This window comes from Ochrobactrum sp. PL_is483, assembly GCF_055816855.1.
Genome location: NZ_JBVPGS010000020.1, coordinates 1 through 109,763, shown reverse-complemented (window position 1 = coordinate 109,763; position 109,763 = coordinate 1). Strand labels below are relative to the sequence as shown.

The following is a 109,763-nucleotide window of genomic DNA, read 5'->3' as shown; positions in this document are numbered from 1 at the left end:
CGAAGCAGATGATCTTTCGGGACCAGTTGATCGAGCGTCACCATCTCGAGCGCGGTCTGTTCGGCGGCGGGTTTCTTCAACATGACCCACAGAATCACAAAACCCCCGACATAGCCAGGGGTTTGTCAGCAGCCTGAGGCGCCGGGAGGCGCCTTTTTCTTTTGCGGGCGTGGTGTGGTTACATTGACGATGCGGTCGAAGATGCAACCGGTATTGCCATTTGAAGCTCGGCCTGACGGCCCAGCCTTGTCATCCATTCCGTGAATTGTGGGTTCCGTTCAATCTGGCGTCCGTAATGCCTGCGCAATGCGCTCATCAACTCGCCTTTACGCCCAAGCTGTTCGTCGGCAAAGCCGATCATCTGTGAATTCGGCCAGGCCTGCGGGCGAATGGCGACAAGGCGCGCGAAAAGGTTGTCGGTATTCTCATCGGGATTGCCCTGCGCCATGAGCGAAACCATGGCCGCTGTCGAACGCGATACACCCATATGGCAATGGACCAGAAGGTGGCTCGGCGCCTCCGGGTGTTGCGCGGCAAGGAATTCCGAGCCGAACTGGAGGATTGCGCTTACATGATCAGGCGTTGGCATCGTGTGATTGTCAGCGGCATCGATGATGTCGTGAAAGCGCAGCGTCAGACGGTGGTGTTCCTCGAAAGCCTGAAACGCATCCAGTTCGGGAAGATCGGGATCGACCAGCGATAGAGCATGGGTGACTTTGCGGGTCCGCTGTTCGAGGAGTTCGTCAATCCCGCACACCGTCAGCTGCGGGGCAAAATGCACACTCATGCCAGTCTCCTTGAATTTCAGTTCTGCTGTCCGGTTTGATGAATCCGTCCACAGGATTGGAGCATTTTCCTGGCGCACAATCTAGCGGCTATTCCGTGCTCCCAAGGCGTGAGCAATAAGGCTGTAGCTCTCTGCCCGTATTACCTTCGCAGCAACCGCTTGCTGTGGCCGAACGGAGATCTGTCGCATCGGATGCCCGCTGTTCTTTCACGGAGAGCGCTTTCGGAAACGGCAAGTCGAGGACCCGTGCAATGGGCGAACGATAGCGACCGCGGTGCGTCACACCATGATTGCAACTCTAGCTGAACTCGCGGTGTTTGGCGTTCTTTTGGGGGAGGGCGGCCTCACTTGCACGCAGGATCAGGTTGGCTCCAACCAGAATCTTTACCGGCGGCTGCGGTTCGGCAGTGTTGATCAAATCGTCGAGTACCGTGACGGCAAGGTTTCCGATTTTTCGCTTGGAGACATCAACAGTTGTCAGACCCGGTTCCATGGTGGCGCTTTGCGGCAGATTATCGAAGCCGATCACTGAAACATCGTCAGGAATACGAAGTCCCTTGCCTTTCAGTGCACGGATGAAGCCATAGGCGATGATATCGTTCGTGCAGAAATAGCACTCGGCCAGATCGAGTCCTGAATGCAGCATCGCGCAGGTATCGCGATGGGCACCTTCATAGGTCGATTCAACTGAAAGAACATCGCGTTCCTGAACCTTCAGGTCCAAACGCTGCATGTTCTTGAAAAATGCATCGCGGCGAAGGCGGAAGTTTGTTGTCTCCGTATGGCTGGCAACAAAGCCGATCCGCGAAAGCCCAAGCTGCTTGAAGCGCGACAAAACCTTGAAGACGGCGTCCTCATTGTTCATATCGACGAAATTGGCTTCAATGACCTCATAAAATGTGTCGATAAACACGGTGGGCAGACCAAGGCCCTGTATCATATGGATGTCTGCCGCCGACAGCTCGGTCCCAAGCGCGATTACGCCGCGCACGGGTGCTCCGGCAAGCGATTCCGCCACCGTACTGATCGGTTGCCCGTCAAAGCTCACCACTTCCAGCGTATAATTTCGGCGTGTCGCTTCCGAGGACATGCCGTCGATATAGTCCGAGATAAAAACGCTGTGATCGCGGTTGACCGTCTCACCATGTTTGGCAATCTTCAGAAAGCGGATCGTCTCTGCGCTGCTTGGCGCAGTCTTTGAGGCGCGCGGAACATAGTTCAGCCTGGAAACAGCTTCGAGGACGCGCGCTCGCGTTTCGCCCGAAATTTCTCCCTTACCGTTGAGCACAAGAGAAACCGTTGCCGGGGAAACGCCAGCCGTCTCTGCGATGTCTCTTATCGTAAAAGACTTTTTCTTTTTCATGTGCTCCGCACGTTTATAGGCAGTCGGTTAAGGAGGCAGGCTCCGGAAATGAAAGCGCCTGCGATTTGTATGACATCTGCTCTCGGTAACTTCAAATCCGTAAATAGCGCCAGATTCAATATGTTGCCGGTGTGAGCCCCAAATCAAGGATGAACGGGCTCCTTCTCCTTTACAGCTAAATGCCCATTTTCCATCATGATATGAGCCGATAGTTTAGTAAACAAAGTGAGCGTTTTCTAAACCGATTAAGGGAAAAATCCTCCACAAGCAATGGAAACTTGCAGATATTGCGCTTGACAGCGCTAAACGTTCTCGTCATTAATTTAGTGAATAAAAATTCTGTTTACTAAACATGGTGGGAGGAGACCATGCAGAAGACAAGCAATCAGCTTGCCATGCTCGTTGTCATCAATCTGGGATTGCTCGCTCTTGGCGCGTATATCTCGGGAGGTTCCTTCCTTTCCCTGTTCAATCTGCAATCCATGGCGGGCCAGGTACCGGAGATCGGACTTCTGGCAATCGGTGTCATGTTGGCCATGTGCGCTGGCAATGGCGGAATTGATCTTTCCGGGATCGCGCTTGCCAATCTGGCCGGTGTGCTTTCCGCGGTGGTCGTGTCGATGTTCATCTCCAGTGCCGAAAACCAGCTCGGCTTCAGCCTTGCCTTCATCGGTCTGGCGCTGGTGATTGGCCTCGCTGGCGGCATCGTCAACGGCGTATTGATCGCGCGTTTCAATATTACTCCGATCCTCTGCACGCTCGGCACGCAGATGGCGTTTACGGGACTTGCGGTTGTTGTTTCCGGCGGACGTGCGGTCATGGTCGGCAGCCCTGATCTTCTGTCGCGGATCGGCAACGACATGTTTCTGGCAGTTCCGATCAGCTTCCTCATCTTTATCGCCATAGCGGCGTTGATCGCTGCGGTCGTGCGCTTCACGCCCTATGGTTACTGGCTCATGCTGATGGGAACCAATCCGAAAGCCGCCGTCTTCGCCGGTTTCCCGCGCAATGGGGTTCTGGTTGCCACCTATGCGACCAGCGGCCTGCTGGCGGGGTTGGCTGGCGTCATCATCGCTGCACGCAATGTCAATGTGAAGTTCGACTATGGCAGCTCATATCTTCTGGTCGCCATTCTCATCGCCGTCATGGCGGGTGTTAAACCCGAAGGCGGCTATGGCCGCGTGATCTGCGTGGTGTTGAGCGCGGTCGCGCTACAGCTCATGTCCAGCCTGCTCAACTTCGGTGGCCTTTCCAATTTTGTCCGCGACTTTGCCTGGGGCCTGCTGCTGCTCGCCTTCCTCGCAGTCGGAAAATACGACATCGCGGGATTCTTTACCCTCGGCAATCGCCAGAAGGGGAACATCGGTGCGCATCCCTCAGGCACCCGAGCATAGACACTGGGGGATAATAAGTGTGGAGGAAATAATGAAAGCAAAAACAAAAAAACTGCTCGCTGGCACGATCATTGGCGCGGCTGTTGTTGCAGGCAGCGCCGGCACGCTCGTCGCACAGGAAAAGCCGGTTATCGCAACCGTCGTCAAGATCAGCGGTATTCCGTGGTTCGACCGCATGAACACCGGTGTGGAAGCCTATCAGAAGGCAAATCCTGATGTGGTCGCAACGCAGAGCGGTCCTGCAACGTCTGACGCCGCGCAGCAGCTCCAGATCGTACAGGATCTCGTCGCCAAGGGCGTAAACGCTCTGGCAGTCGTGCCGATGGACCCGGCTGTTCTCGAAGGCACCTTCAAGCGCGCCATGGAACGCGGCATTGTTGTTGTGACCCATGAGGCCGACAATCAGGTCAACACCATGGCCGACGTCGAAGCATTCGATAACGCCGATTACGGCTCTGCCCTCAACGAACGTCTGGCAGAATGCATGGGCAAGAGTGGCAAGTGGACCACTTTCGTTGGCTCGCTCGGCAGCCGCACGCACATGCAGTGGGTTGGCGCTGGCGAAGAAAATGCCAAGAAATATCCTGACATGCAGCTTGTCGATCCGAACAATGAATCCTTCGACGACGCCAACGGCACCTATGAAAAGGCCAAGGAAATCCTGCGCAAGCATCCTGACCTGAAAGGCTTCCAGACCTCTGCCGGTAACGATGTTCTCGGCGTCGGCCGTGCGATCGATGAAGCTGGCTTGAGCGGCAAGGTTTGCCTGGTCGGCACTGGTCTGCCAAATCCATCGGCAGATCTTCTGGAATCCGGTGCGATTACCGCAATCGGCTTCTGGGATCCGCAGAAGGCGGGCATGGCCATGAACGCGCTCGCCCGCATGTTCCTTGAAAAGAAGGAAGTGAAGGACGGCACCGATCTTGGCGTTGAAGGCTATAACAGCGTTCGCGTGAAGAAGGGTGCAGGCGAAGGCCTTCTCGTCATCGGCAACGGCATGGTTCTTGCTGACAAGGCCACCTACAAGGAACATTTGTTCTAGGAGCACCACGGCAGGCTGGCCGGTCATCGCATGTGGACATCGTTCAGCCGCATGCGGTGGTGTCAAAAGCCCGGATGCTTTGCTGCATCCGGGTGCCTCGACCGTATGAACCACTAAAAACTCAAGACATTAGCGGGCGGCTGTTACAGCCACCTGGCCCTACAGCCAGCCCGGTCGCTTTTGTGTTCCGTGCGGCGACAAAGGAATTCAACGTGTCAACCAAGACGACGAATGGGACGAGCAACGACCGGTCTCCGGATCGTTATCTCGAACTGCGCAACATCCATAAGCGGTTTGGCGGCGTTCACGCGCTGCGCGGCATTGATCTGACAATCGATCTTGGGCAGGCCTATCACCTGTTGGGTGAAAATGGTTGCGGCAAGAGCACTGTCATCAAGATCATGTCCGGCGCGCACGCACCCAGCGAAGGCGAGATTATTCTCGATGGCAAGACCTATGCGGCGCTGAATCCGATCCAGTCGCTCGCCGCCGGTATAGAGACCGTCTATCAGGATCTGTCGCTTATCCCCAACCAGACCGTTGCCGAAAACGTAGCGCTCAATGAGCAGCTCGTTGAAGGCAATGGCCGACTGTTCCGCAGGGTCAAGCTTTCGCAGCTTCGTGAGACCGCAGAGCGCGCATTGAGTACGGTTGGTCTTCCGACCGATAGAGCCTTCCTGAACACGATCGTTTCCGAGCTGCCGCTTGCCATGCGCCAGCTCGTTGCCATTTCGCGCGCCATTGCAACGCGAGCCAAGCTTGTCATCATGGACGAGCCGACGACATCGCTGACCCGTCGTGAAGTGGACAATCTGATTGAAGTGGTCGAGCGCCTGCGTGCCGAGCGCGTTGCCGTGCTTTTCGTGACCCACAAGCTTGATGAATGCTATCGCATCGGCGGCAATGCGGTTGTCTTCCGCGATGGCCAGTGTGTTGCACAGGGACCTATCGAAAACTACACCAAGAAGCAGCTTTCCGAACTGATGATCGGCAGGGAAATCGATGCCGAGCGTTATCGCACGGCGCAGCCCGGCGCTGCCGAACTGCTCAAGCTCGAGAACCTTACCGCATCCAGCTTCAGGGATATCGGTTTTACACTACGCAAAGGCGAAATCCTCGGCATTACCGGCCTTGCGGATTCCGGCCGCAACGAGCTTGCCATGGCAATCACCGGCGTTGTGCCTGCCGACGGAGGCTCGATCCATCTGGAAGGGGCGATAGCCAAAGTCAGCACCCCGGCGGAGGCCATTGAGCGTGGTATTGGCTATGTGCCGGAAGACCGGCTTGCAGAAGGCCTTTTCCTCAACAAGTCGATCTTTCAAAACGAAATCGCGCTGATCTTCAGAAAGCTCTGCAACAGCCTCGGCATCGTCGATCAGAAAGAGGGCCGGAATATCGCCGCTTCGCTGATGAAAGAGATGCGGCTGAACACCACCAATCTCGACCTGCCGGTCGGCGCGCTTTCGGGCGGCAACCAGCAGCGCGTCTTGATCGGCCGCTGGTTGAGCATTGGCCCGAAGCTGCTGGTGCTGCACGGCCCTACCGTCGGCGTCGATGTGGGATCAAAAGACACGATTTACCGTGCAATTCAGGCGCTGGCCGAGGCCGGCATGGGCCTCATCATCGTCAGCGACGATCTGCCTGAGCTTTTGCAGAATGCAGACCGCATTCTCGTCATGAACGCGGGCAGCATCGTTGCCGAGTTCGATGCGGCGCAGGCCACCGAAGATCAGCTCTATCAAGCCATGATGTCGTCGCAGAAGGAATATGTCCAATGAGTGCGTCGCAGTATCAGCAGGATTTGGGCCAAAAGGATTTGGCTCGCGCCCAACCTTTCAAGCTGGGTGAATTCATTCGCAGACGCCCGGAATCGATCACCTTCTTTCTGCTCGTGGCAATCTGCACGATTGTTTCAGTCATCAACCCGGCTTTCCTGCAAGCATCTACACTGATCGATATCGGACGTGCCAGTGTGGTGATGGGGCTGTTCGCACTTGGCGTCTTCATCATTCTCGCCGCAGGCGGCATCGATGTTTCCTTTACGGCCATTGCTGCCACCACGGTCTATTCACTGACGCTTCTTGTGCAGGCTTATATGCCGGAACTGCCGATCATCTTCATCATTCTGATGGCAATTGCGGGTGGCATTTTCCTTGGGGTACTCAATGGCCTTCTGGTGCATCATCTCAATGTGCCGTCGCTGATCGTCACCATCGGCACGCAATATCTTTTCCGCGGCTTCCTGCTCGCCTTTGTCGGCACGGTCTGGATCATGTCCCTGCCTCCGACAATGGGTGCTTTCGGTCGTCTGCCGCTGTTTCAGTTTGAATCGGCAACCGGCGCCACCATCACCATGCCGTTCTATTTTCTGGTGCTGCCCGCGACTGCAATCCTGACCTGGTGGATATTGAACCGGACCTTGATGGGCCGCGCGATTTTCGCGATGGGCGGCAACAGCCAGATTGCTGCCCGCCTTGGCTATAATCTGCGTACCATCCATATCTTCCTGTTCGGCTATGCAGGCGGGCTGGCGGGGCTGGCGGGCATCATCCATGTCTGCGCCAACCGCCAGTCGAGCCCTTTCGACTTCGTCGGAACAGAAATCAGCGTCATTGCCGCTGTGGTTCTGGGCGGTGCGCGCATCACCGGCGGAACCGGCACCGTCGTCGGCACCCTGCTCGGTGTGCTGCTCATCACCGTCATAAACAGTGTTCTGGTGCTCGTGGGCATTCCCAGCACGTGGCAGCGTCTCGTCGTGGGCTGCTTCATCCTGCTGGCTGCAGCCTTCTTCGTCACCCGCCAACGCAAGAAATAACCCGATACTCTCAAGAGGAAATCATGAAGAAATTCCTGAACGATCCCGTCAATTTCGTGGATGAGATGCTCGAAGGCATCTATCGGGCGCATCCCGAACTTACATTTGTCGACAATGACAAGCGTTGCATGGTTACAGCCAATACCAAGCCCGGCAAGGTCGGTATTGCAACGGGCGGCGGCTCCGGCCACCTGCCTCTGTTTCTCGGCTATATCGGTGAAGGCATGATCGATGGTGCGGCTGTCGGCGGCGTGTTCCAATCGCCAAGCTCGGAGCAGATGTATCAGGTTACCAAGGCTATCGATCAGGGCGCTGGTGTTCTCTACATTTACGGCAACTACAGCGGCGACATCATCAATTTCGATATGGCGGCAGAACTTGCCGATCTCGATGGCATCACCGTGAAGCAGGTTGTCGGCAATGATGATGTGGCGTCCTCTGTCGTTGGTGAAGAACACAAGCGTCGCGGCGTTGCCGGTATCTTCTTCGTCTATAAGGCTGCCGGTGCAGCCGCTGCCAATGGCCTGTCGCTCGACGAAGTGACGCGCCTTGCGGACAAGGCGCGCCTGCGCACACGCACGATGGGTGTAGCTCTTTCCAGCTGCGTTGTGCCGGAAATCGGTCACGCCACCTTCTCCATCGGTGAAGACGAAATGGAAATCGGCATGGGCATCCATGGCGAACCGGGCATCAGCCGCAAGAAGCTTGCCAGCGCAGATGCAGTCATCGACGAGTTGATGGAACGCATTTTCGCCGAGCAGACCTATGCCAAGGGCGATGAAGTTGCCGTGCTGGTCAACGGTCTTGGCGGCACGCCGCTGGAAGAGCTTTACATCATGTTCCGCCGGGTTTCGCAGCTGTTTGACGAGCGTGGCATCAAGGTCAAGCATGTCTGGATCGGCGAATTTGCCACTTCCATGGAAATGGCCGGGGCATCGGTTTCGGTGCTGCACCTCGACGAAGAACTGGAACCGTTGATTGCGGCTTCCGCAAACACGCCATTCTTCAAGCATTTTGCAGGTTGAGGTGCGGTCATGAACGTCATTACTGCATCTGATCTGATCGATCTTTTCGACAACTGGAAGCAGCTTTTTGCAGAACAGCGTGAGTTCCTTATCGCGCTGGACGGCAAGGTTGGCGACAGCGATCTTGGCATCACCATGAGCAAGGCTTTTGCAGCCGCTGCAGAAGCTCTTCATGCGGAAGGCGAGGCGGCAGGTATTGCCAAGCTTTTGCGCACAGCTGGCGCCACCATGGCACGCGTTGCGCCATCCACCATGGGCACGCTGACTGCGACCGGCTTCTTGCGCGCGAGTAAGGCCTGTGACGGCATCGACGCGATGGGCACGGCAGAGATCGCCGCTTTCTGGCGCGCCTACCGCGATGGCATCGCCGAGCGCGGTAAGGCGAAGGTTGGCGACAAGACGCTTCTCGATGTGCTGGACCCGATTGCTGTAACGCTTGAAGCTCAAGTCACAGCGGGTGCCTCGCTGGCAGATGCGCTTGCCGCCGCTGCCAAAGCGGCCGAAGATGCGCTGGAAGCGACCAAGACGATGGTGGCCCAACACGGGAAGGCCGCAGCTTTTCAGGAAAAGACCGTCGGACTTCAGGATGCAGGAGCGACCGTGGGAATGCTGCTGATGACAAGCATGTCAGCTTTCGTTTCCGCTAACTAACAGGCAGGCTGATACTCGCATTCCAGGGAAAAGCCCCGGGCTGGACGCCCGGGGCTTTTGTAATTTCCGGCTGAGGCTGGCCCGTTGTATCAGGAGTTTCCGACAGGCAACTGGTTCAGCAAGGCAAACAGAATGGCTGAAAGTATCGCCGCGGCGGGAACCGTTACCACCCATGCAGCGGCAATCGTCAGCGCGTGTGAGCGACGAACCAGCTTGCGGCGGCGACGCTCTTCAACCGGGATGGATTCAAGCGGCAGGGCCTGACGAGCCTTTTTCAACCGGCGTTCCGTATCCCATTCGCGAAAGAACCCGACGCCAAAGATTGCACCGATAGCGATGTGGGTCGAACTGACCGGCAATCCGAGCCAGCTCGCCAGAATGACGGTGATCGCGGCGGAGAGGGACACACAATAGGCCCGCATCGGGTTGAGCTTGGTAATCTGGTTGCCGACCATTCGAATGAGCTTGGGGCCAAACAGGCACAGGCCGAAGGAAATGCCGCTTGCGCCGATCAGCATAACCCAGAGCGGAATCTCGACGCCATCGTTCAACGCGCCGGTCTGTGACGTCTGGACGATCGCCGCGAGCGGTCCGACAGCATTGGCCACATCATTTGCGCCGTGGGCGAAGCTCAACAGCGCCGCCGAAACGACCAACGGGATGCTGAACAGCACTTTGAGTGACTTGTTGCGGTTTTCGAGCCCCAGCGACTGGCGGCGAATGACCGGGATCAAGGTTAGCCAGCTTGCAAGCCCGAAAGCCAGGCCGATGAGCAAGGCGACCCCAATCGACACATCGACCAGTTGCTTCAGCCCCTTCATGATCAGATATGTTGCAAAGGTTCCAGCCATAAGGCCGACAAGGATGGGCACCCATACGCGCGCTGCCGCGATTTTGTCTGCACGATAGACAATGCGGGCCTTGATCAGCCACAGAAAACCGGCAGCGACGATCGCACCCAACACGGGCGAAATAACCCAGCTTGCCGCTATGGCGGCCATCTGCGACCAGTTCACCGCTCCAAAGCCTGCCGCGACGATGCCCGCGCCGACGACGCCGCCGACAACCGCATGGGTGGTCGAAACCGGAGCGCCGATCCACGTCGCAAGATTGACCCAGAGCGCCGAGGCGAGCAGCGCCGCCATCATCGCCCAGATGAACATGACCGGGGTTGCGAGCGTATCGGGCGCAATGATGCCGGTTGCTACTGTCGAGACGACATCCGCGCCTGCAATAAGCGCGCCCGCACTTTCAAAAACGGCGGCAATGGCAATCGCGCCGCCCATGCTCAGCGCATTGGCGCCCACTGCCGGACCCATGTTGTTGGCAACGTCATTGGCGCCGATATTCAATGCCATGTAGGCGCCGAAGACGGCTGCGGCCACAACGATGAGCGTCTGACTGGTCTGGCCGAGCAGCATCGCCGCTCCAAGCCCGGCAAGCATGATAAAAACAAGAGCGATGCCGGGTGCCACGAGCGGACGGGAAACGTAGCTCGCCGCCGTTTCCAGCTTGACGAAGCGGCCGAGGTCGCGATCCAGAGTCTCTAAATGCCGAGCTTCGAGATCTTCGTTTGCCATGATTTACTCTTGATTTCTAACGTTGCGTACCGGTTCAGGCGGCCGCCGGGGAATGATCCATTTCAGGAATGTGACAGGTGTTTAAATGCGGGGCCTTTGAAAAGTCAATGATTCGAGTCTGTACCGTTTGTGAGGTGCTTGGCTATCGCTTCCGCCCTCCGCCTTGGTCCGGCATTGCTGACCCTGTCGACCGACCGCTGAATGCACGGCCCTGCGCGGGAAGGGAAAAACTGGATCAGGCTGTTGCCAATTAATTTGTTGCACGACCTTGTTTTGAACAAGATGTGCACCTATATGGCTGTCATAGGCATTGCTCAAGAGCGCTGGAACGCGTCTGTCGCTCGCAATAGCCTTCATCGCTTGATGCTTTTGACCACGGATGTACTGGCACTAGTAGGAAAGCGATGATGAGGAAGGTCGGTGCGTTTTCGCCCCGGCCTTTTTTGTTGCCTGCGATTCCGGAGAGAAAAGCCGGACGGCCTGCCTGGAGGTTTCAGCAGGCCGTCCGGTTAAAGCGTATATGCATTAGAAATCAAGCAGCGAGTGCTTCGTCTTCCGAGGTCGGGACTTCAGAAATCGTCTTCAGGACCTGCGAAGCGATCTGGTACGGGCAGCCCTGCGAGTTCGGGCGGCGATCTTCCAGATAGCCGCGATAGCCATCCCTGACGAACGAGTGCGGAACACGGATCGACGCGCCACGATCGGCGACGCCGTAGGAGAACTTGTTCCACGGAGCGGTTTCATGCTTGCCGGTCAGGCGCATGTGGTTGTCCGGGCCGTAAACGTCGATATGGTCCTGCAAATTCTTCTCGAACTGCGCCATGAGCGCCTCGAAATATTCCTTGCCGCCCACTTCACGCATGTATTTGGTGGAGAAGTTGCAGTGCATGCCCGAGCCGTTCCAGTCGGTGTCGCCGAGCGGCTTGCAGTGGAATTCGATGTCGATTTCATACTGTTCGCAAAGGCGAAGCAGGAGATAACGGGCGATCCACATCTGGTCGGCGGCGTTCTTTGAGCCCTTGCCGAAAATCTGGAATTCCCACTGGCCCTTGGCCACTTCCGCATTGATGCCTTCGTGATTGATGCCGGCATCGAGGCAAAGATCGAGATGTTCCTCAACGATCTTGCGGGCGATGGAGCCGACATTCTTGTAGCCGACGCCGGTGTAATACGGACCCTGTGGGGCAGGGAAGCCCTGTTCCGGGAAGCCGAGCGGACGGCCATCCTTGTAGAAGAAATATTCCTGCTCGAAACCGAACCATGCATTGTCGTCTTCCAGCACGGTTGCGCGGCTGTTGGATGGATGCGGGGTGACGCCGTCCGGCATCATGACTTCGCACATCACGAGAGCGCCGTTCTTGCGCGCGGGATCAGGATAGATCGCGACCGGCTTCAAGACGCAGTCGGAGCTGCGGCCTTCGGCCTGCATCGTCGAAGAGCCGTCGAAACCCCAGAGCGGCAATTGATCAAGCGTCGGGAAAGCGTCAAATTCCTTGATCTGCGTCTTGCCGCGCAGGTTTGCAGCTGGCTTGCACCCATCGAGCCAAATGTATTCGAGCTTGTACTTGGTCATCGCTAGTCTCTCTGTCATCCTCGGTTGATCCATCACCACAAGTCATGCGGTGTCGCGCGGCTCGGTGTTCGATTTAAGAGAAGCAAGGACCGTGCCAGTTTTGAATCGGGTGCATTTTCAGGGCGGAAAAGGCAAGCGCGACCGGGTGGGCAAGACTTGCGCAACGCAAGTGGAGATTATCTGCTCAAAAAACAGGCAACGGACCAGAATTTCATCACGTCTTCGGCGCAGGCATTCTTCAATGCTGCGGAAACCATCGTATTAGGCATCGCGGCGCATTGGCCATACGGACGAGAATGCCGGCCTTGTTCAGACCGGCATGGAATGAGGGAAGATTCGGCGGTGATGTTGTCATCTGGCGTCCTGGCAAGCCGCCAGCCGATGCGTCGCCTCAGACACTCGCATTTTTGCGCATGTCATCAAGCTGTCTTAGAGACGAAAACAGCGATTCCCGATCGCGGAGATGTTCTTCATAGAGAGACAGGAAAATGGCGTTCGTTGTTACATGCGGCCCGGGTGCGGACCGAGCGCGGTGCAGGCTGTTACTGGCCTTGCGCTTGGCGTCTTCGACTTTCGCCTGCAATTCCTGAAGCATGCGCGAATTGCCAAACGCATGAAAACCGGCTTCCGGTGCGCCTGAGGCGACGGTATTGGATGTCGAGTGAATCATGGTCTGCATCTCCGATGGCAAGATATGAAGCTGATCGTGACGTCCGTTTATGATATAATCGTGGTGCAAACCGTACGAAATTACACTCTTGTGATGGTATGTTGCGGGCGCCGCTTTCAGGATAATTCCATTTCGTGCTGAAAAAACTTCTAGCACTGCAAGCGCCTTGGAAACGAGGCACTCAATGCCAAAACCTCCAAGGAACAGGAAAAAACTCACGGTCCAGCTGTAAGCGAACAGATTACAGGCCGCGTGCCTTCGCAGCCTTGAAGGGGCATCAATCAGCGTCGTGATTCATGAAAGGGAGCATATCGACGGTGTCGATTGTCGTTGGCTCGACGGGATTACCGTCTGGCTTGGCAAAAATTATCACCCACAAACAGTAGATCAGAAATGCCGCCACGCCGATCGCTAACAGGCTGACAAATATGAGTGACCAATCCAACATGCCTGGCACCTTGGCCCAGTTTGCGCGCTAACTCAACCGTCTAAAATTTGCTTGCGCGAAGGGAGCGACACCCGGTTAGCGGGTTCACTTCTTGTGGGTCTCGATCCAGGTGATGCCGAAGACGACAGCGCTGACGGTCAGGATCGCTGCTATCTCAATCCAAAAAATCAACTGCATGGCCATGTCCTCCAGCATGGTTAACAAGAACCTGGCGAAAAGGTTTCATTCACGCTGACGTCACCTGGCAGCGGCTGGATGGCTATCGCACCTCACGGGGCGCTCACAGCGTCCGCGATGCCGCCGCAATCGAACTGTCCCGAATATGGGCAGCGTTTCGATAGGCGCGCGGAGTGAGCCCCGTTTCCAGCAAGAAATAGCGGTTGAAATTGGAGAGATTGTTGAAGCCCGCTTCAAAACAAATATCGGTTATTGCAAGATCCGTTTCCACCAGCAAGGTTCGCGCCCTCCACACCCTAACAGAACGGCTATAAGTCGAAAACGTCATGCCTGTCAGCCGCTTGAAAGCGCGGGAGAAAGACGCTGTGTCGAGGCCGACAGCTTCGGCGACATCCTGCATCTGGCGGTCAGGGTTGGATTGCAGGATCTGGATCGCCTGATCGATACGCCGATGCCGCTTGTCGGAGGCTTCGCTATAGAGCGATACGAAATGCTCGCTGGCGAGGGGTCGCTTTTGCCCAGCGCTATCGATCGCATTCAATATCTCAAGAAAAAGGCCCAGCCCCGCAGCATCCGACTGCCGGTGCAATGCCAGTATCATTTCCCCGATATCGAGCGCTTCGTGACCTGTGATTTCGATCCCCCGGCGGGATAGTTCTTTCAGGCGATGCAGCACTTCGAATTCAGGGCAAACCGACCGAACCTGAATAAGTGCATCGGCATTGAACTGGAGTACGAGATCACGGCCCGGAATGGATGCCGCACCCGGCGTAATCCAGTTATGGGGCAGGTTCGTCCCGGTAAGGACCAGATGACCGGGCTGAAATGGCCCCACGTAATCGCCAACATAGGCCAGACCCTGTGCTTGAGGAATATAATGGATTTCCCACTCAGGATGATAGTTCCAGATGCATATCGGATTGGGATAGTCGTCGCGGCGGATGAGATAGGACTTCCCGCCCGGCAGCGTGATGCGCTCTCGCGTGGCAGCATAGGCATTCGGCAGGGAGGACGAAATTTCCGATGATAGAACCATAATATCTCACCGCATAAGGCGCCATAATATCAAAATAGTATCAATTATTGACAAAAAGCAAACTAGTCCCTTCTCGCCGTTTTTACAAAATTCAACCCACAGGATGCGGGGAAGAGGAGCATCCGGTGGAACATAATGGGAGGAACGACATGCTACGTACATTTTTGCGTACCGGTTGCGCTGTCATAGCGCTCACTGCCGCATCCAGTGCCATGGCGGCTGCGGTTTGCAGCAAGGATGTAAGAGTTCTGGCGCAACCGCGCGATGGCCTTACTTTGCTTGAAGACTACGTGGACGAGTTTGAGGAACTCTCCGGCGCCGGTTTTGAAATCAGCTATCTGAACGAGAATGACCGCCGCGCCAAGTCACAGGCGGATGCATCGACCGTAGGCAGCTACAATGTCTACTATGTCGATGAAGCCAATCTCGCCTTGTTTGCATCGTCGGGCTGGATCGTTCCGCTCAAAGGCTTTTATCCCAAGGAATATGATTACGACGATTTCGACGCAGGCATGCGTGCGGCTGCCACTTATGACGGCAAGCAGTGGTTTGCACCCGTTCAGGGCGGCGGCGACCTGATGGTCTATCGTACCGATCTGCTCGAAAAGGCTGGCCTCCAGCCGCCAAAGACCTGGGACGAATACAAGGCTGCCGTCGCCAAGTTGCATGATCCGGACAATGGCGTCTATGGGACCGCATTGCGCGGACAGCGCGGCTCAGGCGCCAATGTCTGGCGGTGGATGCCGCTGTTCAAGGCAAATGGCGGCGAATGGTTCAAGGATGGCAAGCCTGCTTTCAACTCTGACGCGGCAGTGAAGGCAACTGAGGAATATCTCGATCTTTTCAAGTATTCCGCTCCCGGCACCCAGACAGGTTCGTGGGACGAATCCACCGGTGCTTTCCGGGCAGGCAAGGTAGCAATTATCATTGAATCGGCTCCCCTTGGCGGCATGTCGGTCGATAAGGCGCAGAGCCAGGTTGCGGACAAGGTCGCTTTCGCTGTTCCGCCAACGCCTCTTCCGGGAGCTGGCTACGCGCATGGATTTGCAATTGCGTCCAAGGCCAATGCGACGGACGAGGATAAGGCTTGCGCCGGCCTCTTCGTGGCATGGGCGACCTCCAAGGAGCAGGAAGCCCGTCGTCTGGCTGCGGGGCAGCCCGGTGAATTGACACGCACCAGCACCTATCGAAGCCCGAAATATGCCGAGACGTTCGGACAGAACCTTGCAGATGCAATGGCCGCTACCGGCGCCCGCACGACGGTAACTTTCTGGCAGGACGCGCGCTGGCAGGAACTGGGAAATCAGTGGGGCATCATGCTGGAAGAACTTATCACCGGCAGCCGCAAGGATATCAAGTCGACGCTCGACGAGCTTCAGTCATTCGCTGAGAAGCTCTAGGCATCGCGCGTTCGGGGCGGTTTCGCGGCCACATCGGTCGAGATCGCCCCGCCTCCCAAGATGGGTACTGCCCTGAAAGCCACGTGCGGCTGACGCTGCCGGGCCGTCGCAGTCACCGCCTTCAGACAAGGAATGTTCATGCAACGTGGACGCTCGCTCCCATATCTTTTCCTTGGGCCAACCCTGCTCATTCTCGTCATTCTGGCGCTGGTTCCGACTGTTTTTGCGATTACGATTTCGCTGCAGAACAGGACCTTGTCACAGCCAGTGGCCGAATATGTCTGGTTTGCGAACTATGCCGCTCTGCTCAGCGATCCGCGTTTTCTCAACGCATTGTGGGTTTCGCTGAAATGGGAAGTCCTGACCGTGGCACTTACCATGCTGACCGGCATCGGGCTTGGTATTGCGATGTTCGAAGCCGCCAGCCCGCGCTTGCGAAATCTTCTTTGCGTCCTGTTCATTATTCCTGTGTTGTTGCCGCGCGTCTGCGCAGCATTCGTATGGAAGTTTGCTTTTCATCCGCTTTATGGCGCCCTGACCTGGCCTGTCCGTGAACTGACTGGGGCTACGCCCGATATACTTTCCACGCCAGCCGGGGCGCTCCTTGCCGTTGCTTTCGTGGACGTCTGGCAATGGGGTCTGTTTTTCGCGGTCATCATCCTGAAACTGCTCGAAGCGTTGCCGGTCCAACCTTTGGAAGCGGCTCGCATCGATCGCGCCAAAAGGTGGGAAATCCATCGCTTCATCACCCTTCCAATGCTCAAGACGCCGCTGATCAGCCTTCTGCTCGTCAAGGCCATCGAAAGCCTGCGTTCTTTCGATCTCGTTTATGTCATGACGCGGGGCGGTCCCGGCATCTCGACCGAAACGCTTGATATGTATGCCTATTCGCAAGGCTTCATCGAGTCCGGAAAAATCTCCTACGCCTCGTCGATGGCCGTCATCATGATGCTGCTGACCATCGTCATTTTCACTGTCGCCTGGAAGAGACTGAACCGATGAAGATTTCGACCTTCCTTCTGCGCGCGGTCCTTGTCTTTGCGGCAGCGCTTGTTGTGTTGCCATTGCTGTGGACCCTGCTCAACGCGTTCAAGACCAACGCCGATCTTCTGGTCAGCACGCCGAAAATTCTCTTTCAGCCCGTATGGGACAATATGAGCTATGTGCTCAATCGTCGTTCGGTTGCGCGTGCGCTTACGAACTCGCTTATCATCTGCTCGGCCGCTGTCGTCATTGGCGCTCTGATTGGCGTACCCGCAGCCTATGTGATCGCGCGATACAAGAACCGGATTACAGCCGAAGCTCAGTTCTTCGTTCTGTCCTTGCGTTTTCTGCCGCCGGTGGCAGTGGCCATTCCGATGCTGGTGATCTGGCTTTCGCTTGATCTCTACGACAGCCGCCTGTCTCTCATCGTAACCTATCTGATCATTACTGCATCGATTACGATCTGGTTGTCGGTTCCCGCGTTCGAGCGCGTGAGCATCCATGTCGAGGAAGCGGCCCGGGTCGATGGATTGGGACGTTATGGAACTTTTTTCCGAATTGCCCTGCCTATAGCCCGATTTCAGATATTCGGCGCCATCGCTTTTTCGTTCGTACTGGTCTGGAATGAATTCCTTCTGGCAATGATGCTGACGACGTCTCGCGCCAAAACATTGCCGATCATAGCTTCTGAAATGTCACAGCTCGGCATGAATGTGCCATGGGGCATTCTCAATGCCGCTGTCGTTCTTCTCTCCCTTCCGCCCTTAATTCTGCTTGGGCTTCTTGCTGGCGGATTAAATGCCGTCTTCACCAAAAAACAAAATCAGGAATGATCCGATGAAAGCACTTGTTCTGGAACGCATCGGCGAATTGAATCTGCGCGACATTGAATTGCCAACCGACATGGGACCGGATGACGTTCGCATCAAATTGCACACCGTAGGCGTGTGCGGGAGCGATGTGCATTATTACACGCACGGGCGTATCGGGGATTTTGTGGTCAATCAGCCCATGGTGCTTGGGCACGAGGCGGCAGGCACGGTGGTCGAGGTTGGCGGGAACGTGAGGCATCTCAAGCCCGGAGATCGGGTCTGCATGGAGCCGGGCATTCCAGATCCGCTCTCGCGCGCTTCGAAGCTTGGCCTCTATAATGTCGACCCTGCCGTGCGTTTCTGGGCAACGCCGCCCGTCCACGGAGTCCTTTGCCCCGAAACGGTTCATCCTGCAAATTTCACATATAAGCTGCCGGACAACGTCTCTTTTGCAGAAGGCGCGATGGTGGAGCCCTTTGCGGTCGGCATGCAGGCGGCAACGCGCGCGCGCATCAATCCCGGCGATACGGCCGTCGTGACCGGCTGTGGGACAATCGGCATCATGGTTGCGCTTGCGGCCCTGGCAGGAGGCTGCTCCCGCGTTCTGATCTCGGATTTTTCGGAAGCCAAGCTGCAAATTGCAGAAACCTATGACGGCATTACCGGCATCAATCTTGGCGAGACCAACATCGTTGAAGCGGTCAATGATGCTACCGAAAATTGGGGGGCAGATATCGTCTTTGAATGTTCGGGAGCCGCAGCAGCCGTCCGGGACTTGTTCAAGATAGTGCGCCCCGGTGGCACGGTTGTGCTGGTCGGCCTGCCTCCTGAACCCGTCCTGTTCGACATTTCGGCAGCGACGGCACGGGAATGCCGGATCGAAACGGTCTTCCGCTATGCCAATGTGTTCGATCGCGCTCTCGCACTGATCGCCGCAGGCAAGGTTGACCTCAAGCCGCTGATCTCTGGAGTGTTTCCATTCGAGCAATCCATTGCCGCTTTCGATCGCGCGGCAGAAGGTCGTGCGACAGACATCAAGCTGCAGATCGTCCTGGACGGGGAGAAAAACTGATGTCTACCGTGGAATGTCGGTCCATATTGAAGCGATATGGCGCGCAGGAAGTCATCCGGGATTTCAACCTTGAAATCAGCGATCATGAGTTTGTAGTTTTCCTTGGGCCCTCCGGCTGTGGAAAATCCACGATCTTGAGAATGATTGCCGGGCTTGAGGAAATCACAGGCGGCGATCTTCTGATCGGCGGCCAACGGGTGAACGATCGCGATCCGGGTGACCGCGGTATTGCCATGGTGTTCCAGAACTACGCGCTCTATCCGCATATGACTGTTCAGGAGAATATCGTTTTTGGATTGGAGCGCGCGGGTATAGCGAAGCAGACGATAGCCGAGAGGCTGAAGCCGGTCGTGGCGGCTCTGGGACTTGAAGTCTATCTGGGACGCAAACCGTCCGAACTGTCGGGCGGCCAGCAACAACGCGTCGCAATCGCCCGCGCGATGATAAAGACGCCTGAAGTATTCCTCTTTGACGAGCCGTTATCCAACCTTGACGCAAAATTGCGCGGAAGCCTGCGGGTCGAGATCGCCAATCTCCATCGCGAACTGAAGACGACCAGTATTTATGTCACTCACGACCAGCTTGAAGCCATGACATTGGCGGACCGGATCGTGCTGATGAAGGATGGGCGCATAGAGCAGATGGGAACGCCCGAAGAAATCTATGAGGCGCCCGCGACGCTTTTTGCCGCCGGATTTATCGGTACGCCCAATATGAATTTCTTCGAGCTGAACGCGGACGAGGAGAAAATTGCCGACGAAACCATAAGCCTGCCGCGTCCTTCCGGCTTGAAGCCGGGGCCGGTAACGGTCGGCATCCGTCCGGGAGCATTCCGGCTGAACGAGGCTGGAGGCCAAATTCGCGGCGAGATCGAACGCAACGAATTTCACGGAGAGAGCCGCCTTGTTACAATTCGGGCGGGTAAACATATCTTCAGTATCGCCGTGCCTACTTCCGTGCGCCTGCGGGAAGGGCATAATGTCGGGCTCGATGTGATGCCGAACAGCTTGCATCTGTTCGATACGCAAACCGGCTTGCGTAGCTCAATATCCGGCGGGTAGCAGGATGGAATTCAATTCTATCCTGGCGTTATTCAGGCAAAAAAGCGGCCTTTGGAAACCGCTTTTGTTGATTGCTCCCGCTCGCACGTATTCTTGGCGCAGTTAGCGCACTTCAAGTACTTCGCCGGTGCGGCGATCTATGACTACGCGCATCTCATCGTCGCGACGGTCTATTCCTCGGACAATATAAACGTTCCTGCGCCTTGAGATGCTTTCGACTTCGTCCATCCCTTCGCTGCGCGCGATTCTGGCGGCCCTGCGTTCGCTGATTTCCTCGCGGCCGTAGCGTCGATTGCCCTCCGGATTGACCTCTATACCGTTGGGACCGATTTCAATGCTCTGCGCATGTGCGGGAACAGTTGGAATGAGAGCCGACAGTACCAAAACTGCGATTGCCGGGAACTTGTACATGGCAGTTATCCTTGCTGGTTTCACGCCCGCCGTCGACATCAACCGATAAGTCCGCCGCCGGTTCCCATAGGGGCAGTCAACTCCTCCTAACACTCCGAAGATATTGTGATGAGAAGTGTCATCGGTCTTGCTGTGTCAAGCCGGTCAGGGCACTCTGAAACCGTGAACGTTTCCCTCTATCTTGCCGTCTTGACAGTATTACATTCACGGCACTAGGCTGCAGTAACACGGCAGATTTTTACTGAAGTGAGGGGAGGAATTCATGACTAAAAGTTCAATTATTACAGGACTGGGTCGGGTTTCAATTTCACGGCGCCAGTTTATAACATCGAGCGCACTGGGCGCCGGTGCTCTGCTTCTACCGTCCTTGCCGTCTTTTGCGGCGGACAAGCCCAAAGTCGGTCTGGTCATGAAGTCGCTCGCCAATGAGTTCTTCAAGCAGATGCAGGCAGGCGCCGAGGATTATGCCGCCAAAAACACCGACAAGTTCTCTTTTGCCGCCGTCGGCATGAAGGACGAGCGGGATTTCGCTGCCCAGGTGGATGCGGTCGAGAATTTCGTCACGCAGCAGTTCGATGTGATCGTGCTTGCCCCGGCGGATTCCAAGGCCATGGTGACGCCGGTCAAAAAGGCTCTGGAAGCTGGCATCAAGGTCATCAACATCGACGTGGCGCTCGATGAAGAGGCGAAAAAGCAGGCCGGTGTCGATCTTGCCTTTTTCGGTCCCGACAACCGCGAGGGTGCGAAGCTCGCTGGCTTGGCTCTTGCCAAGGAACTGGGCAAGGGCGGCAAGGTGGTTATTCTGGAAGGCAATCCTGAAGCCGACAATGCTAAGGAGCGCAAGAAAGGGTTTGATGATGCCGTGGCCGAGGGCGGCCTGACACTGCTCGATTCCAAGACCGCGCATTGGGAAACGGAAGAAGCCAACACGCTTATGACCAATTTCCTGACCCAGTATCAGGACATTCAAGGTGTGATGGCAGCCAACGACTCCATGGCGCTCGGCGTCGTGAAGGCGTTGGATGCGGCTGGAAAATCGGGGCAGATCAAGGTGGTGGGCTTCGACAATATTCCTGCCGTCCAGCCTTTGATCAAGGATGGCAAGATGTTGGCCACCGTCGATCAATTCGGTGCGCAGATGGCAGCCATGGGCATTGATTACGGGCTGAAGGAACTGGCGGGCGAGAAATTTTCCGGCTGGGTCAAGACGGATATCAAGCTCATCACCGCCAAGGATCTCTAAAAAATTGCCAATCATGGGGCGGCGCGTCAGGCGCCGCTCTTCTCCACCCGGCAGGCAGGAACAGACATGCAGTCAGCCGACGCCATTTTGAGATTGGAAAATGTCGGCAAGACCTTTCCGGGTGTGGTTGCGTTGAATGGTATCACGCTGGAACTGCAGCGTGGCGAGACACATATCATCCTGGGTGAAAACGGGGCCGGCAAGTCGACCCTCATCAAGCTTCTCGCGGGCATATATCAGCCCGACGCGGGCGAGATTTTTCTGAACGGCCGGCCCTATAACCCAAAGACCCCGCACGACGCGCAGGTTCAGGGTATCCGCATCGTACATCAGGAACTCAACCTGCTGTCGCATCTTTCCATCGCCGAAAATCTGATGCTGGAAAGTCTTCCGAGGCGCTTCGGGATCATGGATCGGGCAACGCTGAACCGCCGCGCCGAAGAGCTTCTGGCCGAGGTCGGTCTGGCGGTCGATCCGCGGATGCCGGTCTCGGAGCTGGGCGTTGCGCAAATGCAATTGGTCGAGATCGCCAAGGCGCTTGGTTATGACAGCAAACTACTGGTTCTGGACGAGCCGACGGCGACATTGACGCCGCCGGAAATCGAGCGGCTGTTTGCGATCATCAAGCGCCTGAAGGCGAAAGGTGTCACGATCATCTACATCTCCCACCGTCTGCACGAGGTCTTCGAGATCGGTGACCGCGTAACGGTGTTGCGCAATGGTCGTCTGGTCGAGACGCGAGACCTGCAAGGGTTGAGTGTGCCGCATCTGGTGCGCATGATGATCGGCCGCGACATCGCGGATGAATACGGCTTCAACGCTGATATCAAGCCTGGTGCCGTGGCTTTGGCGGTGAGGGATGTAAAGCGCAACAACGGTGCCCCGCCTGTTTCGTTTTCGGTGCGCCATGGAGAAATTCTCGGTGTAGCCGGTTTGGTCGGGTCAGGCCGTACCGAGGTGATGCGCGCAATCTTCGGCGCCGATCCAAGGTCGGCAGGGGAAATCGATGTTGATGGCAGGCCGGTGAATATTCGCGACCCGCGCGATGCGGTGCGCAACGGTCTCGGTTTCCTGACTGAAGACCGCAAGAGCCAGGGGCTGCTGCTGGACATGCCTGTCTATGTCAACGCCACGCTCACCGACCTGAAAAAAATCTCGCATGGCGGCTTGCTGGATGGCCGCGTGGAAAAAAGTGCAGTGGCTGAGCTGGTCGAGCGGTTGCGCGTCAAGACGGCATCCATCGACACGCCGGTGCGCAATCTTTCCGGCGGCAATCAGCAAAAGGTGGTCCTGGCAAAATGGCTGTTTCGCGGGTCGTCCACGCTGATCCTCGATGAACCGACGCGCGGGGTTGATGTCGGCGCCAGACGCGAGATTTATCAACTCCTGTGGATGCTGGCCGCCAGCCAGAAGGCAATCATCATGATTTCCTCGGACCTGCCAGAGCTGATCGGCATGTGTCATCGCATTATCGTCTTCTCCAACGGCAAACTGGTGGGAGAACTGGACCGGTCGCAATTCGACCAGGAACGTATTCTTTCGCTCGCTTATCAGGAGCATGTTCACGCATGACGGAACCCACTTCTCCATCTGTCCAACAATCCGATGCTGGCGATCGCCAGAAGCTGAAGCGCTTCCTGTTGCGTGATGCCGGCGTGTTTCTGGCGTTGATCCTGATAACACTGGTATTTTCTTTCACCGCGCCCTATTTCGCGACGTCGGGCAACGCGCTGAAGATTTTCGTTCAGATCGCGATCAACACGGTTCTTGCCGCCGGTATGACCTTCGTTATTCTAACCGGCGGCATAGACCTTTCCGTTGGCTCGGTGCTTGCCTTATGCACGGTCGTGGGCGCACTTATCATGACCTCCGGTCTGGAGCCTGCCTTGTCGATCCCGCTGGCCGTTCTGGCATGTATTGCCGTCGGCGGGCTTTGCGGGTTCATCAACGGCAAGGTGTCGACTTACTGGAAAATCCCGTCGTTTATCGTCACGCTCGGCATGCTTAATATCGCCGCCGGTGCGGCACGTGTGGTCTCGAACAATTCCACCATCACTGGGCTTCCACAGGGGTTTGTCGACTTCGGCAATCTGATAGTCGGCGGCTTCCTGCCCTCGATCTTCCTGATCGCGGTGGCTGTGATCGCTGTCGGCTGGTTCGTCCTCCGCTTTACGGTCTTCGGTCGCATGATCTATGCGGTCGGTGCCAATGATGAGGCGGTGCGCCTTTCGGGGCATAATCCCGATGCATACAAGATCGCAGCGTTTGTCATTTCCGGCGTCACTGCCGGTATTGCCGCGATTGTCTATCTCCTGCGCCTGAACATCGGCAGCCCCATTGCGGGCGTCGGCTATGAACTCAACGCGATCGCAGCCGTCATCATCGGCGGAACAAGTCTTTTCGGCGGCAAGGGATCAATCGTGGGCACGCTGGCCGGTGCCTGCATCCTGCAGGTTTTGGCGACCGGCCTGCAATTGCTCGGCATAGGTGACAATTACAAACCGATCATTATCGGTACGGTGATTATCCTCGCGGTGATTGTCGATACCTATCGCGAAAGGTTGCTGCGGCGCATTCGCTGACCGCGCCCTGAAAGGCTTTAACCCGGCGTTTTATATTCCAATATCGCGCCGGGTTTGGCTTGGAGCCTATTTCTTCGTGGCGGTTGTCAGCGGGACGACGATCTCTTTCCAGAATTTGTCTTCATCGATGTAGTTCTGAATGGCGGCTTTCTGCGTGCCGACCGGTCCCGGCTTTGCTTCGGCATCGCCTCCAATGTCATTGTTGGTGAAAGCAAGGCTTCGGCCATAGTCCAGCCCCATCTCAGTGTTCACGTCCACATAAACACCGGTGGCGGGCGCCGCTGCTCCATCCTTGGGACGAGGCGCATTGTTCCATGCAAGCACAATCGACGGGTCGATGACGTAGGCGGCTGCAAACAGGTCCCATACATTATCAGGTCCGAAAGTGGTTCCGCCCTTCGCCTTGATCCGTTCCTCTCGGGCAAGCCAAAGCTTCTGAATGCCCGGAACACTGCCGTCGACCATTTTCCGATAGAGGTCTTCCGGCATTCCGCCCGTATGTTCATTGGCCTCCAGACCCGAGATCACCTGATTTCCATACGCCTTGAAAGTTTCGGAATTTGGATCGCCCCATTTTGCTCGGACACTGATCTTGGCGGCTTCCGGGTCGGCCCACCAGTTGAATTCCGCCGATGCCGACGAATTTCCGGGCACATAGAAAGCACCGCCCATATAGACGATTTCGGCGACCTTCGACGGAAAGCTCGGGTCCTTGAGAATGGCGCGGGCAATATTGGTGAGCGGGCCAATAGCGACCAGTTTGATCTGGCCGGGATATTTGTTGACGGTGTTGACGAGAAAATCGACGGCGTCCCTGTTGCCGTCGGGGTCAGGATTATCCAGACCATATACCCGTTTATAGGATGGCGCCTCGCCATATTTGTGCTTGTAAACGTCGGCCCAGTTTGCCGTGGGGTCGGCGTCGATCTCGTTGCCCGCATCCGGTCGCAGATAGCCGCCCCAGCCGGTGATGGGGCTGATTTGCAATTCGGCTGCCAGCACTTCCGGCGTGGCTTTGTTCCCTCGCCAGTTGCGAATGCCGTATCGGCTGCCTTCATAGATGGGAACGTCGGAAGCCAGCGCCTCCAATTGTCGGACGCCTGCGGCTACACCGGCTGGCATGGGTGTGTTTCCGGACACGACGGTGACGCCGAGCAGGTCGATATTGGGCGCGCGCTCGAGCAGAAGCATGGCGGTGCCATCGTCGAAGAGCTCGACCATGTCCGCGTCGAGGATGACTTTCGTGCGGGATTCCTGCGAGAATGCGGCGCCGGATACTGCCAGCGAGCAAGTCAAAGTCCAGGCAAATATAGACGGCCTGATATCCATTCTGTCCTCCCTTTATGGTGAGCCGCGTGGGTAAAACGCAGCATTGGAATAGGATATCATGCAGTTTTTCTTGTCAATGTAAGTATATTCAAAATTATATGTCGTAAGGGAATGTAATTAAGCGGTTTGCGGGGCGGTGATCTAAGAGGTCCATCGTCACGAAATAATCCGGCGCAGGCTGCCGGTCGGCGTATGAGGCCGACCGACGGAGTTTTTACGCCAGCCTACTTCTGCCAGCTCTTGACCAATTCATCGTAATTGACGGTGGTTGGTTTTTCCTTTTCATTTTCGATCTTCAGCTGTGGAGCGAGATTGCCCTTGGAAACGGCATCCTTGTTCCAGAACTCGATGTCATGTTCCTCGGCGAGTTTCGGTCCGATATCACCCTGCACCCCTGCACGTTCCAGGCGTGAGAGAACTTTTTCCTGCTCGGCGCAAAGAGAATCCATCGCTTCCTGCGCCGTCTTTGCGCCGGAAGACGCATCGCCGATTGCCTGCCACCAAAGCTGCGCGAGCTTCGGGTAGTCAGGCACATTGGTGCCGGTCGGCGACCACTGCACTCGGGCCGGGGAACGATAGAACTCGACCAGACCTCCAAGTTTCGGTCCGCGATCCGTGAAGCTTTGATGATGGATCGTTGAATCGCGGATGAAGGTCAGTCCCACATGGCTCTTCTTCACATCGACCGTCTTGGACGTGACAAATTGCGCATAGAGCCACGCGGCCTTGGCGCGATCATCAGGCGTGGACTTCATCAGCGTCCATGAACCAACGTCCTGATAGCCGAGCTTCATGCCGTCTTTCCAGTAAACGCCGTGCGGGGAAGGGGCAACGCGCCATTTGGGCGTCCCGTCCTCATTCACGACCGGGAGACCCGGTTTGGCCATGTCCGCCGTGAAGGCCGTGTACCAGAAAATCTGCTGGGCGATATTGCCCTGCGAGGGGACGGGGCCGGATTCCGAGAAGGTCATGCCTTGCGCTTCCGCCGGAGCATAGGCCTTGATCCAGTCCAGATATTTCTGGATCGCATAGACGGAAGCCGGTCCGTTGGTGTCGCCGCCGCGCGCGACGCATGAACCGACCGGGCGTGAATTCTCATCGACCTTGATGCCCCATTCATCGACCGGCAGACCGTTCGGCAGGCCCTTGTCGCCGTTGCCAGCCATGGAAAGCCACGCATCGGTAAAGCGCCAGCCGAGTGACGGGTCCTTCTTGCCATAGTCCATATGGCCGTAGACCTTCTTGCCGTCGACTTCGCGGCCGGTGAAGAACTCGGCGATATCCTCATAGGCCGACCAGTTGACCGGAACGCCGAGGTCATAACCGTACTTGGCTTTGAAATCGGCCTTGTTCTTTTCATCGTTGAACCAGTCATAGCGGAACCAGTAGAGGTTCGCGAACTGCTGGTCGGGAAGTTGATAGAGCTTCTTGTCCGGGGCGGTGGTGAACTTGCTGCCGATGAAATCGTCCAGATCGAGGCCCGGATTGGTAACGTCCTTGCCTTCATTCGCCATGAAGTCGGTCAGGTTGCGAACCTGCTGATACCGCCAGTGCGTGCCGATCAGGTCGGAATCGTTGACCCAGCCGTCATAAAGATTCTGGCCTGTCTGCATCTGGGTCTGGATTTTCTCGACGACGTCCCCTTCCTGGATAATGTCGTGGGTGACCTTGATGCCAGTAATGGCGGTAAATGCGGGAGCGAGCACCTTCGATTCATAGTCGTGGGTGGTCAGGGATTCGGAAACAACCTTGATGTCCATGCCCTGAAAGGGCTTGGCTGCATCGATGAACCATTGCATTTCCTTTTCCTGGTCGGCGCGTGAAAGGGATGAAAGGTCACCGATTTCCTTGTCGAGAAACTGCTTTGCCTCATCCATTCCCGCTGAAGCTGCGCCTGTCATTGCCAGCACGATGAGTGCCGTAGTTGTCATTCGATGCCGTCGCATGTTGATCCTCCCAAAGCTTGCGAGTGCATATCGACTTTCGGGCGCGGTATGTCCCCCGGCCCACTACTGCATGAAGCGGACCTGTTCCGCTTCGGACTTCTTAAACAAAGCGAAATACGCCAATGGCGTAGACCACCGAGAGGGCGACAGCCCACCATAGGTTAGGGCCAACCAGCCCCAGCCATGCCAGATTGATGAATGCGCTGCCGAGCAGCGACACGAACAATCGGTCGCCGCGCGTCGTCTCGAACCCCAGAATGCCATTGCGTGGCGCCCCTCCGGGGGAGGCATATTCCCAGACGCCCATTCCAACGAGGAGGGCGGCGATACCGCAGAAAAAAGCTGCGGTCTGCCAGGTCCAGGCCATCCATGAGAAGTCAGGCATATGAAACATGTTAGACCCTCCCCAGGGCGAAGCCCTTGGCGATGTAATTACGGACAAACCAGATTACCAAAGCGCCGGGTATCAGCGTCAGAACGCCCGCAGCAGCGAGCAGTCCCCAGTCCATTCCAGCGGCTGATACGGTGCGCGTCATCGTAGCTGCGATGGGTTTCGCGTCCGTGGTCGTGAGGGTACGTGCGATCAGCAACTCGACCCACGAGAACATGAAGCAGAAGAAGGCCGCGACGCCGATGCCTGATGCAATCAACGGCATAAAGATCTTCACGAAGAACTTTGGAAACGAATAGCCATCGATATAGGCTGTCTCGTCGATTTCTTTCGGTACGCCGGACATGAAGCCTTCGAGAATCCACACCGCCAGCGGCACGTTGAACAGACAATGCGCCAGTGCGACCGCAATATGCGTGTCGATGAGCCCGAATGCCGAATAGAGCTGAAAGAACGGCAGGGCAAACACAGCCGGAGGCGCCATGCGGTTGGTCAGGAGCCAGAAGAACAGGTGTTTGTCGCCCAGAAACCGGTAGCGTGAGAAAGCATAGGCCGCAGGTAATGCTACCGAAACTGAAATCACCATGTTCATGACAACATAGATGATCGAGTTGATATAACCCGAATACCAGGCAGAGTCGGTGAAGATGGCGCGATAATTCTGCAGCGTCGGCTCATGCGGAAACAGCGTCAGCGACGTCAGGATTTCCTGATTGGTCTTGAAGCTCATATTGATGAGCCAGTAGATCGGGATCAGAAGCAATATGATGTAGATTGTCGGTATAAGCCAGCCAAACCGCGACGTCTCGCGTCTGCTCGCGCGCTGTCTGACGGTGCTGGCGTCCGGTGCAATCGCATTCACGCTGCCCATAGAGGTTCCTTGTACGGCGTTCATCTCATGCCTCCTGATCGTGGCTGGTCATGACCGTGTAGAACACCCATGACAGCAGCAGGATGATAAGGAAGTAGATCAACGACATGGCCGCCGCCGGGCCAAGATCGAACTGTCCGAGCGCCATCTTGACCAGATCAATCGACAAAAATGTCGTCGAATTGCCCGGTCCGCCGCCCGTCACCACGAACGGTTCGGTATAGATCATGAAGCTGTCCATGAAACGAAGCAGAACAGCGATCAGGAGAACGCGCTTCATCTTGGGCAATTGGATGTAACGGAACACCGAGAACCGCGAGGCTCCGTCAATCCTTGCAGCCTGATAGTAGGCATCGGGGATGGAGACGAGGCTTGCATAGCACAACAGCACCACGAGGCTGGTCCAGTGCCAGACATCCATGAGGATGATCGTTACCCAGGCATCGAACGGATCGTTGACGTAATTGTAATCCAGCCCCAGCCAGTTGGCGTAATAGCCGAGCAGGCCGATGTCACTGCGTCCGAAAACCTGCCAGATCGTGCCGACCACGTTCCATGGTATCAGCAGGGGGAGCGCCATGGTGACGAGGCACACCGGAACCCAGAAACCCTTTTTGGGCATGTTGAGTGCTATCAGGATGCCAAGCGGGATCTGGATAGCCAGAACGACGAACGAAAAAATGAGATTGCGCCCGAGCGCATCCCAGAAACGGCCGGAGTGAAGAATCTGTTCGAACCAGTCTGTTCCAGCCCAGAAGAACTGATTATTGCCAAACGTATCCTGCACCGAATAATTCACTACCGTCATCAGCGGAATGACGGCGGAAAAGGCGACGAGAACCAGTACCGGCAGGACCATGAACCAGGCTTTGTTGTTCCAGCTTTTCTCCATGGTCAGCCCTCCATCCCCACGCGCCAGGAATCTGCAAATATGCCGATAGCTTTCGGATCGAAGGTCACACGCGGTTCGGCCGGTATGTCCTCATCCTCGCCGACCACCACGGCCAGTTTCTGCCCCTCGAAGCCGGCGCGCACGATGCGGTAACGCCCGATATCCTCGATCTTGTCGACACGGATCCGCATGCCTTCACGGCCGAGCTTTATAAACTCTGGTCGGATGCCGAGCTCGATTTGTGTTGAATGGCCAATCTGAGGAATGCCGGGCAGTGGGATAGTTTGCGCGCCGACCGTGGCAGTCTGGCCGTCAATCCGGGCGGGCATGAGGTTCATGCCCGGGGAGCCGATGAAATAGCCGACGAATGTATGCTTTGGGCGCTCGAACAGTTCAGCGGGCGTGCCGATCTGCACGATCTCTCCATTGTGCATCACCACCACCCTGTCGGCGAATGTCAGTGCCTCCGTCTGGTCATGCGTGACATAAACCATGGTGAAACCAGATTGACGGTGCAGGCGCTTCAGCTGCGAACGCAGCACCCATTTCATGTGTGGATCGATGACCGTCAGCGGTTCATCGAACAGGATCGCGTTCACGCTTGCGCGTACCAGACCTCGACCCAGTGAAATCTTCTGCTTCTGATCGGCGGTCAGTCCGCGTGCCCTTCGCCGGGCAATGCCGCCGAGGTCCGTCATTTCGAGAATGTCCTTGACGCGGCGTTCCACTTCCGCTTCCGGCATGCGTCGGTTACGCAAAGGAAAGGCGAGGTTGTCGAAAACAGTCATCGTGTCGTAAACGACGGGAAACTGGAACACCTGCGCAATGTTGCGGTCTTCGGTCGCCAGGCCGGTCACGTCCCGCCCATCGAAGAGGATACGCCCCTCGGTCGGCTTCAGAAGACCGGAGATGATATTGAGCAGTGTTGTCTTTCCGCAGCCGGACGGGCCGAGCAGCGCATAGGCACTGCCGTCCTCCCACTCATGATTGACCATGTTCAGGGCGTATTCGCCTGCGGCCTGCGCCTTGGCATTATAGGCGTGGCGGATATGATCGAGTGTGATGCGTGCCATCGCCGTCCTCCTATGCCGCCAAACCGGCCGCGTGACCGACAGCGTGACCGGTCTCGTCGAATGCCATCAGATGCCGCGTGTCGAGGTAGACTTCGATCTCGCGGTCCGGTTCGATGATCTGGATTCCGTGCGCCAGCATGACCCAGCGATCACCTTCGTAATCGAGATGGATGAAGCTTTCCGATCCTGCGATTTCGGACACCAGTGTGCGGGCCCGGATAGGAACTGTAGCGTTCTCCGCTGGGCGGACGAGCAGATGATGCGGCTGAAACGCGATGGTCAGCGGTCCATCACTTATATGGGCCAACTGGCTGGGCACGGCGATGGCCGGGCGATCGGCCCGCAGGAACCGATCGCCTGACTTGACCATGCGAGCCGTGTTCAACGGTGGATCGGCAAATGTGCGTGCTGTGATGAGGTCGAGCGGGCGGCGATAGACGTCGATTGTTTTGCCAAACTGTGTGATGTGGCCTTCCGACAGTGCCGCCGTATTGCCGCCAAGCAGCAAGGCTTCGGAAGGTTCGGTTGTTGCGTAGACAAAGATGGCGCCGGATTCGGCGAAGATGCGCGGCAACTCCTCGCGTAATTCTTCACGCAGCTTGTAGTCGAGATTGGCCAGCGGTTCGTCGAGCAGAACCAGATTGGCCTTCTTTACGATGGCACGTGCAATCGCAGTGCGCTGTTGCTGGCCGCCGGAAAGGTTAAGCGGTGTCCGGTCAAGATAGGGCGTCAGCTTCAGAAGCTCAGCCGCCTTGCGAACCTCACTGTCGATTTCAGACGGTGACTTTCCTGCGATACGCATCGGCGAAGCGATGTTTTCGTAAACGGTCAAAGCCGGGTAGTTGATAAACTGCTGATAGACCATCGCCACATTGCGCTTCTGTACGGGCATGCCGGTAACATCCTGCCCGTCGAACAGAATTGAGCCTTCGCTTGGCTTGTCCAGACCAGCCATGAGGCGCATGAGGGAGGTCTTGCCGGACAAGGTTGGTCCGAGCAGCACATTCAGGCTCCCGCGTGGCAGGACCAGATTTGTCGGATGGATATGAGCGGCTCCACCGACCGTCTTCGAGATATTACGCAGTTCCAGCATATGTCCCGAGGCCTCCTCCAACCGTCGGAATTATTGCGCTTATTGGCAAATCCTCTCAATATGGACTTCAAGGGACTGTGCCTCATCCCTTATGAGCAACTTGTGTTCTACAGGCCGTTTCCGTGCCTGTTCGGAAAACATGCATATTCCAAAGCCGTTCCGAGCGTTGCCGAAGAGAGGTTTCGCCAAAGGCTCCGCCCAACTTACCACAACGCCCGACCAGATGCTTGATGAGCGCCCGTCAGCAGGCGCGGCTGTGGAGCCGCGACCTATGCTCGAAAACACTCGAGTTGGATTACCTGGATAAGCATATAGCTTGCAGCTTTTGTCTGAGAAGAGGGCATGCGCATTAGCAACTGACATGTTCCTCCACCTGATCCACACGTTCAGCCTTTGCGTGTGTGAAAGCCAAACAATGAAAATCGAAAACAAAAGGAAAGTCAAATGAAGATAATTGTTGCCTTTATAATGAAGCTATTTGTTGCTCGCATGAAGTGAGGCCAACCACGGCCTCGCTTCGCGCGCAAAGAGCGCCCAAAGCAGGCCGCATACCGTTTTGGTCAGCCTATCGAGACCAGATCGCGCGAAAGAGCGTTCATCGTTTCCGCCCCGTCTGCGGTGATGAGGAATTGTTCCTCGATCATCAGCGCCCCCAAACCGTTTGCATAGAACGGGGCTTCAACAGCCAGCACCATGTTCGGTTCCAAGACCATGTTGTTGCCGTGCGAGATGAAAGGCCATTCCTCGATCCCGAGCGCGGAGCCGACTGAGTGCCCGAAATGCCCGCGATAATATTCGCTAAAACCACGACGCCGCATGGTGGAAAGCATTGTTTCGTGGACCTGTCCGAATGTATTGCCGGGCTTCAGCAAGGCGATGCCGGCATGGAAGGTTTCGAAAAGCGCGTCGTAAATCTGCGTGGCAAGGGGCGCAGGCTCGCCGTGGACAAAGGTGCGGGCGCCATCTGAAGAATAGCCGTTTACCAGCGTGCCGATATCGGCCTTGATGAGACCGCCTTCCGCCAGTGGTGCCGCCGGGTTCTGGAGGTTCGGCCCGACCGAAATATAGGCCCAGTGACCGGACAGGCTTTGGCCCTTCGCCTTGGCGGCACTGGTTGCGCCGGTGAGCCAGGCGTCGGAAAGTTCCGCCGCCGTGGCACCGGAACGCGCTTTCGCCACCATTTCCTGCAAACCGCTTTCCGCATAATGGGCGGCATTGCGCAGAAACTCGATCTCGCGGGCGCTCTTTATCAGGCGCAACTGCTTGACGATGCCGGAAGCATCGCGCCAACGAACCGAAGGCAGGGCTGCTTTCAGGTGTTCAAAATCGGCGGCGGGTACGAATTCCAGGTCGATCCCGATGCTCGCCCGAGCAAGGCCCCGTTCGGCAATCATGTCGGCAAGCAGTTGAAAGGCTGCTGTCTGGTCGAAGGTTTCCGGGCGCGGTCCGATATTGCCGCTCTCGCGATAAGCCAGGTTGATGTCTTCTATCGTGCGGGCACCGTGAACCGTAACGGCATCGATCCAGATTCTGTGCGAGCGGAGGTCGATTTCATCCGCCGTGGCGCCAGCCGCTGCCAGCGCCTGATCGCTGGCAATCGCGCCAAGTTGCGCCGATGCGTCTGCCGGAACAAGCGCTATGGCCGATCCGGCGCGCCCCCACATTGTCGCCACGCCTGCCGCAATCCCCGTGGCATAGCGAAAATTTTCAGGCTGAAAAAGCACCAGTGCATCCAGTCCTTCCGCGGTAAGCAGTTCCTGAACGCGGTGCCTATCCATATAGCTCATGGCTGATCTCTCAAGGTTGGTGCTTTGTCGGTGTGGCTTATATCGGATGGTCCGAGCTGGCGTCCGGATGATTTATCCAATCGATTGACTCTTTATAGAATAAATTTCTAATAATTCTCACTATCTCATCGTGTCGCCGCTTACCGATGCTCTCTCCGTCGCGGTATAACCGTCGTCAAGGCATGTTTCTCGAAAGCGGTACCGGTTTCGAAATGAGGCAGGCGTAAAAACAAATAGATAGAGCATTCCCGATAGAACGGGAAATGCTCTGACGGAGAGCCCGCAAGGGCACTTTCCACGCAGGAGAATAATATGGGCGGCTTCAACATTCGTAATCGCAAACCCGGATTGGCTTACTGGGGGCTGAGCGCGGCATTGGCCGTGGCGCTTGGCGCCGGATCGTTCAGCCAGGCGCTGGCGCAGGAAAGCGACCCAGACGCGACAATCAATATTGGTTCGCTCTATGAGCCGCAGAACCTCGATAATACCGCAGGCGCAGGGCAGGGCATCAACGAAGCCTTCAACGGCAATGTCTATGAAGCGCTGTTTCGGCTGGCCGATGACGGAAAGGTCGAGCCGGTGCTGTCGAAGGATTACAAAGTCAGCGACGACGGGCTGACCTATACGTTCAAGCTGCAGCCGGGCGTAACGTTTCACTCGGGCGCGCCGCTGACTTCCAGGGATGTGAAGTTTTCCATCGAGCGCGTTGCCGCGCCGGAATCGAAAAGCTCGCGTAAAAGCAGCCTCAAATCCATCTCGGCTATCGAGACCCCTGACGACGAGACGGTTGTCGTCAAGCTGTCGTCGCGCTCCATCTCCCTGCCATATAATCTGAGCTATGTATGGGTGGTAAACGACGAAGCGAAGGATTTGCAGTCGAAGGAAGACGGAACCGGACCTTACGAGCTGGAAGACTGGCGTCGCGGTTCGTCGCTGTCGATGAAGCGCTTCGATAAATATTGGGGCGCCAAGCCGAAAAACGGCGAGGTCGTATTCCAGTATTTCACCGACGCCAGCGCGCTCAACAATGCGTTGCTGACTGGGTCCGTCGATATTATCACGTCGGTTCAAAGCCCGGATTCGCTGGCCCAGTTCAAGGATAATCCTGATTTCACCCTCAGCGAAGGACAGTCCACCACCAAGCTGCTGTTGGCCTATAATGACCGCGTTGCACCCTTCGACAATGTGAAAGTGCGCAAGGCGCTTGCCCGTGCTATCGACGATCAAAAGCTTTTGAAGGCCGTCTGGGGCGATTACGGCACGCTGATCGGTTCCTTCGTGCCGCCGACCGATCCGTGGTATGTCGATCTTACAAAGGTTGACGCCTATGATCCTGAAAGCGCCAAGGAACTGTTGAAGGAAGCCGGTTATCCGGATGGCTTCACCTTCACCATCGATACGCCGAACTACGATCCGCACCCGATTGCCGCGCAGTTCATCCAGAGCGAGCTGGCCAAGATCGGCGTGACGGTCAAGATCAACGTCATTACCGCCAATGAGTGGTACACGAAGGTCTACAAGGCGCATGATTTCCAGGCAACCTTGCAGGAACATGTGAACCATCGCGACATCGTGTTCTACGGCAATCCTGATTTCTACTGGGGCTATAACAATCCGAAGGTTGTCGATCTCGTCAAAGAAGCGGAAGCGAGCGCGACCACGGACGAACAGACGGCGAAACTGACCGAGGCCAACAAGATCATCGCCGAGGATGCGGCCAGCAACTGGTTCTATCTCTATCCGCAGATCGTCGTTTCAAGGAAATCGGTCAGCGGTTATCCGGTCAACGGCCTGAATTCGCAATTCTTCGCCTATGACATCGTGAAGGCGGAGTAATAACCGCCTGTCGATATCGAGAACATGAACTCGACAGCGCGCGCCGCCTGAATTAGTTTCCGGCGGCGTTGTCGCAATTGCATGAGGGTCCGAGCGCTGCCCCTCACATCGGAGAGGTAAACGCTATTTTCGCCTATATCATACGCCGCTCGGCCATATTGGTCCTGTCGGTTCTCATCGCATCGATCGTGCTGTTTCTGCTGCTGCGCCTGTTGCCGGGCGATCCTGCCAATGCGCTTGTTTCCGTCGGCGCGGATGCAGCGCAGATCGAAGCCGCACGCAAGCAGGTCGGGTCGGACCTGCCGCTCTATGAACAATTCCTGCGCTTTATCGGCAGTCTTTTGCGCTTCGATCTCGGTAATTCCTTTGTGAGCGGAGCGCCGGTTCTCGGCGAAATCGGCAAGCGGTTGATCGTGACCGTGCCGTTGACGCTGATGGCATTTCTCGTTGCTATCATCATCGCGGTGCCACTCGGCATTCTGTCGGTCGTGCGCCAGAACCGCTGGTATGGATCGCTCATATCTGTCGTTTCCCAGTTGGGCATCGCCGTGCCGGTTTTCTGGATCGGCATTCTGCTGGTCTGGGTTTTTGCCGTTAAGTTGAGGCTGTTTCCCTCTGGCGGCTTTCCATCGCGCGGTTGGCAGACAGCGCCTGCCGCGTTCCAGTCGCTGGTATTGCCTGTCGCGACCATTGCCATCGTCATGTCGGCGTCTTTGATCCGTTATGTTCGTTCCGCCACGCAGGATGTGCTTGGCAGCGATTATCTTCGCACCGCGCGTGCGCTTGGCGCGACATTCTCGCAGGCGCTTGTCCGTCACGGTATCCGCAACGGCGCAGTGCCCGTGATCTCCATTCTGGGGATCGAGCTTGCATCGACATTGCTGGGTGCGGTTGTGGTCGAGCGCGTATTCTCGCTCCCTGGCCTCGGTTCGATGCTCCTGCTCGGCATCGAGCAGCGCGACTATCCCAACGTTCAGGGTGTCCTGTTTGTCTCCACGCTTCTGGTGCTGCTGGTCGGCTTTGCCGCGGACCTGCTGCAACGGCTGATTGACCCACGCCTGCGCCAGCGATCTGCCGGAGAGCGAGCATGACGGAGCCTGTGGAAATGGGAATTTCAAATCCCAAGCCAGCCTGGCGTCTGCCATGGCCGCTGGTCGCGGGAGGGTTGCTGCTCGGAGTGCATCTGGTTGTCGCGCTTCTCACGCTGGTGTGGACGCCTTACGGTGTCGGCGAAATGGTGGGCGGGCGGCTGGAGGCGCCTTCATGGCTGCATTGGGCCGGTACGGATCGTTTGGGGCGCGATCTGATGACCCAGATCATGGTCGGTTCGCGCATTGCGCTTGTCGTCGGCTGCGGGGCGGTCGCGATCAGCGCGGTGATTGGCGTGACGCTGGGTGTCCTTGCCGCGTTTGCGACACAGACGCTCGATGACGTTCTGGCTGCGACGCTCGATATTCTGATTGCCTTCCCCACGTTGTTGCTGGCCATGTTGATCGTCGCTTCCAGCGATGGCGCCAGCCTCACGACAGCGATAGTGGCCATTGGTATTGCCGGCTCGGCCATTGTGGCGCGTCTGACCCGCATTCTTGCCAAGCGGGTTCTGGCGATGGATTACATCACGGCCTCGCGCATTTCCGGCACGTCGTGGCTCGGATTGGTTCGCATCCATGTGTTGCCGAATATCTGGCCGACATTGATCGTGAATTTCGCTCTCCAGTTCGGGCTGGCGGTCATTGCCGAAGCATCGCTTTCCTATCTCGGTCTCGGCGCACCGCCGCCCAACTCATCCTGGGGGCGGCTTCTTCAGGAAGCGCAGGCGTCGGTTTATACGGCGCCCTTTGGCGCCATAGCGCCCGGTCTGGCGCTCGTGTCGCTGGTGATCGGGCTCAATCTGTTCGCAGACGGCCTGAGGGACGTGGCTGACCCGACGCGAAGGAGGCGACGTTGAGCGCTTTGCTGCAAGTAGAGAACCTTCATATCGAAACCGGCGGGAAGTCGCTGGTCTCGGGCGTTTCGCTGTCGGTCGGGCAGGGGGAACGGGTCGGACTGATCGGCGAGTCCGGTTCAGGCAAGTCGTTGACGGCCCTTGCCATCATGGGACTGCTGCCGGACGGGATGCGCGCAAGCGGATCGCTCATGCTTGATGGCCATCAGGTGATAGGCGCGCGCGACCGCGATCTGGTGCCGTTGCGCGGCCAGAGCGTGGCAACGGTGTTTCAGGAGCCGATGACGGCGCTCGACCCGCTGATGCGGATCGGCAAGCAGGTTGGTCTGGTCGTCCATCGGCGCGCCGCTCGTGACGGGCGCAGGCTGGGAAAGAGTGAAGTGAATACTCAAGCCCACGCGCTTCTGGAACGCGTGTCCCTGCCGGACCCGGAACGTATAGCCCGATCCTGGCCGCATGAAATATCGGGCGGGCAGCGCCAGCGTGCGGCCATCGCCATGGCTCTCGCCTGCCGCCCCAGACTTTTGATTGCGGATGAGCCGACGACGGCGCTCGATGTCACCACGCAGGCCGAAATTTTGAAACTGCTGGAGCAACTGGTGCGCGACGAAGGGATGGGGCTTCTGTTCATCAGCCACGATTTGCCGGTGGTCGCTACAGTCACTCAACGCGCGCTGGTTCTGCGGCACGGCCAACTTATAGAAGAAGGGCCGGTCACAAGGCTCTTCACCGACCCGCAGCAACCCTATACGCAGGGGCTCGTGGCTGCGGCGCGGGCATTCGATGCTGCGTTGGAGGTTGCGCGATGACATTGATGGACCTTTCGCGTGTTTCATTCGCCTATCCCGGGGGCAAGACGGTCCTGCATGAGGTGGATTTGAAGCTTGAGACCGGAAGCAATCTCGGCATTGTCGGTGAGTCCGGTTCGGGCAAGACGACCATGCTGAAATTGCTGCTCGGATTGCAGCGCGCCTCTTCAGGAAATGTCTCGTTTCGCGGCAACCTGCTGGATATTCGCAATCGCAGTTTCATGCGCGATTTCCGCCGTTCGGTGCAGGCGGTATTTCAGGACCCCTATTCATCGCTCGACCCGCGTCAGCGCGTATTCGACATTATCGCAGAACCGCTGCGGTCCCTGAAAATCCAGACCGATATTGCACAGGCTGTTGCGCAGGCGCTTGCTTCCGTCGATCTGCCTGCGGATGCGGCTCGCCGTTATCCGCACGAGTTTTCCGGCGGCCAGCGCCAGCGCATCGCTATTGCCCGGGCGATCGTCTCGAAGCCCGATCTCATCATCGCCGATGAGGTGGTGAGTGCACTCGACCTGACGACGCGCGCCCGCATCATCGAACTCATGCGTTCGCTTTCGGAACGGACTACTTTCGTGGTGGTGTCGCACGACATTGCGCTGGTCGCGCTGCTATGTGAACGGCTGATCGTTCTGGAACAGGGGCGGATTGTGGAACAGGGCAATACGCGGGATATTCTTTCCGACCCGCAACATAGCTATACGAGGAAGCTTCTGACGAGTTTGCCGAGGATGCCCGAGCAGGCCTCTTCTTGAGCTGAAACCGAGAAGGAGCGGCCGTAGCCGCTCCTTCCTTGCTGTAACCCGCAGACCGTCAAGATATTACTTGCGCAGTTCAGCCTCGATCTGGTCGAGAACCTGATCCTTGCCGATGCCGGTGAGGAAGGGCAATCCCTTGATGACAGGCTTGGTTACCGAAGCCGAAATAGGCGTGGTGGAAACAATGAAATCCACGTTGTCGGCCAGTGAAGCGACTTCCGTTGCCTTCGCCTGCTGGGCATTGAAGGTTAGCCCGCGCTTTTTCATTTCTTCGGTAACGGTCGCGTTCACCGCCGTGGATGTCGCCACACCCGTGCCGCAAGCGAAGAGGATTGTTTTTATTCTGGCCATGGGTTCCTCCAGGTTCATTTATTGAGAGCGCGTTTCATTGCAACGCGGATTGGACGTCTTCCAGCGTGCGCGCCGCTTTCAGCCTATCGAGTGCGTCAGCATTCTGTATGGTCGCCATAATCTGCTGCAGGGTTTCAATCTGTTTGTCCTTGTCATTGATGGCAAGCAGAAAGACTAATCCAACGGGAACAGCTTCTTCAGGGTCTTCCATATTGGCAAATTCAATTGGTGATCTCAGTGTCGCCAAAGCAATTCCGGCCTTGAGGACATGCTCGGGGTCGGTGTGAGGCACGGCGACATTCTCGTCGCGCTCAAGCGGCAGTCCCGTTGGCATCGACAGTTCACGGCTGACAACGGCGTCGGCATAGCTCGCCTTTACATAGCCGAGCTTTTCCAGTTTGCCCGCGAGTATGCGGATAATTTCTTCATTGGTTTTTGCTTCGCTCTGAAGCTCGATTGCTTGCGGGTCGAGAAACTCAATCAGGCCGGCTGCCATTCCATTCTCCGTTTAAAGAAGGTCGCACGCCGATTGCGACGTGCGACTTTGATTCTTGCGCCGATCATTGCTGCCGTCAGGCAACAAATTCGTCCGCCGGTTCGTCCTCGGCGCCTGCGGCGCGTTCCCATGCCAGTGTGTTGCGACGATAGAGCATGAAAAGTGCTGCAATAACAACGGCAATCACCGCGATACCGATAGCACCAAGCCACTGGATGGCCGAGATGATGACATATGGCACCCACAGGAAACCATCGACCACAGACGTAATTTGCAGGGCGTTTTCAGGCAGCTTGAAGCCCGACGAAACGGCAGCGCTGGTAAACAATGGTGCAAGCGCATTGGCTACATAGAAGCCGATGGCCAGCGTAATCGTTCCGACGACAACCATGCGGAAAACGTTTCCCTTCAGGAGCGGGGCCGTCATGGCGACAATGAAGGGAATAACGGCAAGGTCTGCGAACAGGATCACGCGGTTGCCCGGCAGGATAACCGACAGGATGATCGCAATCGGCACGAGAATGAGCGAGGACGAAATCGCCGCCGGATGCCCGATGAGAATTGCCGAGTCGAGGCCGACGAGAAGTTCACGGTCGCCGGTGCGCTTGCGCACGAATTCCTGTGCGGCATCCGACACGGGCAACAGGCCTTCCATCAGGATTTTGACCATGCGCGGCAGAAGCAGCATGACCGCTGCAAGCGTCATGCCGGTGCCGAGAACCTTGGCGAGAACGGTGCCGAAATCGCCCGCATTGTAAAATGCTATGAGCCCGAGCACCAAACCGATGATCAGGCCAAGCACGACCGGTTCGCCGAACACACCGAAGCGGCGTTCGATGGTTTCGGTGCTGATATTGATTTTGTTGATGCCGGGAATGCGGTCCATGATCCAGTTGAGGATGATCGCAATCGGCAGAATCTGCGCGGAAGCCAGATGCGGCACGGAAACGCCTGGTACGCCATAAAATTGCTGAACGGCGCGCGCGGACCAGTCTGCAAACAACAGGGATAGAGCGGCAACGAGTGCTGCAATGATGATGCCGTAGGCGAGATTGTCCGTTGCAGCGACGACCAGTGAGCCGACAAAGGCAAAGTGCCAGAAATTCCACACGTCCACATTCAGCGTGCGCGTCCAGCGCAGCAGCAGAAGCGCGATGTTGATGAGAATGCCGACCGGAATGACCCACAAGCCCACCGACGATCCAAAAGCGATCGCCGCAGCCGAGGGCCAGCCGACATCGACGATATCGCGCTTGATGCCGGTATTGGTGACGATTGCCTGCGCCACTTCACCGATGGAGGTGAACATGAGACCCAGAACCAGATTGATGCCGATGAAAGCCACACCGATGGTCACTGCTGCGCGGAAGGCTTTGCCCACTTTCGCGCCGAGTATGACGGCAATGATGAAAATGACGATGGGCAGCAGAACCGTTGCCCCAAGTGTGTCGATAGCCGACTTTAGCCCGCTCAGAAATGCGTCCATTTATTTCTCCTCCCCCCGGAGCACTTTCCCAAAGTGCGCCGAGCTATCAGAACGCCATTATTAGCTCGCACGTCTCGACGTTTCAAAGTGTGAAAGAGGCGAAACGGCAGAACATTTGTATTCTATATCAAACCAAAGTTGAATAACAATATGGCATCTCGGTGGGAGCGCCTGCGACAATAAAATGAACACACGTATTGACTTAGAAACAAATGTTCATTAATCGGTAAGGTGCCAGAGGAGACTGCGAGAATTTTTGCAGGGAGGTTCAGGAGGAAGCGATGGCAACCAATGTGGCGTTGACAGGTTTGGCGCGTGACATGCAGGCGCGCGCAGATAGCGGGCGGCCAATCCGTATCGGACTGATTGGTTCCGGCGAAATGGGCACCGATATTGTCACGCGCGTTGCGCATATGCCGGGCATCGAGGTTGGCGCCATCTCAGAACTGCGCATTCCCAATGCCCTGAAAGCCGTCGATATTGCATTCCGGGAAGAAGGCCACGGCCGCGAGGTTTCCACCGCTTCCGATCTGACCGCTGCCATGGAAGCGCGCAAGATCGCCGTAACCGACAATGCCGATCTGATTCTCGAAAACGATCTTATCGACGTCGTGATCGATGCAACCGGTGTTCCGGCTGTCGGCGCCGAAATCGGCCTGCGCGCGATGGAGCATGGCAAGCATCTCGTCATGATGAATGTCGAAGCGGACGTGACGATCGGCGCTTACCTGAAAGCGGAAGCGGAACGTCTCGGCGTCACCTATTCGCTAGGGGCTGGCGATGAGCCGTCATCCTGCATGGAACTGATCGAATTCGTGACCGCCATGGGCCATCCGATTGTGGCGGCGGGCAAGGGCAAGAATAATCCGCTCAACATCGATGCTGTTCCCGACCAATATATGGAAGAAGCCACGCGCCGTAACATGAATGTGCGCATGTTGGTGGAATTCGTCGATGGTTCGAAAACCATGGTCGAAATGGCCGCCATCGCCAACGCCACCGGTCTTGTCCCGGACAAGGCAGGCATGCATGGCCCCGCCGCAACGCTCGACCAGCTCAACAAGACACTGATCCCCGAAAAGGACGGCGGCGTGCTGTCGAAGGTCGGCGTGGTGGATTATTCCATCGGCAAGGGCGTTGCTCCGGGCGTGTTTGTCGTGGCCGACATGTCGCATCCACGCATTTCTGAGCGCATGGAAGACTTGAAAATGGGCAAGGGTCCATATTTCACATTCCATCGCCCCTATCACCTGACGTCCCTTGAAGTGCCGCTGACCTGCGCCCGCGTGGTGCTCTACGGCAAGCCGGACATGGTGCCGCTTTCAAAGCCGGTCGCGGAAGTGGCCGCAGTTGCAAAGAAGGACATGCAGCCGGGCGAAAAGCTCGATGCCATTGGCGAATATTGCTACCGCGCATGGATCATGACGTCCGGCGAAGCGCGTAGCGCGCATGCGATCCCCTGCGGGCTTCTGCAAGGAGGCAGCGTGACCAGGCCGATCAAGAAGGGCGAGCTCATTACCTACGATAATGCGGCTGTGGCTCCCGGTTCCAGGATTGCGGAGCTGCGCGCGCGTCAAGACAAGCTCGTTTACGGGGCGTAAGGACAAACACCATGGTTCAAGCCAAAAAAGTTGAGCCGCAGGATACGGGCGACCGTCACAACCTGCCTTATGCCTTCCGCACCTATTCGCCGGATCAGCTGAAAGAAGCGCTGCACAAGATGTATCTCATCAGGCGCTTTGAAGAGGGAGCGGAGGAAAGCTACACGCGTGGCCTCATTCACGGAACGATGCATCTTTCCATCGGGCAGGAAGCAAGCGCGATGGGCTCCTGTCTGCCGCTTAACGACGACGACATGATCACATCCACCCATCGCGGTCACGGCCACTGCATCGCCAAAGGCGCGGACGTGAAGCGCATGTTTGCCGAGTTCTTCGGCAAGGAAACCGGCTATTGCAAGGGGCGTGGCGGCTCCATGCATATCGCCGATGTTTCCAAGGGAAACCTTGGCGCGAACGGTATTGTCGGCGGCGGCATTCCGATTGCGGTCGGCGCTGCGCTTTCCGCCAAGAAACAGAAAAACGGCAAGGTCGTCGTGTCGTTCTTCGGGGATGGCGCGAACAATGAGGGTGCTTTCCACGAAGCCCTCAATATGGCGTCGGTCTGGAAGCTTCCGGTCGTTTTCGTGTGCGAAAACAACGGTTACGGCATGTCCACCTCCACCAAGCGCTCGACAGCGGTTGCCAATGTTGCCGACCGTGCATCGGCCTATAATATGCCGGGCGTGATCGTTGACGGCAATAATCTGTCGGAAGTGGCGGAGGCTGTCAGCGAGGCCACCGAACGCGCACGGCGCGGCGACGGACCAACGCTGATTGAAAACAAGACCTACCGCATCCGGGGGCATTCCAAGAGCGACCGCAACCGTTATCGCACCAAGGAAGAAATCGAGCATTGGCAGAATGATCGCGATCCGATCGCGCATTTCGAGGCCGATCTTAAAGCCTATGGCTTCATTGACGATGCCGAGATCGAGGCGATACGTGCGGAAGTGGAGAAGGAAATCGCCGAGGCGATTGAATTCGCCAAGAACAGCCCCGCGCCCGACCTGACCAACCTGACCCGCGACGTTTACACGGACGATATTTGAACATGGACGCGACAATCCGTGAGTTGAGCTATTCGCAAGCTATCCAGGAAGCCATGGCGATTGCCATGGAGCGCGACGACCGCGTGTTTCTGATGGGCGAAGATATTGGCGTCTATGGCGGCGCGTTTCAGGTGACCGGTGATCTTGTCCATCGTTTCGGTGAAGACCGGGTCATGGATACACCGATTTCGGAACTGGGCGGCGCCGGCGTGGCTGTCGGCGCAGCGCTGACCGGCATGCGGCCGATTTTCGAGTTCCAGTTTTCCGACTTTGCTGCCCTCGGTATGGAGCAGATCGTCAATCAGGCGGCAAAAATCCGCTACATGCTTGGCGGCGCTGTGTCCGTGCCGCTGGTCATGCGTTTTCCGGCAGGCTCTGGAACGGGTGCCGCAGCGCAGCATAGCCAGAGCCTGGAAGCGTGGCTCGGGCATGTGCCGGGCCTGAAGGTCTTGCAGCCTTCGACGCCACATGACGCCAAGGGCATGTTGCTCGCTGCCGTTGAAGATCCGGACCCCGTGATGATCTTTGAGCACAAGCTGCTTTACAAGATGAAAGGTCCGGTTCCCGAAGGTTTCTACACCGTTCCCATCGGCAAGGCTGAAGTGGTTCGCGAAGGCCGCGACCTGACCATCGTCGCAACCGCGATCATGGTGCATAAGGCGCTTGATGCCGCTGCCGAACTGGCCCGGGATGGGATCGATGTCGAAGTGATCGACCTGCGCACGGTGCGCCCGATCGATCGCGAAACCATCGTAAAAAGCGTCAAGAAGACGTCGAGGCTGCTCTGCGTTTATGAAGCGGTCAAGACGCTTGGCATCGGTGCCGAAATTTCCGCTATCGTCGCGGAAAGCGAGGCTTTCGATTATCTCGATGCGCCCATCGTGCGTCTTGGCGGCGCCGAAACACCAATTCCATATAATCCCGACCTCGAACGCGCGACCGTTCCACAGGTGCCCGACATCCTGAAAAGCGCTCGCGATCTGGTTAAGGGAGTGCGCTGACCATGGCAGTGGAAGTCATTCTCCCCAAGGTCGATATGGATATGGAGACGGGGCAGATCTCGCGATGGTATGCCAAGGATGGCGATACGGTCACGAAGGGCCAGCTTCTCTTTGAAATCGAAACCGACAAGGCTGCGATGGAAGTCGATGCGCCGGCATCGGGCATCATCGCAGACATCAGCGCGGCGGAAGGGACGGTCGTGCCTGTCGGTCAGGCCGTCGCCTGGATTTATGAAGAAGGCGAAGAGCGTCATGGCAAGCCCGCGGTTGTCGCCGAAGAGCCGTTTGTTGCTGCGCCTGTAAATGCCGCTATCGAAACAGCTCCGCCGAGCGATCTCGATCCCAAGTCCTCCCAAGACGATGAACGGGATTCAGCCGCGAAGGTGCGGGCGACACCGCTTGCCCGCCGACTTGCGCGCGACGCAGGCATTGACCTCGCTGCCGTTCAGGGCTCGGGGCCGAAGGGCCGCGTGCAGAAGAAGGACGTTGAAGGCGATATTGGCATTGCGAAAGCAGCGGTCACGGCCAAATCGTTTGCAAGCAAAAGCGCGGAGCCGCGCTCTCCCGGCCAGCTCAATGCTGCCTGGTTGCGTGAGGGTGAAGCAGGGCGTCTGCCGGTGGTTCTGCTCCACGGTTTTGCAGCCGATCTCAATTCATGGCGCGGATTGTTTGCCGGCGCATCGCTTGGCCGTCCGATTCTGGCGCTCGATCTTCCGGGGCACGGCAATTCGCCACGCATCGTTCCAGAAAGCATCGATGAAATTGCCGTCGCTGTGGAAGCGACACTGGATTCTCTGGGCGTAAGCGCGTGTCTTCTGGTCGGGCATTCGCTTGGCGGTGCGGTGGCGACCGTCATTGCGGCGCGTGGGCTTGTCGATGTGCGCTCCTTGCTGCTGATTTCGTCGGGCGGCTTGGGGCCCCAGATCAACGGTGCCTTTATCAAGGGGCTTGTCGGCGCGAAAAGCGAAGCCAGCATCGTTCCCTGGCTGAAGCTGCTCGTCGCCGACGAGAACCATCTGACCAAGCCGTTCATCAATGCAACAGTTGCGCAGGCTGCCGATACAGAATTGCGCAATACGCAGGAAGCGATTGGCGCCCGGTTCTTCGCAGATGGCACGCAGACCTTTGAAGTGCGCTCAAGCATTGCCTCGCTTGCGATGCCGGTGAGGCTTATTTTCGGTGCTGAAGACCGTGTTATCCCCGTTGCTCATGCGCATGGTTTGCCGGGTAAAGTCGGCGTCCATATCTTCCCCGGTTGCGGACATATGCCACAAATCGAGGAGCGGGCTGCGGTGCTGCAAATCCTGAAAGAGTGTGCGGCCGCTGCCAATTGATGCCGGTTTCATCGCAAATGCGACAATCAGAAAAAGCACATTGTTTTGCGACGATGTGCTTTTTGCATCTACCCGGATCGCGCTTTCAACATCTGCGCGGCACTTTCTTCATCGGTGATGAGAACAGTAGGCTTCAGAAGCTTTATTGCGCCAAGCAGAGCGGCAATCTTCTCTTTTCCACCTGAGGTGAGGATACGCTGCGGCGTCTTCTGAAGGCTCTCGATTTTGGCCGACATGACACGATCATGGACCGGATCATCGACGATCTTGCCGTCCTTGTCATAGAAGTGGAACAACACGTCGCCAACGGCGCCGTTTTCGATGAGCGACTGTTTCTGCGCCTCATCGATCAGCCCGACACGATAAGACGTGCTGCTGGCAGTCTGAATATCGCCGACGCTGAGCAGGACCATGTCGAGTTTTTCGGCCATGTCGAGTACTGTGTTCAGGCCGCAGCGCTCGATGAGTGCAGTGCGGGTTTCTTTGCTGTCGACCAGAGCCGGGGCGGGGATGAGGTAGCCTTCGCCCTGAAAAATCTGGGCAAATTGCCAGGCAAATTCCGGCGGATTTGAACGGCGCGGCTGTACGATGCCGCCGAGCAGGGAAATGACTTTCAGATCGTTGAGCGGACGCGCGCCGATATGTTGCAGAGTGCTGGAAAGAGTCCGTCCCCAGCCAACGCCGATCGTCATGCCGTGCTGTACTTTTTCAGAGAGATAGGCGCCGGTGGCGGCACTGATCGGCGGGATAGGGTCGACCTCGGGTGAGGAGAGGGGAGCGACGATGGCGCGCTCCAGACCGAAGGTTTTCTCAAGCTCGACTTCAAGGGATGTCAGACTTGCCAGCTTGCCTTCGATGGTGATTTTTACTTCATTGCGCGCACGGGCATCGGCAAGAAGGCGAACGATCGTGACACGTCCGACACCGAGCGCTTCCGCGATATCGTTCTGGGTCATCTGTTCGACGTAATACATCCACGCAGCGCGTGTTCGCAGCCGGCTTGTACGGTTTTCGGCAGCCACACCTTCCGATCCGATGATGAGGTCGGCTGCTTCCGGATTTTTCTGTGTCTTCCTGCCGGCTTTTTTCAAAACTATCCCTCAAATTAACGGCGTAATACTGCATTATAGAAGCGCTGTTTCTACACCGAAACTATTGCTTTTCCGTGTGAAGGCAAACCATAATTCAAGTGCCTGGTCCATCCTGTTGCGATGGTGCTGCCATAAGGAAATCGACGATGTTGCGCACTCTTTCGGAAGAAATTGCAGTCAATCTGAAGGACCGCCTGCGCGGGGTTCGATACATGATTCGTCGCAATTGCCATGACGGTTTGCCGGAAGCCGAAAGGCGCAGCGACATTCCGTCCCCTGAACTGTTGCTGGAACATGCGGCAAGCATGGTGGACAAGGCCCTGACGACAGCCGAAACCATTTCCATTTCGCTGATTTCTGCCGACCCGAAAGTCCATAACAGCGCGCCGCATGTAAAAAGCCTGTCGGTCTATTTCGGTGCTGGCACGGAAGGAGTGCGCGCTTTCCGAAGGGACATGTATTATCTCACCAAGGAAGTACTGCGCCGCCATCAGTTGCCGAATGTGCTGATCCACGAAGCCGCGTTCGTAACGGTTCACGCAAGGATGACGCGGAAATATGGCTCGTTGCTGAATAACGTGTTTTCGGCAGAAGCAGGCGAAACGAAAATTACGGCAACCTCCAGCGCCGTGACAGCTCTTTTCCTGGAACTGCTCGGCGAAAGGCCCGTGCGTTTTATCTCCATGGAAGGGCATCTTGACCCGCAGGCCTTGCGTAAATTTGAAACGACCTGTTTCGCGGCGGCGGGACTTGCCTGCGGTCTGGCGACTGCAAAAGCGGCCGATCTGACGGGCGTCGATCCTTTGGAAAGTGCAATTCTGGCGCTGGATGTGCGCCATGATCGTCTCATGCAGGCGGCAGAAGATCGCGATCAGGCGCAGCTCGAGCCATTGTTCCAGACGTTAATTGCTCATCTTCCATGATCCGGGCCGGACGGCTGAAACATATCCATAATCAGCTTCTTTGCGCGGGGAATTGATGCCGGACTCATGCTGAGTTCGGTCAGTCCCATTCGCAGGAACGCACCGATAAGTTCCGGCTTGCCTGCCGCCTCGCCGCACATACCCACCATGATGCCTGCTTCGGTTCCCGCTTTCGCGGTCATCTCGATTGCCGCCATCACAGCCGGATGGCTGACATCGTTGAGCTTCGCAACGGTTGGGTTAAGCCGATCCGCAGCCATCACATACTGCGTCAGGTCATTGGTGCCGATGGAGAAGAAAGCTGCTTCTTTTGCAAGTTCCCGCGCTGTGAAAACGGCGGCGGGGGTCTCGATCATCACACCAAGGTCGAACCCGGCAAAGGCCTTGCCTTCGCTTTCAAGCTCGCCGATGCATTCAGCGATAAGGCATTTGGTTGCACGGATTTCCTCGACATCCGAAACCATGGGCAACATAACCTTGAGATTGCCGCTGGTTGCCGCGCGCAAAAGCGCCCGCAGTTGCGGTTTGAACACATCCGGCCGGTCCAGGCACATGCGAATGCCGCGCCAACCAAGGAAAGGGTTTTCTTCTTCCGGGAACTCGATGCCTGCAATTGGTTTGTCTCCGCCGATATCCAGCGTTCGAACGATAACGGGGTTCGGGGCAAAGGCTTTCAGCAGCGCGGAATAGGTTTCGGTCTGCATATCTTCGGAAGGCAGGTGAATATGCTTCATGAAGAGAAGTTCGGTGCGAAAAAGCCCGACACCCATCGCACCGGCTTCAAGCGCGACTTCGATCTCCTCCAGCGCACCCATATTGGCTGCGACTTCTATGACCGTGCCGTCAGCCCTGCGCGGCGTGACGGAGCGGTAGGCATCCAGCGCCTGCCTTTCCTGCAATGCATTGGAAATGCGCGCTTCGATTGCATCGCGGGTTGCTATGTCCGGATCGGAATAAACAATGCCCGAACTTCCATCCACCGCCACGGTTGTCGCATTTCGTAGTTGCTGCACGGCGCTCCCGAGGCCAAGAACCGCAGGAATTCCGTGTGTGCGTGCAATGATGGCCACATGCGATGTTGCGCCGCCATGCCCGCAGACGACGCCCTTGATCTTCTTGAGCGGCGCTCGTGCCAGATCCCAGGCGCCGATGTCGTCGGCGATGAGTACCGACCCTTCCGGCAGCCCCTCCAGATTGACGTCTTCCTTGCCGAGAAGCGCAAGGCAGATCTGCCGGCTGACGGCATGAACATCATCCGCGCGCGCGTTGAGATAGGGATCATCAAGCGTGGCAAACTGTGCGGCCACGGTTGAAGCCGCCGCAAGCATGGCTGAAATGGCATCGAGGCCCCCGCGAATAAGCCCAAGCGCTTCGTCAGTCAGGCTGTCATCTGCGGCAATATCCTTCAGTGCCGCGATAATGCCTCTGTCAGCGTCAGCAAGATCGCCACTGGAAAGGGAAGCATCCATACGCTGTTGGACAGTGACGATAGCGGCTCTGAAGCGAGCAATCTCGGCGTCTATTTCAGCGGACGCAAGCTTTCGGCCCAGGGGCTTGATTTCTTCGGGAAAGAACGGAAAAGCCGCCCCCAATGAAATGCCTTCGCTGGCGCCAACACCCTTGATCTGGCCTGCGGGGAGTTTTGGCGTCATCGCGGCTTGCGGCACGGTTTCGGCTTGAGGTGCAGCCAAAGGTTCAGGTGCAGCCGGCGCGGCGCCCTCTTCCAGCCCCGCATGCGGGTTTTCCAGATAGCCGATCAGGGCTTCAATGGCTTCAATCGCATCTGCTCCATCGGCACGAACGGTGACTTCATCGAGTTCTTTCACGCCAAGCAACATCAGCTTGACGGAGCTTTTGGCGCTTACGCTTTTACCAGCCTTGGCGATTTCAATATCGCTCTCAAACCCCTTGGCCAGTTTAACGAAGCGGGTAGCAGGGCGCGCATGCAGCCCCTCACGCACCCGGACGATAGTCGAGCGTTCCATCTATGTAAGCCTCAAGTCGAATGCAATTTCAAATCCGAGGATCGGCAGTTTCAGCCGCCAATGGTGATAATCTGCCCTTCCTTGAGAGCAGCCACAAGCTCTTCGCCAGCTATTTCACTGGCACAGATTTCACCGGGGCGATCTGCCGAATCTGCACCCGTGAATGAAATGACGACATGCCCGATTTCGCGCACCTTCTGCCAGGCGCTTTCGCCAACGGCAGTGATTTTGGCTTGGAGCGCGCCGATTGCGATCTTTGTTCCGACAGCCGGGGCCGATGCTTCAGGACCTTCTTCCACTACATGGAGAACGGATACTTCCGCCAGTTCAGGTGGTGAACCGTCAGCAAACAGGATGAGAACGCCACCTTCCGCGAGGTCCGCGACTTCCGGGCCGATTGCGGTGATCCGCGTTTTCAGATGTATCGACATAGAAGCGGTCCTTTCTTCGTTTGGTATTCGATGCCCGTGAAGCTGATCGGAAACATCGTTATGCATATGTTTGAGAGGTCGTCCGCCGCAGCGCTTGCCGCGGCGGACCGGGATTTCAGAGGACCGCGAGGCTGACGACCCATGCGATCAGAACCGAAAGCGGGCCCATGATCTGGCGGCTGATCAGAACTGCGGGCACACCGATCTCGATGGTCTTGGGTTTGGCTTCGCCGAGCGCCAGGCCGACCGGCACGAAGTCGCAACCGACCTGCGTGTTGTAGGCAAACAAGGCGGGAAGGGCCATCGCCGGGGCAATGGTGCCGTTTGCAATCTGCGGTCCGATGATCGCCACGCCCACGACCTGTGCGATAACCGCCCCCGGCCCGAGGATCGGCGACAGGAACGGGAGACCGCAAATCGCTGAAAGCACCAGCAAGCCGATGATGTTATTGGCCAATGGTCCGAGCGGCTGGGCGAGAATATCGCCAATGCCGGTATAGAGGATCAGGCCGATCAGCATCGTCACGAACGCCATGAACGGCAGAACGTTGCGAATGACCTGATCGATTGTACGGCGCCCGGCTTGGAAGAAGATACCAACGACGCGGCCCATGACGCGGCCGATGCTGCTGATAAGTCCGACAAGGCCACCTTCGCTTGGCTGCTCCACAGGCGCTGGCTTTTCTTCTTCAATAGCCGCAGCGGCGGGACCGGGGGCGGTTGAGCCGTCAGCCGGAACAATGTTTTCCGGCTTCACGCCTGACACATAGATGTCTTCGGTAATGAATTGCGCCAGCGGACCTGCCTGCCCAACGGGCGTGATGTTCACGGTCGGGATGCGCTTGCGCGGATAAACGCCGCAACGGGCTGTGCCGCCGCAATCGACAACCACGACTGCCATTTCGCTTTCGATTGGCGGTGAGCGAAAGCCGTCAACGGCCTCTGCGCCCGTCAGTTCGGCAATCTGGCGCGCAAGCGGGTGGATACCGCCGCCTGTGACCGAAACCACCTTGTTGCGCTGCTCGGTCGGTTGAATGACAAGAGGGCCGCCCCAACCATTCGAGCCGCGGGAAATCTGAACTGCCTTATAGGTCTTCACCATGTCGTCCTCCCCATGTCCCGCTTAAAGCTCGATGCCCTGACGCCGCGCCATGATGGCGGTGATGCGTTCTGTGAGCATGCCTTTGAGGAGGATCACCACGAGCCCGACGATGGCGTACCAGATGGCGACATTGATGTGGTAACCGGTTGGAACCGCGCCTTTTTTCTCAAGTTCGAGAAGGGCAACCAGCACGCCGCCCCAGACAAAATATTCGCCCGGATTGATGTGCGGGAAAAGTCCCAGCGGCGGATGGACGTAGGACACAGCCGCATCATAGAAGGCAGGTTTGTACTTTTCGTCCAGGAACGAACCGAACGTGTAGGCCATCGGGTTGGTCAGAAAAAACACCGACAGAACCGGCAGAACCGTGTAGCGGGTCAGCGCAATGCGCCCCGCGCTGCGTGCGATGCCATGGACGCGCTTTTCGCCGACCAGTTCGGTCACGGCGTAAAACGCGGTCATCAGCACCACAAGTGTCGGAATGATGCCTGTGACAAATCCGGCAAAAACTTCGCCGCCTTTCTGGAATACGCCAATGAAGTGCTTGCCGATGGAGGCAAGCCAGCCGAGCTGCTCTTCCTGCTGGACGTTCTGAAGGCGTTCCTTGAACTGATCGACGGTAATTCCGCCACTGCCCGCATCGCCTGGTGCAGGGGCCGTTGCTTGCGCAAGCTGCAGAAAGTCATTTCCTGCGTGCTCTGCGGCATGTTTGCCATGCAGTGCGGCATCGGAAATCATGCTGCCAGCCATATGTATGGATTGCATCGTTGCGTCGGCATGTTGCGCCAACATCGTCACTATCGACATTGCTCCTCCTCGATTGCTTGTTTCAGGCAAGCAACTCCTATGCTCCCACTGCCTTCAGTCCTTCGAGTTCGGTCCCATCGGATTGGTCTCTTATGCGGCCGATCTGCTCTATCGCCTGTCTGGCGGCAGCCACCACTTCAGGCGTTCCTTCTCCGATCGCGGGATTGTCCGGCAATTCGCCAAGGTGCATTCCCTCAAAGCCTTCGCGACGGATGAATTTCGCAAAGACGGTTCGTCCGCTCATCTGGAGGAAGCGACGCACCACAAGATTGCGATCGACGACGATCAGCACGATGACACCTTTGCCGAAGCGTCCCCGTATATGCCCCGCGCCAACAAAGCCGTCGGAATATTTCGAAGTGATACCTTTCATCACATCGGAATAGTGGCGCATCTGGAACCATACGCCCAGCGACTGAAAGCCCCATAGCAAGGCAAGCGCCAGCAAAGCCCATTGCCAGATAGCCATTTTGTTATCCTCCCACGAAGGCGAACGGGGTATTTTCCGCGTCCACCCTTCATCAATTAGAGAACATTTGTCTTCCTGAATGTCAATATGTATAATTTTTCCGCTATTGAAAGGCGAATGAAGACTGACATTTCAATCCACTTCGCTTAATGTCGCTTGGAAACAGGAGGCCGCTCGCACCATGGATTTGCTGCTTAGGGAACAAATGGCATCGATGCCCGATCTGCGTCATCGACTGCGCCAGCTGCGTTGGTTCAGGGCGACGTTCCGCAAGCATGCAAGCCTGCTGCATGAACTTTACGGTGTTGAATACGACATTGATGAAAAGAAGCTCACCGAGGCGTTTCTGAACTGGGTAGAGCTGGTTGACCAGAACAAGCGTTTCGCCAAGGTGGATCGCAAGGATTTCATCACCTTTGCAGCCGGGCTTGTGTTGCGCGAACTGATCCGTCTATCTCCGGCGAAGGTTGTTTCCCCACCAAAGCACGCTGCGGGCGATGCCGCTCGCCTTTACGAGATTGTCAGCTTCTGGCCAGAAGGGTTTCTCTACACAAATTACTGTATCTGCGCGATTGCTGCCGTGCAGGAACAGGAGTTCGGTACGATCCCCGACATAGATCAATGCGCCGATGAATTGCGCACATGGTGGTCCTATAAGGAAAATATCGCCGAAATGCCCGGATATGCGATCGCATTTCTCGATAAGTTTCTTGGCGGGGAGCCGAACTGGGTCATGCCCGATCTGGCATCCGCACGCGCGGCAGTGAAGCGCGCTTTGGGCGCAGAGAAGCCGGTCACAAAAATTCGGAATAAATAGCCGCTCCTGCTCTTTGTCGTCTCTCCCTCGGTAAGGGGCCTCCCGGATATAATTTGGACAGGCATTCCAAAGCTTATGAAAGCAAGAAACAGCTCCCAATGGCATAGACGGTTGCCAAAAAACCATATTTAGCCAACAAGGGTTGGAATCAAACGCTCAGCGTCAAGAATGGAACATCACTTGAAACGCATCAAAATTAGCCTGGTTTGTCTCTTCCTGGCAGGTGTTTTGCCAGCATATGCGCTCGACGTCCGTTCTCCGACTGTTTTGAAACCGTCGCCTGAGCAGGTGCAAGCCGCCCATTTGACGGCAGAGTTTCTTTCCCGCTTCCATTATCGGCCCGTTCCGCTGGATGATGCGTTATCGGTTCGGATCATGAACCGGTTTATTGACTCGCTCGACCCGGACAGGCTCATCTTTCTGCAGGCGGATGTCGACAAGTTCCTGACCAGCAGCAAGGAAATCAATGATGCCATCGACCGTCAGGATCTGACCATTCCGTTTTCGATCTTCAACGTCTACCAGATGCGCATCATCGAGCGTATGACGTTTGCACGTGGTCTGCTCAAGCAGAATTTCGATTTCAGCAAGCAGGAAGATTTTTCCACCATGCGCGACAAGGAGCCTTGGCCGCGCTCCAATGAAGAAAGCGACGATCTGTGGCGCAAGCGCGTCAAGAACGACTGGCTGCGTCTGAAACTCGCCGGCAAGGATGATGCGACTATTCGCAAGACGCTCGACAAGCGTTACGAGAACTCCATCGAGCGCACGTATAAATACAAAAGCGACGATGCTTTTCAGTCATTCATGGCTGCCTATACGACATCGGTCGATCCGCATACCGATTATTTCGGCGTAAAGGCTTCAGCCGAATTCGATATTTCCATGAAGCTATCGCTGGTTGGCATCGGCGCGGTGCTTCAGGAAAGAGACGACTACACGACGATCCGCGAGCTGGTCGCCGGTGGTCCGGCGCAGTCGTCGGGCAAACTTGCCGTGGGCGATCGTATCATCGGGGTAGGTCAGGGCAAAGACGGCCCGATCAAAGAAGTAATCGGAATGCGCCTCGATGAAGTTGTGCAAATGATCCGTGGTGACAAGGGATCGGTCGTGCGCCTCGATATCCTGCCGGCTGATGCCGGCGCTGACGGCAAGCACCATGTCATCACACTGGTTCGTGACAAGATCAGTCTCGACAAGCAGGCTGCCAAGAAAACGATCCTTCCCGTAAAGGACGGAGACGTTACCCGTAAGATCGGGGTGATCACTCTCCCGGCGTTTTACGAGGATATTCAAGCGCGGCGGAAGGGCGACAAGAACTACAGGAGCGCCAGCCGCGATGTTGCCAAGCTGATCGCCGAGTTGAAGCAGGATAAGGTTGATGGCGTTCTGGTTGATCTTCGCAACAATGGCGGCGGATCGCTGAGCGAGGCGATTGACCTGACAGGTCTATTCGTTGGCAAGGGTCCGGTGGTTCAGCAACGCAACGCAAACGGTGAAGTCAAGGTTGAAAGCGACAATCTTCCGGCTCCAGCCTGGAAGGGACCGCTGGGCGTGCTTATCAATCGCGGCTCTGCCTCTGCCTCGGAAATCTTCGCTGCGGCAATGCAGGATTACGGTCGTGGCGTGGTCATCGGCGAGCCAAGTTTCGGCAAGGGAACCGTGCAGACCGTGGTTGACCTCGATGAAGTGGCCAACAATCCCAAGCCCGAATATGGCGAACTTAAATTTACGGTCGCGCAGTTCTTCCGTGTCGACGGTGGAACGACGCAGTTGCGCGGCGTGACGCCGGATATAAGCCTGCCCGGCCTCTTCGATCTCAAGCTTGTCGGTGAATCGAGCTTCGACAACGCTTTGCCGTGGTCTCAGGTCTCCGCGGCCAAATACAAATCGTCAGGCGAGATAAAAGCACTGTTGCCAAAGCTGCAAAATCTGCATGACGAGCGCGTGCAGAAATCCCGCGAGTTCCAGGACTTTGTGGAAGATGTAGCGACGCTCAAGGCGCAGCGCGAGAAAACGGTTATCTCTCTCAACGAAACGGTGCGCCGCAATGAGATGACCGCGCAGGAAAATCGGGCCAAGGCACGCGGAAAGTCCAATGATGGTATTGATACGCAGATTGACGACGGTTTGCAGTCGAACGAGCGAAGCCTGAGTGCCGACCTTGCAATCGAGAAGAGCCGCAAGAACGCGACGGATGTTTTGCAGAATGAAGCTGCGGCCATCGTTGCGGATTTGAGTGTCCTGCAAGCCAGCACGCCCAAACACGCGGCAAATTAATGCATGTCTCCCAAAAGTGGGAACCGGTTTTGGGAGACATGTTTAAAAACAGAAGCTTAAAGCGTGTCATGCGAACACAATAAAATCCGATATGCTTTGAGGCGTATCCCGAACAGTGTGAAGCGTCTGTGCAGGAAGGGCCGCAAATGGGGCGGGCTGCCCCTTCGGCGCGTTTGATGCCGTTCGGAGGCCGTCCACCCCAACACTGCAGGCCAATTCCAGATTCACTCTTGAATGTGCACTAACCCCGACGCAATATTCGCCACTCCGCGCGAGAATCTGCAATTTACTAATGAGTGCAACATGTTCCTTCGGCTTTTTGACAAGTTTCGACCATGGGGTCGGGCTCATCGCAAGATGGCGGTAGCCTTTCCAACCCCGGCGGAACTCGCGGCTCGAAAACGCGCCGAGACCGGGCCGGCGGGAACAGTTGTCGCATTCTATACAACCAATAGTTTCTACGAGCATGAAAAGGAACGGCTTCTCGCAAGCGCCCGCCATCTTGGACTCAAGATCATTTCTGTCGCCGTTGAAAACACAGGAAGCTGGGTGCGCAATGCCGGGTTGAAGCCCAGCGTGCTCCTGCAACAGCGCAAGGCCGTAAGAGGCCCGTTGCTTTATGTTGATGTGGATGCCGTGTTTCATCGCAATCCGTGGCCTGAATTGCTGCCCATACAGAGCGACATTGCGGTATATTACGAAAAAAGCGGGCATCTTCTGAGCGGAACGGTGCTCTTGAATGACACTGACGCGGCTCTTGCTCTTCTGGAAGCCTGGCATAAAGGATGCGCGGAAGCGCCGGATACTTGGGATCAACTTGTACTGGAGCAGATACTTGCCGACGACGCAGCCAAAGCTGCACCCTGTTACTCAGTGGACAGGCTTCCGGTATCGTTCTGCTGGATTTTCGATCATCTCGATAACGAACCGGTGGAGCAAGTTTATATAGAGCACCTTCAGGCAAGTCGCGAAGCGAAGAAACGCCGACGTTTCCTGGGGCGTACCGGAAAGCGGCTGCAGCGCAGGCGTGACCGGATCGCGGAGATCGAACGCATTTTGGTAAGCAACACTGATGCTGAGCGTCTCGATGATGTGACTATGAGGGACGTTTGAATGTCAGTACCTGTTCTTTTATACCATCAGATTGCGCCGCTACCGCAAAAGAACATGCCGTTTCATGGTTTGCTGGTGCATCCGGACCGCTTCAGAAGCCAGATGAAATGGCTGAAGAGAGCGGGTTATCGTGGTGTCTCTCTGCGCGAGGCCATACCTTACATCAAGGGTGAGAAGACAGGCAAAGTCGCCGCGATTACCTTCGATGACGGTTTTCTCAATGTGCTGGAAAACGCAGCTCCCGTATTGGCCGAATATGGTTTCACCGCGACCAATTATTTTGTCGCAAACCAGATTGGCGGAAGTAATGTCTGGGATCAACCGCTTGGCGTGCCGAAGACGCCATTGATGTCCCGCGCTCAGTTGCGAGAGTGGGCGGCGCTTGGACACGAAGTCGGTGCGCATACGCTCGATCATGTCCATTTGACAGAAACGCCTGACGATGAAGCAAGGCGGCAGATCTCTCAATCGAAGACAATTCTGGAAGATATGCTGGGCGACAAAGTAAACGCATTCTGTTTCCCTTATGGTGAGAACAATCCGGTTCATCGCGAAATGGCGAGAGAAGCCGGGTTCACAACCGCCACCACAACAGTGCGGGGGCACGCAGGCCCGGCAGATGATCCGTTCGGGTTGCCCCGGATCAGCATTCGCCGCCGGGATATATGGCCGAAATTCCTGATGCGTTTGCGTGCTTGAGACATGCATATAACGAGTGGGCACATACTCGAATTTACAAGTTTTGTTTGTCCGGCCTAACTTTTCTCAGCCCACTTGAGGATATTGCTGTAATATTTTCTCCGTCAGGCTTTGAACAAAATCCATGGCGAGAGGCAGCGGTGCGCGATGGGGTGGAAAAATCGCGTCGAACGCGAAATCTACACGTGGCGTGAGCGGACGTGACACAACCCCGCGGTTTGCAAATTCCATGGCCGTGAACGGATCGCAAACGGAAACACCGAGGCCTGACGATACCAGTCCGCAAGCGATTTCCGACAGTGGTGTTTCGGCGCGCATGACCACTTTTACATTGTACATGTCGAGGGTCAGATCGACTGCTGCACGCGCTACCGAAGAGCCTGACAATCCAATGAAATCTTCACCGTCGAGATCTTCGACATGGATTGACTGACGCGTCGCCAGACGATGGTTTTCGGGCATGACGACAACGCGGGGAATGGATGGCAGCCGAACCGTCGCCAGACCGGATGACGTCATCGGGCTTTCGGTAAAGCCGAGGTCGCACTGATTGTTCAAAACGAGGTCAATGACCATCGGCGAAACAACCCCTTGCATGGAAAAATACAGGTCTCGCTTGTCGGCAAGATATTCACCAGCAAAACGCGGCAGATAGCCATTGATCAATGCCGGTAATGCAGCGATGCGCAACGTGCCTGTCCGACTTTTGCTGATATTCTGGGCGGCTCGCGCAATACGATCGAGCCCGACATATGACCGCTCGACTTCCGTGTAGAGCGCGACGGCTGCGGCTGTCGGCTCGAGGCCGGAGCCGCGTTTTTCAAACAGAACCAGACCGAGATGAGCTTGCAGGTCCTTAAGGAGCCTGCTGACGGCAGGCTGACTAATCCTCATAAGCTGGGAGGCATTGGTGACACTGCCAGCCAGAATGACGGACCGAAAGGCTTCAATCTGCCGGTGGTTGATCTTCATTGTCGTCTCTCTCATAACATTTTGGTATGGAACGGTTAAAATTAAGCATTTGACGAATGGCCCGTCAATTCGGGAAATAGTCGCAAACAGGGAACGATTTGAAATAATTCGAATCTCGCACCGGAGGAAACGAATGAATATTGCTCTGAAACTGACATCGACGACCGCTCTGCTGCTTGTTCTGGCTGGCGCAGCCCATGCCGAAACCAAAACGTTGATTGTTGGTGGCTATGGCGGCAGTTTTGAAAAGACCATGCGCGAAGCGGTTATCCCGCCGTTTGAAAAGAAGCATGGTGTGAAAGTGGAATATGTCGCGGGCAACTCCACTGATACGCTTGCCAAAATACAGGCCCAACATTCAAATCCGCCGTTCGATACGATCCTTTTGGACGACGGTCCCATGTATCAGGCTATCGAACTGGGGTTTTGCAAACCGCTTTCAAATCTGCCGTCGAACGAACTCTACGACGTCGCCCGTTTTCCTGAAGACAAGGCGGTCGCCGTCGGCGTAGTCGCCACGGGCCTGATCTATAACAAGGATTACTTTGCCAAGCAGGGTTGGGAGGCGCCGACCTCTTGGGCTGATCTTGCCGATCCCAAATACAAGGGCAAGGTGGTTATTCCTCCGGTCAACAACACCTATGGCCTGCATGCGCTGCTCGCATTCGCCAAGATGAATGGCGGCGACGAGAACAATATCGATCCGGGTTTTGACGCCATGATCGAAAAGGTGAACGACAATGTTCTTGCCTACGAGCCTTCGCCCGGCAAAATGACCGAGTTGTTCCAATCGGAGCAGGCGATAATCGGCGTATGGGGTACTGGTCGCGTCAAATCATTTGCCCAGACCGGTTTTCCAATTTCCTTTGCCTATCCAAAGGAAAAGGCCGTAACGCTTCTCGCCGCTACCTGTGCAGTCAACAAGCCGGACGCATCCCCGCTGGCCGAAGAATTCGCCAAGGAACTGCTCACGCCCCGCGTTCAGGAACTGATGGTCAAAGAATACGGATATGGCCCGGTAAACAAATCCGTTGAAGTGCCGGAAGGCGAGCGGGATTTCATTCCCAGCGGCGAAACGGTCGATAAGCTCTACAGCGCCGATTGGTCGGTTATCAATAAAGAACGTGAAAACTGGACCAAGCGCTGGAACCGGGAAGTTGAGCGCTAGAGCATAATCCGACCGGAGTGAAACGAGGATCGATAAGATTATGCTTAAAATAGAAAGCTTTAGAGCGCCGATCTGATCCAATCAGATCGAAACGCGCTCTCAAAGCCGCTCATACTGGCAAATCGCCGGGGCTTGAAGGGGCGATACCCAGATAATCCGACTTGCATGCGATGGCGAGGCATCTTGCCATCGACGCGGTTCGCGCCTGCCTACAACTCATATTGGAGAACTTTCGCAATGGGCTTTCTTGAACTCTCGGGCGTGAACAAGCGCTTTGGCGATCAGGTGGCAGTGGAGAATTTCTCCCTCTCTGTCGAGAAGGGCGAATTCATCTCCTTGCTGGGCCCATCTGGCTGCGGAAAAACCACCACGCTTCAGATGATCGCCGGCTTCGTCGAGACCAGCGGGGGCGCGATTCATCTGAATGGGCGTGACCTCACGAAGGTCAAACCCGCCAAGCGGGGGCTTGGCATTGTTTTTCAAAGCTATGCCTTGTTTCCGCACATGACAGCCGCCGAAAACGTGGCATTCGGACTGGAAATGCGCGGCGTAGCCAAGCCGGAGCGGGCGGTTCGGGTGAAGGAAGCCCTCCAAATGGTAGGGCTGGCCGGCTACGAAGATCGTCATCCGCGCCGTATGTCCGGCGGCCAGCAGCAGCGCGTTGCCCTTGCGCGTGCGCTGGTGATCAAACCGGAATTGCTCCTGCTCGATGAGCCTCTTTCCAATCTCGACGCCAAGATGCGCGAGGAGATGCAGATCGAACTGCGGCGGCTACAGCGCACTATCGGTACGACGACTATCCTCGTCACGCACGATCAGCACGAGGCGATGGCCTTGTCGGATCGTGTTGTCGTCATGAGCAAGGGCCGGATCGAGCAGATCGATACTCCGCTCACCGCCTATGAAAGCCCGGCAACGCCCTTCGTGGCGGGTTTTCTCGGCAAGACCAACGAACTTGCTGGCAGTGTCCGGGACGGGACCGTTGAATGCGGCGGACTACGCCATCCAACCTCTGAGGACACGCCAGCGGGGCTGGTCACCATCAATGTCCGCCCTGAAAAGATATTCTTCGCCGAAAAGGGGCTCGCCGCGAAGGTCGCAAGCCGGATATTCCAAGGCAATAGCTGGCTCTATCAATGCGACACTGAGGCTGGCCCGGTTCTCGTCATCCGTCAGAATGACGGGGTGCGGCCCGCAGAGGAAGGACAGTCGGTCTATCTCGACTGGCGCGATGCGGACATGACGCTACGCGCAGGGGGCCGATAATGGCAGCCCGTGGCAGTCTTCGCACCGCTTTCGCCCTGGTACTTCCCGCCATGATGCTTTTCGTGGCCGTGGTTATCATTCCCCTCGTCATGACGATATTGCTGTCGTTCTATAGCTGGGGCCAATATACGGGCATCGTTGAAACCTTCACCCTGGAAAACTGGCACGAAGTTCTGACCGACTCCTATTTCGGCGAAATGTTTCTTCGCACGTTGCGGATTTCCCTTCTGGCCACCTTGCTCGCTGCGGTGGTCGGCGCTCCGGAGGCCTATATCCTCAACCGCATGAGCAAGAGCTGGAAGAGCTTCTTTTTGCTCATTATTCTGGGACCGCTGCTGTTGTCAGTTGTCGCGCGGACACTCGGCTGGGCGCTGCTCTTCGGCGGGAATAACGGCATCGCCAACAAAGCCTTGATGTCGGTCGGGGTGATCGATGCGCCGATCCCCTTCATGTTCACTGAAACGGGCGTCATCATCGCGCTCGCGCATGTCATGATGCCCTTCATGGTCCTGTCGGTGTGGACCACCTTGCAAAAACTCGATCCGCAAATCGAAAATGCAGCGCTATCGCTTGGCGCGAGCCAGATGACGGTTATTCGTCGCGTCATCGTTCCCCAGATCATGCCGGATATCTTATCCGGCTCAATCATCGTCTTTGCGCTGAGTGCTTCGGCTTTTGCCACGCCTGCAATCATCGGTGGGCGTCGGCTGAAGGTCGCTTCCACCCTTGCCTATGACGAATTTCTCAACACGCTCGACTGGCCGCTCGGCGCGACGGTGGCAGTACTGCTGCTCATCGGCATCGTCCTCATTATCGTCGGCTGCAATACCCTGATCGAGCGCCGCTATGCGGAGGTGTTCAAATGAGCCGCAACGGACCTTTGGCCTTGATCTTCCACGCGCTTTTCGTGATCTTCATGGTCGCGCCCATTGTCGTGGTCTGTCTTGTGGCCTTTACGCCTGAAGGTTTTCTTGCCCTTCCCACGCGCAGCTTCTCGCTCCGCTGGTTTTACGAGATCGCGAATTATCCGGAATTCATCCGTGCCTTTTTTACCAGTCTGAAGATTGGCGCGCTGTCGTCCACAATCGCGGTGATGGTTGCCGTTCCGGCAGCTTTGGCCATCGCTCGCTATCAGTTTCCGGGGCGCGGCCTGCTCTCGGCACTGTTTCTTTCGCCGCTGATGATACCGCATGTGGTGCTCGGCATCGCCTTCCTGCGCTTTTTCTCCATGGGCGGCCTGTCGGGCACCATGACCGCATTGGTGATCGCGCATATCGTGGTGGTGTTTCCTTTCGCGCTCAGGCTGACGCTGGCGGCAGCAACCGGAATGGATCGCTCGATTGAAATGGCAGCCGTGTCGTTGGGGGCGGACAACTGGACTCTGTTTCGCCGGGTCACGCTGCCGCTGATCCTGCCGGGCGTCATCAGCGGCTGGGCGCTGGCGTTCATCCAGTCGTTCGATGAAGTGACGATGACCGTGTTCCTTGCAGCGCCGGGAACCGAAACGCTGCCCGTACGCATGTTTCTCTATGTTCAGGACAATATCGATCCGCTCGTCACATCCGTTTCGGCGGTTGTGATCGCGATAACGATGATCGTTCTGGTCCTGCTCGACCGCCTGTACGGACTGGAGGCCATCCTCTCCGGTCATAGCGACAAGAACCGTTAGGAAAAATCGATGCGTTCCGATTATGACGTCACCGTCGTCGGCGGCGGCCTCCTGGGGGCAGCCATAGCCTGGGGGCTTGGAAGACTTGGTCAGAAAGTCTGCGTGCTTGACGAGGGAGATATAACCAAGCGCGCCTCGCGTGCAAATTTTGCGCTGGTCTGGGTGCAGGGCAAGGGCATCGGCAAGCCAGAATATGCCGGCTGGAGCCTGGGCGCTTCGCGCCTTTGGCCTCAACTGGCCGAAGAACTGTTGCAACAAACGGGTCTCGACGTTCGTTACGAGCGCCCCGGCGGGTTCTTTATCGCGCTTAGCGAAAAGGAAATGCAGCAGCGCGCGGATGTCAGGTCCACCATGTTTACTCAAGGAGCGCCGGAGGGCTATGCAATGGAGCTGGTCAGCCGGGAGGAACTGGCACGGCATATCCCGGAAATCGGTCCCGAAGTGGTAGGGGCGAGCTACAGCCCTGCCGATGGACATGTGAACTCGCTGCGCGCCTACCGCGCCCTTCACGAAGGCATGCGCTTGTTCGGCGTGGATTACCGACCCGGCGAACCCGTGGCGTCGATCAGTCATCAGCGCGGTGAATTCACCCTGCGGACCGGACGGGGGACTGTTACTTCCGGCAAGATCGTTCTTGCGGCTGGCAACGAAAACCAGCGTCTGGCTGCGCAGGTCGGGCTCTTCGCTCCCATGATGCCGACCCGCGGTCAGGTTCTGGTCAGCGAACGCACCGAACGCTTCCTCAATTATCCGCTGGGCACCATCCGCCAGACCGACGAAGGGACGGTGATGATGGGGGACAGCAAGGAAGATTACCTTGATGACCGTGTCGCCCGGCTTCCGGTTAGCACTGTCATCGCCGATCGGGCGCGCCGTACATTCCCCAGGCTTGGGTCCGTCAATCTTGTGCGCAGCTGGTCCGGCATTCGCGTCATGACTCGTGACGGCTTTCCGATCTACGACCAGTCGACGCAATGCCCCGGCGCGTTCGTCACCTGCTGTCATTCAGGTGTGACGCTCGCATCGCAACACGCTTTGGAAATCGCTGCGATGATCAAGCAGGGTGCGCTTGATCCTGAAAAGGTGTCGGCATTTTCCGCACGCCGTTTCGCCGATGCGCCCGCAACGCTCTGACACTCGAAACCCGCAGGAGCAGCCATGTACAGATCAGCAGTCAAGGATGACCGCACGCCGGTCGAGATTTTTATCGAAGGGCAGAAGTTCATCGCCCGCGAGGGCGATACCGTTGCCGCGGCCCTGCTCGCATCCGGCATTGATGCGCGGCGTTCCACCGCGGTCAGCGGTGCGCGCCGCCTGCCTTATTGCATGATGGGCGTCTGTTTCGATTGTCTCGTTACCATCGATGGTGTCGGCAACCGTCAGGGATGCCTCATTCCCGTTGCCTCCGGCATGAAAATCGAGATCCAGAAGGGCAAGAGGGAGCTCGGCAAATGACCCGTCCCCTGCATGACAATTATGACGTAGTGGTCATTGGCGCTGGCCCGGCCGGAATTGCAGCTGCCACTACGGCGGCGTCGGCAGGTGCTCGCACCTTGATGCTGGACGAGAACGCTGGTCCGGGGGGGCAGGTCTGGCGCTCCATTACCGCCACCCCGGTAAAAGCGCCCGATATTCTTGGTGCAGACTATTGGGTTGGCGAGACGCATATTGCAGCCTTGCGCAAGAGCGGAGCGGAAATTGTGCATCGTGCGACGGTCTGGTCGCTGGATGCATCGCTGGAGTTGGCGATTTCCGTTGGCGGCGGCTCGTGTTTCGTCAAGGCGAAACGGGTCATCATCGCCACTGGCGCGCAGGAGCGTCCATTTCCTATTCCCGGCTGGACATTGCCCGGTGTCATGACGGCGGGTGCGGCCCAGACGCTCATCAAGAATGCCGGTCTGGTGCCGGATGGCAATCTGGTGATTGCCGGGCAGGGGCCGCTGTTGTGGCTGCTTTCGGCGCAGATATTGCGTCTCGGCGGCAGGATTGATCGTATTCTGGACACAACGCCCAAAGGCAATCTTCGCGCCGCCTTGCCAAAGGCTATTCCATTTCTGACATCGCCTTATCTGGTCAAGGGCCTGAAGATGATGAGCGAGGTGAAACGGCAAGCACGCATCATCAAGCATGTGACTGAAATCGAAGCGATTGGAGACGGGCAGCTCTCCTCGGTCCGCTATCAGGCTGGCGGCAAGTCCGAAACACTGAACGCCGATGTTCTGCTGTTACATCAAGGCGTTGTGCCGAATGTCAATCTCGCCATGGCTGCGGGTGTCAGGCACGAATGGGACAAGGTTCAGCTTTGCTGGCGGCCGGTTCTGGATGCAGATGGCCAGTCGGACAGTCCCGGCATCTACATCGCCGGTGACGGGGCGGGAATAGGGGGCGCGCTGGCTGCTCTGGAACGTGGCCGGATCGCAGCGCTGGCGGCTGCAAAAGCGCAAGGTATTGCGATATCGCCGCGCGCCGAAACGCAGGCGCGTACAGCGCTTGTGCGGGCGGAGAAGGGGCGCGATTTTCTCGATCTGCTCTACAAGCCGGCTGAACAATTCCGCACCCCGCATGGCGACACGATTGTTTGTCGTTGCGAGGAAATCCGTGCCAGCGATGTGCTTAAAGCCGTGGAAACCGGGGCCACCGGACCCAACCAGGCAAAGGCCTATCTGCGCACGGGGATGGGGCCGTGTCAGGGGCGTCTGTGCGGTCTCACCATGACGGAATTGATGGCCAGGGCACGAGGAACAACGCCGGAGAAAATCGGTTACTACCGCCTGCGTGCCCCGATCAAGCCGATTGCATTGAACGAATTGGCTGATCTGCCAAGCGATGAGGCCGCATTCAAGGCAGTGGTACGGGAATGACGCAACCGGACGCCATCATCATCGGAGGCGGTCTTCACGGCTGTTCGACCGCGTTGCACCTTTGCATGAAAGGGATGAAGCCGGTCCTCATCGAGAAGGATTATGCGGGGCGTCATGCATCCGGCGTCAATGCAGGCGGCGTGCGCCAGTTGATGCGCGATCTTGCCGAGATTCCGCTTTCGATCCGCTCGATGGGTATTTGGGAAAACATCGCCGATCTTGTCGATGACGAATGCGCATTCGAGTGCCATGGGCAGGTGCTGGTTGCCGAAAATGCAGCAGATTTTCAATCCTGCGTGGAGCGGATTGAAACCTTGAAGCGTCATGGCTTTACCCATGAGGAACTGATTTCCGCTGATGAGGTTCGCGCGTTGCTGCCTGCGGTTGCCGAGACTTGCACTGGCGGTATCGTCTCGCGCCGCGACGGTGCAGCGCAACCGGCTCGAACGACAAGCGCGTTCCGGCGCAAGGCCGAGCAAATGGGTGCAAGGATCATTGAAGGTGTCACAGCCGGAAATGCCCGCTTTAAGGCTGGCCTTTGGCATGTCGATGCAGGAAGCGAGACATTCTGCGCGCCGATCCTCATTATTGCGGCCGGTGCCTGGGGTGGCGCTTTCGCCGATCAGTTCGACGAGCCAGTACCAATAAAGCCGGTCGCGCCGATGCTGATGATCACGTCGCGGGTGCCGCATTTCATTGATCCGGTCGTTATCTTACGCAGCCGCAAGCTTTCGTTCAAACAATTCGCCAATGGGACCGTCCTGATCGGCGGCGGCCATCTCGGCGTGGCCGATCCCGCCACCAACACCACGCTTCTGGACTGGAGAAAACTCCATGAAAGCGCGCGCACGGTGTTCGATCTTTTTGAAGTGATGCGTGACGCGACCATCGTACGCGCCTGGGCCGGTATCGAAGGAAAAATGGCGGACGACTTGCCCGTTCTGGGAAAATCGTCCCGTCATGAGGGCCTGTTCTATCAATTCGGTTTTTCCCTCCATGGTTTCCAGCTTGGACCTGCCGCCGGCGCGGTCATGGCCGAACTGGTCGCTGAAGGTCGTACCCCGACCGACATTTCGGGACTGTCCATGTCCCGTTTCCACCCTTGAATGACAGAAAGAGAGAAGAGCATGAGCATTTCGCGCAATATCCGTACCCCGATCATGCACCGCGCCGTTTCGGCAAACGGCATCGTGTATGTTGGTGGCACCGTTGCCGACGACACCAGTCTTGGCATGGCCGATCAGACGCGCTCAATTCTTGGCAAGATCGCAGCCTATCTCAACGAGGTTGGGTCGGACATTTCCAAAGCCTTGTCGGCGACCATTTTTGTTACCGACCTGTCGAAGAAAAAGGAAATGGATGCGGTTTGGACCGAAGTTTTTGGTGACGATCTGCCTGCGCGTGCAACTGTCGGTGTCAGCGATCTTGGCGGTGGCGCAATGATCGAAGTCGTGCTGACTGCAAACGCCTGATCCATGAGCCCCCCGCTATCTGCGGGGTTGCAATGCGTGCTTGATCGGGCGGCGAAGTCTCCGCCCGATCACCATCGGCTGTAAGGCGCATTCCCTTATGCCGCTTCCTTTACCGCGCTCTCGTGCGCCACACCGTTCGCCGTCGTTACCAATGTCTTGCGGAAAATCTCTACCAGCGGTCGCAGATTGATCTTGTGCCAGACTGCCCACAAGGGCGTGCGATAGGCAAACCACGACAATTCGCGCAGCACCACGCCAGCGGGCGCCTGATGACGCAGGCTCTGTTGGACTGTGGTTACGCCCAATCCTGCGGCGACAAGGCCGAGGGCCGCCAGCGGTTCCGTGGCCTCCATCGAGATGGTTGGAGTGAATCCAGCTTTCGCGCAAGCCGCGACAAATGTGTCGTGCCGTAGCGCGTTTTCCTGGTGCATCACACCAATCCAGTTCTGTGCGGCGAGATCGGCCGGGGTGATGTCGCGGGCCTCGGCAAGCGGGTGTCCCACGGGGAGCGCCAGCAACATCGGGTCATTCAGTACCAGAGCGGCCTCAAGGTCCGGATCGTCGCGTGATGGCGGTTCGCAAACAAGCGCAATGTCGAGGCTGCGCTGGCGTAGACCTTCCAGTTGAACCGCTGACTGTTGATTGTATAGCGCGATATGTACCGCAGGCCGGTCGTTGCGCAATTCAAGCAGCGCATTCGGTAGCACGCCAGAATGCATCGCATATTCCAGATAGCCGATGCACAGCCCACCTTCGTCGCCGCGTCCAAGCCGCCGCGCCAGAGATTCGAGCCGGTTGGCATGGGTCAGAAGCCCCCGCGCCTCTGCCAGGAATGTGTGGCCGTCCCGGGTGAGGCGGATGCGTTGCTGCGAGCGCTCAAACAGGGTCAGCCCCAGCTTTTCTTCCAGTTGGGCAATCTGCCGGCTCAAAGGCGATTGAGAAATATGCAGCCGTTCGGCGGCGCGCCCGACGTGCTCTTCCTCTGCGACGACCACGAAGTAATGCAGTTGGCGAATGTCCAGCATTTCAGATCCATTATGTCTTAAGTTTAGCTAATTATGTCTTGGACAGACTTAACTTGCAACCCTAAATCCACGTCACATCAGTTAACTCTGCACAAGGAAGCAGTTATGAGCATTAAAGACAAACTGGCCGGACGCGTTCTCGGCTTTGGCACCGCACCGCTCGGCAACATGTTCCGTGACATCCCGGAAGCCGAGGCGCAGGCCACCGTTGACGCCGCCTGGAAGCAAGGGGTGCGCTACTACGACACGGCGCCGTTCTACGGTGCGGGCCTGGCCGAGATACGGCTTGGCGAGGCGCTCTCCCGGCATAAGCGCGACGAATATGTTCTCAGCACCAAGGTCGGCCGCCTGATCCTCGATGAAGTTGAAGACGCCAGCGCGCGTGCGCTTGGCGAAAAGAGCGGCCTGTTTGCTGCTGGCCGACCGAACAAGCTCGTCAACGACTATTCCGCCGACGCCACGATGCGTTCGATTGAGGACAGCCTCAAGCGCATGAAGACCGACCGCATTGATTTCGTGTGGGTCCACGACATTGCCCAGGACTTCTACGGCGATGAATGGCTTTCCTATTTCGAAGTGGCGCGCAAAGGCGCTTTCCGGACGTTGACCCGCCTCCGCGAAGAAGGCGTGATCAAGGCCTGGGGTCTGGGCGTAAACCGGGTCGAGCCAATCGAATTGACTCTGGATCTCTCCGAAGCCGAGCCGGATGGTTTCCTGCTGGCAGGTCGCTATACACTTCTCGACCACGAGCGGGCGCTACAGCGCCTGATGCCGAAGGCTGCGGAACGCAAGGCCGAGATCGTCGTCGGCGGCCCCTACAGCTCCGGCATTCTGGCCGGTGGCACGCATTTCGAATACCAGAAGGCTTCGCCCGAGGTCATCGCCAGGGTTGAACGCATCAAGGCGGTCGCACAAAGGCACGGCGTCGGCATCAAGGCGGCTGCACTACAGTTTTCCTTGGCCAATCCGGCTGTGGCCGCCGTCATTCCGGGTGCAAGCCGGCCGGAACGTATTGCCGAGGATGCAGCTGCGCTGAAGGAAGTCATTCCAGCCGACTTCTGGAACGAATTGCGTGCGGAGCATCTGGTCGCAGCGAAAGCGCCGCTGCCCGTCGATCACATCTAACATTTGATTAGCGAAGGAGCCTACCATGGCACAAGCTTCTGCAACGATTACTCTCCCGGTCGCAGCCGACCGCATATGGCAATTGATCGGTGGCTTTGATTCACTGCCAGACTGGTTGCCATATATTCCGAAGAGCGAAGTAAGCGAGGGTGGCCGCGTGCGCCATCTCGCCAACCCTGACGGTGACACAATCATCGAACGGCTTGAAGCCTTCGACAACCGCGAACGCAGCTATACCTATTCGATTCTTCAGGCACCATTTCCAGTCACCAACTACCTCTCCACGCTGCGCGTGGTCAGTATCGACGGTGATCGGTCCTCGCGCGTCGAATGGTCTGGTGAATTCACGCCGGCAGGGGTGAGCGATGAAGAGGCATCGCGCCTGTTCGAGGGCATCTATCGCGATGGCCTGAAAGCGCTGGAAGCCACTCTGACCAGCAAGACAGCATGAGCGGACGCGGATACTCCGCTTCCTCATGCCGACCCGGCGCGATAGTGCCGGGTCGCTGTGGCCAATGCGGCGATGGAGGGAGAAATGGCGACTGACGTTCAAGTGGAGGATGTATGCTCCCCTTATCTACACAACAAATATCCCGGTCTGCGGACCTTATGAAAACTGGAGAGTGAGATGAAGCGTTTCCCCTTTGCCGGACGCAACTTTGAGGTCAATTACGGCGATCTGGTCGCAACTAATGCCTATGCCGCCGACAAGAACAGCCTGACCTATGAAATCACCGGCGGCCCGCTGAAGGGCGCTACCGCCGAGGTCGCATTCGAATGGACGGAACTTGATGGTGGTAACTTCGTCATCTCCTGGCAGGAGGCCGATGGCTCTACTGTCGTCCATGTCGACAATTTCGAGAAGGGTTCCTCGCTGACCTTCTTCACGACACCAAAATCGGACTTCTACCGGCTTTCAGGAACCTTGCACGCCCTCAGCGATCACGAGTGAGTTGGGTGTCAAATGGTGACTCAGGGGCTGACGACAGCTGATAGGTCAGCCTCTATCTGCCAAGCGGAAAAAGCGTGCTTGTTCGGCAGGAACACGATAGAAAATCTTCACGTGGATCGGAACGGGCATAGCCGGTTCGGATCTGTTATCAACGTATGGAAAAACCGAACAGCAACGACGACCAAGAGACATGGCAGAACCGATCGACAATTCGCAAGCGAAACTCAAAGGCACGAATATTACCGCTTGGGACGTTGCTCGTAAGGCAGGGGTATCTCAATCCACGGTTTCGCGAGCGCTTGCCAATAGTCAGTTGGTCTCCAAAAAAACGCGTGACCGCATTATCGCAATCGCAGAGCAGCTTGGTTATCAGGTCAATATCATGGCCCGGGGTCTGAGCACACAACGTTCGGGGTTGATCGCCGTTGTGACAGGATCGGCGCGAAATCCCTTCTATTGGGAAGTGTTGCGCCAGATCGACGAACGTCTTCAGGCCGAAGGCATGCATGTCATGCTGGTAACGGTGCGGGAGGGGGAAAGCATTGATGCTGCCATTCGCAAAGTGCACCAGTATCGTGTTGACGGACTCCTTGTCTTGTCAGCGGAGCTTTCGTCCAGGGCGATAGATGAATGCAAGGATTTCGGGCTGCCGGTTGTGTTGTTCAATCGTTATGTCGCCAGCGAAGCCGTCTCCGCGGTATCCTGCGATAATGCGGTTGCCGGGCGGGACGTGGCACAATTCCTGTATAATACCGGGCACCGGCGTTTCGGCTTTATTTCCGGCCTACAGGATAGTTCCACCAACAAGGATCGGTTCGAAGGATACAAAAGCCAGATTGCGAAACTGGGTTGCCAGCCGCCGCTCGTTGAAGTCGGCGATTTCACTTATGAGGGCGGTCGGCAGGCGGTAAAAAGGCTGCTGCTTCAGGGGGAGCGACCTGATGCAATCTTCTGCGCCAATGACATCACGGCTATCGGCGCTCTCGATGGGATCCGGATCGATCTGCGGTTGAAGGTTCCCGAAGACGTTTCCATTATCGGCTTCGACGATATTCCCATGGCTGCCTGGTCGGGTATCGATCTGACCACCATGCGGCAGCAATCTGGTCAGATGGTCGAAGCCGCGATAGAAATCCTCAAACAACGGATTGATCAGCCCGAAATGGGGCCTGAATTTCGGCTTGAACCCGGCAAGCTCATCATTCGCCAGACGGTACGTTTGGATCGGACTGCATAAGTTCGCCGGGTGATCGACCGTCAGCTTCTTCTCCGTTCAGAAGGGCGGCATGATAGGCCCAGAATTCGCGGACAAATCGCCCGGCGAGTTGATTATCGGCCCCTTGGCTACGGCGGATTGCCAGAAATCCGGCATCCACGAAGACACCGAACGGCCTGATAACGACGCCTCGTCCACGAAACTCGGTCGCGGATGACGGATCGATGATCGTAATGCCCGCGCCCTCCGATACCAGCGTCAGAGCGGTGTGGGAAAGACGTGTTTCGATTGTCGATGATCGTGGAATTCCGGCCAGTGCAACCTCGACCCGCATCGCAAACAATGTCCCCGGTTCAAGGGTAATCATCCGCTCATTGGCAAGATCGGCGGGCATGATGTTTTCCATGTTCGCCAAAGGGTGCCCGGCAGGTACGGCAACGACCGCAGCTATTGCACAGGTTTCGATCATGAAGCCCGGCCGGTCGAGCGGACCATCGGCAAAGCCCAGATCCATCTGGCCCGACGCGACGGCTTCGATGACCATCGACGATGGAATGCCATTCAGGGAGGCATGGACATTGGGGCGGTCACGCAGAAATCGCGCCAGAAAACGTGGCATGATTCCGTTGGCAAGCGCAGGCATCGCTGCAATGCGCAGCATGCCTACATTCTGACGGCTGATTTCTTCGGCAAAAGCCTTGATACGGGAAAGCCCGACATAGGCCCGTTCCACTTCCTGTAGCAGGGTCAGGGCCTCCAGCGTGGGCGTCAGCTGATTACCGCGCCGGTCGAACAGCTTCAATTTCGTGTCGATCTCGAAATCGCGGATCAGTCGGCTGACTGCCGGCTGGGTGATGGACATCAATTCGGCTGCCGCCGTCATTTTTCCGGTCAACATGACCGTTCGGAAAGCCTCTACCTGACGCAGATTCATCACTCACCATAATATTTGGTTATGCTTGACCGTTTATTTCGAATTTGACTGTATTGAAGCGCGCTGTCAAACCCTCAGAAAATGAATGTGTCGTACGGTTCAGGCCGGAAACGCACGGGAGGGAACAGACTGGTGAATGCGGTCAACGCATATCTCGACCTGATGGGGTTCGCTGATGGCGGCTGGGGCATGGATATGCTCAAGGCCACTGGCGTGACCATTTCGGTCTCATTGAGCGGTTTCGCCACGGGTGCGATTTTCGGTTGCATGGCTGCTGCCGCATCATTTTCGTCGCTGCGGGTCTTGCGTCTGCTGGCCGACGGATATGTCACGATCCTGCGCGGCATTCCCGATCTTCTGGTGATTTATCTATTCTATTTCGGCAGCAGCGCCGTGCTTAGCAAAGTCGCTGTGTTTTTCGGTTCCGAAGGCTTCGTAAGCGCCCCGGTTTTCCTCATTGGCGCTCTCGCAATCGGCGTTGTTTCGGGTGCCTATCAGGCGGAAGTCTATCGCGGTGCGGTTCTCGCCCTGTCCAGAGGCGAGATGGAAGCGGCGAAAGCATATGGAATGCCGTCCGGCCTCATGTTTCGCCGCATCATCCTGCCGCAGGCTGCCCGTTTCGCCATCCCCGGTATAGGCAATGTCTGGCAGCTTGTATTGAAGGAATCCGCTCTCATCTCGGTTGTCGGGCTGGTTGAATTGATGCGCCAGGCGCAAATCGGCTCCGGTTCGACGCGCAAGCCCTTCACCTTTTTTCTGACCGCGGCCGTCCTTTACCTGCTGATCAGTTTCGTGTCGGGCGTCCTGTTCCGTGCTGCTGAAAAACGCGCAATGCGCGGCATCCGGCGGGCGATTTGAACATGATCGATTTTCCATTCATCTATGAGTCCTTCGTCAGCATTTGCAGCGGTATTCCGCTGACCTTGCAACTGATGGCACTGTCCGTGACTGCGGGAGCGTTCCTGGCCATCGTTCTTGCGGCCATGCGGTTGTCGAACTGGGCATTGCTCGATCTTCTGGCGCGCGCCTATATCTTTGTGTTTCGCGGGACGCCGCTTCTGGTCCAGCTTTATCTCATCTATTACGGGCTCAGCCAGTTTCCCGAACTGCGCAAGAGCTTTCTGTGGCCATTTCTGCGCGAACCATATTGGTGCGCGGTGCTCGCGCTGGCGTTGAATACTGCAGCCTATAGCGCGGAAATTATCCGTGGCGGCGTTCTCTCTGTTCCCGCCGGGCAGATCGAGGCGGCGCGCGCCTACGGGATGAGCGGCCTCACCCTGATACGACGCATCATTGCGCCGCAGGCCCTGCGGCAGATGCTGCCCGCCTATTCCAACGAAGTGATCCTGATGGTGAAATCGACCGCATTGGCCTCCACCATAACGATGATGGAGGTCACGGGGCTGGCTGCAAAACTCATCTCGGCGACCTATCGCCCGGTAGAGGTCTTCATCGCGGCGGGTGCGATCTACCTTCTGCTCAACTTCACCGTCAGCCGCATATTCAAGCTGATCGAATATCGGCTTTCGGCAGCCCAGCGCCAACCGCTTTTACTGTCGGTCGCAGGAGACAAACCATGACGAACAATTCCACCACTCCTGCAGTGGAGATTACCGGACTGGAGAAAAGCTACGGCGCCCACAAGGTGTTGCATTCCATCTCCTTCAAGGCTCATCAGGGCGAGGTGATTTCCATTCTCGGGGCATCCGGTTCGGGAAAATCCACATTGCTCCGCTGCATCAATATGCTGGAGATACCCGAGGCAGGCGAGATCTCCATTCATGGAGAAGCCTACAAGCTGGCGCAGCAGCCGGGGCGTCAGCCGCGCATCGTCGATCAGAAGCAGCTGCAACGCCTCCGCTCGCAGGCGACGATGGTTTTTCAATCGTTCAATCTCTGGTCTCATCTGACGATCCTGGAAAATCTGATCGAAGCCCCTGTGCATGTGCAAAAACGCAACCGCGCCGAGTGTATCGCGGAGGCCGAAGCCCTGCTTGAGCGGGTCGGCATCGCCGACAAACGCAACTTCTATCCGGGCCACCTTTCGGGCGGTCAGCAGCAGCGTGCGGCGATTGCGCGGGCGCTCGCCATGCGTCCCAAAATCATGCTTTTCGATGAGCCTACCTCAGCGCTCGACCCGGAACTGGTGGCAGAGGTTCTGCGTGTCATGCGCGACCTTGCCGCCGAAGGCCGCACCATGCTCGTTGTGACCCATGAAATGGATTTCGCGCGCGATGTTTCCAGCAGGGTGCTGTTCCTGCGCCAAGGGTTGATCGAAGAAGACGGTCGCCCGGAGGAGGTTTTCTCGAACCCGAGAAGCGAGCGTTTCCGCCAGTTCATTTCCAGGCAGAACATCTAATACCAACAACCAACAAACACAGAGGTGAACCCATGAAATTGAAGATTGTCTTGTCTGCCGTCGGGCTTCTGGCGTCGGTCCATATGTCTCATGCCGAAGACGTTATCCGCATTGCATCAGAAGGCGCTTACGCTCCGTGGAATTTCTCCGGCCCGAACAATGTTCTGGAAGGGTTTGAAATCGATCTGGCCAAGGAACTCTGCGACCGCATGAAGGCCAAATGCGAGATTGTCGCGCAAAACTGGGACGGCATCATTCCTTCGCTGACTGCTGGCAAATACGACGCCATCATGGCTGCCATGAGCATCACGCCCAAGCGTGAAGAGGTGATCGCATTCTCCGCGCCCTATGCCGCCGCAATCAATTCCTTTGCGGTGATGGACGATAGCGATCTGGCCGACCTGCCGGAACAGGGCAAGCCAATCTCCGTCGATTCCGACGCGGCCAAGCCTGTGTTGGAGGAAATCGCCAAGAAAATCGAGGGTAAGACGGTTGGCGTCCAGGGTGCGACGACGGCATCTGCCTTCATGGAGCAGTACTTCAAGAACGGCGCCAGCGTACGCGAATACAAGACCACTGAAGAGCACAACTTCGATCTGACAAGCGGTCGCCTCGATGCCGTCGTAGCCAATGCTACCGTTCTGGCCGCGGCTCTTGAGAAAGAGGACATGAAGGGCGTCAAGCTCGCCGGTCCGCTTTTCTCAGGCAAGGTGTTTGGCATGATCGGCGTCGGTTTACGCAAGGACGACACCGCTCTCAAGGCGCGTTTCGATGAAGCAATTACCGCTGCGGTCAAGGACGGCACGGTGAAGAAACTGTCGGTGAAGTGGTTCAAGGTGGATGTAAGCCCGCAAGATTAAGACAGCGCCGACCCGTCGATATCATCGGCGGGTCGTGCCCGCAGGCATACGGAACGGGAAGCATGCGCAGACTGCCAGATCAGGACATCGTCATTATCGGAGCCGGGCTCGTCGGCGCTGCCATTGCATGGGGCCTGGCCCGACTGGGCCATCGCCCGATGTTGCTTGATGGCGAAGACCTTGCGTTACGGGCATCACGCGCAAATTTTGCGTTGGTCTGGGTTCAGGGCAAGGGGTTGGGAGCCCCCCAGTATGCGCGCTGGACAATGCAATCGGCCCGGTCATGGCCGATATTTGCCGCCGCCTTGCGGGAAACATCCGGTGTGGACGTTGCCTTGCGGCAAAATGGAGCGTTCAGCTTTGCATTGGATCAGGCTGAGCTCGGCCGCTTGCGTGACGAAGTGGAAACCGTAGCGCGCGAGCTGGGCAGCGATGCCCCTGAACACGTTATTCTAGATCATGCCGAAACCGCCAGGATGGTGCCTGCCATCGGACGTGATGTCATCGGCTCCATCTACTCGCCTCTCGATGGCGACGTGAATTCGCTTCGTCTGTTCAACGCATTGCATATCGGCATGCTTAATCTCGGTGCGCGCTATGAACCGCATTGCGACGTTGAAGAAATCCATCCGGTGTCCGGCGGCGGGTTTCTCCTGAAGGGCCGATGGGGCGAAGTTTTCGCCAGCCGTATCGTTTTGTCTGCCGGTGTCGGCAACAGCAAGCTGGCTGCCATGGTCGGCATTTCTGCTCCGTTGGTGCGCAGCAAGGGCCAGATCCTGGTGACAGAAAAATGCCAGCCCTTTTTCCCGTATACGGCGGCCACGCTCCGCCAGACCGATGAGGGTGGCGTCATGATCGGTGACAGCCAGGAAACCGCGACGGATTCCATCGCAACCAATCAGGAGATCAGCGCGGTTCTCGCTGATCGTGCGATACGTACATTTCCCTGTCTGAGCGGGGTTAACGTCGTGCGCAGTTGGGCAGGCTTTCGCGTCAAGACGCTCGACGGGCTTCCCATCTATGAGCAGTCCGCAACCTGTCCCGGCGCATATGTGGCCATGTGCCATTCCGGCGTCACCTTGGCTGCGAACCACGCGCTGATTATCGCCAATGAAATTGCCAGCCAACAGGACAAGCTTGCCGACAACGCATTTTCAGGCCGGAGGTTTCATGTTTCGGAAAACTGATACGGCGCAGGAGACCGTCACCATAACATTCGATGGAAATCCCTTGCAGGTCGAAGCCAGCCAGACTGTTGCCGCAGCACTTCTGGGACATGGCATAAGCACGTTTCGCACCAGCGTTGTCGGTAATCAACCGCGTGGCCCTTATTGCCTGATGGGCGTTTGTTTCGAATGTCTGGTCGCCATCGACGGTATCCAGAACCGACAGGCCTGCATGACGCTGGTGCGCGAAGGCATGTCTGTGTCATCGCAACATGGTGCCCGCGCGGCGCAAGAAGGTCGCTGACAATGGCGCTCACGAAAATCGACGATCTTCAATCGCTTCATATGCGATACGACCTCGCCATAATCGGCGCCGGTCCTGCTGGAATGGCCGCTGCCACAGAAGCTTCTGCCATTGGCGTGCGCGTCGTGCTTTTCGACGAAAATCCGGCCATGGGCGGCCAAATATATCGCGCGATCGAAACCAATACGCCGGCAAAACGCGCTTTCCTTGGCAAGGACTACTGGAAGGGCAAGGAAGTTCTGGGCGCATTTTTCGCAAGTGATGCAACTTATGTGCCGCAGTCGCTGGTGTGGAGTGTCGAGCAGCAGCAAGCGGAAGACGGCCCACTCGTCGAGCTGCGGATTTCGGCGTCGGGGCAAAGCCGGATCATTCATGCGCGGCGGGTGATCTTCGCAACCGGTGCCATGGAACGCCCCATGCCTCTGAAAGGCTGGACATTGCCGGGTGTGATGACGATTGGTGCTGCCCAGATTGCATTGAAATCATCCAGTCTGATACCGACTGGCCGTGTTGTGCTGGCCGGCACTGGCCCGCTGCTCTATCTCTTTGCAGCGCAATTGCTGGAAGCGGGCGGGACGCTTTCAGCCATACTTGACACGACACCACGACAAAACTGGATCAGGGCAGTTCCCCACCTGCCTTCATTCCTGCTGTCGCCTTACCTGTTGAAGGGTCTGTCACTGTTGCGCAAGGTGCGGCGGTCGGTTCCCGTTTTTTCTGGCGTCGAAACAATTGAGATTCTTGGTGAAGGTCGCGCCAGCGCCATTCGCTTTGCGGCCAAAGGTCGGACAGAGGAAATCGATGTTGATGGCGTCTTTCTGCATCAAGGCGTTATCCCCAATAACAGTCTGGCCAATGCGACTGGCTGCACCATTGTCTGGAATGACGCGCAGAAATGTTTTGAGCCCGAATTGAGCCCGGAAGGGCGCGCCTCGCTCGCGGCGATCTTCATTGCCGGTGATGGTGGTGGCATTGGTGGTGCGCTTGTGGCGGAAGTCGGAGGGCGTATTGCCGCCCTGGCCGCATGCATGGATATTGTTCCTGAAAAAGCGTCCCGTATCGAAGCTGCACTGACAAGACATAAGCGGGAGCGCAAGGCGCTGCTTCGCGGACGTTCATTCATTGATGCCCTCTACCAGCCAGCGCTCTCGTTTCGCGTGCCAGTTGATCGTGCGACGATTGTATGTCGATGTGAAGAGGTCACAGCGGGCGCCATCCAGGACGCTGCCCAGCGCAATGTGATCGGACCCAATCAGCTGAAGACCATGCTGCGCTGCGGCATGGGGCCGTGCCAGGGGCGTATGTGCACTGCGACGGTGACGGAAATTCTTGCGGCCGTACAGCAACGCAACCCGGCGGATGTCGGCACCTATCGGCTGCGCGCGCCGATAAAACCTGTGCCTCTGCGCGAAATCGCGGCTCTTCCTCAGACACCCGATGCTGTTTACGCCGTTACCGGCGAGCGCCCGGATGAAACACAACCCACCGAAAGGATATGAAAATGGCTGAACGTTATCTGCGCACCCCTATCATGCATCGCGTTGTCGAACGCAACGGCATCGTCTATGTCGGTGGCACCACATGCGACGATGAAAGCCTTGATATGGCAGGACAGACGCGCGAGATCCTTGCCAAGATCGATCACTATCTGGCCGAAGCGGGCAGCGACAAGACGAAGCTTTTGACCGCGACGATTTTTGTCACTGATCTGGGAAAGAAGCCGGAAATGGATGCCGTGTGGAAGGCTTGGGTCGGTCCCGAAGACCTTCCGACCCGCGCCACGGTTGGCGTCGCCGATCTGGGTGGCGATACCATGATCGAGATTGTTGTTTCCGCATTCAAATGATCATCGGCGCTAGGGAAACAGGTCCACATTGAGAAGTTGGAGCGCGTTTCGATCTGATCGGATCGCGCTCTAACCGGAACCGATCTATATATCCGCGAAGCCTTCTTCTTCGATGTCATTGGCACCGAGCGCTACGAAGCGGTCCAGAAGCCAGGAAGCGGCGGGGCCGGGAGGTGCGTCGCGGGGCCAGATGCCACCAAAGCGATAGATGCCGCCTTTGTAATCCGGCATGGCCAGCCGTCTCAGGGTGCCGTTTTTCAGGTCGGAGCGTACATGCGGCAAAGGCATGTTCCCCCATCCGATCCCCTCCCTTAAGAGCGCATGTTTGGCACCCAGATCAGCAATGCGCCATGTTCGCGGACTGAGGACAGCAAAATCCTGTCCTTCCGTCAGATGGGACCTATCGGTCAGCACAAGTTGTACATGATTGCGGGCTTCGCCGGGTGCAATGCGCTCCATCATGCCAAGAGGATGACCGGGTGCCGCGACCGGAGCCATAAGAACGGAGCCGGCTGCAATGCACTCGACGCCCTGGACACGCGCCGCCAGCGGACCGGAGATGCCAATTGCCGCCCTGCGGTCCAGCACCATTGCCGTAACGGCTCCCAGTGCTTCCACGTGCAGGCGCAGCGATACGGTGGGGAAAGTATCGGCAAAGGCGCGCAGTACCTCGCTTAGGCGTTCAGTCGGCATCATGACGTCCACCGCCATATCCACCTCTGCCTCCAGGCCGCTGAGCAATCCCTTCACTTTAGCCCTGAGACTGTCCATTCCATGCGCCAGCCCGCGCGCTTCGGCGAGCACGGCCCGGCCTGCGGCAGTGAGCTGCGGTTTGCGCGTGCCCTGCCGCTCGAACAGTTTGAGATCGAGCTGTGCTTCCAGATTGGCAACGGCATAGCTGATCACGGATACGGCACGATTAAGCTTGCGGGCTGCTCCAGCAAAGCTGCCTGTATCAACGACGGTGAGGAAAATCCGCAATTGCTCGAATGTTGGCGTGCCGGGGTTCATCAGCCTGTTGCTCTTTTCATACCATATATCGATTATGAATGGCTCCGAATTGGGAGCCATTCACGCTTCATGCAAACGCATCATATCAGACTGTTGTGAAAGTGTGCGTTTCGGAGAGGTCACCTAATCAGGACGGCCTGAGCAGGTGCCGCACGACAGGTGGATGTTCACCCATGTGATATGCATTGATCAGGTTCTGATCAACTTGATCGGCGTGGGTGACCCGGGCGTGCTGGCGCTGATGTTCCACCCAGCTTTCGACAACGAAACTTTCCAGTATCCTGCCAGGTTGAGCAATATCCTCCCATACATCCCAGCGGATGGCGCCATCGCGTTGGCGCACAGACCGGAACCGGCGCAGGGCGGTGATGAATTCGTCCTGTTGTTCCGGTGCGACCAGATATTCGATTTCGACGAGAACCGGACCGCGATCGTCACCCGGCTGCACCGATACGACCGGTTCCGCCCAATGGTTGGAAGGAGCAAGGTCGACGCCTGTATCTTTGGGAAGCCGCCAGATCGAGGCCAGCAACAACCCCACAACATTGCCGACGGCGGCGATAATGAGCGCTGTAGAGACATCCGTCCGGGCTGCGATCGCCCCCCAAATGATGCTGCCGCCAGTCATTGCTCCCTGAAAAACCAGCAGATAGACGGCGAGCGCACGTGCTTTCACCCAACCGGGGGAGGCCATTTGCGCAGCGACATTGAGAGACGTCAGCATGCCGATCCAGGCGAGGCCTGCGACGAACATGACGGCTCCGCCGAACCATGCATTTGGCGCCAGACCAAGCGCAGCCGTTGCGACGGCAAACAATATGGTCGCACCGATGGATGTGGTATTGGCTGGAATCTGCTTGCGCAGCCGTTTCAACAGAAGGGCACCAACGACCGCCCCGGCGCCCATACAAGCCAGAAGTGCGCCATACCCGGCTGCGTCGAGGCCGAGGCCGCGCCGGGCCACCAGCGGCAGCATTGCCCAGAGGGCACTGCCGAATGCAAAGAAGCCAACCGCGCGGATGAGTACCAGCCGCAGGGCAGGCGAATGACGGGCATAACGATAGCCAGCTTTCAGAGCGCCGAAAAAATGCTCCGGAGGAAGCGTATGCACGGTGGCGGAACGTTGCCACCGAAACAGGACAAACAACACTGCGGTGACCGACAAGGCGTTGAGCGCAAAGACTGCGGGCGTGCCAGCGAGCGCCACGATCACGCCGCCGAGAGCCGGTCCGATGGCACGTGCGATATTGACGCCAAGGCTGTTGAGCGCCACAGCATCGGGAAGCGCAGTCTTGTCGACCAGTTCAGGAACGATAGCCTGAAACACCGGGGCACTGAGCGCAGCCGCAACACCCAAAACGAATGTGGCGGTGAGAAGCACATAAGGCGTAGTCAGTCCTTGCCATGTCGTTACCGACAGGATTGCTGCGGCAACCAGGCCAAGCACTTGTGCTGCAAGCAGCATTCGTCGCCGGTCGATGATGTCGGCCAGGGCGCCTGCTGGCAATGCCAGCAGGAACATCGGCAACGTGGTCGCGGCCTGTACCAGCGCCACCAACAGAGGGCTGGGGGAGAGGGATGTCATCAGCCAGCCCGCGCCAACGTCGTGCATCCATGTGCCGACGTTGGAAATGATTGTGGCAATCCACAACGCCCGGAATACCGGAAAGCTTAAAGGACTTTTCGCGCCCGCTGCTGCAGAGTCCGACACGGTCATGTCCTTTCCTTCCTGTTGAAGAGCACAGCCACCACGATAAATCCGCCGATCAATCCGACATGTTCAAGGAAGGTATTGCGCTCATGAAACCGTGCAATCGGATCGTCGATCCGCCAGAATGGGTGGCCGATGAGAGTTGCCAGTGCCGTGAACACGCCGAGCGCGCCTGCACCCAGCCACGCTTGTCGGCCGAATATGATCAGCGCTGATCCACCAATCTGGACGATGATTGTCGCAATCGCTACCAGCCATGCCGGAGTGAGCCCGAAATGACTGGCTTCGGCAAGCGCGCCATTGAAGTCAAAAAGCTTGGCGATACCACTCGTCCAGTACGGAAGAGTGAGCAATACGGTTGCGAGCCTGGTGAGCCATTCCGCGTCGAGCAGCGAAGCTATTGAAGCCGGTGTTTTCATGATTACACCGCCCAGCAACCGCAGCCAAGCACGCCCCAGAAGGTTCTGGCGTCACCCGTCGGAAGATTGGCGCCGAGCGCTGCGGCGTGATCATGCCCATGTACAGCGCAATTATTGGCGCAACCACAATGCAGCGACAGCTTGGCGCGCGCCTCGGGCGTCTTGTGATAGCCGCCAAAGGTGGCAACCGGGGACCAATCCGGCATCGGCTTGGGAAGTTGCGGGGCTAGTGGCGCATAGTCGCCCTCACCGTGAACAACCTTGCCGCCGAGAATGGTCAATACCGAACGCAGATGCACGATTTCATCTTCGGGGACGGAGAAATAGTCGTCGGATAGCACCGCAAGATCGGCAAGCTGCCCTGTTTTGATCAAGCCTTTCTTGCCCTGTTCGTTGGAGAACCAGGTATTGGCTTCGGTCCATAATCTCAGGGCCGTCTCCCTATCAAGCCGGTTGGCCTGCGGGTAGAGTCGCGTTCCCCCGACGGTCTTCGACGTGACCAACCAGGATAGTGATACCCACGGATTATAGCTCGCTACGCGGGTGGCGTCGGTGCCAGCGCCCAGAGGGACGCCTGCTTCCATGATGCGGCGTATGGGTGGTGTGCGCTCGGCAGCCTTCGCTCCATATTGCTCGATAAAATATTCACCCTGATACGCCATGCGATGCTGGACGGCGATGCCGCCGCCAAGGGCCGCGATACGGTCGATATTGCGGTCACTGATTGTTTCGGCATGGTCAAAGAACCAGTTGATGCCCGATAGGGGGATATCGCGATTCACCTTCTCGAACACATCCAGCGCCCTGTCGATGGTCTGATCGTAGGTTGCGTGCAGGCGCCATGGCCATTTGTGTTCTGCCAGCAGCCGGATGACTGGCTCGAGGTCGGTTTCCATATTGGCTGGCATTTCCGGGCGCTCGGCGCGGAAATCTTCGAAATCGGCCGCTGAATAAACCAGCATTTCACCTGCGCCATTGTGACGGTAGCTGTCGTCGCCGTGGCCAGGCGAAACCTGCTTCACCCAGGACGAAAAGTCGGCAAGTTCTTCTTTTGGTTTCTGCGTGAAGAGATTGTAGCTGATGCGGACGGTCAATTGACCGTCTTGATGCAGCTTCTCGATGATCTGATAGTCGTCGGGATAGTTCTGAAAGCCGCCACCGGCGTCGATCACACTGGTAACTCCAAGCGCGTTGATCTCGCGCATGAAATGCCGTGTCGAATTGATCTGGTAATCAGAAGGCAGCTTCGGCCCCTTGGCGAGCGTGGAGTAGAGGATCGTTGCATTGGGCTGCGCAAGCAAGAGCCCTGTCGGATTACCGGCAGCATCCCGTACGATTTCGCCGCCTGGCGGGTTGGGTGTGTTTCTGTCGTAACCGACAACGCGCAATGCAGCCGCGTTCAGCAGAGCTCGGTCATAAAGGTGCAGGATGAAGACCGGAGTGTCGGGCGCAACGGCATTCAGTTCCTCGATGGTGGGAAGGCGCTTTTCGGCGAATTGATGCTCGGTGAAACCGCCAACCACCCGCACCCATTGTGGCGCAGGCGTGCGAGCTACCTGTTCTTTCAGCATCGCCATGGCGTCGGCCAGGCTCGGCACGCCATCCCAGCGCAACTCCATATTATAGTTCAGTCCGCCACGGATGACGTGCGTGTGGCTGTCGATTAGCCCCGGAATGACACGTCGGCCCTTGACGTCGACAATCGTCGCATCGGGCGCAGCCGCGCGGGCTTCCGCCTCCGAGCCTGCCAGAAGAAAGCGACCATCGCGGATGGCAATCGCCTCTGCTGTCGGGTTCTGGCGGTCCAGCGTCGTTACCTTGGCATTGACGAGGATTAAGTCCTGCTTACTCATTGTAGCCTCCTTGGCATGGCCACGAAATGGCGAGGAAAGCACCGCTACAGCGGCGTTTGGAGCGGTTCCTGCTTATCCGCATTATCCTGCGTAGAACCGTTTCACACTTTTGCTGGAAATGCTCTAGTTGCGTGTGAAGCGGATCATGAGGGTTCCTTTGTGCGATTGTCTGGCAACGATCCCAATATATGTTCGCTGCACTCGCCCTTGACGAAAGACGCCACTTCCTGCCCCGCTATCGCGCGTTTGGCGAGCGGCACGATCTGCTCGCCAAGCAGCATGCCGAGCAGGCCGATCAGCGCGACCACCGGCGGAGCAGGGGAGCGGACGCCGAGCAGACTATAAATCACGCCAACCAGAAGGCCTGTACCGAGTGAGAGTACATACATTTTCATGCTGCATCTCCTTTCCGTCGCTTTTCGGCAGATTTAATGGAACCAGAAAGAAGTCTCGCCACAGTTGAGCCGTTCTCGTGGCACGACTTTTGAAGTTTAGCACATTCAATGGGCGCCTTCGGACGCTCCAAACATTTGCTTGGCATAGTTCAGGCCGATGCCATAGGCGCCGCCCCATTTGGTTGCGATACCCGTGGTGAGGCCATAGGTATCGGCGCGTGCCCAATCGCGCTGAAGCTCAAGCAGATATTGCAGCGACGTCATCGGACGCGCACCGGCCTGCACCATGCGCTCTACCGCGCGTTCATGCGCTTCGGGCGATATATCGCCGCTGGCGTCGGTGATGACATAGGCTTCGAAGCCTTGATCGAGCGCGGACAGCACCGGGCCGACGATGCAGACGGAAGTCCACAGACCGGCAAAAACAATCCGCTCTTTGCCGATCCGGTTCACTTCCTTGATCACGGCGGCATCTTCCCAGGTGTTCATCGAGGTGCGGTCAAGAAGCTTGTGGCCCGGAAAAGCGCTGGTAATTTCTTCGAACATCGGACCCGAAAAGCTCTTCTCGGCGACAGTGGTCAGAATGGTCGGAACCTTGAAACCCGCCGCGGCCTGCGAGATCAGGGCTGCATTGTTGCGCAGGATTTCCGGTTCGATCGACTTGGTTGCAAATGCCATCTGTGACTGGAAATCGATAAGAAGGAGGGCGTGATCGGTGGGGGAAAGCAACAATTTTCCGGGGGTAGGGGTCGCTGTGATGCTCATGGCAGGTCTCCTCGTGGCGAATAATTGGGCAAGCGCTCCGGTTGCCGCGATCTAACTTTCGCAGAGGGCCTCAAATATTGTTAGACGTATAATTTAATCCAATTTGTTCAAGAAAATAGAAAAGTAGTGTTCGGGATATATCCGGATTTTGGGGGGCACCACGGCTTCGAGGATTGCCGCATGATTTCTCAGCCGCAATGACTGGCTCCCTTCTCGGAATGTAAACGGGGTGATGACCCCGCTTACATGCTTTCCGATTCACGCACCCGACGCTGGAGCGGCACCCGTCAGCTTTTTTCTGCGATAATATTCTGCAGGTAGAATGCAGACGAACGTAAAGACGATCAGGAACGATGCGATTGCGGTCAGTGCCGGCGTCAACTCGTATTTCAAATTGGCCCAGATCATCATCGGCAGAGTTTCCTTCCCGCCCATGATAAACAGCGCGACAATCAAGTCGTCGAAGGAGATGAAGAACGAAAAAACGGCTGATGAAATGATCGCGGGGCGGATCGCCGGCAATGTCACAAGCCAGAAGGCCTGCGTCGGCCCGGCGCCCAAAATTCTGGCGGCACGCTCCAGTCCTTCACCATTTTGGCGGATCGCCGCCATCACAATGATGATGACGAGCGGAAGCGCCATGGTGGCATGAGCGAGAACCAGAACCCACCATTGGCCATAGAGTCCCAACCGGCCAATGAGCAGCAATATGCCCAGCGCAAGAATGATATGGGGTACAAGCTGCGGACCAAAGGACGTTATGGAAACGAATTTCGTGGATAGGGATGGCCGCCGAACGATCGTGATTGCCGCCAATGTGCCGATCACGACAGCCAGCAGCGTGGAAAGCACGGCAATCCACAAGCTCAGCAAAGTCGCATTTGTCCAGCTTGGATGAGTGAAGACAAACGAATACCACCGGAATGAGAACGAGGTGGGCGGAAATGACAGAAACTCACTATCGCTGAACGAGATTGCGATGATGATGGCAATCGGGAAAAGCATGAATATCAATGCCGCCCCTAGGAAGGTGCGTCCCAGAAGGTTGGGTGCGTCGATCTTTTTCACTTCATTCCCCCTTGGTAATTCTTCGGCAGAACCGTCCGGATAATTGCGACGACGGGCAGTAGGACGATCAATGCGGAGCCGATCAGAACGATCGCGAGCACAGCTGCATAATTCCATTGCAAGGTCTGGGTGACTTGCGTGGAAATGACATTGGCAACAAGACTGTCATCGGGACCGCCCACGAGAGCAGGGGTCACGAAATAGCCCAGCGAGAACACGAATACGAGGATTGCCCCATTGATCGCCCCGACTGCGGTCAAGGGGAGAAACACCGAGAAAAATGCCTTTATTCTGCTGGCTCCCATCACGCGGGCTGCGCGAACGATGGTCGTGTCGATGGACGACATGGCGCTGAAGCTGCTCAGAATTACAATCGGCAGGAGAATCTGCGTCATCGTCAGATAAACGGCTCCACGGGTGAACAGCATCCGCAACGGTTCCTGGATGATCGCGGCGTCGAGCAATACGCGGTTGATCAGCCCTTCGCGTCCAATGAGAACCATCCAGGCATAAGTCCTGACCAGAACGCTCAACCACATCGGCGTAATGATTGCGAGAAGAACGAATGTGCGCAGGCCGGAACGCAGCTTGTAAACCTGCAAGGCAATGAGATAGCCGAGAATGAGGCAGGAGATCGCAACGACTGCGGCAACCAGAAATGTTCGTAATAACAGCTGTACGTAAACGCCAGCCGTCAGCACATCCGAGAAATTGAACAGACTTGCACCATACCCCTGTTCGTCCGCGACGCTCCAGCGCAATACCTCCCACATTGGCACGATGAAGAAGACCGCCAGCAATGCAATGGATGGCCATAACAACGCTGACGAGCGTCCTGCGCCGGATACCGGCCTCGATAGCTTAAGCATTTTTCATTTCCCAAGATGCGCTTTGAGCCGCCGGAGTGGTTTCGGGTAACCGGGATTCTAGAAACCACTCCAGCTCTTTGTTTTTATGCGCTTTCTAACTCAATGGAGCTTTGCGCTTTTGTTGGAATCGCGCCGATTACTTGCCAGCCAGGCGCCAGCGATCCCATGCACGCTGTATCTCGGTCCGGTGATCCGCCCAGAACTGTCCGTCAAAAACAAACTGTGCCTTCAGGTTTTCCGGATAAGTCGGCAGTTCTTTTCTGAGTTCCTCCGGTAATTGGTCCATCAGGCCCGGTGCGAAACCGGGGTAAGGCAAAAGCTTGGTCAGCTCTGCACCGCGCTTCGCATCGTTCCAGCAATATTTCAGCCACTCGTGCGCCTCTTTCACATGCTTGGAACCCTTGAGAATGGAGTGGTATCCGGGAACGATGGCTCCACCGTTCCAGACGATCTTGACGGGAACGCCCTCACGCTGAAGCGGCGCGACGCGTCCGTTCCAGGCCGTGGCATAATAGACCTCGCCGCTGGCCAGAAGCTGCAAGGGCTGTTGGCCAGATGTCCACCAGACTGCGATATTGGGACGGATTTCACCAAGTTTGTTCAGGGCGCGGTCCACGCCTTCCTTGGTCGCGAGCTGCTTGTAAATCTGGTCTGCTGGCACTCCATCGGCCAGAAGCGCAAACTCCAGATTCTTGATCGGAGTATCATGCAGGCTGCGCGGTCCCGGGAATGTTTTGGTATCCCAGAAATCCGCCCACGAGGACATTTGTTTGCCCTCTGGCTGCTTGTCGGTGCGCACAACAATGGTTTCCGAGTAGGAGTTGATGCCCACGCCATATGGTTGTCGTGCGACATCGGGCAACTTGTGCTCAGGGTCGATCAGATCCCAGTCGATTTTCTCCAGCCAGCCGTTCTCTGCGGCAACCGGCAGCGTTTCAGCCGAGGTATTCGAAATGTCCCAGATCACATTCCCGGTAAGCATCTGGGCGCGGATCTGTGGCGTGGAATCGTCGGTGTTCGCTGGCTGAATGACAATGCCAGTTTCCTTGGTGAACGGGTCATCGCACACCTTGCGAAGCGCTTCACCAAACGAGCCGCCAGCAGAGGCGCGAACAATCGTTTTGGCATCCTGTGCCTGCGCATAAGTGAATGTCATGAACAGACATAGAATGGTGGTGCCGAATTTGCTTTTGTTGATTTTCATTTTACTCTCCCATTTTATCGGATTCTTATTTTCTCAGTATTGAAATATCCGAGTTCGATATTTTTGCTTTTATTTTCCCGCCTATCTGCAAAAGTTCATCAGATATATTTTCTGAAGTTCTGAATATCTGAGCCAGAATATTGGATTTGTTTTCCGTCTTGAGATAGACCATCAGGTTGTTGCCCATCATCTGGACATTATCGACTGAAACATTGACGGCTATTTCCTGGTCAGCCGGATGATAGGAGGCCGGCTTGAGGGATATTTTCTCAGGCCTTGCAACAGCGACAAAATCCTGTCCCTGACTGGAAAGGCGGTTCGCTTCGATCCCGCTCATGCCAATGCCCCAGTCATCGGCGAAGAGGCGGTTTTCCCTGATGCTCACGCGGGACTTGTTGCAGTGCCCGACAAACGAAGCGACAAAGCCATCGACGGGCTCGTCGTAGATTTTCCGCGGTGTTCCCCGCTGCACCAAACGCCCACCGCTGAGAATGATGATTTCGTCCGACATCGACATGGCTTCGGACTGGTCATGCGTCACGTAGACGACAGTGCTTCCGGTTTCCCGTTGAATCCGCTTTATCTCGTATTGCAGGCTTTCGCGGAGCTTAAGGTCGAGTGCGCCCAGCGGTTCATCCATCAAAAGCACACGCGGGCCGAAGGAAATCGCACGCGCGACTGCGACACGCTGTTGCTGTCCACCAGACAATTCACGGGGCATGCGCTGAGCAAAGGTGCTCAACTGGACAGCTTCCAGTGCCTTCATGACCTTCTGGTCTGCTTCCGATTTGGCGATTTTCCGCATCCGCAGAGGAAAGCCGACATTCTGTTGGACATTCATATGCGGAAAGAGGGAGTAGTTCTGAAACACCATGCCGATGTTGCGTGCTTCCGGCTTCATCGAAACAATCGAACGGCCATCCAGTAGAATGTCTCCATCGGTGGGCTCGATGAAGCCCGCGAGCATGTTCAGCAGTGTCGTTTTCCCCGAACCGCTCGCCCCCAGAAGGGTGACGAAGGAGCCGGGCTCTATAACCGCATTGAATTTTTCCACTGCGGCCATGTCGCCATAGAGTTTCTGGACATTCCTGAACTCGATACGTCCTCCCGCTTGCGTCATCGTGCACACCTCGTTGAAGTTTTTGTAAAACCCATCTGTCTATGCCTTCGACACCGAGCGGCTCTTCCGCCATTCGACGGCGGCCTTGAGGCCGCTTTCCTTGCGAATGCGCGAGAACTCCATCTTCTCCTCGCCTTCTTCGGCTTCTATTTCCGCACCTGCTTCCAGCGAGGCCAGAAGCGCCTTGCGCATTCCCATCACATCGAAGGTCTGGTTGATGACGCGCTTGAAATAGGCAACGGAAACGGGCGAGGAGCTGACGATCTGCAATGCCATCTCGCGGACGAATTCTTCTCGCTCCGCATCGGGAACGACATGATTGACGATATGCGCCTCTTTGGCGCGCGCCGCATCGAAGCTTTCCAGCCCGCTCATCAGGATTTCCTTGGCGACTTTCGGCCCCGCCAGCCAAGGCAGCATCAGATTGACGCTCGCCGACCCGAACTTGGCTTCCGGCATCCCAAACCGGGTGCTTTCTGCGGCAACGCTCATGTCACAAGCCAGAGCAACCTCGAAACCGCCAGCGAGGCAATTACCGTGGATCGACGCAATCGTGGGCTTCGGACAATCCCAGAAGTTCAGCATGAAATCGAAATTTTCCTGATAGCGCTGTTTCCACGCATCGACGCCCTTGGTATTGCGGACCGCGCTCTGCTTGAGATCGAAGCCGGAGCAAAAGGAGCGCCCCTCGCCGGACACCACAATGACCCGCACGTCGTCATCTGTATTCAGCTTTTGCAGCGCATCGCGAGATTCCGCCATCAGTTCGACGGAGATCGCGTTGTGGATTTGCGGTCGCGCAAAGGTCAGATAGCCGATACCGGTATCTTTGCTGACCTTGATCGTCTCATAGTTCATTCAAATCACTCCGTTGTAACGAGCATGTCGACGATCGACATTTTGCCGTCGCGGATCATGACGGGGTTGAAGTCAATCCCGGTGACGGAAGGGTTGTGTTCGGCAATGGCGCCCACGATGCGCACAATATTCAGAAGGTCGGCGTAGGAGATGCCCTTCTTGCCCCGCGCGCCATTGAGCACGCCAGCGGCCCGCAAGGTCGCTGTGGCCTCTTCGAGATCCCTCTCGTTCAGGGGAAGCAACATCGAGACGCTGTCCTTGAGGATTTCCGTGAAAATGCCTCCGAGGCCGACGGTGATCACCGCACCAAAGCGCTCGTCACGATACATGCCAACGATAAGCTCGAAGTCGGCGGCGAGGAACGGTTGGATCATGGCAAGCGGGCCGCAGCGCGCCGTCAAGTCGTCATAGGCTTGGCCGAGCTCATGACGATCACGGATATTGACGATGACACCGCCGGCTTCCGTCTTGTGTTCTATCTCGCTATTGGCCGTCTTGAGAACGAGCGGGAAGCCGATCTGGTCTGCTGCTTTCAGCAGATCAGCGGCATTGTCGGCAATCGCAAAAGGCGCGATGGGCAACCCAAGTTTCTGCGCGTAGGTGAGCGTCTCATGCGTCGATAACCGGGAAAAATCCTGCACGATCTGAGCGGTTGATATGTCCGCCGCCGCACGGTTCGCGCCGGAATTCCGTTGCCGCGAGTGCCAGCCGATGAACTGTCCGATCGCATAACAGGCAGTTTCGGTCCCCATCAGCACCGGAATGTTTTTCTCCCGCAGCTTGCGCGCGCCGTCACGCGAAATCGTGGAGGACATATTGCCGAAGACGACCACGGGTTTTTCAGTGGCATCGTAAATATCGACGCACGCATTGGATGTCGTTTCCAGGAATTTGCGCCCGTGCACAAGATTGGTGCCGACGCCGACCAATGCCACATTCGGATCCCTGGCGGCGATGATACCGGATTCGGACATCAGCAACTGGCCATCGCCATAACAGTCGATCGGATTGCCCACGACCATGCCCGGATCGAGAATATCCGCCAGAGCCTGCTCGGTCTGCGGCGTGAATTGGCTCAGCGAAAGACCGACGCGGGACGAGACATCTGCGATCAACTGGCGTTCACCGCCTGAATCGCTGACGATGACCGCGCTATCCCCCATAGGGCGTCGGCTGGTGCGGAATACTTCAAGGCAGTCGAGAAACTCGTCGGGATTCTTTGTGACGATCAACCCGTGCTGGCGCGAAATTGCATCGAGAATCTGGCGCGGACTGGACAACCCACCGGAATGCGCCGCGGTAAATCGTGCGCCTGCTTCGCTAAGGCCGACGAACAGGCCAACAACCGGAATCCCCCGCCGTTCAGCTTCGGTCAAGGCTGCGATAAAGCGCTCCGGTTCGCGAATGGTCTCGATCACCAGACCAATCACGCGTGTTTCCGGCAGCGACACGAAATATTCGAGATAGTCGGCAACGCCGGTGGCAATTTCACCGCCCGCGGAGACGACAATATCGAAGCCGAGGTCTCTCTGGCTGCCCACGATGCCAGACCAGGTAGAACCGCTCTGCGAGACGACACAGACGCCGCCGGGCTTCGCATCTGTTGCGGGGACGCCAAATGTCATGGTCACCTTGTCGCGAAAATTGACAAAACCCATGCAGTTGTGACCGCAAATTGCCAGATTGCCTGCCTTGGCGATGGCGGCCATGGCGTCGGGTATTTTGGTATGGGAGCCGGATGCCCTGTCGAAGGCGCGGGATGGAATGAAAAAGCCCTTCACGCCATCGCTTGCCAGACTTTCCAGCGTGGGAACAAGCGCTTCGTCGGGAACGCACAATGCGGCGAAATCGACACCGGAAGAAATGCTGCTGACGTTTGCAAATCCCTCGGCGTTCAGAACCCTCTCGGCACGCGGGTGAATGGCATAGACCCGTCCTTCATATCCGCACCCCTCCAACTCGCCAACAATGCGGCCTCCAACATTGCCAGGCTTCGCACTCGCGCCGATAACCGCGATGCTCTTTGGCCTGAGGAGCTTCCCCATACTGACACTTAACATCCCTCACCTCATGTCGTTTTGCAGGCTTTGCATGCGCATGCAATTTTATTTCTGCTTTCGTGTCAATATGAAATCCATGCTGAATAGAGAAAAATATCAAACTCTATGATTCAGCCATTTTTCCGTATTGACATAAATTGAATACGTATGCAGTTTTGAGGAAACAATTAGGAAACCGTGATGCTGATCCCCTCCCAGGCGACCCGCACAACCATCACTCCGCGAGTGTCCGAGACCGATGGATGCGGCCATATCAACAACACAACCCTGCCGGTCTGGTTCGAGGCGGGAAGGCGCGAGATTTTCAAGGCGATTACCCCTTCTCTGCATTTCTCGGAGTGGAAGCTCAGCCTTGTTGAAATGAACGTGTCGTTCTTGAAACAGATCTATCTGGACGCAGACGTGGAAATATCCACATGGGTTTCAAAGCTGGGGAACAAGAGCCTGACGATCCGCGAAACCGCGAGCCAGAATGGCGTCATCTGCGCGAAAGGCATGATCGTCTACGTGTATTTCGACTATCGGGAGCAGCAATCCTCACGCATTCCCGATGATGTGCGCGCGCGCTTGTTTCCATTTGTTCATGAATCTGTGCAGGAGAACGAAAAATGATCGATGCGCGAAGCTCGGGTTACTATTTCGAGGATCTGACCGTAGGCATGACCGCTTCGCTCACAAAAACGATATCGCAAGAGGATATCGATATGTTCGCGACGGTCACGGGTGACCGCAATCCCGTTCACATCGACGAGGAATGGGCACAGACTACACGCTTCAAGGGCCGCATTGCCCATGGTGTACTGACCGCTGGCCTGATTTCTGCGGTCATGGGCACCAGACTACCCGGACCCGGCAATATCTATCTGAAGCAGACGCTGGAATTCCAGGCGCCGGTGAAACCCGGCGATGTCGTAACCGCCACGGTTACGATCAGAGAACTGATCCCGGAACGCAGGCGTGTGATCCTCGATACCATATGCAGTTGCGGTTCAGTGACCGTCCTGACTGGTGAAGCTCTGCTCAGCGTTCAAACACGTGAAAAGCCGTTGTAACAGCGTTTTAGGCAAAGGGTTTCCCGTGACGACTTTCCATGAGTTGAGCGCCAACAAAAAGGGCATTGCGACGGCAGCCGATGTCGCCAGACTCGCCGGCGTATCGCAGCCGACAGTGTCGCGCGCCCTGGCGGACAATCCGCAGGTCTCGTCAAAAACCCGAAAACTTGTCCAGGACGCCGCTGCCATTCTCGGTTACAGGCCAAATGCCATGGCCCGCAGCCTAAGCCTCCAGCGGTCTGGTTTGATCGCAGTCGTCTGCGGGTCCATGGATAATCCGTTCTACTGGGATATGGTGCGCCAGACCAATGAACGTCTGCAAACGCTCGACCTCCAGGTGTTGCTGTTTTCAGTCGGACCAAACGACAATTTCGACGATATTCTGCACAAGGTCTTGCAGTATCAGGTCGATGGCCTGATCGCTTTATCCGCAGTGCTTTCATCCAGGGCGATCACACAATGCAAGCAGGCTGGATTGCCTGTCATATTGTTCAACCGACATATCGATGATGGCAATCTCAACGCGGTTTGCTGCGATAATTTAGCGGGCGGGCGCGATGTTGCCCGGCTTCTGATCCAGACCGGACATAAAAGTTTCGGCTATATTTCGGGCACCGAAGACACATCGACCAACCGTGATCGCTTCAAGGGTTTTACCGAGCGACTGGCCGAAGCGGGCTTTCCGATGCCCGCTGTAGAACATGGCGATTATACCTATATGGGTGGGCGCGAGGCGGTAAAGCGGCTGATCCTCCAGGGCGACAAACCGGACGCAATTTTCTGCGCGAACGATATCATGGCAATCGGGGCACTGGATGGCCTGCGGATCGACCTCAAGCTGAACGTTCCCGAAGACATTTCCGTTGTCGGTTTCGATGACATTGCCATGGCGGGCTGGTCAGGCGTGGAACTGACCACGGTGCAACAACAAGGCGACAGAATGATCGGCGCCACCCTCGATATACTCAAGGCCAATATTGAAAATCCGGATATGGAGCCTGTCTTTCATCTTGAGCCGGGCCGGTTGATCATTCGCAAGACCGTGCGTCTCGGCATGACATAGCCCCCCGCAAACGACTTCACGAATTTAAGCATGGAGGAGCATTCGGCTCACCCAGAGGGTTCGCTGCGGCCTGACACAGGCCCGGATTTTCAAGTTTGGATCGAACAATCTACGCAAGGATCATGACATGATTAGAGTACTGAAAGATCGCACCGCTTCAGCAAAGGAATTTCAGCGGAATAATGATGTTCCGCATATCGTGCAATCGATCATCGAGGATGTCCGCCAAAAAGGCGACGAGGCTGTGCGCGCCTATTCAGTCAAGTTCGACAATTGGGATCGCAGCGACTATCGGCTTACCAAAAAGGAGATTCTGGATTGCGTTGCCGAACTTCCACAAAAGGCGCTTGACGACATAAAGTTCGCTCAGGAGCAGGTCCGGAACTTCGCCGAGCATCAGAAATCCTGTCTGCTTGACCTTGAAGTCGAAACCCTTCCCGGCGTCATTCTGGGGCACAAGAATATCCCGGTCGATTCCGTGGGCTGCTATGTTCCCGGCGGCAAATATCCTCTCCTTGCTTCGGCACATATGTCGGTTATCACAGCGCGGGTCGCGGGTGTCGACCGGATTGTGACCTGTGCGCCGCCCTTTCAGGGCAAACCGGCCCCGGCAATCGTCGCAGCGCAACATCTGGCCGGTGCAGACGAAATCTATTGCTTTGGTGGCGTTCAGGCCATGGCCGCTTTTGCGGTCGGAACCCAGACCATCAATCCCGTCTCCATGCTGGTCGGCCCCGGCAATGCTTATGTCGCTGAGGCCAAGCGCCAATTGTTCGGACAGGTTGGTATTGATCTGTTTGCCGGCCCGACAGAAACGCTGGTCATTGCCGACGAAACCGCCAATGCAGAAATTTGCGCAACCGATCTATTGGGGCAAGCAGAACATGGACCGGATTCTCCCGCTATCCTTCTGACAACGTCGCGCCCGCTGGCGGATGCAACACTGCGCGAAATCGACCGTCTTCTCGAAATTCTGCCAACGGCTGCCATCGCCCGCCAATCATGGGGCAATTACGGACAGGTCATCCTATGCGACACCGAAGAAGAGATGATCACCGAGGCTGACCGGATTGCTTCCGAGCATGTTCAGGTCATGACCAGAGATCCTGATATATTTAAGGATCGGATGAAGAACTACGGCGCTCTTTTCCTCGGCGCGCGCACCAATGTCGCTTACGGTGACAAGGTGATCGGCACCAACCATACCTTGCCGACTTTGGGAGCCGCCCGTTACACGGGTGGATTGTGGGTTGGAAAATTCATCAAGACCTGCACCTATCAGAAAGTGCTGACGGATGAGGCCAGCGTCAGCATCGGCGAATATTGCTCCAGACTGTGCATGCTCGAAGGTTTCGCCGGCCATGCCGAGCAGGCCAATATTCGCCTGCGGCAATATGGCGGCAAAAACGTCCCCTATGCGCAAAGCGCATGAAGCTGATACCTCCCATGCCTGCCGGTTCAAGACGATATCCTCGTGTGTCGTCTTGAACCGAGATCCGCATAATCCCTGACACAAATCAGCTCCGATCGGATTAAAGATGCTTTCCTCTCCATCCGTCCATTATCATCCGCAATCACCGCTGCCCTCGTCGGCGGACGTCGTTATCATCGGTGGCGGAATTATCGGTGTTTGCGCGGCTTACTATCTCGCACAGCGCAAGGTGTCGGTTTTGCTGGTCGAGAAAGGCCGTATCGCCGCCGAGCAATCAAGTCGCAACTGGGGCTGGGTACGCCAACAAGGCCGGGACGAGGTTGAAATCCCCCTTGCGCGCGAAGGTCTGAATCTATGGGGCAAATTACAGGAGAACGGCCGAGAACTCGGCTTTCGAACATCAGGCATTTTATGGGCGACAGACAAGCCTGAAGAGCTTGCGAGCTGGGAAAAATGGGCGGCCAAAGCTGTCGATTTCGGTGTTCACAGCCAGATATTGGGGAAAAGCGACGTTGACGCGCGCATGCCGGGAAGTGCGAAGAACTGGGTTGGCGGGATGCTCACCAGCACAGACGGACGCGCCGAACCATCGCTCGCAACTCAAGGCATTGCCCAATATGCCCGCGATGCAGGCGTCGTTATTCTGGAGAATTGTGCGGCGCGTGGTGTCGAGACCAGCAATGGCCGCATTTCAGGCGTGGTGACAGAACTGGGCAGTGTCAGAACCAGCAACGTTATCGTGGCCGGCGGCGTCTGGTCGAGTATGTTCTGTCGGCAACACGGCATCGATTTCCCGCAAGCCGCAGTCAATGCTACGGTTTTCAGAACTGCTGGCAATCTCACCATTCCAACCGGCGCTGTTGGAACCCCGACAGTCTGTATACGCCAGCGTTTGGACGGTAGCGTGACTGTTGCCTATAAGGGCAAGGGAACGCTTGATATGACGCCGGACTCGCTACGTTATGCGCGCAAATTCTGGCCGATGTTTCTGGCGCGTCGCAAGGATCTCAAAATCAAGGTCGGCCGTACGTTCCTCTCCGGTCTCGCGAACCGCAACTGGACCTTGGATCAGATAACGCCCTTCGAAAAAGTGCGTATTTTAAACCCCGCTCCCGAACAATCATTGATCGACGCTGCGAAAGCCGAACTGCAAAAGATATTCCCGGCGGCTGCCGGGGCAGGCGTTGCGGAAGCCTGGGGAGGGGCGATCGACTGGACGCCGGATTCCCTTCCGATCATATCGCCAATCGAACAATTGCCAGGCCTCTATCTCGCATCGGGCTTCAGCGGCCATGGTTTCGGAGTTGGACCTTCGGCTGGTCACCTCATCGCCGATATTGTTACAGGCGATAAGCCAATCGTCGATCCTCAGCCTTATCGCTATGGGCGACTGTTTGAAAACGCGTCCTATGGAATGCGCGGTGCATTGTAGATGCCTGCTCGTCATGTCAGGTCTTGGAATATCCCTGCCGTGTCCCCTTGCGATATCCTTGGGGCGCAAAAGGGGGCTGAAACTGCCTGTATAGCTTGCTCGCGCTGCGATGCGATGCGAGAACACATTGACTGCGTTCATGGGCTTCAGCCAACTCCTACGCGCAATGATCTGATTGCGTTGAACTCAGTCTGAGCCCAATGCATGTCTCCCAAAAGTGGGAACCGCCTTCGCGGGGAAATCAGTTCACTGGACTGATTTCTGATCCCGCTACGATGGGATAAAGACATGCATGAAAACAAAAACTTAAAGCGTGTCATATGACTATGATAAAGCGCGACACGCTTTAGTTGCACGGGAGGATACGTATTGGCTTTTCTTCCGTTTTGCCCAGTTCCATGCATTTTTGGTCCGAGCAGAAAGTCCAGCCTCCAGTCGTCTTGCCGGACGCAGCGAGGACAATTTCATGGCGCGGAGGAATGTTTGGATGGTAAATATACCACCCTTCCTTGAAAACAGCATCTGCCGGAGGCTCCATGCCCGCGCCGGAGCCTTTGATGCGGGCCTCGGACAATACCAATCCCTGCGCCGTGACAGTCCAAAATTCGTGCCACGGCACTTTTTCAACGCTGTGCGTCCAAGATAGAATAAAACTTGTGGCGGCGATTTTCAGAACGCCGCCAGCCGTTGCAATACAGACAGCCATCAACCTGATGACGCGACGATGGAAGGCCGCGATCTCCAGAAGTGCCAGGCAAGAAAGGCAGCACAGGCTGCAAAACCGAGCTCATCGCTATAGGGATAGGTTGCAAGCATCAGCGCGATGGCAACGAAGGCCCATATGCGCTCCCACATATTCAGCGGTGTTCGCAGATGCCCGATAGCGGCAGCTCCCCAAAGCAGGATACTGAGTAGCGCCTTGACGATCATATAGGCGAAGGCAAGCCAGAAGCCGAACCGTTCGGTAAGCGGGCCCCCCTCCTGAAGCATGATAACCGGCTCATATACTGCCATGAACGGCACGGCAAACCCTGCCACCGCGATCCGGATCGCCTGCATACCGATCTTCATGCCGGATTCTCGCGCGATTGGCGCCGCTGCGAAAGCTGCAAGTGCTACGGGCGGCGTGAGATCAGCCATAATGCCGAAATAGAAGACGAACATATGCGACACCAAAAGCGGCACATCGAGGTGAAGAAGCGCGGGACCGGCGATAGAGGAAGTAATGATGTAGTTCGGAATGGTTGGTATGCCCATGCCGAGTACGAGGCAGGCCAGCATGGTCAGTATCAGCGAGAAGAACAGAGAATTCTCACCAACGCTGACGATCACACGGGCAAAGGTCGAACCGGCACCGGTCAGCGCCAGAACACCGATGATGACGCCGACCAGAGCACAGGCAACGCCCACGGGCAGCGCATTCTTGGCGCCTTCTGCGAGGCTTTGGAGGCAGAGATTCAATGTCTCGCGGCCGCCGCGCACCAGAAAGTTTATCGCAACCAGCACCGCAACAAGACCAATGATGAGCGTAATGCCGCGCAGGGCGTAGCCGAAGATATTGAACGTCGTACCGAAAGCCGCTGCCGACATGATGCCGAGCGCAACCCAGAACAGTACCCGCAGAGGCATCGACATGGAACCGGAAACCGGTACGCCGAGGATAATGAGGGCAGTCAGGCTGAGGCCCACAGTGCCCGCAAAAAGTGGCGTATAGCCTGAGAAGAGGAGCCATACCAAAGCGACGAGCGGCAGAACCAGAAACCAGCGCTTTCTGATGGCATCGAGGGCGCTCGGCATTTCGCTCTTGTTGAGCCCCTTCATTCTGAGGCGGCGTGCTTCGAGATCGACCATCACGAAGACGGTTATGAAGTAAAGAATGGCGGGAACGACTGCCGCCTTGACGATTTCGACATAGGGCAGACCGAGCGTTTCCGCCATAATGAATGCAACCGCGCCCATGACCGGCGGCATGATCTGGCCACCCATCGACGCCACGGCTTCGACGCCGCCCGCAAAGGCCGGACGGAAGCCGGACCGCTTCATGAGCGGAATGGTAAAGGCCCCCGTCGTCACGACATTGGCGACGCCGGAGCCATTGATTGTTCCCATAAGAGCCGACGAAATCACCGAGACCTTTGCCGGACCGCCGCGCGACGCACCGACCGTGCCCATGGCAATATCGTTGAATAGCTGGATCATGCCTGCACGTTCGAGAAATGCGCCGAACAGGATGAAAAGAAAAATATAGCTCGACGAGACATAGATCGGCGTGCCGTAAATTCCTTCTGTTCCCAGAAACAGAACTTCGATCACCTGCTCGAAATCATATCCGCGATGATTGAACGGGTGCGGCAAATATTGCCCGAACAGGCCGTAGGCCAGAAAAATCGCGCAGATGAGCGGCAGGGTCCAGCCCATCATCTTTTTTCCAGCCCAGAAAACGAGGGCGACCACAAGAATGCCGATCACGATATCGAGCGTATTCGGTTCGCCCGCCCGGACCACCAGATCTTCGTAGAAAATCCAGTGATAGAGACTGAGCGCGAAAGCAACGATGGCTGCGAGCCAGAGAGCTGCCCGTTTTGCTGCTGCGGTGCTTGCATTGGCGTAAAGGCCGAAGAGGAGCAGAAGCAGAAATCCGACATGAACCGAGCGGACCACCTGACTTGGCAGCGGTGAATAAGCGGAAGTCCAAAGCTGGAAAACCGAAAAAGCCACGGCGATGGCAAACAGGATCTTTGCACCTGCGCCGGAGCCCCAGGCGGGAATGTGCTCGGCCGATTCTACGGCGCTGTTCTCGTTCTGCGTCATGAACGGACCTTCATCAGATTATGCATGTTGAGTCACGGAAACGATCCAATCGAGAAGGATTGGGTGTCGGCTGTCAGAAAAGCGGCGGTACCGGGATGTCGCCCAGTACCGGCCGCCGACGGGGTTGCCGCCAGTCTATTCGATGCCTTTTTCCTTGTAGTAACGCAGCGCGCCCGGATGAACCGGAACTGGTGACACAATGGTGCTCTTGTCGAGCTTGATCGCCTTTGCCGAAGCATGGGCAGCCGCAAGCTGGTCGAGATTTTCGAAGAGCCCCTTGGTCATCTGGTAGACGAGTTCTTCGTCGAGATCCGGCCGGACGATCAGATAATTGATCACGGAGGCCGTCACGACATCCTTGTCCTGTCCGCTATAGGTATTGGCCGGGATCGTGTTGACCTGATAAGGCGCGCCGATCTTTTCGATAACATCTGCCGGAACTTCCACAACGTTGATATCCACAGAGTTGGCAAGATCGCGGAGCGAGGCCACGCCAAGCCCTGAAGATTGCAGGGTTGCATCCAGCTGGCGGTTCTTCATGAGTTCGACAGATTCTGCAAAGGGCAGATATTCGATCTTGCCCAGATCGTCATAGGATAGCCCGGAAGCTTCCAGAATGGTGCGTGCATTCAGTTCGGTGCCCGATTTCGGAGCGCCGACAGAAAGGCGCTTTCCCTTGAGATCGGCCAATGTCTTGATGCCGGACTCCTTGGAGGCGACTATCTGAACATAGTTCGGGTAGATTGCCGCAAGGGTATTCAGATTGGTGAGTTTCTTCTTGAAGCCAGCAGCTTCATTGCCTTCATAGGCATCGCGCAGGGAATCGCCGAGCGTGAATGCCACTTCGCCGCGCCCGCTATTGATGAGATTGATATTTTCAATGGATGCCTTCGTCGCCTGAACCGACGGACGTACGTCTGGAATACCCGAATAAATTTTCTCCATGGCAACGCCGAGCGGATAGTAGACGCCGCTGGTGCCGCCAGTCAGAATATTTACAAATTCCTCGGCCTTTGCTTGGGCAGCGCCCAAGACAAGGCCCAACGCGGTCGCCAGCGAAACTGCCGTTTTCCGATTAAAGATCTGCATATTGCCTCCTCACTCCAATAATCTTGCCATGGCGCAAACACGACAACTAAGCGGGAAGTTTTTGCAGATTACTTCCCGCCGCATTCATGCCGTCCTCCCACGGAACTGAGGAAACGCTAACGCATTCAGGAAAGAATCCCAAACGTTTTTGACCGTTATTACCAACCAGTTAGTTTTTAATATTTATTTAGAAGGAAACGAAATGCTGCGACCATCGCGCAGACTGGACCAGGCCGGCAAAGGTCTGCATCGTTAGATCGGCACCGTGGGCAAGAATGCCTCCGCGCGCGTCGCCCCGCCCGGATATCTTCGTATACATAATATCGGCCAAGAGGCTGAAAGGTCCCTTCCGGGCTTCACCCATCGCCATGGCGCCGAATTCGAGATTGTCGAAAATATCGTCGAAACTCGCATCGACATACACGCTCGGCAGCCCGAACTGGGCAGCCTCGCCCGACGGGCCAGTCGCCCAGAAATAAGGGGAGAAGGAGAAGATCCGTCCGCAGTCGGTCCTCGTCTGGCCGCGATCACGGCCAAACCGCGAACCAGGTGGTTTCATGGTCACTCCTGTTGCATTGCCGCTGCGACGTCTCTTGTTTGTCTTTAGGGCTGCCGGTTATCACGTTCGTTGGCCTATCGGCCGCAATTGCCCTGTTTCGCCCAGCCGGTCCTTCCGCATTCAGCGTTACCCGAACCAGCGGGCACGCTGACCAACGCCTCGACATGGTCGGCGTAGTTCTGCCGCGAGTTCTGCTCCACGATTGCAGTCGGCGCGGCGACGATGAGGCCAGCGGCGGTTCCAACGGTGTGCGAGGCCCCGACGGACGCGGTCAAGATGTGGCCGCCCAGTCCGAGGCGGTTGTCGGTCAAGGTCTGGCCGGATGATAGCCGGTTGCCGATGAGCTGTACGATCTGCGGCGATTCCGCGAATTTTGCATGATGTAGACCGTCCCCGGCCTTGATCTTGGTCAGGTCGATAACCGTGACCCCGTTGGTCGCCAGTTCCTCTTTGTAAGGGGACTGTTCTGGATCGATGGCGCCCAGGCGGGAAACATTGCCCCAGACACGCCGGGAAACGGCGAGAGCGCGGTCGTCACGGGAGACAAACAACGTAAAGCGTGGTCTTTGCCGGCCCATGTCGGCAATCTGCGAACCGAATACATCTACGTCCACATCGGGCGCCGCGAGCATGACGTTTCTGAACTTTGCCGGAAGGCGACCGTTACGAATGGCCATCTGGCGTAGGGATTCCAGCGCGAGCCAGTTGCCCATCGAGTGGGCGAGGATTGAAACCTCCTTGACCTGCGGATCGCGCGCCAGATACTGGAACAGGTCTTCCACCGCGTTGCGCGTATAGTTGGTGCTTTCACGATCGTAACCATAGGCCAGCAAGCTGCCACGCGAGGGCCATGTCGCCAGCACCGGCACGCTGCGCGCGCCAGAATCATGGACGATCTGCGCGAAACGGAAAACCGCGTCTTCAAATTGATTGTTGAACCCGTGAATAAAGACCAGGACGCTGCCGTCCGGGCTCTTGCGGACACGCGCGTGCAGCCATTTCTCTGCTGAATCGCGATCGATTTCGGCAGCTTTCAAGGTAGCGAAATCGTGCGCGGGATCGGGCGGAAGCTTGCGCGGCCACGCGACCTCGCCAGCCTTGCGAGAGGCGTTCGGCGGGATGGAAACCGTGATCTCCGCGAATGACGGGCTGGCGCGCTCGCCCGTGAACATCACGCCCGGCTTTTTCGCCCGTTCGCGGGTGGTCGTGACCAGCATTTCGACGCGGGAAGCGGATGGATCGGCTGCGACCGGTTCAAGTACACCCGTCGGACGGGTTGCGCAGGCCTGCAAAAGCAGAACGCTCACGGCTATTGCCCATCCTGAAAATCGCCATGATCCGGCACGTTCGTGAAGACGCCACATTGATTGATCCGTCATTTCATAATCCACTGGCAGTCCAGTCGGGAGCGGCGAGTGAACCCGCCGCTCCCGTTTTTCCCGATACCCTGTGCGCGGGACGGGCTCACTTCAGATATTCGACCTTCAGGCGCGGTATCTTTCCGTTGAAAGCGAAGGGCTTGCGGTCGAAATAGGCAAGAGAGACCGGCGAATAGCTATCCCTGCCGACATCGAAAGAGTCGTTGGCGGTAAAGGTGAGGGGAGCTGAACGGGGCACCCGGCCTTTGACGACCTCGCTTCCGTTGACGCGGATGGTGACATCGAGAGGGGCGTCATGGTTAGTGCCCGCCCTGCGCGTTTCGACCTCGATGTCGACCTTGCCGGTCGGCAGCGGCTGTGAGGTTTCAAGCAGCGTCCGCTCGATTTCAAAGAGATTATACTCGTAAGAAAGCTTGCCGTTTTCCACCCATAGCGATACGCCGCCCGAAAACGCGCCGAGCGCGTAAAGCACGCCTTCGGAATCCGGTTTCAGCTCCACTTCTACCTTCACCAGATTGCTGCGTGCGCCGATTTTCGGTGCCGCAAACTCCGGCACGCCGATGACGTCCTGCGTATAATGAAACTCGGTCGCCGGATTGGATGGCGCGTCCTCAGGATGGAAGACGGCGGACCAGAGCCCGCCGCCAACCGGGAACACCTTGTTGGCTTCGGCCTGCGTCTGGAAGGATTGCGTGAGTTGCTTCACCTTGTCGGGATGATCCGCCGCGACATCCTTAGCCTGCGAATAATCGGTCTTCAGATCGTGAAGCTCCCACTTGTCGTTAGTCGGGCTCCATTTGAAGATGGCGGGATCAAGGCCCGGCTTCCATGGTGTGCGGGGACCGAAAACAGAGGCGATCCACTCATCTTCATAGATGGCCCGACTGCCCATGATCTCGAAATACTGTGCCTTTTTCTGCCCTGGAGCCTGCGGCGCGTCGAAACTATAGGCCATGCTGACCCCGTCGAGAGGGTCTTGGCTAATGCCGTCGACAAGCTTGGGTGGCTGAATGTCAAGAATGTCGTAGATAGTCGGTACGATATCGTTGACATGGTGGAACTGCGCGCGCGGGGTCTTGTCGGGCTTGATCTTGCCGGGCCATGATATGACCAGCGGCGTCCGCGTTCCGCCGAAATGCGCCGCGACCAGCTTGGTCGAGCGATGCGGCGTAGACCCGGCCCAGGCCCAGCCGGCATGATACATGTTGTCGGCTTTCGGCGAACCGAGAACATCCATCCCACCCAACTCGTCCATGGTACGGATGTGATCCTTGATCTCGCTGGCGATGCCGTTTTGCGCCAGCAATTCGCTGATCGTGCCGTTCTGACCCTCAGCGCTTGATCCGTTGTCTCCCCAGACATAGAAGATGAGGGTGTTGTCGCGAATACCCAGTTCGTCGAGCGTTTCTATGAGACGTCCGGCCTGCGTATCTGCATGTTCGGTGAAGCCGGCGAAAACCTCCATCAAACGGCGTTGGAACGGTTTCTCGTCGTCTGGAATATCCTTCCATCCGGCAAGCGTTTCAGGGCGCGGCGTAAGCTGGGTGTCCTGCGGTATCCAGCCAAGATTTTTCTGCTGGGCGAAGACCCGCTCGCGCATGGCGTCCCAACCATCGTCAAACTTGCCTTTATATTTGTCCGCCCAGTCCTTGAAAATATGATGTGGTCCATGCGAGGCGCCGGGAGCCCAATACATCAGAAAGGGCCGGTCCGGAGTTAGTGCGCGGACCTGTTTCATCCACGAAACTGCCTTGTCCGTCATATCCTCGGTGAAATGATAGCCCTCCTTGCCGTGCGACGGGTCTATACGCACAGTATTCTCAACGACAGCAGGTTCCCATTGCGAGGATTCCCCCGCGAGGAAGCCGTAAAAATAGTCGAATCCGATGCCCTCGCCAGCCGGCCAGTCAGTATAAGGGCCGACTGCGGTCGTTTCGTTGGCGGGTGTATTGTGCCATTTGCCGAAAGCGCCCGTAGCGTATCCGTAGCTACCTAAGACCTTGGCGACAGTCGCAGAGGTGCGGGGTATCCGCCCAGTATAGCCATCCCAATCATTCGCAAGTTCGGCGATCTGGCCGTTGCCGACGCGATGATGATTGCGCCCCGTCAACAGAGCTGCACGCGTAGGCGAACACATCGCGGCATTGTGGAAGCGATTATACGCAACGCCTTCCTCGGCGAGCCGGCTGAGGGTCGGCGTCGTAATCACCCCACCGAAAGTTCCGGGAAGCGCTGGACCGACATCGTCAAGCATGATGATAATGATATTCGGTGCGTTGGCTGGAAGATGAGACTGTTTGGGCAGTGGCTTAAAGGTGGAATCGGCAATCGTCGGCCCCGCCTTGCTTCCGGAGGGTGTCGCCGGGAAAGGAAGTGACTCCTGCGCCAGCGACGGCGTTGCCAGTAGCAAAACCGCAGTGCTACCCCCCAGCCATCCCGCCTTCAGCCTTTTAAGGATTTTCATTCATTCCTCCTGATCTGATAACACATCTGAACCCGACGTGAGAGGTCGAGGTATCTATCGCCTCGGCATGCCTTGCCGCGGGGCGGTACCGGCGGCAGTAATTTGGCGCGCACAGATGCGAACCGCCTTTCAGCACTTTGCGCGGTATCCTGATTTCGGGCTGGCATGGATCGTAGCTCAGGCTCTCGATACCGCCGCGCGGGTTTTTCGGGATGCAGCAGGGTTTTGCGACATCGGCCTCATGTCGGTCGGTATACCAGTCCGACGTCCATTCCCAGACATTGCCGATCATGTCGTGGAGACCGTATCCGTTGCAGGGGAAGGCCAGCACTGGGGATGTGCTCGGATAACCGTCTTCAGCACTGTTTAGTGTCGGGAAAATGCCCTGCCACGTGTTCGCCATATGACGTCCGCTGGGGGTGAATTCCGCACCCCGGCATAGTCGGCACCCTCCAGTCCGCCACGGGCGGCAAACTCCCATTCGGCCTCCGTCGGAAGGTCCTTACCCTTCCATCGCGCGTAGGCAAGCGCATCGTGATAGGTGATATGGACTACGGGATGGTCGCCCAGGCCATCAATGTCGCTTCCCGTACCGTAAGGTTTGTGCCAGCAGGCTCCTTCGCGGAACGTCCACCACTGGGTCCAGTCGTTCAGGTCGACAGTGTCTTTCGGCTGCTGAAACACCAGCGAGCCAGCATACAGCATGTCTGGAAGAATGCCGGGATAATCCTTCGGATCTGGCGGATATTCTGCGCAGGTGCGGTAACCGGTCGCCGTGACGAATTCAGCAAACGCGGCATTTGTCACGGGCGCCCTGTCCATAAGGAAACCGTCAACGGTGACACGGTGAGCAGGAGCTTCTTCTGGGTAGTGCCTGTCGGACCCCATAAGAAAAGTCCCGCCTTGGATGAAAATCATATCCGCACGCTCAGCTTCGCGAGCGGCGATGCTAGCCGAACTCCTCCCCACGTTTTCCCCTTCTTGATACCCTCGGCAATCGAGCGCCTATCGCGCTTTGCTAAAATCTTAGGGTAAATATGATTGCGGGACTTATCATTTCGCGCCAACTGATTTGGGAAAACGCGAGCCCTAGGTATCAATCGAATTTGCTCGGCCGATACGCTTTGCGCATCTGTCGCAGCATATTACGACCCGCTACAGCCAGTTCGAATAAAAACGCGGCCAGCGAGAGCATCAGAAAAACCACGGCGCCACCAAAAAACCAGAAAAGATTTTCCTGCCGGATACCTATCGCGAGCGTCCCCGCCAACAGGTTGAGGACCGCTGCCCCCGTACAAATACCCGCCGCCGCACCGAAAAACGCCGCTATCTCCAATGCAAACACGCGACGGCGCAGGTAGGCGAGCTGCACCTGCACCGCCGCCGTATTCTTCTCAGCTTTTTCAACGATCTCATTTAACCGATCCGAGAGCTTTGCGAGGCGACCAACATAAATGTTTACAAAGCCGGCGGTCCCAGCCAGGAGAAAAACGGGCGAAAGGGAGGTCTGTATGACTTCCGCAAAATGGCTGGCTGTGGATGGAGTGTCCATGTGTGAATCTCAAAGAGCGGTTCGGCCCGATGGCGATACCTGGGGCGGCTGGGCAATCAATTCTGCTTTCCTCGAAAGTCTGCGTCAACATTGAATAAGCCCTGCATTGTTCTATGACGTTCGGTTCAAATCTTATCCTTTCGCGCCAATCGGCGGGAGAAGTCCAATTAATAGTACCGATAATAATATCGAGACTGGCCAGCGGGATGCATTCCAGCTAGCTTCGCACCCTCATGCGATATTCACGCGGGCTTAGCCCGGTCACGTTGCGAAAAGCGCGTGAAAATCCTGTCGGCGACGCATAGCCCAGATCTTCCGAGATAAGGGTGAGCGACAGCCCACGCTCTTGGAGCAACTCCGTTGCTCGCTTGATCCTCATCATTCCCGTCAGGCTGCGAAATTCCGTGCCGGCAAAGTGAAGTTCCCGTTGCAGGGTCCGCACACTGATATCCATAGATTGCGCAACCTTATCGATCGACACGTCACCCATATGGAGGTGGACCCGGATCTGCTCCTGAATGACATCTAGCATCTTTTGCGGAGCCCCACCCGATTGATCACGTGCGACATCCTGTATGGTAATGAGGGGGCGTGCTGCCTGGATACAGGCAGCCGCCATGCTGTGCCGCGACAGCACGACTGACACCGCCGGCGCATTGAATAGAACCGGACATTGGAACACGTCCTCATAAAGTGAGGACTGAGACGGTTTCTCGATATCCAGTTCGACGCGTGATGGTCGCCAGTACTGTGACAGATACGCCTTCACGACGCTCATCAATTCGCCGGCGGCAGCGCATGCCACGACATGATAGCCCGGAGCGCCAGCGAGCGCGAATTTATATGTAAATCGCACCTCGTCGGCATGGGCCGTGGCGGACAATGTGTCATAAGTGCTGTGATATGGCAGCGCCGCAATCGCCCGATCAATGGCCTGTCCGAGCGTATCGGCGCCCAGCACATATCGCCCAAAGGCACCGTAGGTGGCCACATTCATGTCCGGAACAAATAAAACCCCGAGGTTGGTATCGCCTGCTGCCCTGGCCGCAACATCTACGAATTTTACTACCGATTTCTGGGGAACGAAGCAGCTTCTTTCTTCGATTATCTCGGCGTCGAAGCCCGCAACACGGTTAGCGCGTTGCAAAGCCTTCTCCCCAATGTGACTCCGAATAAATTCTGGCACCCCTTGCAATACATAACTGGCAATAACAGGAACTCTCGCCATTATACATCCCCCACCCTCATTTAAATAATAGTTCTCTTCACGGTTGGCGGCAACTGCGGCAAAAATGCTTATCAATACTGGAGCCTCAAGCAAGTATTGAAACAGGGATTGCGTTGATTCTGATGAAACAGTTTCGAAAAAATAGAAACTGCAGGAAATTCGCGACAAATTTTAGGGTTGTGTTCATGGCCTGTAAGCCAACCAGATGTTGGACTTGCCCTTATTTAGTGGAGAGGTTCTGTCACTAATTTACGATTCATAGTCTCGAACTGGATCGGTGATTTATATCCGAGGGCAGAATGTCTGGGCACAGGATTATAGAAGCCGTCAATGTATTCGCCAATGGCTTTGATTGCATCCTTGCGTGTGTAGAACACAGTTCGCCACATCAGTTCTGACTTGATCGTCTTGAAGACGGTTTCGGCCATCGAATTATCATAAAAATTTCCTCTTCCACTTATTGATGGAAGCATTTTGTGAGCTTCGAGAATTCTGCGATACTCATAACTGGCATATTGGCTTCCCCTGTCCGAGTGTTGGATCAGTCCCGGCTTTGGTTGCCGGATTGCAATAGCCTTCTTCAAAGCACAGATCGCCAGATCCTTTTTCATCCGATCCCGTGTTTCCCAGCCGATAATACAACGAGAGAAAAGATCGACAACAATTGCCAGATACAGCCAACCTTCTGCGGTCCATATGTAACTGATATCGACACCCCATTTCTGATCTGGTCCATCACAAGTGAAGTCCTGATCCAGAAGATTGGGAGCGACAGGCTCACCATGATTGCTGTCGGTCGTGCGTTTGAAGCGAGTTTTCTGCCGGGCCTTAAGACCGTTTTCACGCATCAGTCTCGCCGTGCGGTGACGACCTGCCCGAATGCCTTGTTCGTTCAGTTCGACATGCATTCGAGGGCTACCATAGGTTTCACGTGACAGTGCAAACTGATTGCGAATATGCGCCAGAATAACCATGTCATCAAGCTGGCGGCGGCTAGGGACGCGATGCTTCCATGCAAAATAACCACTGATGCTGACACCTGCGAAGGCGCACAAACGCGACAGAGACATATGGACCTTCTCCGTATCGATGAAGGCAAAACTCATCGACTTGTCTCTCGAGCGAAGAAGGCCGTCGCATTTTGGCCTGCTGCCGGTTTCGTGGACACCGAGTTAAGGTGTTTCCGATGAAACTGGAGCGCATGAATGCAACGAAGGAAATTCAGCCGCGAGTACAAGCTTGAGGCAGTGAAGTTGGTGCGAGAGCGCGGGGTCAGTGTTGCG

The 109,763-nt window shown here is 56.8% G+C and carries 101 protein-coding genes and 2 pseudogenes; 54 read left to right on the top strand and 49 right to left on the bottom strand.

The window, feature by feature from the left end:
- Positions 1-178: 178 nt before the first annotated feature.
- Both AC0TNJ_RS02095 and AC0TNJ_RS02090 read right to left on the bottom strand, forming a co-directional pair.
- A complete protein-coding gene (locus AC0TNJ_RS02095) occupies positions 179-787 on the bottom strand; it encodes a tyrosine phosphatase family protein (protein ID WP_473770077.1) in 609 nt (202 codons plus the stop codon).
- 298 nt (positions 788-1,085) lie between these two features.
- Positions 1,086-2,150, bottom strand: coding sequence for a LacI family DNA-binding transcriptional regulator (locus tag AC0TNJ_RS02090; RefSeq protein WP_473770076.1), 1,065 nt, complete (start codon positions 2,148-2,150; stop codon positions 1,086-1,088).
- A gap of 368 nt (positions 2,151-2,518) precedes the next feature.
- On the opposite strand from AC0TNJ_RS02090, the gene AC0TNJ_RS02085 reads away from it, so the two are divergent.
- From AC0TNJ_RS02085 to AC0TNJ_RS02060, 6 genes are all read left to right on the top strand, one after another.
- The gene (locus AC0TNJ_RS02085; RefSeq protein ID WP_473766806.1) at positions 2,519-3,544 is read left to right on the top strand and encodes an ABC transporter permease; all 1,026 of its coding nucleotides are present in this window, start codon (positions 2,519-2,521) and stop codon (positions 3,542-3,544) included.
- Positions 3,545-3,575: 31 nt separating this feature from the next.
- Positions 3,576-4,586, top strand: a complete 1,011-nt coding sequence (locus AC0TNJ_RS02080; RefSeq protein WP_121981865.1) for a substrate-binding domain-containing protein — start codon at positions 3,576-3,578, stop codon at positions 4,584-4,586.
- 212 nt (positions 4,587-4,798) lie between these two features.
- Positions 4,799-6,364 (top strand): sugar ABC transporter ATP-binding protein, encoded by a 1,566-nt coding sequence (locus AC0TNJ_RS02075; protein ID WP_473770075.1) that lies wholly within the window; start codon positions 4,799-4,801, stop codon positions 6,362-6,364.
- Positions 6,361-7,401, top strand: coding sequence for an ABC transporter permease (locus tag AC0TNJ_RS02070; protein ID WP_473770074.1), 1,041 nt, complete (start codon positions 6,361-6,363; stop codon positions 7,399-7,401). Before AC0TNJ_RS02075 ends, AC0TNJ_RS02070 begins: the two co-directional genes overlap by 4 nt.
- Before the next feature lie 23 nt (positions 7,402-7,424).
- Positions 7,425-8,426: a dihydroxyacetone kinase subunit DhaK gene (locus AC0TNJ_RS02065; RefSeq protein ID WP_473766809.1), complete on the top strand. Its 1,002-nt coding sequence runs from the start codon at positions 7,425-7,427 to the stop codon at positions 8,424-8,426.
- A 9-nt stretch (positions 8,427-8,435) separates the two neighbouring features.
- Entirely contained in the window at positions 8,436-9,077 is a 642-nt protein-coding gene (locus AC0TNJ_RS02060; protein ID WP_473770073.1) for a dihydroxyacetone kinase family protein, read from the top strand.
- Between the two features lie 89 nt (positions 9,078-9,166).
- Here AC0TNJ_RS02060 and AC0TNJ_RS02055 read toward each other — a convergent pair whose 3' ends face one another.
- The 4 genes from AC0TNJ_RS02055 to AC0TNJ_RS02040 all read right to left on the bottom strand — a co-directional run bounded on the left by AC0TNJ_RS02055 (position 9,167) and on the right by AC0TNJ_RS02040 (position 14,561).
- Positions 9,167-10,657, bottom strand: a complete 1,491-nt coding sequence (locus tag AC0TNJ_RS02055; RefSeq protein ID WP_122002174.1) for an inorganic phosphate transporter — start codon at positions 10,655-10,657, stop codon at positions 9,167-9,169.
- Between the two features lie 532 nt (positions 10,658-11,189).
- A complete protein-coding gene (locus tag AC0TNJ_RS02050) occupies positions 11,190-12,230 on the bottom strand; it encodes a glutamine synthetase beta-grasp domain-containing protein (RefSeq protein WP_473770084.1) in 1,041 nt (346 codons plus the stop codon).
- 391 nt (positions 12,231-12,621) lie between these two features.
- Positions 12,622-13,119 (bottom strand): hypothetical protein, encoded by a 498-nt coding sequence (locus AC0TNJ_RS02045; RefSeq protein ID WP_473770072.1) that lies wholly within the window; start codon positions 13,117-13,119, stop codon positions 12,622-12,624.
- 509 nt (positions 13,120-13,628) lie between these two features.
- The gene (locus AC0TNJ_RS02040; protein ID WP_122002170.1) at positions 13,629-14,561 is read right to left on the bottom strand and encodes an AraC family transcriptional regulator; all 933 of its coding nucleotides are present in this window, start codon (positions 14,559-14,561) and stop codon (positions 13,629-13,631) included.
- A 149-nt stretch (positions 14,562-14,710) separates the two neighbouring features.
- Here AC0TNJ_RS02040 and AC0TNJ_RS02035 point away from each other — a divergent pair, with 149 nt between their 5' ends.
- The 5 genes from AC0TNJ_RS02035 (at position 14,711) to AC0TNJ_RS02015 (ending at position 19,890) form a co-directional block, all read left to right on the top strand.
- Positions 14,711-15,961 (top strand): ABC transporter substrate-binding protein, encoded by a 1,251-nt coding sequence (locus AC0TNJ_RS02035; RefSeq protein WP_473770071.1) that lies wholly within the window; start codon positions 14,711-14,713, stop codon positions 15,959-15,961.
- A gap of 138 nt (positions 15,962-16,099) precedes the next feature.
- Positions 16,100-16,963, top strand: coding sequence for a carbohydrate ABC transporter permease (locus AC0TNJ_RS02030; protein ID WP_122002168.1), 864 nt, complete (start codon positions 16,100-16,102; stop codon positions 16,961-16,963).
- Positions 16,960-17,778, top strand: coding sequence for a carbohydrate ABC transporter permease (locus tag AC0TNJ_RS02025; protein WP_473770070.1), 819 nt, complete (start codon positions 16,960-16,962; stop codon positions 17,776-17,778). Before AC0TNJ_RS02030 ends, AC0TNJ_RS02025 begins: the two co-directional genes overlap by 4 nt.
- 4 nt (positions 17,779-17,782) lie before the next feature.
- Positions 17,783-18,829, top strand: a complete 1,047-nt coding sequence (locus AC0TNJ_RS02020; protein ID WP_473770069.1) for an NAD(P)-dependent alcohol dehydrogenase — start codon at positions 17,783-17,785, stop codon at positions 18,827-18,829.
- Positions 18,829-19,890, top strand: coding sequence for an ABC transporter ATP-binding protein (locus AC0TNJ_RS02015; protein ID WP_473770068.1), 1,062 nt, complete (start codon positions 18,829-18,831; stop codon positions 19,888-19,890). The genes AC0TNJ_RS02020 and AC0TNJ_RS02015 overlap by 1 nt, the downstream gene beginning before the upstream one ends.
- 102 nt (positions 19,891-19,992) lie before the next feature.
- Here AC0TNJ_RS02015 and AC0TNJ_RS02010 read toward each other — a convergent pair whose 3' ends face one another.
- Positions 19,993-20,301 (bottom strand): PepSY domain-containing protein, encoded by a 309-nt coding sequence (locus AC0TNJ_RS02010; RefSeq protein ID WP_473770067.1) that lies wholly within the window; start codon positions 20,299-20,301, stop codon positions 19,993-19,995.
- A gap of 262 nt (positions 20,302-20,563) precedes the next feature.
- Between AC0TNJ_RS02010 and AC0TNJ_RS02005 the strand changes: the two genes are divergently transcribed.
- From AC0TNJ_RS02005 to AC0TNJ_RS01995, 3 genes are all read left to right on the top strand, one after another.
- Positions 20,564-21,544 carry a sugar ABC transporter substrate-binding protein gene (locus tag AC0TNJ_RS02005; protein WP_122002163.1) on the top strand — a complete coding sequence of 327 codons (981 nt, stop codon included), beginning with the start codon at positions 20,564-20,566 and terminating at the stop codon, positions 21,542-21,544.
- Positions 21,545-21,610: 66 nt separating this feature from the next.
- Positions 21,611-23,116, top strand: a complete 1,506-nt coding sequence (locus AC0TNJ_RS02000) for a sugar ABC transporter ATP-binding protein (RefSeq protein WP_473770066.1) — start codon at positions 21,611-21,613, stop codon at positions 23,114-23,116.
- A complete protein-coding gene (locus tag AC0TNJ_RS01995) occupies positions 23,113-24,126 on the top strand; it encodes an ABC transporter permease (protein WP_122002161.1) in 1,014 nt (337 codons plus the stop codon). The genes AC0TNJ_RS02000 and AC0TNJ_RS01995 overlap by 4 nt, the downstream gene beginning before the upstream one ends.
- 66 nt (positions 24,127-24,192) lie before the next feature.
- On the opposite strand, the gene AC0TNJ_RS01990 is transcribed toward AC0TNJ_RS01995, so the two are convergent.
- From AC0TNJ_RS01990 to AC0TNJ_RS01955, 8 genes are all read right to left on the bottom strand, one after another.
- A complete protein-coding gene (locus tag AC0TNJ_RS01990; RefSeq protein ID WP_473770065.1) occupies positions 24,193-25,455 on the bottom strand; it encodes a nucleoside hydrolase in 1,263 nt (420 codons plus the stop codon).
- A 224-nt stretch (positions 25,456-25,679) separates the two neighbouring features.
- Entirely contained in the window at positions 25,680-27,401 is a 1,722-nt protein-coding gene (locus tag AC0TNJ_RS01985; RefSeq protein ID WP_473770064.1) for an ABC transporter substrate-binding protein, read from the bottom strand.
- 100 nt (positions 27,402-27,501) lie between these two features.
- Positions 27,502-27,795, bottom strand: coding sequence for a DUF2160 domain-containing protein (locus tag AC0TNJ_RS01980; RefSeq protein WP_473767138.1), 294 nt, complete (start codon positions 27,793-27,795; stop codon positions 27,502-27,504).
- Position 27,796: 1 nt separating this feature from the next.
- Positions 27,797-28,663, bottom strand: a complete 867-nt coding sequence (locus tag AC0TNJ_RS01975) for a carbohydrate ABC transporter permease (RefSeq protein ID WP_473770083.1) — start codon at positions 28,661-28,663, stop codon at positions 27,797-27,799.
- Positions 28,664-28,688: 25 nt separating this feature from the next.
- On the bottom strand, positions 28,689-29,555 hold the full coding sequence (locus AC0TNJ_RS01970; RefSeq protein ID WP_122002156.1) for a carbohydrate ABC transporter permease: 867 nt from the start codon (positions 29,553-29,555) through the stop codon (positions 28,689-28,691).
- Positions 29,556-29,557: 2 nt separating this feature from the next.
- Positions 29,558-30,628 (bottom strand): ABC transporter ATP-binding protein, encoded by a 1,071-nt coding sequence (locus AC0TNJ_RS01965; protein WP_473770063.1) that lies wholly within the window; start codon positions 30,626-30,628, stop codon positions 29,558-29,560.
- A gap of 10 nt (positions 30,629-30,638) precedes the next feature.
- Positions 30,639-31,721: an ABC transporter ATP-binding protein gene (locus AC0TNJ_RS01960; RefSeq protein WP_473770062.1), complete on the bottom strand. Its 1,083-nt coding sequence runs from the start codon at positions 31,719-31,721 to the stop codon at positions 30,639-30,641.
- Positions 31,722-32,281: 560 nt separating this feature from the next.
- On the bottom strand, positions 32,282-33,508 hold the full coding sequence (locus AC0TNJ_RS01955) for a M24 family metallopeptidase (protein WP_473767142.1): 1,227 nt from the start codon (positions 33,506-33,508) through the stop codon (positions 32,282-32,284).
- A 312-nt stretch (positions 33,509-33,820) separates the two neighbouring features.
- Between AC0TNJ_RS01955 and AC0TNJ_RS01950 the strand changes: the two genes are divergently transcribed.
- The 5 genes from AC0TNJ_RS01950 (at position 33,821) to AC0TNJ_RS01930 (ending at position 38,853) form a co-directional block, all read left to right on the top strand.
- Entirely contained in the window at positions 33,821-35,344 is a 1,524-nt protein-coding gene (locus AC0TNJ_RS01950; RefSeq protein ID WP_122002152.1) for an ABC transporter substrate-binding protein, read from the top strand.
- 137 nt (positions 35,345-35,481) lie between these two features.
- On the top strand, positions 35,482-36,435 hold the full coding sequence (locus AC0TNJ_RS01945; RefSeq protein WP_473770082.1) for an ABC transporter permease: 954 nt from the start codon (positions 35,482-35,484) through the stop codon (positions 36,433-36,435).
- A complete protein-coding gene (locus AC0TNJ_RS01940) occupies positions 36,432-37,292 on the top strand; it encodes an ABC transporter permease (protein ID WP_122002151.1) in 861 nt (286 codons plus the stop codon). Before AC0TNJ_RS01945 ends, AC0TNJ_RS01940 begins: the two co-directional genes overlap by 4 nt.
- Positions 37,289-38,098, top strand: coding sequence for an ATP-binding cassette domain-containing protein (locus AC0TNJ_RS01935; RefSeq protein WP_473770061.1), 810 nt, complete (start codon positions 37,289-37,291; stop codon positions 38,096-38,098). Before AC0TNJ_RS01940 ends, AC0TNJ_RS01935 begins: the two co-directional genes overlap by 4 nt.
- On the top strand, positions 38,095-38,853 hold the full coding sequence (locus AC0TNJ_RS01930) for an ABC transporter ATP-binding protein (protein WP_473770060.1): 759 nt from the start codon (positions 38,095-38,097) through the stop codon (positions 38,851-38,853). The genes AC0TNJ_RS01935 and AC0TNJ_RS01930 overlap by 4 nt, the downstream gene beginning before the upstream one ends.
- Before the next feature lie 66 nt (positions 38,854-38,919).
- On the opposite strand, the gene AC0TNJ_RS01925 is transcribed toward AC0TNJ_RS01930, so the two are convergent.
- From AC0TNJ_RS01925 to AC0TNJ_RS01915, 3 genes are all read right to left on the bottom strand, one after another.
- Positions 38,920-39,207: a PTS sugar transporter subunit IIB gene (locus AC0TNJ_RS01925; protein WP_061345673.1), complete on the bottom strand. Its 288-nt coding sequence runs from the start codon at positions 39,205-39,207 to the stop codon at positions 38,920-38,922.
- A 34-nt stretch (positions 39,208-39,241) separates the two neighbouring features.
- Positions 39,242-39,703: a PTS sugar transporter subunit IIA gene (locus AC0TNJ_RS01920; RefSeq protein ID WP_473770059.1), complete on the bottom strand. Its 462-nt coding sequence runs from the start codon at positions 39,701-39,703 to the stop codon at positions 39,242-39,244.
- Between the two features lie 76 nt (positions 39,704-39,779).
- Positions 39,780-41,189 (bottom strand): PTS galactitol transporter subunit IIC, encoded by a 1,410-nt coding sequence (locus tag AC0TNJ_RS01915; RefSeq protein ID WP_473770058.1) that lies wholly within the window; start codon positions 41,187-41,189, stop codon positions 39,780-39,782.
- Between the two features lie 281 nt (positions 41,190-41,470).
- On the opposite strand from AC0TNJ_RS01915, the gene AC0TNJ_RS01910 reads away from it, so the two are divergent.
- From AC0TNJ_RS01910 to AC0TNJ_RS01895, 4 genes are read left to right on the top strand one after another with little or no spacing between them, the layout of a single operon-like run.
- Positions 41,471-42,790: an NAD(P)H-dependent oxidoreductase gene (locus tag AC0TNJ_RS01910; RefSeq protein WP_473770057.1), complete on the top strand. Its 1,320-nt coding sequence runs from the start codon at positions 41,471-41,473 to the stop codon at positions 42,788-42,790.
- An 11-nt stretch (positions 42,791-42,801) separates the two neighbouring features.
- On the top strand, positions 42,802-43,839 hold the full coding sequence (locus AC0TNJ_RS01905; RefSeq protein WP_473770056.1) for a thiamine pyrophosphate-dependent dehydrogenase E1 component subunit alpha: 1,038 nt from the start codon (positions 42,802-42,804) through the stop codon (positions 43,837-43,839).
- A 2-nt stretch (positions 43,840-43,841) separates the two neighbouring features.
- Positions 43,842-44,840, top strand: coding sequence for an alpha-ketoacid dehydrogenase subunit beta (locus tag AC0TNJ_RS01900; protein ID WP_122002144.1), 999 nt, complete (start codon positions 43,842-43,844; stop codon positions 44,838-44,840).
- A 2-nt stretch (positions 44,841-44,842) separates the two neighbouring features.
- Positions 44,843-46,174, top strand: a complete 1,332-nt coding sequence (locus AC0TNJ_RS01895; protein WP_473770055.1) for an acetoin dehydrogenase dihydrolipoyllysine-residue acetyltransferase subunit — start codon at positions 44,843-44,845, stop codon at positions 46,172-46,174.
- A 68-nt stretch (positions 46,175-46,242) separates the two neighbouring features.
- Here AC0TNJ_RS01895 and AC0TNJ_RS01890 read toward each other — a convergent pair whose 3' ends face one another.
- A complete protein-coding gene (locus AC0TNJ_RS01890; protein WP_122002142.1) occupies positions 46,243-47,265 on the bottom strand; it encodes a sugar-binding transcriptional regulator in 1,023 nt (340 codons plus the stop codon).
- A gap of 146 nt (positions 47,266-47,411) precedes the next feature.
- Here AC0TNJ_RS01890 and AC0TNJ_RS01885 point away from each other — a divergent pair, with 146 nt between their 5' ends.
- Positions 47,412-48,188 (top strand): hypothetical protein, encoded by a 777-nt coding sequence (locus tag AC0TNJ_RS01885; RefSeq protein ID WP_473770054.1) that lies wholly within the window; start codon positions 47,412-47,414, stop codon positions 48,186-48,188.
- Here AC0TNJ_RS01885 and ptsP read toward each other — a convergent pair.
- From ptsP to AC0TNJ_RS01860, 5 genes are all read right to left on the bottom strand, one after another.
- Entirely contained in the window at positions 48,176-50,173 is a 1,998-nt protein-coding gene (ptsP, locus tag AC0TNJ_RS01880; protein ID WP_473770053.1) for a phosphoenolpyruvate--protein phosphotransferase, read from the bottom strand. The two genes, AC0TNJ_RS01885 and ptsP, sit on opposite strands and share 13 nt — an antisense overlap.
- Before the next feature lie 50 nt (positions 50,174-50,223).
- Positions 50,224-50,604 carry a PTS glucitol/sorbitol transporter subunit IIA gene (locus AC0TNJ_RS01875; RefSeq protein WP_473770052.1) on the bottom strand — a complete coding sequence of 127 codons (381 nt, stop codon included), beginning with the start codon at positions 50,602-50,604 and terminating at the stop codon, positions 50,224-50,226.
- Between the two features lie 115 nt (positions 50,605-50,719).
- Positions 50,720-51,706, bottom strand: a complete 987-nt coding sequence (gene srlE / locus AC0TNJ_RS01870) for a PTS glucitol/sorbitol transporter subunit IIB (protein WP_473770051.1) — start codon at positions 51,704-51,706, stop codon at positions 50,720-50,722.
- Between the two features lie 21 nt (positions 51,707-51,727).
- Entirely contained in the window at positions 51,728-52,513 is a 786-nt protein-coding gene (srlA, locus tag AC0TNJ_RS01865; protein ID WP_473770050.1) for a PTS glucitol/sorbitol transporter subunit IIC, read from the bottom strand.
- Between the two features lie 37 nt (positions 52,514-52,550).
- Positions 52,551-52,982: a transcriptional regulator GutM gene (locus tag AC0TNJ_RS01860; RefSeq protein WP_473770049.1), complete on the bottom strand. Its 432-nt coding sequence runs from the start codon at positions 52,980-52,982 to the stop codon at positions 52,551-52,553.
- 181 nt (positions 52,983-53,163) lie between these two features.
- Here AC0TNJ_RS01860 and AC0TNJ_RS01855 point away from each other — a divergent pair, with 181 nt between their 5' ends.
- From AC0TNJ_RS01855 to AC0TNJ_RS01840, 4 genes are all read left to right on the top strand, one after another.
- Entirely contained in the window at positions 53,164-53,799 is a 636-nt protein-coding gene (locus AC0TNJ_RS01855; protein WP_473770048.1) for a hypothetical protein, read from the top strand.
- A 168-nt stretch (positions 53,800-53,967) separates the two neighbouring features.
- On the top strand, positions 53,968-56,079 hold the full coding sequence (locus AC0TNJ_RS01850) for a carboxy terminal-processing peptidase (RefSeq protein WP_473770047.1): 2,112 nt from the start codon (positions 53,968-53,970) through the stop codon (positions 56,077-56,079).
- Between the two features lie 303 nt (positions 56,080-56,382).
- Positions 56,383-57,192 carry a putative nucleotide-diphospho-sugar transferase gene (locus tag AC0TNJ_RS01845; protein WP_473770046.1) on the top strand — a complete coding sequence of 270 codons (810 nt, stop codon included), beginning with the start codon at positions 56,383-56,385 and terminating at the stop codon, positions 57,190-57,192.
- Positions 57,193-57,891, top strand: a complete 699-nt coding sequence (locus AC0TNJ_RS01840; RefSeq protein WP_473770045.1) for a polysaccharide deacetylase family protein — start codon at positions 57,193-57,195, stop codon at positions 57,889-57,891.
- A 66-nt stretch (positions 57,892-57,957) separates the two neighbouring features.
- Here the strand turns inward: AC0TNJ_RS01840 and AC0TNJ_RS01835 are convergent, their stop codons facing one another.
- Complete coding sequence (locus AC0TNJ_RS01835; RefSeq protein WP_473770044.1) at positions 57,958-58,863, bottom strand: LysR substrate-binding domain-containing protein; 906 nt, start codon at positions 58,861-58,863, stop codon at positions 57,958-57,960.
- A 133-nt stretch (positions 58,864-58,996) separates the two neighbouring features.
- Between AC0TNJ_RS01835 and AC0TNJ_RS01830 the strand changes: the two genes are divergently transcribed.
- From AC0TNJ_RS01830 to AC0TNJ_RS01790, 9 genes are all read left to right on the top strand, one after another.
- Positions 58,997-60,031, top strand: a complete 1,035-nt coding sequence (locus tag AC0TNJ_RS01830) for an ABC transporter substrate-binding protein (protein WP_473770043.1) — start codon at positions 58,997-58,999, stop codon at positions 60,029-60,031.
- A 237-nt stretch (positions 60,032-60,268) separates the two neighbouring features.
- Positions 60,269-61,297, top strand: a complete 1,029-nt coding sequence (locus tag AC0TNJ_RS01825; protein WP_473770042.1) for an ABC transporter ATP-binding protein — start codon at positions 60,269-60,271, stop codon at positions 61,295-61,297.
- On the top strand, positions 61,297-62,163 hold the full coding sequence (locus AC0TNJ_RS01820) for an ABC transporter permease (protein WP_473770041.1): 867 nt from the start codon (positions 61,297-61,299) through the stop codon (positions 62,161-62,163). The genes AC0TNJ_RS01825 and AC0TNJ_RS01820 overlap by 1 nt, the downstream gene beginning before the upstream one ends.
- Positions 62,160-62,966 (top strand): ABC transporter permease, encoded by an 807-nt coding sequence (locus AC0TNJ_RS01815; RefSeq protein ID WP_473767165.1) that lies wholly within the window; start codon positions 62,160-62,162, stop codon positions 62,964-62,966. Before AC0TNJ_RS01820 ends, AC0TNJ_RS01815 begins: the two co-directional genes overlap by 4 nt.
- Positions 62,967-62,975: 9 nt before the next feature.
- Complete coding sequence (locus AC0TNJ_RS01810; protein ID WP_473770040.1) at positions 62,976-64,100, top strand: NAD(P)/FAD-dependent oxidoreductase; 1,125 nt, start codon at positions 62,976-62,978, stop codon at positions 64,098-64,100.
- 24 nt (positions 64,101-64,124) lie between these two features.
- Complete coding sequence (locus tag AC0TNJ_RS01805; protein WP_473770039.1) at positions 64,125-64,421, top strand: (2Fe-2S)-binding protein; 297 nt, start codon at positions 64,125-64,127, stop codon at positions 64,419-64,421.
- Entirely contained in the window at positions 64,418-65,827 is a 1,410-nt protein-coding gene (locus tag AC0TNJ_RS01800; protein ID WP_473770038.1) for an FAD/NAD(P)-dependent oxidoreductase, read from the top strand. Before AC0TNJ_RS01805 ends, AC0TNJ_RS01800 begins: the two co-directional genes overlap by 4 nt.
- Positions 65,824-66,933 (top strand): NAD(P)/FAD-dependent oxidoreductase, encoded by a 1,110-nt coding sequence (locus tag AC0TNJ_RS01795; RefSeq protein WP_473770037.1) that lies wholly within the window; start codon positions 65,824-65,826, stop codon positions 66,931-66,933. Before AC0TNJ_RS01800 ends, AC0TNJ_RS01795 begins: the two co-directional genes overlap by 4 nt.
- Before the next feature lie 21 nt (positions 66,934-66,954).
- Positions 66,955-67,299: a RidA family protein gene (locus AC0TNJ_RS01790; RefSeq protein ID WP_122002124.1), complete on the top strand. Its 345-nt coding sequence runs from the start codon at positions 66,955-66,957 to the stop codon at positions 67,297-67,299.
- Between the two features lie 95 nt (positions 67,300-67,394).
- Here AC0TNJ_RS01790 and AC0TNJ_RS01785 read toward each other — a convergent pair whose 3' ends face one another.
- Positions 67,395-68,324, bottom strand: coding sequence for a LysR family transcriptional regulator (locus AC0TNJ_RS01785; protein WP_473770036.1), 930 nt, complete (start codon positions 68,322-68,324; stop codon positions 67,395-67,397).
- Positions 68,325-68,429: 105 nt separating this feature from the next.
- Here AC0TNJ_RS01785 and AC0TNJ_RS01780 point away from each other — a divergent pair, with 105 nt between their 5' ends.
- The 4 genes from AC0TNJ_RS01780 (at position 68,430) to AC0TNJ_RS01765 (ending at position 71,638) form a co-directional block, all read left to right on the top strand.
- Positions 68,430-69,449, top strand: a complete 1,020-nt coding sequence (locus tag AC0TNJ_RS01780) for an aldo/keto reductase (protein WP_473770035.1) — start codon at positions 68,430-68,432, stop codon at positions 69,447-69,449.
- 25 nt (positions 69,450-69,474) lie between these two features.
- Positions 69,475-69,900 carry an SRPBCC family protein gene (locus AC0TNJ_RS01775; RefSeq protein WP_473770034.1) on the top strand — a complete coding sequence of 142 codons (426 nt, stop codon included), beginning with the start codon at positions 69,475-69,477 and terminating at the stop codon, positions 69,898-69,900.
- Positions 69,901-70,077: 177 nt separating this feature from the next.
- Positions 70,078-70,401, top strand: a complete 324-nt coding sequence (locus AC0TNJ_RS01770; RefSeq protein WP_473770033.1) for a MoaF-related domain-containing protein — start codon at positions 70,078-70,080, stop codon at positions 70,399-70,401.
- A gap of 190 nt (positions 70,402-70,591) precedes the next feature.
- Positions 70,592-71,638 carry a LacI family DNA-binding transcriptional regulator gene (locus AC0TNJ_RS01765; RefSeq protein ID WP_122002119.1) on the top strand — a complete coding sequence of 349 codons (1,047 nt, stop codon included), beginning with the start codon at positions 70,592-70,594 and terminating at the stop codon, positions 71,636-71,638.
- Here the strand turns inward: AC0TNJ_RS01765 and AC0TNJ_RS01760 are convergent.
- Entirely contained in the window at positions 71,601-72,551 is a 951-nt protein-coding gene (locus tag AC0TNJ_RS01760; RefSeq protein ID WP_473770032.1) for a LysR substrate-binding domain-containing protein, read from the bottom strand. The two genes, AC0TNJ_RS01765 and AC0TNJ_RS01760, sit on opposite strands and share 38 nt — an antisense overlap.
- A gap of 162 nt (positions 72,552-72,713) precedes the next feature.
- Between AC0TNJ_RS01760 and AC0TNJ_RS01755 the strand changes: the two genes are divergently transcribed.
- The 8 genes from AC0TNJ_RS01755 (at position 72,714) to AC0TNJ_RS01720 (ending at position 79,086) form a co-directional block, all read left to right on the top strand.
- Positions 72,714-73,409, top strand: a complete 696-nt coding sequence (locus AC0TNJ_RS01755; RefSeq protein ID WP_473770081.1) for an ABC transporter permease — start codon at positions 72,714-72,716, stop codon at positions 73,407-73,409.
- 2 nt (positions 73,410-73,411) lie between these two features.
- Entirely contained in the window at positions 73,412-74,131 is a 720-nt protein-coding gene (locus AC0TNJ_RS01750) for an ABC transporter permease (RefSeq protein ID WP_473770031.1), read from the top strand.
- Positions 74,128-74,910, top strand: coding sequence for an ABC transporter ATP-binding protein (locus AC0TNJ_RS01745; RefSeq protein WP_473770030.1), 783 nt, complete (start codon positions 74,128-74,130; stop codon positions 74,908-74,910). The genes AC0TNJ_RS01750 and AC0TNJ_RS01745 overlap by 4 nt, the downstream gene beginning before the upstream one ends.
- Positions 74,911-74,942: 32 nt before the next feature.
- Positions 74,943-75,770 (top strand): lysine/arginine/ornithine ABC transporter substrate-binding protein, encoded by an 828-nt coding sequence (locus tag AC0TNJ_RS01740; RefSeq protein WP_473770029.1) that lies wholly within the window; start codon positions 74,943-74,945, stop codon positions 75,768-75,770.
- A 62-nt stretch (positions 75,771-75,832) separates the two neighbouring features.
- A complete protein-coding gene (locus AC0TNJ_RS01735) occupies positions 75,833-76,957 on the top strand; it encodes an NAD(P)/FAD-dependent oxidoreductase (protein ID WP_473770028.1) in 1,125 nt (374 codons plus the stop codon).
- Positions 76,941-77,240: a (2Fe-2S)-binding protein gene (locus AC0TNJ_RS01730; RefSeq protein WP_473770027.1), complete on the top strand. Its 300-nt coding sequence runs from the start codon at positions 76,941-76,943 to the stop codon at positions 77,238-77,240. Before AC0TNJ_RS01735 ends, AC0TNJ_RS01730 begins: the two co-directional genes overlap by 17 nt.
- 2 nt (positions 77,241-77,242) lie before the next feature.
- On the top strand, positions 77,243-78,739 hold the full coding sequence (locus AC0TNJ_RS01725; protein ID WP_473770026.1) for an FAD/NAD(P)-dependent oxidoreductase: 1,497 nt from the start codon (positions 77,243-77,245) through the stop codon (positions 78,737-78,739).
- Between the two features lie 2 nt (positions 78,740-78,741).
- The gene (locus tag AC0TNJ_RS01720) at positions 78,742-79,086 is read left to right on the top strand and encodes a RidA family protein (protein ID WP_473767181.1); all 345 of its coding nucleotides are present in this window, start codon (positions 78,742-78,744) and stop codon (positions 79,084-79,086) included.
- A gap of 84 nt (positions 79,087-79,170) precedes the next feature.
- Here AC0TNJ_RS01720 and AC0TNJ_RS01715 read toward each other — a convergent pair whose 3' ends face one another.
- The 12 genes from AC0TNJ_RS01715 to AC0TNJ_RS01660 all read right to left on the bottom strand — a co-directional run bounded on the left by AC0TNJ_RS01715 (position 79,171) and on the right by AC0TNJ_RS01660 (position 92,404).
- Positions 79,171-80,100: a LysR family transcriptional regulator gene (locus tag AC0TNJ_RS01715; RefSeq protein WP_473770080.1), complete on the bottom strand. Its 930-nt coding sequence runs from the start codon at positions 80,098-80,100 to the stop codon at positions 79,171-79,173.
- A 124-nt stretch (positions 80,101-80,224) separates the two neighbouring features.
- Positions 80,225-81,814 carry an MFS transporter gene (locus AC0TNJ_RS01710; RefSeq protein ID WP_473770025.1) on the bottom strand — a complete coding sequence of 530 codons (1,590 nt, stop codon included), beginning with the start codon at positions 81,812-81,814 and terminating at the stop codon, positions 80,225-80,227.
- Positions 81,811-82,227 (bottom strand): DoxX family protein, encoded by a 417-nt coding sequence (locus AC0TNJ_RS01705; RefSeq protein ID WP_473770024.1) that lies wholly within the window; start codon positions 82,225-82,227, stop codon positions 81,811-81,813. The genes AC0TNJ_RS01710 and AC0TNJ_RS01705 overlap by 4 nt, the downstream gene beginning before the upstream one ends.
- Positions 82,228-82,229: 2 nt before the next feature.
- Positions 82,230-84,080 (bottom strand): amidohydrolase, encoded by a 1,851-nt coding sequence (locus tag AC0TNJ_RS01700; protein ID WP_473770023.1) that lies wholly within the window; start codon positions 84,078-84,080, stop codon positions 82,230-82,232.
- 143 nt (positions 84,081-84,223) lie between these two features.
- The gene (locus AC0TNJ_RS01695) at positions 84,224-84,475 is read right to left on the bottom strand and encodes a DUF1427 family protein (RefSeq protein ID WP_473770022.1); all 252 of its coding nucleotides are present in this window, start codon (positions 84,473-84,475) and stop codon (positions 84,224-84,226) included.
- A gap of 105 nt (positions 84,476-84,580) precedes the next feature.
- Positions 84,581-85,234 carry a hydrolase gene (locus tag AC0TNJ_RS01690; protein WP_473770079.1) on the bottom strand — a complete coding sequence of 218 codons (654 nt, stop codon included), beginning with the start codon at positions 85,232-85,234 and terminating at the stop codon, positions 84,581-84,583.
- A gap of 264 nt (positions 85,235-85,498) precedes the next feature.
- Positions 85,499-86,308, bottom strand: coding sequence for an ABC transporter permease (locus AC0TNJ_RS01685; RefSeq protein WP_473770021.1), 810 nt, complete (start codon positions 86,306-86,308; stop codon positions 85,499-85,501).
- Entirely contained in the window at positions 86,305-87,177 is an 873-nt protein-coding gene (locus AC0TNJ_RS01680; protein WP_473767187.1) for an ABC transporter permease, read from the bottom strand. Before AC0TNJ_RS01680 ends, AC0TNJ_RS01685 begins: the two co-directional genes overlap by 4 nt.
- A gap of 136 nt (positions 87,178-87,313) precedes the next feature.
- Positions 87,314-88,381, bottom strand: a complete 1,068-nt coding sequence (locus tag AC0TNJ_RS01675) for an ABC transporter substrate-binding protein (protein ID WP_473770020.1) — start codon at positions 88,379-88,381, stop codon at positions 87,314-87,316.
- A gap of 25 nt (positions 88,382-88,406) precedes the next feature.
- A complete protein-coding gene (locus AC0TNJ_RS01670; protein WP_473770019.1) occupies positions 88,407-89,501 on the bottom strand; it encodes an ABC transporter ATP-binding protein in 1,095 nt (364 codons plus the stop codon).
- A 39-nt stretch (positions 89,502-89,540) separates the two neighbouring features.
- A complete protein-coding gene (locus AC0TNJ_RS01665; RefSeq protein WP_473770018.1) occupies positions 89,541-90,359 on the bottom strand; it encodes an enoyl-CoA hydratase/isomerase family protein in 819 nt (272 codons plus the stop codon).
- A gap of 5 nt (positions 90,360-90,364) precedes the next feature.
- Positions 90,365-92,404, bottom strand: a complete 2,040-nt coding sequence (locus AC0TNJ_RS01660) for an acetate--CoA ligase family protein (protein ID WP_473770017.1) — start codon at positions 92,402-92,404, stop codon at positions 90,365-90,367.
- 195 nt (positions 92,405-92,599) lie between these two features.
- On the opposite strand from AC0TNJ_RS01660, the gene AC0TNJ_RS01655 reads away from it, so the two are divergent.
- From AC0TNJ_RS01655 to AC0TNJ_RS01635, 5 genes are all read left to right on the top strand, one after another.
- A complete protein-coding gene (locus AC0TNJ_RS01655) occupies positions 92,600-93,031 on the top strand; it encodes an acyl-CoA thioesterase (RefSeq protein WP_473767211.1) in 432 nt (143 codons plus the stop codon).
- Positions 93,028-93,471, top strand: coding sequence for a MaoC family dehydratase (locus tag AC0TNJ_RS01650; protein ID WP_473770016.1), 444 nt, complete (start codon positions 93,028-93,030; stop codon positions 93,469-93,471). The genes AC0TNJ_RS01655 and AC0TNJ_RS01650 overlap by 4 nt, the downstream gene beginning before the upstream one ends.
- Positions 93,472-93,496: 25 nt before the next feature.
- A complete protein-coding gene (locus tag AC0TNJ_RS01645) occupies positions 93,497-94,534 on the top strand; it encodes a LacI family DNA-binding transcriptional regulator (RefSeq protein WP_473770015.1) in 1,038 nt (345 codons plus the stop codon).
- Between the two features lie 127 nt (positions 94,535-94,661).
- A complete protein-coding gene (hisD, locus tag AC0TNJ_RS01640; protein ID WP_473770014.1) occupies positions 94,662-95,966 on the top strand; it encodes a histidinol dehydrogenase in 1,305 nt (434 codons plus the stop codon).
- A gap of 106 nt (positions 95,967-96,072) precedes the next feature.
- Positions 96,073-97,398: an NAD(P)/FAD-dependent oxidoreductase gene (locus AC0TNJ_RS01635; protein WP_473770013.1), complete on the top strand. Its 1,326-nt coding sequence runs from the start codon at positions 96,073-96,075 to the stop codon at positions 97,396-97,398.
- Positions 97,399-97,744: 346 nt separating this feature from the next.
- Here AC0TNJ_RS01635 and AC0TNJ_RS01630 read toward each other — a convergent pair whose 3' ends face one another.
- From AC0TNJ_RS01630 to AC0TNJ_RS01585, 10 genes and pseudogenes are all read right to left on the bottom strand, one after another.
- On the bottom strand, positions 97,745-98,104 hold the full coding sequence (locus tag AC0TNJ_RS01630) for a DUF1850 domain-containing protein (protein WP_473770012.1): 360 nt from the start codon (positions 98,102-98,104) through the stop codon (positions 97,745-97,747).
- On the bottom strand, positions 98,104-100,209 hold the full coding sequence (locus tag AC0TNJ_RS01625; protein ID WP_473770011.1) for a TRAP transporter permease: 2,106 nt from the start codon (positions 100,207-100,209) through the stop codon (positions 98,104-98,106). The genes AC0TNJ_RS01630 and AC0TNJ_RS01625 overlap by 1 nt, the downstream gene beginning before the upstream one ends.
- A gap of 135 nt (positions 100,210-100,344) precedes the next feature.
- On the bottom strand, positions 100,345-101,298 hold the full coding sequence (locus AC0TNJ_RS01620) for a TAXI family TRAP transporter solute-binding subunit (RefSeq protein ID WP_122002093.1): 954 nt from the start codon (positions 101,296-101,298) through the stop codon (positions 100,345-100,347).
- A gap of 187 nt (positions 101,299-101,485) precedes the next feature.
- A complete protein-coding gene (locus AC0TNJ_RS01615) occupies positions 101,486-101,857 on the bottom strand; it encodes a hypothetical protein (protein ID WP_473770010.1) in 372 nt (123 codons plus the stop codon).
- Positions 101,858-101,931: 74 nt separating this feature from the next.
- Positions 101,932-103,221, bottom strand: coding sequence for an alpha/beta hydrolase (locus AC0TNJ_RS01610; RefSeq protein WP_473770078.1), 1,290 nt, complete (start codon positions 103,219-103,221; stop codon positions 101,932-101,934).
- Positions 103,222-103,321: 100 nt separating this feature from the next.
- On the bottom strand, positions 103,322-105,700 hold the full coding sequence (locus tag AC0TNJ_RS01605) for an arylsulfatase (protein WP_473770009.1): 2,379 nt from the start codon (positions 105,698-105,700) through the stop codon (positions 103,322-103,324).
- Positions 105,687-106,618, bottom strand: a pseudogene (locus tag AC0TNJ_RS01600) (formylglycine-generating enzyme family protein). The gene AC0TNJ_RS01605 and the pseudogene AC0TNJ_RS01600 overlap by 14 nt, the downstream one beginning before the upstream one ends.
- Positions 106,619-106,796: 178 nt before the next feature.
- Positions 106,797-107,252: a DUF2721 domain-containing protein gene (locus tag AC0TNJ_RS01595; protein WP_473770008.1), complete on the bottom strand. Its 456-nt coding sequence runs from the start codon at positions 107,250-107,252 to the stop codon at positions 106,797-106,799.
- A 217-nt stretch (positions 107,253-107,469) separates the two neighbouring features.
- A complete protein-coding gene (locus tag AC0TNJ_RS01590) occupies positions 107,470-108,555 on the bottom strand; it encodes an AraC family transcriptional regulator (protein WP_473770007.1) in 1,086 nt (361 codons plus the stop codon).
- Positions 108,556-108,704: 149 nt separating this feature from the next.
- Positions 108,705-109,622 (bottom strand): annotated as a pseudogene (locus tag AC0TNJ_RS01585) (IS3 family transposase); the annotation flags it as partial.
- Between the last annotated feature and the right edge of the window lie 141 nt (positions 109,623-109,763).

Excerpts from the sequence above, each read along its gene's own strand:
- AC0TNJ_RS01695 (WP_473770022.1), bottom strand. The coding sequence starts at position 84,475 with ATGAAAATGTATGTACTCTCACTCGGTACAGGCCTTCTGGTTGGCGTG.
- AC0TNJ_RS02005 (WP_122002163.1), top strand. The coding sequence starts at position 20,564 with ATGACTAAAAGTTCAATTATTACAGGACTGGGTCGGGTTTCAATTTCA.
- AC0TNJ_RS01705 (WP_473770024.1), bottom strand. The coding sequence starts at position 82,227 with ATGAAAACACCGGCTTCAATAGCTTCGCTGCTCGACGCGGAATGGCTC.
- AC0TNJ_RS02020 (WP_473770069.1), top strand. The coding sequence starts at position 17,783 with ATGAAAGCACTTGTTCTGGAACGCATCGGCGAATTGAATCTGCGCGAC.
- srlA (WP_473770050.1), bottom strand. The coding sequence starts at position 52,513 with ATGTCGATAGTGACGATGTTGGCGCAACATGCCGACGCAACGATGCAA.
- AC0TNJ_RS01930 (WP_473770060.1), top strand. The coding sequence starts at position 38,095 with ATGACATTGATGGACCTTTCGCGTGTTTCATTCGCCTATCCCGGGGGC.
- AC0TNJ_RS01730 (WP_473770027.1), top strand. The coding sequence starts at position 76,941 with ATGTTTCGGAAAACTGATACGGCGCAGGAGACCGTCACCATAACATTC.
- AC0TNJ_RS01615 (WP_473770010.1), bottom strand. The coding sequence starts at position 101,857 with ATGAAACCACCTGGTTCGCGGTTTGGCCGTGATCGCGGCCAGACGAGG.
- AC0TNJ_RS02090 (WP_473770076.1), bottom strand. The coding sequence starts at position 2,150 with ATGAAAAAGAAAAAGTCTTTTACGATAAGAGACATCGCAGAGACGGCT.
- AC0TNJ_RS01800 (WP_473770038.1), top strand. The coding sequence starts at position 64,418 with ATGACCCGTCCCCTGCATGACAATTATGACGTAGTGGTCATTGGCGCT.
- AC0TNJ_RS02015 (WP_473770068.1), top strand. The coding sequence starts at position 18,829 with ATGTCTACCGTGGAATGTCGGTCCATATTGAAGCGATATGGCGCGCAG.
- AC0TNJ_RS02010 (WP_473770067.1), bottom strand. The coding sequence starts at position 20,301 with ATGTACAAGTTCCCGGCAATCGCAGTTTTGGTACTGTCGGCTCTCATT.
- AC0TNJ_RS02055 (WP_122002174.1), bottom strand. The coding sequence starts at position 10,657 with ATGGCAAACGAAGATCTCGAAGCTCGGCATTTAGAGACTCTGGATCGC.
- AC0TNJ_RS01985 (WP_473770064.1), bottom strand. The coding sequence starts at position 27,401 with ATGCGACGGCATCGAATGACAACTACGGCACTCATCGTGCTGGCAATG.
- AC0TNJ_RS01755 (WP_473770081.1), top strand. The coding sequence starts at position 72,714 with ATGGGGTTCGCTGATGGCGGCTGGGGCATGGATATGCTCAAGGCCACT.
- AC0TNJ_RS01735 (WP_473770028.1), top strand. The coding sequence starts at position 75,833 with ATGCGCAGACTGCCAGATCAGGACATCGTCATTATCGGAGCCGGGCTC.
- AC0TNJ_RS01765 (WP_122002119.1), top strand. The coding sequence starts at position 70,592 with ATGGCAGAACCGATCGACAATTCGCAAGCGAAACTCAAAGGCACGAAT.
- AC0TNJ_RS01620 (WP_122002093.1), bottom strand. The coding sequence starts at position 101,298 with ATGCAGATCTTTAATCGGAAAACGGCAGTTTCGCTGGCGACCGCGTTG.
- AC0TNJ_RS02085 (WP_473766806.1), top strand. The coding sequence starts at position 2,519 with ATGCAGAAGACAAGCAATCAGCTTGCCATGCTCGTTGTCATCAATCTG.
- AC0TNJ_RS01845 (WP_473770046.1), top strand. The coding sequence starts at position 56,383 with ATGTTCCTTCGGCTTTTTGACAAGTTTCGACCATGGGGTCGGGCTCAT.
- AC0TNJ_RS01610 (WP_473770078.1), bottom strand. The coding sequence starts at position 103,221 with ATGTGGCGTCTTCACGAACGTGCCGGATCATGGCGATTTTCAGGATGG.
- AC0TNJ_RS01885 (WP_473770054.1), top strand. The coding sequence starts at position 47,412 with ATGTTGCGCACTCTTTCGGAAGAAATTGCAGTCAATCTGAAGGACCGC.
- AC0TNJ_RS01630 (WP_473770012.1), bottom strand. The coding sequence starts at position 98,104 with ATGGCTGTCTGTATTGCAACGGCTGGCGGCGTTCTGAAAATCGCCGCC.
- AC0TNJ_RS01710 (WP_473770025.1), bottom strand. The coding sequence starts at position 81,814 with ATGACCGTGTCGGACTCTGCAGCAGCGGGCGCGAAAAGTCCTTTAAGC.
- AC0TNJ_RS01815 (WP_473767165.1), top strand. The coding sequence starts at position 62,160 with ATGAGCCGCAACGGACCTTTGGCCTTGATCTTCCACGCGCTTTTCGTG.
- AC0TNJ_RS01725 (WP_473770026.1), top strand. The coding sequence starts at position 77,243 with ATGGCGCTCACGAAAATCGACGATCTTCAATCGCTTCATATGCGATAC.
- AC0TNJ_RS01925 (WP_061345673.1), bottom strand. The coding sequence starts at position 39,207 with ATGGCCAGAATAAAAACAATCCTCTTCGCTTGCGGCACGGGTGTGGCG.
- AC0TNJ_RS02050 (WP_473770084.1), bottom strand. The coding sequence starts at position 12,230 with ATGACCAAGTACAAGCTCGAATACATTTGGCTCGATGGGTGCAAGCCA.
- AC0TNJ_RS01700 (WP_473770023.1), bottom strand. The coding sequence starts at position 84,080 with ATGAGTAAGCAGGACTTAATCCTCGTCAATGCCAAGGTAACGACGCTG.
- hisD (WP_473770014.1), top strand. The coding sequence starts at position 94,662 with ATGATTAGAGTACTGAAAGATCGCACCGCTTCAGCAAAGGAATTTCAG.
- srlE (WP_473770051.1), bottom strand. The coding sequence starts at position 51,706 with ATGGTGAAGACCTATAAGGCAGTTCAGATTTCCCGCGGCTCGAATGGT.
- AC0TNJ_RS01990 (WP_473770065.1), bottom strand. The coding sequence starts at position 25,455 with ATGGATATCAGGCCGTCTATATTTGCCTGGACTTTGACTTGCTCGCTG.
- AC0TNJ_RS01625 (WP_473770011.1), bottom strand. The coding sequence starts at position 100,209 with ATGACGCAGAACGAGAACAGCGCCGTAGAATCGGCCGAGCACATTCCC.
- AC0TNJ_RS01850 (WP_473770047.1), top strand. The coding sequence starts at position 53,968 with ATGGAACATCACTTGAAACGCATCAAAATTAGCCTGGTTTGTCTCTTC.
- AC0TNJ_RS01655 (WP_473767211.1), top strand. The coding sequence starts at position 92,600 with ATGCTGATCCCCTCCCAGGCGACCCGCACAACCATCACTCCGCGAGTG.
- AC0TNJ_RS01900 (WP_122002144.1), top strand. The coding sequence starts at position 43,842 with ATGGACGCGACAATCCGTGAGTTGAGCTATTCGCAAGCTATCCAGGAA.
- AC0TNJ_RS01595 (WP_473770008.1), bottom strand. The coding sequence starts at position 107,252 with ATGGACACTCCATCCACAGCCAGCCATTTTGCGGAAGTCATACAGACC.
- AC0TNJ_RS01910 (WP_473770057.1), top strand. The coding sequence starts at position 41,471 with ATGGCAACCAATGTGGCGTTGACAGGTTTGGCGCGTGACATGCAGGCG.
- AC0TNJ_RS01720 (WP_473767181.1), top strand. The coding sequence starts at position 78,742 with ATGGCTGAACGTTATCTGCGCACCCCTATCATGCATCGCGTTGTCGAA.
- AC0TNJ_RS01635 (WP_473770013.1), top strand. The coding sequence starts at position 96,073 with ATGCTTTCCTCTCCATCCGTCCATTATCATCCGCAATCACCGCTGCCC.
- AC0TNJ_RS01860 (WP_473770049.1), bottom strand. The coding sequence starts at position 52,982 with ATGGCTATCTGGCAATGGGCTTTGCTGGCGCTTGCCTTGCTATGGGGC.
- AC0TNJ_RS01675 (WP_473770020.1), bottom strand. The coding sequence starts at position 88,381 with ATGAAAATCAACAAAAGCAAATTCGGCACCACCATTCTATGTCTGTTC.
- AC0TNJ_RS01760 (WP_473770032.1), bottom strand. The coding sequence starts at position 72,551 with ATGAATCTGCGTCAGGTAGAGGCTTTCCGAACGGTCATGTTGACCGGA.
- AC0TNJ_RS02095 (WP_473770077.1), bottom strand. The coding sequence starts at position 787 with ATGAGTGTGCATTTTGCCCCGCAGCTGACGGTGTGCGGGATTGACGAA.
- AC0TNJ_RS01995 (WP_122002161.1), top strand. The coding sequence starts at position 23,113 with ATGACGGAACCCACTTCTCCATCTGTCCAACAATCCGATGCTGGCGAT.
- AC0TNJ_RS02060 (WP_473770073.1), top strand. The coding sequence starts at position 8,436 with ATGAACGTCATTACTGCATCTGATCTGATCGATCTTTTCGACAACTGG.
- AC0TNJ_RS01660 (WP_473770017.1), bottom strand. The coding sequence starts at position 92,404 with ATGGGGAAGCTCCTCAGGCCAAAGAGCATCGCGGTTATCGGCGCGAGT.
- AC0TNJ_RS01905 (WP_473770056.1), top strand. The coding sequence starts at position 42,802 with ATGGTTCAAGCCAAAAAAGTTGAGCCGCAGGATACGGGCGACCGTCAC.
- AC0TNJ_RS01915 (WP_473770058.1), bottom strand. The coding sequence starts at position 41,189 with ATGGACGCATTTCTGAGCGGGCTAAAGTCGGCTATCGACACACTTGGG.
- AC0TNJ_RS02025 (WP_473770070.1), top strand. The coding sequence starts at position 16,960 with ATGAAGATTTCGACCTTCCTTCTGCGCGCGGTCCTTGTCTTTGCGGCA.
- AC0TNJ_RS01875 (WP_473770052.1), bottom strand. The coding sequence starts at position 50,604 with ATGTCGATACATCTGAAAACGCGGATCACCGCAATCGGCCCGGAAGTC.
- AC0TNJ_RS01680 (WP_473767187.1), bottom strand. The coding sequence starts at position 87,177 with ATGCTTAAGCTATCGAGGCCGGTATCCGGCGCAGGACGCTCGTCAGCG.
- AC0TNJ_RS01820 (WP_473770041.1), top strand. The coding sequence starts at position 61,297 with ATGGCAGCCCGTGGCAGTCTTCGCACCGCTTTCGCCCTGGTACTTCCC.
- AC0TNJ_RS01960 (WP_473770062.1), bottom strand. The coding sequence starts at position 31,721 with ATGCTGGAACTGCGTAATATCTCGAAGACGGTCGGTGGAGCCGCTCAT.
- AC0TNJ_RS01810 (WP_473770040.1), top strand. The coding sequence starts at position 62,976 with ATGCGTTCCGATTATGACGTCACCGTCGTCGGCGGCGGCCTCCTGGGG.
- AC0TNJ_RS01670 (WP_473770019.1), bottom strand. The coding sequence starts at position 89,501 with ATGACGCAAGCGGGAGGACGTATCGAGTTCAGGAATGTCCAGAAACTC.
- AC0TNJ_RS01965 (WP_473770063.1), bottom strand. The coding sequence starts at position 30,628 with ATGGCACGCATCACACTCGATCATATCCGCCACGCCTATAATGCCAAG.
- AC0TNJ_RS01950 (WP_122002152.1), top strand. The coding sequence starts at position 33,821 with ATGGGCGGCTTCAACATTCGTAATCGCAAACCCGGATTGGCTTACTGG.
- AC0TNJ_RS01770 (WP_473770033.1), top strand. The coding sequence starts at position 70,078 with ATGAAGCGTTTCCCCTTTGCCGGACGCAACTTTGAGGTCAATTACGGC.
- AC0TNJ_RS01975 (WP_473770083.1), bottom strand. The coding sequence starts at position 28,663 with ATGGGCAGCGTGAATGCGATTGCACCGGACGCCAGCACCGTCAGACAG.
- AC0TNJ_RS01790 (WP_122002124.1), top strand. The coding sequence starts at position 66,955 with ATGAGCATTTCGCGCAATATCCGTACCCCGATCATGCACCGCGCCGTT.
- AC0TNJ_RS02080 (WP_121981865.1), top strand. The coding sequence starts at position 3,576 with ATGAAAGCAAAAACAAAAAAACTGCTCGCTGGCACGATCATTGGCGCG.
- AC0TNJ_RS01830 (WP_473770043.1), top strand. The coding sequence starts at position 58,997 with ATGAATATTGCTCTGAAACTGACATCGACGACCGCTCTGCTGCTTGTT.
- AC0TNJ_RS02035 (WP_473770071.1), top strand. The coding sequence starts at position 14,711 with ATGCTACGTACATTTTTGCGTACCGGTTGCGCTGTCATAGCGCTCACT.
- AC0TNJ_RS01780 (WP_473770035.1), top strand. The coding sequence starts at position 68,430 with ATGAGCATTAAAGACAAACTGGCCGGACGCGTTCTCGGCTTTGGCACC.
- AC0TNJ_RS02000 (WP_473770066.1), top strand. The coding sequence starts at position 21,611 with ATGCAGTCAGCCGACGCCATTTTGAGATTGGAAAATGTCGGCAAGACC.
- AC0TNJ_RS01750 (WP_473770031.1), top strand. The coding sequence starts at position 73,412 with ATGATCGATTTTCCATTCATCTATGAGTCCTTCGTCAGCATTTGCAGC.
- AC0TNJ_RS01795 (WP_473770037.1), top strand. The coding sequence starts at position 65,824 with ATGACGCAACCGGACGCCATCATCATCGGAGGCGGTCTTCACGGCTGT.
- AC0TNJ_RS01805 (WP_473770039.1), top strand. The coding sequence starts at position 64,125 with ATGTACAGATCAGCAGTCAAGGATGACCGCACGCCGGTCGAGATTTTT.
- AC0TNJ_RS01665 (WP_473770018.1), bottom strand. The coding sequence starts at position 90,359 with ATGAACTATGAGACGATCAAGGTCAGCAAAGATACCGGTATCGGCTAT.
- AC0TNJ_RS01955 (WP_473767142.1), bottom strand. The coding sequence starts at position 33,508 with ATGAGCTATATGGATAGGCACCGCGTTCAGGAACTGCTTACCGCGGAA.
- AC0TNJ_RS02070 (WP_473770074.1), top strand. The coding sequence starts at position 6,361 with ATGAGTGCGTCGCAGTATCAGCAGGATTTGGGCCAAAAGGATTTGGCT.
- AC0TNJ_RS01855 (WP_473770048.1), top strand. The coding sequence starts at position 53,164 with ATGGATTTGCTGCTTAGGGAACAAATGGCATCGATGCCCGATCTGCGT.
- AC0TNJ_RS01835 (WP_473770044.1), bottom strand. The coding sequence starts at position 58,863 with ATGAAGATCAACCACCGGCAGATTGAAGCCTTTCGGTCCGTCATTCTG.
- ptsP (WP_473770053.1), bottom strand. The coding sequence starts at position 50,173 with ATGGAACGCTCGACTATCGTCCGGGTGCGTGAGGGGCTGCATGCGCGC.
- AC0TNJ_RS02040 (WP_122002170.1), bottom strand. The coding sequence starts at position 14,561 with ATGGTTCTATCATCGGAAATTTCGTCCTCCCTGCCGAATGCCTATGCT.
- AC0TNJ_RS01940 (WP_122002151.1), top strand. The coding sequence starts at position 36,432 with ATGACGGAGCCTGTGGAAATGGGAATTTCAAATCCCAAGCCAGCCTGG.
- AC0TNJ_RS01970 (WP_122002156.1), bottom strand. The coding sequence starts at position 29,555 with ATGGAGAAAAGCTGGAACAACAAAGCCTGGTTCATGGTCCTGCCGGTA.
- AC0TNJ_RS01920 (WP_473770059.1), bottom strand. The coding sequence starts at position 39,703 with ATGGCAGCCGGCCTGATTGAGTTTCTCGACCCGCAAGCAATCGAGCTT.
- AC0TNJ_RS01745 (WP_473770030.1), top strand. The coding sequence starts at position 74,128 with ATGACGAACAATTCCACCACTCCTGCAGTGGAGATTACCGGACTGGAG.
- AC0TNJ_RS01740 (WP_473770029.1), top strand. The coding sequence starts at position 74,943 with ATGAAATTGAAGATTGTCTTGTCTGCCGTCGGGCTTCTGGCGTCGGTC.
- AC0TNJ_RS01650 (WP_473770016.1), top strand. The coding sequence starts at position 93,028 with ATGATCGATGCGCGAAGCTCGGGTTACTATTTCGAGGATCTGACCGTA.
- AC0TNJ_RS01785 (WP_473770036.1), bottom strand. The coding sequence starts at position 68,324 with ATGCTGGACATTCGCCAACTGCATTACTTCGTGGTCGTCGCAGAGGAA.
- AC0TNJ_RS01775 (WP_473770034.1), top strand. The coding sequence starts at position 69,475 with ATGGCACAAGCTTCTGCAACGATTACTCTCCCGGTCGCAGCCGACCGC.
- AC0TNJ_RS01840 (WP_473770045.1), top strand. The coding sequence starts at position 57,193 with ATGTCAGTACCTGTTCTTTTATACCATCAGATTGCGCCGCTACCGCAA.
- AC0TNJ_RS02065 (WP_473766809.1), top strand. The coding sequence starts at position 7,425 with ATGAAGAAATTCCTGAACGATCCCGTCAATTTCGTGGATGAGATGCTC.
- AC0TNJ_RS02030 (WP_122002168.1), top strand. The coding sequence starts at position 16,100 with ATGCAACGTGGACGCTCGCTCCCATATCTTTTCCTTGGGCCAACCCTG.
- AC0TNJ_RS01605 (WP_473770009.1), bottom strand. The coding sequence starts at position 105,700 with ATGAAAATCCTTAAAAGGCTGAAGGCGGGATGGCTGGGGGGTAGCACT.
- AC0TNJ_RS01825 (WP_473770042.1), top strand. The coding sequence starts at position 60,269 with ATGGGCTTTCTTGAACTCTCGGGCGTGAACAAGCGCTTTGGCGATCAG.
- AC0TNJ_RS01980 (WP_473767138.1), bottom strand. The coding sequence starts at position 27,795 with ATGTTTCATATGCCTGACTTCTCATGGATGGCCTGGACCTGGCAGACC.
- AC0TNJ_RS01895 (WP_473770055.1), top strand. The coding sequence starts at position 44,843 with ATGGCAGTGGAAGTCATTCTCCCCAAGGTCGATATGGATATGGAGACG.